The following is an 82682-nucleotide window of genomic DNA, read 5'->3' as shown; positions in this document are numbered from 1 at the left end:
TGGTTTATCGCATAGACATTTTAATTGGTGAATAACAAAGAGAGGTAGCCTAAGCTCCCTTTTTTTTTTGTTAAACATTGAATCCTATATGCTTTCCAGTCGGAAGCTCTACATCAATGCGAAGCTTTCCACCCATCGCTTCAACATATTTTTTCATCGTTGAAATTTTCAGATCATTTCCACGATTTTCGATTGCCGAAAGTGATGGTTGTTTAATTCCAAGGGTTTCAGCGAGTTCTTTTTGAGAGATTTCTAGTTCTTCACGAATAAGATGGAGCTGAGTTTCTAAAAGTAGCTCGTCAGCCATTTGTTGAATACGTGCTTGGCTCTCTGGAGAGCGACTAGTCAATAATTCCTGTAAGGTTTTAGCCATTAGATTGGTCTCCTAGGGTTGAGAGATGAAGTTCGTATTGCTGATCTGCAATTGCTAGCATCTCTGTATAAAAACGCTTTTTACCGCCTTTATCACCAATACACAGCACAATTGCCTGTCGTAATGGATCAAATGCGAAAAAGGCTCTCAGTGGTTTACCTCGATGCTGAACGCGTAGCTCTTTCATATTGGTAAATTTAGAGTCATACACGGTATCAACTAAAGGGCGACCTAAACTTGGTCCTTACTGCTGTAAAACAACCAACGAGGCTAAGACTTTCTCTTGTGTTGATTCATCTTGCTGTTCAAGCCATTCATTAAACAAATCCGTTGTAATGACTGTCCACATACTACAACCATAATATAGATTATAGTCTATATTTTAAATCTAATTGAATGACTTTGCAAATGGCAATAAAAAAGCCCGACATCCTGTCGGGCTTTTTCGTATTTGTACCTGTGGTATGACTCCTGTCGTACCTACACTCCGTTGCTGTCTTTTCTTATTTTTATCTGGAACATCCTGTTCGCTATGAGGTCATGATATGAAATTGCAGTGGATCTGCCTATTCGCTAAATCCTTAAATTGATGTACGTTCAGACGTACAAAATTGGCTGAGTTTTATTCTAAGAGTTGTCCGTAGAAATGCGGATAGTTTCATAATTGTGACCGTTGAGGAATCAAGAAAAAATGAAGTTTTGATTATTTTTCAATCAATATGATTGGCTAAAAGTGATAAATGTGCTTAAAAAAGCCGACTTGTTTCCTAGTCGGCTTTTGGGTGATTTTTAGGGTGGGTAAATTTTTAAAATATTGGTTTTAAATAAAATATTAAAGTTTCTTCGCATAAAGACCATTCGGTTAATGGAGGTAAATTTACTGACATACACCATGTTTTGGTTTAACTAATCTTTTTAAATTTGAAGCAATATTTGCTACAATAAAAAAGCCCTTCCAAGCTGATTTGACATCCACATTACCTCCTTTTTCCTCAGTCAAAGAGTTTTATATTTTTGATGCAAATAGGAAATTACATGAATACTAGTGTTATTAAAGGTCGCTTACTCTTCCTAAAAGAGGCTGAAAATTTAAAAAATGTAATGCGTTCTTCCCATACTTCTAATGGCAGGAACGAGAGTACTGCTGAACATACGTGGAGACTTGCCTTATTAGCTCTAGTATTTGAAGACGAATTGAAGCACCTAAACTTTTCAAGAGTTTTAAAGATGTGTCTTGTTCATGATCTAGGTGAAACAATCAATGGTGATATCCCTGCTACAGAAAAACAAAATCACCCAGATAAAGATATTCAAGAACGTAATGACTTACTGTTTCTAACTCAATCATTAGATGAACCACTTAGGAGTTCATTACTAGGGTTATGGGAAGAATACGAAACTGGTCAAACTGAGGAAGCTATTGCTGTAAAAGCATTAGATAAGCTAGAGACTATCCTACAACATAATCAAGGTATTAATCCTGAAGATTTTGATTATGAGTTTAATCTTACTTATGGTGAAAAATACACAAATAAGCATCCATTGTTCCAAAGTATTCGGACTATCCTAAACGAGGAAACATTGCAAAAAATAAATAGATAAATAGTCAGTCAATACTTTTAAGCATAGCTTTGGCTATGCTTAAAAGCCTACCTTATATTTTGAAACTATGTAGTTAAGATTCCCTAAAATTAACAATACACCTTATGCGAAATGCTTAAAATATTCCTTTTAGCATCAATATCTTAGTCGAAACCGTTCTAGAGTTCCGTACACTAGAACGGTTTTTTAATGATTATTCATGTAATGTGCTCAACATCCTGCTCGATTGATTAGACTCAATAAATAATAGGCGGAGCCTAAAAATACTTTATTTTTCACGATAAATTTATTAACAAAAAAACAAATATAAAATGTATTAATAAATCAGTAAAAATAATAATATCGCAATTTCACACAGCAACAATGGAAATGAAAAATGTCGAAAAAATATGGATTTAGTCGCTATTTGTTAGGACTAACGGTTTGTTATTTATCTATGAATACAATGGCGGATATCAACGTATATGGCCCGGGTGGACCTGCACCTGCGATGCATGAAGCAGCAAAACAATTCCAAAAAAAGACAGGAATAGAGGTAAAAGTGACTGCGGGACCAACGCCACAATGGGCTGAAAAAGCCAAAATAGATGCAGATCTTATTTATAGTGGCTCTGAAGCGATGATGTCTGATTTTGAGAAAACATTCTCTGAGAACATTGTTAAAGATTCTGTAGAACCTTTATATTTGCGTCCTGCTACGATTCTAGTCAGAAAAGGTAATCCTAAAAAGATTAAAGGTTTTAAGGATTTAGCAAAACCAAATACAAAAGTACTCGTCACTCATGGTGCAGGGCAAGTGGGTATGTGGGAAGATATTGCAGGCAGAACAGGCAATATTCAATTAACAAAAGCATTTCGAAAAAATATTGTGATGTATGCGCCCAATACAGGGATGGCCAAAAAAGCTTGGGAAGAAGATAGCCAATACGATGCATGGTTAGTTTTTAATATCTGGGGGGTGAGTAATCCTGATATTGGTCAAATTGTTCCTATAGAGCCGCAATTGGTCATTTATCGAGACACAGGTGTTGCACTAACACAGCAAGGTTTAAAAAATGCAGAAGCGAAAAGCTTCATCGACTTTTTAAAGTCTCAACAAGGTCATACGATTTTTAAAACGTTTGGTTGGACAAAATAATCTATTTAAACTTGTTGTTAGAAATTCAAATTTAAAACTGCTAGGGGAATGACTCAAGCAGTTTTTATATAACCACAAAACTTATGTCAATAAAATAACTCATTTGTATGAGCAAAAAATCGACGCTTTATAAAATAAATAGTTCACAAAGCTGTACGATTTATAGACTCAAAGAATGTTGACTTGTCTTCTCATCCTGACTATAACTTAACTGATAAGAATTTTTAGTGATATTAAAAATGGAAAATAAATCAATCACATATAAAACCCTATGGTTTTCAGCACTCATTCTCAGTTTAGGATTTATTATTTCTTCGGGTGTCATTGGATATGCACTTAAGCAGTTTGGCGGTGACAAAAATTCAATTATTGTCAAAGGATTAGCAGAAAAACCCATTCAAGCAGATCAAGCGCGTTGGGAAATCAACTTACGAACAAGCCATGCTTCGGACACGATTTCGGCATCGTACCAATTACTTGACCAAGAAATAAAAACATTACAAAACTTTTTTGTTGAGCATGGGTTTAAAGCAACAGAAATGACACTGGGTAATAAAAGTTCTCAACCTTATTATCAAGACGTTGAAAATGAAGAAGGAAAAATGATTCGTGAATTTAAAGGTTATACCGCGATGCAATCCTTAGTGATTAATAGTCGTGATATTCAAAAAATTGAAAAAGCAGCAAAAGATGCTTATTTGTTGGATGAAAAGGGCATTTCTATCGAGCAAGATCCACAATATTTAGTGTCCAATTTAGAAGAAATCAAAATGTCTTTGATTGCCAATGCAACTAAAAATGCGTATAGCCGAGCCAATGAGTTTGCAAAAGTAGGTAATGTTAAAGTGGGGGCAATGCGTTCTGCTAGCCAAGGTGCTTTTTATATTTTGCCTGAAAGTGGTTCTGATGATGATAGTGATTATGGTGGCGCATATGATAAAGCGACCATTAAAAAAATTGCTCGTGTCGTTGTAACCATAAACTATTCAATTGATTGATAAGATATTGATATTTTATAAAAAATGAATTTATATCTTGTAGGTAAATAAAAATGGGAGCTTAACTCCCATTTTTAATGAGTTGCTTATCTATCTCTTACTTTATTTATTCTCAAATCACAAAATCAATCACAGCACGAATCACACCAAGCGTCAGACCAATAAATGCACCAACCACGACACCATTGACACGAATCATGTGTAAATCACCACCGACCTCATTTTCAATCTTAGCGATCATTTCAGTCGAGTCCCATTCATGGATACGTTGGCTGATAAAACGAATCACTTTTTCACTGTATTGATCACTCAGATTGACCGCAATACCACTCATTCGATCATTCAGTAAATCACGAACAGATTGATTTTGAATTAAATTTTCACCAACTTGCTGGATTGAAACACGTAGATTCATGGCAATGCCTGAATCAGCTTTCATCAAGTCTGACTTGATCGCATCACATAAAATAACCACAGCACCTGTGATGAAGTTCAACACAGAAGGGCTGTCTAAAAGCGCATTCTTGGTTTCATTTAAACGAATACTGGTTGTACTGTGATTATCTGAGAGTTCCACCATCACTTGATGAGCGGCTTCTTCAATTTTTTGGCGGATCGGATGCTCTTGATCAGCCAACATAGACTCAACTTTTTCAATCACAGAATCAATGGTACGTTGTTCAACATCGATTCCAATCCAACTTGCACCTTTGGCTAGACGAGAAACCCCAAGCTCTTTAAACAAGGTTTGAGTGAGTTCACGCGTTTTGTCTGGATGGGTCATCATCCATTCATGCGCTAAATCTAAGCCACGCTGCAATACGTCTTGGTGGAAATCATTTTCCAAAACTGCACGCAACATTTCACTGGCAAGATTATTGATTCTCGTATTGCGAACCCATTGCACACTGTTGTTTTGAATAAAGCGCCCAATCTGTTCTTGTCCCACAAATTCAAATATTTTAGGCACAGTTTGTTGAATGACGTCTACAACTTGACCATTATTGTGTGGATTAGCAAGCCATTGCCCTACAGCCAAACTGAGATCGGTACTTTTTAAGCTGCTTTCTACAACTTGCGGAGAAAGAAAATTTTCCTGAACAAACTTCCCCATAGATTCAGCAATACGTGCTTTATTTCGGGGGATGATTTCAGTGTGATCACGTAAAAATTTGGGAATCGGAATTTTCCCAAATGGATTACGAAATAGAACAGTAATCGCATACCAGTCTGCTAGACCGCCGACTACACCTGCCTCTGCACCAAGCATGAGAATATGAATGAACCATGCATATTCAGGCATCAGTTTGGCGGTGATGATGAGAATGATCCAAGCAACCACGGCAACAATTAAAGCGATGGTTGCAAAGCGTTTACTACGATCCAAGCTTGGGATACTGTGTTGTTCTATTTCGCCCATTCATATGCCTAAAAATAATTATTTAGAGGATGTTACCGTAACAGGTTGAGGTTGAAGCACTTGTCCTGTCGGACTAACACCGTATTTTTGTCCTAAAGATTGTAAAATCAGACGAGCGTCAAAGGCATCGCTAGGCGCTGATTTTTTATCTTTATAACATTCAATACTATAGGCCACTTGAATAGGATCAACGGTTACCACTTGCGGAATATCATAAAACGGGTCATAGAATCCACCTAAGCGTCTATATCCATAACCATAGGGTGGATACATCGGGGTTGGATAAACTACAGCTTTGCGTGGAGGTTGATTACGATTACTTGGATCATCAAGAACTTTAAAGAATTGGAATCCGTTCAATACTGCTGTTTGTGCAGATTTGAGTAAGGCAATTTCTTCAGCCGTTCCAAAACTCATATCACTTTTAGCACGAAAACTGACACGATAACTATGATCGTTCAGTGGAACAGTTGAGTATTGCCCAAGCTGGTCAAAGGTTCGAGGCTTGCTTGGTGACATTGCACACCCCGTCATTGTGAGTACTGCCACCATAGTCAGACCGATGAGTGTTTTTTTCATATGTCGCTCCTTTCCACTCTTCAGATGGATCAGTAATTTTAATCTCTATATTGTTCTAAAATGAGGGATTGATAATGAATTTCAAGAAGATTTTTGTTAATTCGGTCTATTACACAAGACAGCGATTGATTTGAGAAGGGGTGTCGTGTGATGAACTTGAGTGAAGGAAATATTGTCTTACAATAGAATGTTCAACAAAAAAAAGGTTCCACTGGGTTGTTCAATTTACAAAGTGGATAGCTCATTTGATTTTTATCATTTTTATTGATGTAAATATTGGTATTTAAAGTGGTTTTAATTTTAAGAACATAATATAAAAATGAGAGGCTAGCTCCCATTTTTGATCTTCATTTAGATTTTATTCTACAGTTTCACTTTTGAAATTATATTTTCGATAGTTGAAAACTGTAGATATTTTTAATTCATCTCATCTTAAAGCGATGAAGCTGCCTTAATAATAAAATTAGTCACTTCTTCTGGTCTAGATGCAAGCGAAGCATGGCTTGCATCAAGCTCGATGATTTCTTTAGGATTCATTCTTGCAGACATCTTTCTTTGGTTTTCAGGTGCAATCATGCGATCTTGTGTTGAGATTTGGTACCAACAAGGCTTAGTTTTCCATGCAGGTGTAGTGATGTTATCGCCAAACGTGCTTGCAAGAGGTGCTTTTTGAGCAACACCCATAGCGATAGATTCAGAAATATCTAAATCTTGGCAGAAACTTTCATGAAATTTTTCAGGAACGACCCATAAATAACCATCGCTATCTGGTGCTAGATTTGCAGCCGCTACAGGTAAATTCTGTTGAGTAATCATCCCTGGGCTTTCACCAGTATCTGGTGCAAATGCAGCGATGTAGACTAAGCCAACAACTTTATCGTTATTACCCGCTTCAGTAATCACAGCACCGCCATATGAATGGCCAACAAGTAAAACTGGACCTTCGATTTGATTAATCATTTTCGTGGTTCTTTCAACATCATCTGCGAGAGATGTTAAAGGAACCTCAACCGCTTTAACTTGATAATTTTGTTTAACCAATAAAGGAATCACATGTTGCCAATGGAGGGAGTTACCCCAAAATCCATGAACTAATACAATTGTAGGCTGTGCCATATTTTTTCTATCCTTGTTGATATTGTTCAAAAATAATATCTGAGCTTTTTGGTCTGATATATTATAGTTTTGTAATTTTATTGGAAGATTTATTCCAATAAAATTAATAACTTATTCATGTGAAATGGGTTTAAATAACTTTTTAAAATCAATATATTAGTTTTACTTAAAAAGTCATTTGAAAATAATGAAGCTCCTATGTAAGCCAAAAGTTTGATTAAAAATGACTATTCGGCTGTTTTAAAAACTCAATTTCTTCTGTGGTCGATTCGCGTCCTAAAATAGCGTTGCGATGTGGGTAACGTCCAAATCGATCAATAATAACTTTATGTTTTTTCTCAAAATCTAAGTTATTCGGATTACCCAATCTTTCAAATAGTTGTAATGCTTGTTCATGAATGAGTTTGGATTCGCTATGCATAAAGGGCATATATAGAAATGAGCGTTGTTCAGGTGTTAGGTTTCCATCCAATCCCAAACCAATACTTTCTTGTGCTAAAGCGAGCGCTAAAGGGTCTTGTGCAAATGAAGCAGGTTTATCTCGGTAAATATTACGAGAAAATTGGTCTAAAACAATAATCTCAGCAAGGCGACCTTCAGCACTTTCACGCCATGCCCAAAGCTCACATTGGCGAGCTTGTTCAAGTGTATCTGCAAATTGCTGATGCAATTTTTGATCAAAAGCATCACTTTTAGCGAACCAAAAGGGCTGCGTTTCAGAACTAAACCAAAAATCGAGAACAGTTTGATAATTCATAATATTTACAACTTATTAGCAGGTTTTTTTCTATCAAAACACAAATTTTAAATGTCTTATAGTATGTATTTGTGATAAAAAATGTCTGAAATAAGATGAATTATCAGCTCAAAAGTATTCTATCTATACATGTATATCGATAATTCACGTTATACTGCGCCCATCAAAAACATTTTATTTTAAAAAGTTCTTTAAGATAAGCGAGTAAGTAATGAGTCAACCCGAAGTGATTTCCCAATCTATTTTACCAACTTGGGTGGATTCTACCTTATTCAAGGGTATGTTACGTGGTATTGAACGTGAAAGTCTGCGTATGCAGAGCAACGGTTTTTTATCCCAAGCAGATCACCCGCATCGTTTAGGCTCAGCCTTAACTCATCCGCATATTACAACGGATTATTCTGAAGCGCTGATGGAGTTTATTACGCCGCCTAAAGAGAGTATTCCAGAGGCGTTAAGTTTTTTAACCGATATCCATGCTGTGGTGCATCGTCATTTAGAAAATGATGAAAAATTGTGGCCGTTATCTATGCCGTGCATGTTGGATGATCAAGAAGAAAATATTCGTTTAGCGCAATACGGCAGTTCAAATATTGGCAAATTCAAAACCTTATATCGTCATGGTTTGGGTATTCGTTATGGTCGTCGTATGCAAACCATTTCGGGAGTACATTATAATGTATCTTTTCCAGATCATTTATTTGAACAATTACAGCAATATGAAAATGATGAAGCATTAAAAAAATTAAGTTTACAAGACTATCGTAGTCATCGTTATTTAGGGCTCGTTCGTAATTTTATTCGTTTGACTCCTTTGGTGATGTATTTGGTGGGTTCAAGTCCTTCAGTCTGTAAATGTTTTATGACAGGGCGAGAGCATCAGTTATTACCTTTGATTAAGGGCACTTTATTCTTACCATACGCAACAGCATTGCGTATGGGGCGTTTTGGTTACCAAAATTCTGCGCAAAAACAACTGGGTATCCATTATAACAACTTAGACAGTTATGTTGCTGAGCTGCAAAAAGCAGTCAATACACCTTATACTCAGTTTAGTCATTTAGGCTTAAATAATGAAAATGGCGAACCGATTCAAATCAATGATCATGTATTACAAATTGAAAATGAATATTACAGCCTAGTTCGCCCGAAACAAGTACCCCTAGCAGGTGAAACGCCCTCTCAAGCGCTGTCAAACCGTGGTATTGGTTATGTAGAATTACGTGCTGTTGATGTAAACCCCTATAGTGCAATTGGGATTAATGAAAACACGGCAGGCTTCTTAGAAGTTTTGGCGTTGTATTGCTTACTTAAAGATAGTCCAGCGCTTTTAGACGATGAACAAGATGTGATTGAACTGAATCAAGCTGAAGTGGTCAATCGTGGTCGTGCGCCAAATGCAAAAATTCGAGAAGCAGGGCAAGAATATCCATTAAATGAGTGGATTCAACAACATGTCACAGCAATGCAGCCTTTGGCCGATATTTTAAATCAAAGTTATACGACTGATTTATATGGTAAAGCATTGCTTGAAATGCAAAATCGTATTGATGATGTGGATGAGACGCTTTCTGCACAAGTGATTGCGGACACGATGGAGCAAGGTGGAACATGGAGCTTTGGTAGTTTCATGGCAAATCAACACTTCGATTTTTACGAACAACATGTATTAAGTCTTGAAACTTTAGCGTATTTTGAACAACTTGCGCAGACTTCGTTGCAAAATCAACAGCAACTTGAGCAAGAAAAAGAGATCAGTTTTGACGAATATCTTGCCAAGTTTAGATAACCAAAGATAAAAATTTAGAGGAAATTCCATGCAATGGCGTAGTTATCGCTTCGTGAGTGGTTTTTTGTTTTTAGCAAGTGTAGTGGGTATGGCATTTGCTCTGTATTTGGAGCATGTTCAGGGGCTTGAACCTTGTCCGTTATGTGTATTTCAACGGATTGGTTTAATTGGTCTAGGGACAATTTCACTGATTGCTTTTTTACATCATCCTAAAAGTAATGCTTTCAAACGGATTTATAGCTTTTTGGGGTTGGCTGCGATTAGTTGGTCAGTCGGCGTGGCTGCACGTCATGTGTGGTTGCAAAACCTACCAAAAGACCAAGTACCAAGTTGTGGGCCTGGTTTGGATTATTGGGTTGAAACTTTACCGCTAAAATCTGTATTTGAAAATGTCTTAAAAGGCTCTGGTGAATGTGCCATGGTCGATTGGACGTTCTTGGGACAGTCTCTGCCAGTATGGTCATTTCTTTTCTTTGCTGTATTGGCGTTGATAAGTCTTTGGCAATTATTTCGTAAATATTCAAAATAATCTGTTGTTTGTCCCATCGTAAAAAGAGCCAGTATTCATTTAATGCTGATCAGCTAAAACTAATTTAGTAGTTACTCATCTAAGAATTTCCCCTAACCCTGAGCCATTTATGGTGCAAGGAAAAAGAGGGGAATTATTGAGAATTTAAAATAATTTTAGATTCTGGATACCCCCTCCTTTATCAAAGGAGGGTTGGGGAGGATTAAAACGGCTTAACATGATCAGCATTCAAAACGAAACATAAAACCAGCTTTTGAAAACCTATTAAGTTTCCACAATACCTTGCATACTTTCTAATTTAATCAGATATTTACGGATTTGTTCTTCTGCAATTTCATCATGGTGTGGATAAAACCATTTTGCAATTTGCTCAGAAACATCAGCATGATATTGAATATCAAAATGATTCAGCCCATAAAAAACAGCTTTGTGTGATTCAGGCAATTTCAATTGAAAACGTGGATTAGGATGTTCTCCTAAAGCACTTTTTACACTGACTAAGTAATCACCAATCACTTTTAAAGTACGATTTTTACGATTTTCAAACTCTAAAGTACCCGCAATCAAGAACGTATTGATATGTGAAGGCAATGGCGCTGGTTTACGATTGTCATCGACTAACCCGATACGGGCATTATTATGTTCCCAATCGTCATCACGGACGCTACCAAAACGTAAATCTAAAATACCATTACTGCGAATATTGACGACATGGCTGATAATTTTAACAATTGGAAAATTGCCAATTTTGTCCTGCATTGCAAAACCAAAGCGCTCTAGCACTGCACCATGATGTGGTGAGCCGATGCAAACCAGATTTTCCACCATATGAAACCATTGCTGCATATTCTGTTTGCCGTAAAATAATGCGCTACGGCAAACTAAACCACCCATGCTGTGGCCAATCAAATCGATACTGGTGATTCGTGGGTTACGTTTAACTAAATCTTCTAACAGATTAGACAAAGAACGCCCATTGGCAGAGATCCTACGTCCAGTATTGTAATTAAAATACAACATGGTGTTGTTATCACGCTGCGCTAATAATTTTTCACCAATACCACCATTGCCACGATTGCTCCAATCTAAATGATTCATACATAAACCGTGTGTGAAAATCACGACACGCCCTGCTAAATCACCTTGCTGTAAAGCACCATAATGATCATATAAAACAGGAGAAAGTGCTAAAGGGTTATGGGTCGTCAATAAATAATCGCCAAGCACCCCATTTAAAGCACTCACTAAAAATGTCATGTGCGCGGTAAGTGGTTTTTCATGCAAATTTGGAAAACGTTCAATAGTTTTTCTTAGAATGGGTGCAAGTAGATGACTACCATAGTTTTGTAATGCGTTATAACCTATTTTATATAATTTATCGACCATTGGACGTGATTGAAATTGTTTGGCTTTTTGCTTACTTAAACCAAAAATACTGAGTAACATTTCACGTTGAATCGACAGGATAAAGTCCTGAACAACACCACTTAAAGGTGTGCTAACGAGCTGTGCCAAGCCTTCTAATACGTCAGCCTGACTTGGAGGCGAACGATCCCACTTACAATAGGTTTCGTGTAAAGGGGTTAAACTTGGCATTGTTATTTTCCTCATCCTGATTGATCATCTGTCTAAGCTTTATTTTTCGACAAGATCAATGTATAAATTCCTAGTCAATCGGCTTATGTTGTTCGTCCTGAACAATCTTTAAAATACTCTTGATCGTATGCAAGTTTTATTTTTTTTGTCTGACAATATAGTGTCATATACAAATTAAAATAAAACGTGATGTATTTCACACAAATATAAATCGGTATTGATTATAAAAGCAAGTTAAGCACATGAATATTATTTACTTACATGGTTTTAAAAGTAGCGCTTTATCGATAAAAGGGCAATTGCTAAATGACTATTGCCATTGTCATTCATCACATCATGTTTATTTACCCGATTTAAATATGCAACCGCAAGATGTTTTAGATAAAATTTCAGACTTAATTGAACAACTTGATGATGTTGCATTAGTGGGAAGTAGTTTAGGTGGCTTTTATGCGACACAAATGGTCGCAAAGTATGGAATCCCTGCTGTTTTAATTAATCCTGCTATGCGACCATGGCAGCTATTTCGTGATTTATTTGGAATTGATCAAATTCCATATCAAGTCACTGAACAGTGGATTTTAGATGACTCACAACTTGACCATTTAGAATATATTGCAGCGCCATTTGTACAAGATGCAGACAAAATACTGGTTTTGCTCCAACAAGGTGATGAAGTTTTGGATTATCGTGAAGCGGAACAGTATTATAGTACCGCTCCACATACATCGTTGCTTATGACAGAAATGCATGGCAACCATGCCATGGAAGATTTTGAAGATAAAATACCGATGATTTTGGAGTTTTTATCCTACTCCGTAGAATATAAGGAAAAACATTAACGTGTCTCAATATACGGCTCAATCACTTGAAGTTTTATCGGGTTTAGATCCTGTTCGTCGACGTCCAGGTATGTATACCGATACCACTCGTCCAAACCATTTGGCACAAGAAGTTATTGATAATGCTGTCGATGAGGCACTTGCAGGACATGCCAATAAAATTACGGTCATTATTTATAAAGATGGATCATTGTCTGTAGAAGATAACGGTCGTGGCATGCCTGTCGATATTCATCCTGAGTATGGGCAAAGTGGTATCGAAATTATCCTGACCAAGCTACATGCGGGCGGTAAATTCAGCACCGATAACTACCAATTTTCAGGTGGTTTGCATGGTGTTGGAATTTCAGTGGTTAATGCATTGTCCGATCGAGTAGAAGTCGAAGTTCAACGCCACGGTAATCTATACAAGATGGCGTTTGAACGAGGTGATGCTGTTGCACCTTTGGAAGTTTTGGAAGGCAAAGCGCCAAAACGTGCTTCAGGAACAATGGTTCGTTTTTGGCCAGAAGCAAAATATTTTGATTCACCTAAATTTGCACTTAAAGCGTTAAAACATAACTTAAAAGCCAAGGCTGTCCTTGCGGCAGGCTTACAAATTAATTATATCGATCAGATCAATGACGAAAAAATAGAATGGCAGTTTGAAAATGGTCTTGTTGACTATTTGATGGATGAGCTTGAAGATCGTGAAATTATTCCAGATCCTGCTTTTGTGGCAACAGGTGAAGCGGAACGTGCGAGTGCTGAATTTGCAATTTGTTGGAATGCCGAAGGCGGAGAACAGATTCAAGAAAGCTATGTGAACTTAATTCCGACTGCTCAAGGTGGTACGCATGTCAATGGTTTACGCTCAGGTGTTACAGATGCTATGCGTGAATTCTGTGAGTTGCGTAATTTATTACCACGGAATATGAAATTATCCGCAGAAGATGTTTGGGATGGTGTCAATTATATTCTTTCGCTTAAATTTCAAGAACCTCAGTTTTCAGGGCAAACCAAAGAGCGTTTGTCGAGCCGCGAAGCGGTCAATATTGTTTTAAATATTGCCAAAGATGCTTTTGCTTTATGGTTGAATCAAAACTCTGATGTTGCAATGCAACTGGCTGAATTGGCGATTACTAAAGCGGGTCGTCGCTTAAAAGCAGCAAAAAAAGTAGAACGTAAAAGAATCGTTTCGGGGCCTGCTTTACCGGGTAAATTGGCAGATTGTGTAGGACATTCACTGGAAGAGTCTGAGTTATTTATTGTGGAAGGTGATTCTGCGGGAGGTTCTGCAAAACAGGCACGTGATAAAAATTTCCAAGCGATCATGCCGATTCGTGGGAAAATTTTGAATACTTGGGAAGTCTCTTCCGATGAGGTTTTAGCTTCACAAGAAGTACACGATATTGCAATTGCGATTGGTGTAGACCCGGGTAGTGATGATCTTTCAGAATTACGTTATGGCAAAGTCTGTATTCTTGCAGATGCCGACTCTGATGGTCTGCATATCGCAACGTTATTGTGTGCTTTGTTTGTTAAGCATTTTACCAATTTAGTAGAAGCAGGGCATTTATTTGTTGCGATGCCACCTTTGTTTCGTATCGATGATGCTAAAGATGTGTATTACGCACTTGATGAGGATGAGTTAGAAACTATCTTAAAGAAAGTCAAAAGCAAAAACCCTCAAATCACACGATTTAAAGGTCTCGGTGAGATGAATGCAAGCCAGTTACGTGAAACGACAATGGATCCAAATACTCGTCGTTTAGTGCAGTTGGATTTGGATGATATCCATTTTACAGCAGGGTTGCTGGATAAATTACTTGCTAAAAAGCGTTCTGCAGATCGTAAACATTGGTTAGAACAGAAAGGTAATTTAGCCGATTTAAGTGCTTAGATTTTTAGATATTTCAATGGGTTAGTATTTGAATAAAGCCTTATTTTATAGGGCTTTATTCAAAATAAATTTTTTAGAGTTCTATATTTTCATTCCAAAGAAAATAACCGCCGTATTGACTTGATTTGAACTCACCACCATTGGCCTTGCCTTGCTCTGTTAAATAATGTTTTCCGCCATCATTCAAGGTTAAAAAGCCTTTGGTCACGAATTTATCTAATAGTTCAGCTGTTTTAAGCTTATGTTTAGCTGCAAGTTTAGAAGATGTTAATTTACTTGAATTTTCTGATGATTCATTTGAATTGTCTTCTACAGCTTCTGTTTTCACCTCATCAAGTGAGATTCGAACTTCATCACTAATACGGATAATACGTTGAGCCTCTTCATAGGCATCTTTATAAACACTCGCATCATCTTCTTTGTTAATTAAAATGCCCATTTCATTGTTATTGACTTGGCTAAACTCATATAAATTTAGACTCGATATGATACAACTTGCTTCATTCAAATAGCATTTTGCATGTAAGTTTTTACAGAAACTTACTCGAACATAGTCTAATTTTTGCATCCATTTAATTTCATCAGGATGGAGGTCGCTTTTACCATAAATGATGCGAATATCAATTTTTAAACGATTTTTATCTTCTAATAATTCTTTAATACGGTCATTAAGTCGAAGATAGGGGCTAATTAAAATTAGTCTTTCTTTAGCATCTTTAATCAATTCTTCTAAGAAAAAATTAGTACCGCTTGTATTTAAAAATTTTGCCATTTTTCACCCAATTATTATGCATTAAGTAAAAGATATTAAAACATATAACGCTTTAAACTGAAGTCATTAAAATGTTGAAACTAAAAAGTTATTTAGCTTCCACTTTTTGATACATACCATTTGCAGATACATTGTGTCCAAAATATCCGCAATCTGATAAGTTTTGCTTTCGATTTACGGAAACAAAATTTCCGACTTGTGCATTAAAACCAAATATTAAATCAATTGAACACTCTTGTGTTGTTGCTTTGTTATGAAGGAGTGGCATTGTGGTTTCAAACTGACCTAGATTGGGGCCATAAATAAGACTACGAATACCCATATAAACACCATTAAATTCAATGTTATATTCCTGATTAAGCTTTTTAACGCTAATGTAGTTCCATGCGCCATAGCCTGCATAAGTTACATATTCACCTGATAAATCAGTCTGTTGTTTGGGCGTTGGTAGCTGTTTTAAATTAAATCGACTGATTTTGGACTGTGCATCAATTTGAAACCAAGCTCTTGCCCATAAGGGTTTTCCTAATTTGGCATAAGCTAGACCAACATTATTATTGGCGATATCGACTTCTTTTTCTGAAATTTTAATACCACTTTCATCTTCTTGGCTTAAACAAAATGCTGACCATGAGGCTTGATTTTGAAAAGGTTCTAAAGCCTTTTTATAATTTTTCTGTTGATAAAATTTTTGACCGGTTTGACGGTATTGTTTGATTTCGGCACAGCCTTGTTTGAGTTCTTTTTCATAAGAAAATTCGGCATGGCTATAAGAGATGGAGTATAGGCTTGTTGTCAAAAATATTGTTTTGAATAAGGTTTTATTCATTGTTATTCACTCGACTTTTATATCAGTATTGAATCAAAATTCAGTTGCATCAATACCAAATCACGCCATTGTCCAAACTTTTGTCCAACTTGTGGCATATAGCCCGTTTGTTTAAAGCCGAGTTGCTCATGTAAATAAATAGAACCTACATTCTCATAGTCAATTGCAGCAACCATCACATGAATATGATGCTGTTTTGCATGTTCAATTAGCTTCAACATGAGTGCTTTGCCTAAACCTTGTCGAGCAAATTGTGGGTCGATATAAACAGAATGTTCAACAGTTTGCTTATAGCCGTTGATGTGTCTAAAACTAGAATAATCTGCATAACCTGCAATTTTCTGTGTAGAAATTTCTTCAGCGACGAAAAGTGGAAACTGTTGTTGTTCTAAGTCTAAAAACCATTGTTGGTAATCTTCTAAAGTTTTCAGTTGGCTGTTCCATGTCGCCAAACCTGTTGATATTTCATGGTTATAAATATGCATGATGTGTTCTAAGTCTGAGACTTGCGCAGGTCGAAGCTGAAAATTCATGAAAAATATCGGTTGAAAATTTGAACTCTGATTTTAAAAAGAAATATGTTGGAGAGCAATCCAATCATTCACTATATTCACTCAATAACGTCGTGCAATAAAACCACGCAATAAAAAAGCAAGACCGAAGCCTTGCTTTTAAATGCATCATTCAAATATCGCTTAGAAGTGATATTTAACCAAAGCACTGACGTTGTTTTCGTCTTTATTTGGAACGCCGTATTTGTTATGCCATACAGAATGCTCAATACCTAAGTAAAGTTTAGTACTTGGAGAAATGTGCTTACCTGCATTCCATTTCCATTGAGTCGTCCAGTTGAGTTCGCTTTTATGCGCAACTTCATCTTTTTCTGCTGTTGACCAATCAAGGAAACCATCTACAAGGAACTCTTCAGAAGCAAGTTTAAATGGAATGCCGTAAGCAAACGTCATTTGATAGTCGTCTTCTTGAATTTCATTGTTTGCACGATAGAAATTTAATTGTGCATATTGGAAATATGGAATTGCTAAATCTACACCAACACCGTAAAGATAGTTGTTCATGTCATCACCACCTTCCCAAGTGGTTGCAATGAGTACATCTTTAATCGGGCCTAATTCAAGCTTTTTACCAGAAACAGCACCTAAGCTTAGACGTGGTGAAACTTCAAAATAAGTATCTGATTGACCACCACTATTCGAGCGGTCAGCAAATGCAAAGAAATCACCATATTGAAGCTTTGCAGCATATTCAAAAGTAATGGTCGATTGTTTCTCATCTGGTGTTAACTCATAGTTTTCACCATAAAGTCCAGTAATACTAAAATCTTGCCAAACTGGTGTAGCTTGAGCCAAAGTTGCAGTTGAAGCGATTGCGCAGATAGCAGCAATTTGTGTCAGTTTCATGAAAAAATCTTCCCCCAAGAAAGCGCTTCAAGGATACAGATTCTTCAATAAAAATAAAGTGAAAATAAGATGAAAAATAAATAAATATGTAAAGATCAAGATAAGGAAAGTGTGTTATCGGTAATTTTTAAATGGTGTTTTATTTCAATCGAAAAATTGAAAGAAAAAAATCTAAAAGATGTGAATTGATTCAATAGTCAATTTGATAGGCGTTATTATAGTCACATTTAAATTATAAAAATATATATAAATCATAAAATTATATAATAAAGTAACAAGTTGTCATTTTTCATATTCTTTTCATTAAAATTTCAAAAATACGCTTGCATATTTTTGAATATGGCATGATATTGAATGTATAAGAACACGAATCTGCAGATAAAAAGGTGTTCATTCGTTCAATTGAGGAGTGAAAGTTCCAATTCATTGAAGATGACAAGCTGTGTTAGCAGCAAGCTTAAATCATGCTCAAAATTGAAAGTTAATTGATCATTTTGTGCAATAAATAAGATTCAGATAATGTGAGGATAATATTTTATGAACATTGAAATCCGTACAGATAAAAATATACAAAATAGTGAACGTTTGATTACATATGTGAGAGAAGAGTTACATCAGGAATTTCAACGTCATAGCGAACGTATTACTCAGTTTTCGGTTCATTTAAGTGATGAAAATGGTGATAAAGGCGGCGATGACGATATTCGCTGTATGGTCGAAGCAAAAGCTGCTGGACTAAAAGCTGTTGTCGTTACGCATAAAGCAAAAAATATTGATTTAGCCCTACACGGGGCAATAGAGCGAGTAAAACGTAGTTTAGAACATATCTTAGAGAAAAAAGAGAATCCTCGTGGTGGTCAGCTTGAAATAGTTGACGAGGAAGTTTAAGAAAAAAGCCCTGCGGGGCTTTTTTTATGAATGTTGATTTGATTATGTTGTTACAAAAGGTTTTGACTTTGTCAGAAATTAACAATAAATGCTGCTTTAATTAGAAAAATAAGACGCAATTAATTTTTTTCAGTAATTTTGAAAATATTCGTCATAATGGGGCATATGAATATAATAGAGTGATCAATATGTTATCAGCACAGCAGCAAGTCTTTGTTCAGGCTTTGGAAGATTTAGATATTGCTCAAGTTCGACGTTTACTCGCAGATGGATTTGACCCAAACTTTATAGAACCTGAAAAAGGTCCAGCTGTTTCTATTTGGTCTGATGGACTGTTTAAATGGTGGGAAAAAGTCTGTGATGCTTATGAAGCAGGTCAGCCACTGAGTGCTGAAGAAAAAGTACAAGATCTACAGCCACATATCGAAATTTTAGATGAATTAATTAAAGCCAAAGCAAATTTCTATTTGTGGGATGCTGAAGAATGTTACGGCCCTTTATGGGATGCAGCAAGTGCCGCATGTACGCCAGCGATTCAAAAGCTATTAGACTATAAAGTTGATCCAAATACCAAAGATGAAGAAGGTAAAACTATCTTATCTTCGATTAGTGATTTATTCTTTGATTGTGAATTTGATCAAATAGATTGGTCACAGGCTTTACCTGAAGAGAAAGAATCTTTAGAGTTATTACGTAGTCGCGGTGCGAAGATGTCTAAAGAAATAGCATAAATTTTGAGTCAGATTATGGCAATTTTAAGAAAAGCAACTCTAGTCCTTGTTTCGAGCCTAAGCGTCAGTGCAATGGCTGCTGAGTTTTCCTTCGACCGCCCTGGTGAAGGGTTCGGTACTGGTATTACACCTGTCGGAAAATTGGCATGGGAGCAAGGTCTACCGAGTGCAACCTATACCGAAACCAAAATCGATGGTGCAAAGGCAAAAACAGTTACGCTAAATGGCGATATGTTATTGCGTACTGGTTTGACACCAAGTATGGAATTACAACTGGGTTGGCAAGGTCCAGCTTGGACACAAACCAAGTACAAAGGTGATAAAGAAGATGACTCAGGTTTGGGTGATGTTTCTATCGGTATTAAAAAAGCCATTGATCTGAACGATGATAAATTGTCTATGGCAATTTTGGCTCAAGCAGTGATTGCAACGGGCAATGAAGGGTTCACAGCAGAAGATGATATCTATAGCATTGGATCGGCTTTGGATTATAAATATAACGATTTAGTGAATACTGGAATCGTGATGAACTATGCTGTGCAAGATGGTGACTGGTCTATTACAGCCATTCCTTCAGTGGGTTACAAAATTGCAGGTAATCTGTCAGGTTTTTCAGAGTTTGTTTATCATAAAGCTGAAAGTCAAGATTATGAATATGGACTATCGTCTGGTTTGATCTATGCTTTAAATGATCGCACTCAGTTTGATGGTAGTATTGGTGTTGACTTAAGCGGTGAAGATCGCAGCTATAAAGCAGGCTTTGGTGTTTCATTTTTATTCTAAGCCAATACAGCAGTAAAAATTAAAGTCACGATACGAAGAAGAGTAGTTTAGCTACTCTTTTTTATTGCTGAAGTGTTTATTCTGAATAGAAAATATGTGTATAAAAATGATTCGATAGGCCTTATATTGCTATTCTAAGATAAAAATTGAGAAGAAATTGAAGGAGTTTATTCGATGTTAGACTTATTTATTGGCAATAAAAATTATTCAACGTGGTCTATGCGTCCTTGGCTCGTTTTAAAACATTTTGATATTCACTTTAAAGAACATTTGATTCCCTTTGATGATTTCAAGCTCGAGAGTCCTTTTAAAAAAACAATATTAACAATTAACCCTACTGGTAAGGTTCCTGCATTGAAAGATGATGAACTTTTGATTTGGGATTCATTGGCAATTTGTGAATACTTAGCAGAAACATTTCCAGAAAAATCACTGTGGCCGAAGGATAAAAAGCAAAGAGCACGTGCGCGATCGATGAGTGCTGAAATGCATAGTAGTTTTATGACTTTACGCAGTACATGCGATATGAATCTTGATGCAGATCTAGCTGAAGTAGGTGCTAAGCTTTGGTTGGAAAATCCGCAATTGCAACAAGATGTGAAACGGATTGAAGCCTTATGGGCTGAACGACCGAGCCAAAATAGTTTTCTGTGTGGAGATGAGTTTAGTATCGTTGATGCTTTCTTTGCTCCAGTGGTCATGCGTTTTATTGGCTATGGTATTCCTGTATCTGATCTGAATCAGCGCTATATGCAAAGCATATTGAACCTAGCAGCAGTGCAACAATGGATTGCAGAAGCGAAAGCAGAACATGTTTTTGTCGCATGTGAAGAGCCATACCGAACTCAACAGGATTCATCAGGCGCATAGGAATATTGCAACGCAGTTAGTACAGCTCTGTATAGAGTTGGACTTGGTTTCTACCGAGTTGTTTTGCATGATATAAAGCTTGATCAGCGAGATGGATGATCTTGTTGATATGGGTACCATATGTAGAGGTAGCGACACCAAAACTTGCAGTGAATTGGATATTTTTATGTTCAAGCGTTTCTAGAATTTCATTCTGAATGATTAAACGACAGCGTTCAGCAATCTCTTGTGCAACGGCCAATGATGTGTCAGGTAAAGCAATAATAAATTCTTCACCGCCATACCGCGCGACAATATCTGTATTTCGTGTTTGAGAGGACAGTAAGTGTGCAACACGTTGTAGGACTTCATCACCGATATGGTGGCCATATTGGTCGTTAATTGATTTAAAGTGATCAATATCCATCAAAATAATAGCGTAATGTGATTGATTTTTTTGAATGAAGTTGAGCCTTTCATTAAAAAACCGACGATTATATAAATTGGTAAGAGGATCTGTTTGGCTTAAATTTTTAATGATTGATTCTCGATGACGCCATTGTGTCAGTAAGATCTCACATAAAGTAAAGCATGAAATAAGTATAGGAATAATGAAATACATCATGCTCACAATCCAAAATAAATTGTGACGAGGTTTATAATCTAATAAGTTGTCGCTAAATAAAGGCGCATATGGAATTATTTTGTGATACGTACAATACATAAGTGTAAAGTACACCGTGATTGCTATAATGAGTTGAATATAAACAATCTTTCTATCGAATAGTATGAGGCCTAAACCAGAGATAGAGACAAATGCAAAAATAGTTGCAGGGCTATAGATACCCACTAAAAAACCATCAACAAGTAAGACATTCACAAAAATAGCAAGAACAATATGAGGCAGAATGGTATTTGCCCATACTTCTTTTTGAAAAAAATAACAAAAAACAATCAGATGGGAAACAAGAATAGCAGCATAAATATTGAAAAAAATTTGTGATTTTAGCAAAGGTAAATCAACCCATTGCCAAAGTATTGGATTTAAAATAATAAATAATTTCCACGCGATCCATAAAAAATGCATACCTAGAGTAAGCATCAGGACAAGCATACATTTATGGACATTACTCCAATTCATAATGATATGTGAGTTAAATTGATTTTGTAGCTTTTTGAGGAATTTATCCTTTCTTGTGTTGAAAAAAGTCATTTCTCTTCAATCCATTTAAAATTTGGAAAAGTAATAAAAAAATTTATTTTCAATTGATTAAGTAAATTTAATTATAGTGATTGAATTATATACAATTTGCTTTGATTGTGTATATAAAAGATAAGTTAAACAGAACAGTGGTGTTGAAATAGCAGAGTATTATACTCTGAAAAATGCATCTAATTTATTGTAAATTAAATAAAAAGTGATAAATTTATTTAAATTCAAAGAGTCGATATATTGCTTTGCATAATGATAGATTTATTAGATATTCAGCATAATTCTATATTGATCATTTTAGCTTGATCTTCAAAAACATATTTCAAAGCTGGACAGCTCCCTAAAATAAGTCATTCATATATAAACTTATTTTAGGGTAGCATAGTGTATTAAGACAAAAGGTGAGTATTTGAATTAAAACTAACACCATTGGTTTTCGCTAAGTATAAAGCTTGATCTGCTTGCTGAAGAACCTCATCGCTAATGGAGTCTTTTTCTGAAACAGACACACCACAACTGGCTTTTAATGCAACATTTTTACGATTTGCCTTTAGCACATTTTTATTGACTACATTGGTGAGGCGATCTGCGATGCCAATTGCTTGATTTTGAGTCACGTCGCCTAAAATGATAATAAATTCAGATTCACTATAACGACCCACTAAATCTGTATCACGAATATGATGTGTTAGTTGTTGTGCTGTTGCAATCAAAGCTTTATTTGCAGTCTTTTGGTTATATTTTTCTTTAACTTGCTTAAAATTATCTAGGCTTAATAAAATAATACCAAAATTTGACTCAGGTTGCGGAGACAGCTCTTTCAGATAATTATTTATAGCAAATTGATTGTAAATACCCGTAACAGAATCTATTTCTAAATGATTATCGGGCTGATTTTTTCCCATTAATTTTGAAATAAAAGACGTCTTCAATACTTGATTGAATAATGAATGAATTCTACGGCGTCTGTTTGAATATACCTTATTTCGCATCTTTTTCTACCCATACGCTCGATTTTTATTGTGTTACGTTACAAATGTAGCAACTTATTTGGGTAGATTCAAATTAAAGTTTATATAAATTATTGATAGATATATTCATTATAGTCAAAATTGTGATGAGTTTTTCAGTAAAAATGAATAATTATTTGGTCTTAGGGTGGATAAATAATCTATTTAAAATATGCTTATAATAAAGCGTATTAATTAAATTAAATTAAAAATAGATAAAATATTGATTTTAAAAAAATTATATTTTTTGGTTTTATAAAGGAACTTATTTTTTTAATAAAAAATATTTTTGTAACATATTTTATTTAAAATTTTGATATAAACAATGTTGAAAATAAAATGATATATAAATATATGATTTATATATCACAATTTTTAATTAAAATATTATAAAGATCAGCTTCTCCATTATTAATCACGATCAAGGTGATGGGCAAATTCAGCAATATCTGCAAGTGAACGTTTTGCTTCATCAAACCACGGACTAAACATTTGGAAATTGTGCCACATGCCTGTATAGAGCTTGTAAACAACCTTAACATGTGCGGCTTTAGCTTTTTCTTCAAAACGTTGCGCATCAGATAAAAGAATTTCTTTTGAACCAATTTGTACTAATGTCGGAGGAAGTCCTTCGAAATCTCCAAAGATAGGTGAAAGAGGGGATAAAGAACGATCTAAATGTTGAGGAACGTAATATTCAATGCCTGTTTCAAGTGCTTCTATGGACAATAATGCATCATGTTTTTGGTTATAACGTAGCGACTCGCCTGTGAGTGTTAAGTCTAAAAAAGGTGACATCAACATCAGCCCACTAGGAAGTTGATGTTTATTCTCTTCTTTTATTCTCAAAGCCAGTGCTAAAGCTAAATTTGCACCACACGAATCACCTGAAATAATAATATCTTTAGGCAAAATGCCTTGGGAAAGAAGTTGTTGATAAACATCATAAATCGCATCTCCTGCCTCAGGAAAGCGATTTTCTGGTGCAAGTGGATAATCTAAATGCAAGATTTGCATCTGAGTTCTGGCAGCGATTTCTGATAAAAATGCACGATGTGTATTTAAAGAACCCACAAAAAAAGCACCACCATGAATATGTAAGATCATTTGTGTGGAATGTGCTTGAGGTTTGATTTCTTCTGCACGAATACCTGCGACAAGTAAGGTTCGAATTTGAACATCTTTACGCTGAGGAAAAATACGGGAAAGTTGTTCCATCCCAAAGCGTACTATGGTTGGTGGAAGATCAAAGCGGCTGGGATATTTAAAGCTCGCTTTCAAAATCGATTCTGTAAAATATTGTTTCAGTACAGGATTAATCTTCATGTTTCTTCCATTTTTTTGAAATTCAATCATTATTTTTGTGGATTTACCAACAATTCTTACAAGGGTACACTATATAGTCACAGACAAAAATTGCTAATTGGCTGTAAGTTTTTAATACTATATAGTGTCATAAATGACTAGGGAAAACAAAACAATGAAAAAAATTGCTCTTGCACTGGGATTACTATCTGCAACAGTTTTCGCAAATGCTGCAGATCCATTAAATGGAACTGTGTGGAAAACAATTGACGATACAACGAAACAACCTAAAGCAGTTGTGAAATTCACAGAACAGAAAAATGGAACGCTGAATGCAACCATTCAAAATGTGTTAACACCTGGCGAAGAAAATGCTTGTGTTAAATGTGAAGGTCCTTACCACAATAAGTCTTTAAAAGGCGTAACCATTGTGACTGGATTGAAGAACGTTGGTGGTAAAAACTATGATAATGGTTCTATTCTAGATCCAAAAAATGGTAAGACTTATAAATTAAAAGCAGAGCTCGCTGGTAACCAATTGAAATTGCGTGGTTATATTGGTATTGCTGCGCTTGGTCGTAACCAAACTTGGGTTCGTGCGAATTAATCGAATTCTCCTGTACAAAAAAACCCGATCAATTGATCGGGTTTTTCATTTTCAAAATCTATTACTTCAACGCTTTGATTTTGTCTTCATCAAAACCAACTACATATTCACCATTTTGATCAATCACAGGGCGTTTAATTAAACTTGTATGTGCAGTTAATGCTTTAATTAGCTCTTCTTGGTTTGAAAGGGCAAGTTGTTGCTCTTGTTCGCTGAGTTTTTTCCAAGTTGTGCCTTTTTTATTTAAAAGAATATCTTGTGGAATCTGTTTTAACCAAACTTTGATCGTTTCTGCATCGATCCCTTGTTTCTTGTAGTCGTGAAATTCGTAGTTCAAACCGAGTTCGGTCAGTAGGTCAAAAGCCTTTTTCATTGAGTTACAGTTTTTGATTCCATAAATTTTAAGCATGTTTAAACCTAAGTATTTAATTGTCTGATTTGACTGAAAGAATAGCAAAATTGCCAATGAAAAATGTATGAGAATGGGTAGTATATTTTAACGAATGTAGCGATTGTCATAAAGCTTTCATATTTTAAGCTTAAATTTTAGATAAATGAGCATAGCAAAAGAAATAGCTAAATTGAAAATCGTTATTTTTATGAAATGATGGCTTAAAAAAGAGAAAGCCCGCATCAAATCATCCTGATTATGCGGGTCTCAGTACAACGTCCAATGTCACATCCTTGGAAAACAAATATAAAATATTTATTTTCTTTTCATCCTACGGCGTCCTATCCTTTTGCTGTCATCCTGACAATGTCCCTGTGCCGTGAAGCTATAATGCTCTTATTTGCATGATGAAAATATAAGATAACACGACAAGTTTTGTAGGAATTTGACGCACATTGAGTTTACATATGTAAACTCAATGTGCGGTTTTTAGAAAATTATATTGTATAATCAATGACCACAGGTGCATGGTCACTATACCATTCATCTTTATAAACCCATGCATTAACAGTACGCGCTTTCCAATCTGGTGAACACGCTTGGTAATCAATACGCCAACCGACATTTTTCGCACGTGCTTGTCCACGATTTGACCACCAAGAATACACTTCAGCTTCTTTACGGACTTCGCGGAACGTGTCGACATAGCCTAAATCATCATAAATATGATCTAACCATGCGCGTTCATGCGGTAAACAACCAGAAGATTTTTGGTTCCCTGACCAGTTTTTAATATCAATGCGTTTATGCACAATGTTGTAGTCGCCACAAACGATGATGGATTTATCTTCATCACGCCATTGTTTTAAAATTTTTGTATATTCTTCTAAAAAGTGATCTTTACGTGCTTGAGCTTCATCACCAGATGAACCCGAAGGTAAATACAAAGAACAAATATGTACAGGCTTGTCTAAACCTAGATCAAACTCAGCGGTAATAAAACGACCTTGTGAGTCTGCAAGTTCAAACCCTAAGCCATTTTGCACAGATTTAAACGGTAAGCGACTATAAATCGCCGTGCCTGCATAGCCTGATTTTTCAGCAGGGAATAAATGGGTAAACCAACCTTCGGGTTTAAATTTATCTGTCCATTGCTCATGGGTAATGCGACTTTCTTGTATGCAGATTACGTCTGCATCTGACTTTTCCATCCATTCAAGAAGTCCTTTGGTAACCGATGAACGTAGACCATTTACGTTGATTGATACGACTCTTAAAATTTTTTGATCACTTGGATAGCTACTCTTTGGTATCATGTGCAGTCATAACCTCAATGTATGAATTTTTGGAGCACCTCATGTCAACACCAGCTCAGTTTAACCCACAAGCTTTTATCGAACTCGCATTATCACGAGGTGTGCTTAAATTTGGTGAGTTTACTTTAAAATCAGGTCGTGTGAGTCCTTATTTTTTTAATGCTGGTTTACTCAATGATGGTGAAGCATTATCGCTTTTAGCTCAAGGTTATGCCGATAAACTTACACAATGTAACAATGTTGAAGTGATTTTTGGCCCAGCTTACAAAGGCATTCCTTTTGTTGCCGCAACAGCAGTAGCATTGTCACAAGTGCATGGTATGAGTGTGCCTTGGGGTTTCAACCGTAAAGAAGCCAAAGACCATGGTGAAGGCGGCGTGTTGGTGGGTGCTTCGGTAGAAGGCAAAAAAGTTTGGATCATTGATGATGTGATTACTGCGGGAACTGCGATTCGTGAAGTGGTGACTATTCTTAAAAATGCAGGTGCAACCATTGCCGGTGTATTGGTGGCTTTAGATCGTCAGGAAAAAGGTCAAGGACAGTTTTCTGCCATTCAAGAAGTGCAAAAAGAATTAGAAATTCCTGTGCATGCACTGATCACGATGCGAGATTTAATGGATTATCTAGAATCGAAAGGTGAAACAGAAGCTTTAGCAAAAATGGAAGCTTACCGTGTGAAATATGGTGTATAAGTTTTAAAATTAGCTAAAATAAGGAGCATCGGCTCCTTATTTTTATGATTCATTTAAAAATGGATATCAATCTTCAATGTTAATTTTAGTGATCATTATCGCTGTTATTGCTCTTGGTATATTTTTTGCCAAACACGTCGATCAACGACGTTGGCAACGCTACCAATTTGAACGGGATATGTATTTTCGGCAGCATCCATTTCAATGGAAAGGTTTAGAACAATTTGAATTGGTTTTAAACATGAATGCTAACACGCAAAAAAAATTGATCAATGAACTGATGTTAAGAGCATCTGAAACAGGTTATTTAAAAAAGGCACGGGTACAACGTGAGCCTGAATGTGCAAATCAGCAATATTCAATTAAAGTGATGATCCAAGATTTAACCATTGGTCGTTTAGAAAAAAGGTATGCTGAATTATTGGGAGAAAACCTACAAAAAACGGATTTTGAAACGGGACGCCCGATTGAATTAAATGCTGAAATTATTGTTTTTGAAAAAGATGATGTTGATTTAGGTTGCCGAGTGAGACTCGATTTACCACGAGATCCGCGAATTGCGGATCGATATATCATCGAAAATATCAAACAGAAAAAAAACCAGTAAGGCCAATATCATCCTAAATGATTTGGCAATTGATATTTGTCTTTTGCGATATGCTTATGATCTGCATAGGTATTTACAATTCGATAATGTTCAGTATCCTCAATAACAAAATCTAATAGATAGATTCGTGCAGGCCGCTTTGTTACAAATAGTGCAAGCAGTTGATTGTTCTGCCTTAATATTTTAATTTGAATAGAAAAATCTAAAGTATTTTGAAACTGTAAATCTTTATAGCCATAAACTACACTAGCATCACTGCCTAACGGTGTAAATCGCTCATGTTCCTGATAAATATCAACAGAATGAGCATGTCTTTCAATGATCCTTAAACCTGTTTTTAATGCATTGATATAGAGCAAACAAGAGACTTGGCAGATCCCGCCGCCAATATCTTCAGTGACTTTTCCTTGAACTAAATTACGCCCTATTTTATATCCATTTCTTTGTGTAGGTGCTTGGACTAAATGCCAAAAAGAAAAGATTTGATTGGGTTCAATCACTAAGCCATGTAAGGCCTGAATGGTTAAATCAATGTTATGCGTTTTATTGTCAAAATATTGATTTACCTTAATTTCTTGTTGTGTTGAAATTTGATATTGAGTTTGCCAAGACTGTTCATGCTTTAAAGCAAAATTGTGCTTAGAAAATAAATGCTCACGACAATACCTACGCAGCAATTGATAAAGTAATTTCCATGATTTGGGTAAATACTGTTTCATACTCTTTCCTTTTTTCTTATTGAACACATTATTGTTTTTCTAAAACCACCACCAAGTAAGAGGCATATTCTTTAAATAATGAACGACAAATCAAGTGATCTAAATGTCTAAATATGGGACGTAAAGTGTTGGGAATACGATGAATTGGAAAGAATAAAAAGCCCTGACTTGTGCTAATTTTCCATTGTGGAGCAATCATTTTTTCAATATCCAACAGTGTCATTTGATTGGCTGCATGCCAATCTTTTTGTTGATGTTTAACGATTTTTCGGCGTTTAGCAGATGGAAAATCGAAAATAAGCTTTCCACCATATTTAAGTTTTTGATGTGCCTGATCGAGAAACTTTTGTGTTGTTTCAATATCTTGATGCATGATGACGTGAAAACTATAAATTACCTCTAAGACATCATTTTCAATCGGAATATCTGTCAAACTTCCTTCTAAAAGTATTTTATGGGGATATTTTTGCGCAGCCATTTTCAACATTTCAGGGCTGAAATCTACCCCATAATATGCGTAATCAAGTAAGCGTCCTGTTCCACAACCGATATCCATGCATTTTTCAGAAGGAACATCTTTTAATATTCGAGAAAGAAAACTTCTTTCTTGCTGGTCTAAGTATTGTCCATAGCTATTGTTAAAACGGTTGTCATCGTAGTTCTGAGCAAGTTCATTGTAATAGGTTTTAATCTCGGATTGATGATTTGAATTAGGCATAAAATCACTCATGTATTACATATCTTCGGTTGTTTATTTTTTATAAAACTGACGTATGGTTTTTGCCAATACCTACAATATTGAAATCTTAGGTGTTTAGATAAAGTACAATACATATTCATTCTACAGTAGAAAAATTGCTATGTAGTTAACGTTTTTAAACTGGATAGTCTACGGTGCTTTGTATTTAGGTGTAATTTGGACGTATTTAGAAAGATTTAGCACATTTTATATTGACGTCACTTTATTCCTAATCATCTAAACTTTCTTCAAAACAATCACATGTCTTACAGTTCAACACCATGCCCAACTTTTCTTTGCGTCCTTGTTCAGTGAGTACCCACGGGCGGTTCTGCCAAGGTGGTGTATGACGGACATGTTGTGTATGACCGCAGGCCAGATCAGCAACCCAATGTTGTTCATCATCCAAATGAAAGCCAATAATTTTTTGTTGCATATCGTTATAACTTCTTCACAATAATTGCGAACAGTTTAGCGAAATTTAGAAAAAGAAAACCAGAATCTCCGCTATACTGCGTGTAATCCAAAATTTTATAAGAGCATCAATATGCGCGTACTTGTTGTGATGGATCCCATCGAAAATGTAAACCTTAAAAAAGACTCGACTATGGCTATGCTTTGGGCAGCTTCACGCCGTGGACATGAGCTAGGCTATGCATTGCAACAAGACTTATATATCGATCAAGGCAAAGCTTTTGGTCTTATTTCACCGTTAAAAGTATTTGAAGATTACAATCATTATTATGAGCTGGGTGAAAAAACCAAAGAATCACTCGCCTCTTATGACGTCATATTGATGCGTAAAGATCCACCTTTCGATATGAATTTTGTCTATACCACTTATATTTTAGAACAAGCAGAACGTGAAGGCTCGTGGATTATTAACAAACCACAAAGCCTACGTGACTGTAATGAAAAACTTTTTGCAACACAATTTCCAGAATTACAAGTTCCAACACTCGTCACGTCACAACAAAGCCTAATTCGTGAGTTTTTGAAAGAACATGGTGATGTGATTGTGAAACCTTTGGATGGTATGGGTGGAATGGGCATTTTCCGACTTTATCAAGATGGCGTAAATATCGGTTCAACCATTGAAATTTTAACTGAAAATGGTACGCAGCCAATCATGGCGCAACGCTATATTCCTGAAATTGTGGATGGTGATAAACGTATTTTGATGGTTAATGGTGAAGCTGTAGCTTATTGCTTAGCACGTATTCCTCAAAATGGGGAAGTCCGTGGTAATTTGGCGGTTGGTGGTTTGGGTGAAGCTCGTCCATTGACTGAGAATGATAAAGCGATTGCAGCAAAAGTTGGCCCATTCTTAAAAGAGAAAGGTTTGGTCTTTGTTGGTCTGGACGTGATTGGAAATTATGTGACTGAAATTAATGTGACAAGTCCGACCTGTATCCGTGAAATTGATGCTCAGTTTGGGACATCGATTGCGGATGATTTATTCGAAGTCCTTGAAGCAGGAAAGTCTGTTTGATTTAAACAGTCATTTTAAATGATTTTAAAGTTATAAATTTCAACTAAAACAAGATGGAGTCTTAAAAAGGCTCTGTTTTGTTATCAAAGCGTTAAACAAGTGAGAAATATAAAAAATAACGAATAGTTAAACAATTTTTAGCAGATTAATGATAAAAGTAGTTTAAACTCTCAAATCAGTAGAAAAAAACAATGAAGCGCTTAGTGAAAAAAAGTAAATAAACTTTTCCCCTATAGCTGTTTGTGATTACAATTGGTTTTTTAAATATTCGTTAACATTTATTTTTGAATTGAAGAATTAGACCGTGACCAAACCTCAGCAAAGCACACCAAAACACGTCATGATGATGGCGGCAGGGACAGGTGGACATGTATTCCCTGCACTTGCAGTTGCAAAAGAATTGCAACAACAAGGCTGTCAAGTGTCTTGGTTGGCGACACCAACAGGCATGGAAAATCGGTTATTACAACAACATGATATTCCGATTTATCAAATTGACATCCAAGGTGTTCGAGGTAATGGCATCATTCGTAAATTAGGTGCTCCATTTAAAATTTTAAAAGCGACACTTAGCGCGATGCGCTATATGAAACAGCTCAAAGTGGATGCCGTTGCAGGTTTTGGTGGTTATGTTGCAGGGCCGGGTGGTTTGGCTGCACGTTTATTGGGTATTCCTGTGATTATCCATGAACAAAATGCTGTAGCAGGATTTACCAATACGCAACTTGCGCGTGTGGCAAAAATTGTGTGTGAAGCTTTTCCGAATACATTTCCAAAAAGTGAAAAAATTGTGACGACGGGCAATCCAGTACGTGCTGAAATCACAGCAATTTATAACCCATCTTTCCGCTATAAAGAGCGTGAAAATGCAGGTGAGCCGTTACATGTACTGATCGTTGGTGGTTCTTTGGGTGCGCAAGCGCTGAATGAGTGTGTGCCACAAGCTTTAAAACAGCTCAATGTACCATTGAAAGTATTTCATCAGTGTGGGCAAAACAAACAAGAAACAACCCAAGCTTTGTATGCCGATGCACCTGAAACCTTACAAGTTGAAGTGCAGCCATTTATTGAAAATATGGCACAAGCTTATAGCAATGCAGATTTAATTATTTGCCGTGCAGGTGCGTTAACCGTCACTGAAGTGGCAACAGCAGGTGTAGCTGCGGTTTTTGTTCCCTTGCCAAGTGCAGTGGATGATCACCAGACTGCCAATGCAAAATTTTTAGAGAAAACTGGTGCTGCAAAAATTTGCCCGCAAAGTAGCATGACGCCAGAGTCGTTAAAGGATTTACTCATTCCGTTGATGAATCGTCAATTACTGATGGAAATGGCGGTAAAAGCTCGTCAACAAGCTCAACCAGACGCAACAGCGCGTGTGGTTGGTTTAATTCAAGATTTGTAAGTTAGAGTTGATTATGTCTCCAACAAGCCCAGCTGATAAAGCAAAAAGCCTGATTAAAATTCCTGAAATGCGTCGTATCAAACATATCCATTTTGTGGGTATTGGTGGCGCAGGGATGTGTGGTATTGCAGAAGTGTTGAAAAACCAAGGCTATAAAGTTTCGGGTTCAGACATTAAAGCATCTAAAACAACTGCAAAACTTGAAGAAAATGGGATTCGAGTCTTTATTGGTCATACTGCAGAAAATATTAAAGATGCAAACGTTTTAGTTGTTTCAACAGCGATTGACCCTGAAAACTTAGAAGTTAAAGCGGCCATTGAAAACCGTATTCCAGTAGTACGCCGTGCGGAAATGCTCGGTGAACTCATGCGCTACCGTCATGGAATTGCAGTTGCAGGAACACATGGTAAAACCACCACAACAAGTTTAGTGACTTGTATGTTGGCGGAAGAAAATATGGACCCAACTTACGTGATTGGTGGGTTGCTGAACCGTACAGGTGTCAATGCCGCATTGGGTGCGAGTCGTTTTATTGTTGCAGAAGCAGATGAATCTGATGCTTCATTTTTATACTTAGAGCCTATGGCTGCGATTGTAACCAATATTGATGCAGATCATATGGATACCTATGGCGGTAGTTTTGATGTTTTGAAAGATACATTTGTAAAATTCTTACAAAAAATGCCGTTTTATGGTCTAGCTGTAGTTTGTGGTGATGATGCAAATATTCGAGAAATCATGCCACGTATCGGTCGTCCAGTGGTCACTTACGGTTTTAATGAAGATAACGATATCCGTGCTATAGATATTGACCAAACAGGTATGCAATCGGGCTTTACCGTATTGCGTAAAGGTCGTGAGCCGTTACGTTTAACGATCAACCTACCAGGCTTGCATAATATTTTAAATGCACTTGCTGCCATTGGTATTGCGACAGACGAAGGTGTATCTGATGCTGCGATTGCACGTGCATTGGAAAGCTTTAGTGGTGTTGGACGCCGTTTCCAAGTTCAAGGTGAGTTTGAACTGGGTGAAGGGAATGTCAAGTTGGTGGACGATTATGGTCATCATCCAAAAGAAGTTGAAGCAACAATTAAAGCTGCACGTGCTAGCCACCCTGATCGTCGCTTAGTGATGATGTTCCAACCCCATCGTTATAGTCGTACACGTGATTGTTTTGATGATTTTGTAGATGTGTTGTCACAAGTTGATCAATTGTTATTGCTAGAGGTTTATTCTGCAGGTGAGAAACCGATTGTTGGTGCAGATAGCCGTTCATTGGCACGCAGTATTCGCTTACGCGGAGAAGTTGAGCCTATTTTGATTGATCCTGTAGAAGGTAATTTACAGCATGCGATACAAAAAGTGTTACAAGCGAATGACTTGTTATTAACACAAGGTGCGGGTAACGTTGGAGCAATTTCGCTAGAATTGGCGCAGAACCAACTTTATTTAAAATAATGAATTCGGTTGAGCGCATAAATCATGTGCTTAATCTCGTAATTTGAATTGACTAACTTATAAGTTTAAGGATTTAAACGTGTCAAATGCTTCTAAATTCGGCAAGGTAGCGGTATTGCTTGGTGGTAAATCTGCTGAGCGTGAGGTGTCATTAGATAGTGGTAAAGCTGTACTAGAAGCATTATTACGTTCGGGTGTGAATGCGGAAGGCTTCGATCCGAAAGAGCGTAGTGTGACAGAACTTGTAAACTATGATCGTGCATTTATTGTTTTGCATGGCCGTGGTGGTGAAGATGGTCAAATCCAAGGTGCATTGGAATGGATGAATGTACCTTATACAGGTACAGGTGTGCAGGGTTCTGCCATTGGTATGGACAAAGTTAAAACCAAGCAAATTTGGCAAGGTTCTGATTTACCAACAGCGCCGTATCGTATTATCAACAAAGATTCAGATTTAAAAGAAGTCATCGACAGTCTTGGTTTACCTTTAATTATCAAACCTGTGCATGAAGGCTCAAGTGTTGGTATGAGTAAGGTTGAAAAAGCTGAAGATCTTGCTGCGGCTATTGATAAAGCGACTGTGCATGATGCAGTGGTTATGGCTGAAAAATGGATTACAGGTCGTGAATATACGATTTCATTCTTGAATGGTTTGCCTTTGCCAGTGATTCGTTTACAACCACCAGCAGACGTTGCTTTCTATGATTATGAAGCGAAATACACTCGCAATGATGTGGAATATGGTATTCCATGTGGTTTGAGTGAGTCTGAAGAAAAACGTCTACAAGAATTGTGTTTACGCGCTTTTCAGGCTGTAGGTGCAAGTGGTTGGGGCCGTATCGACGCAATGCTTGATGAGCAAGGTCATTTTTGGTTATTGGAAGTGAATACTGTTCCAGGTATGACCAGCCATTCCCTCGTACCAAAAGCGGCGAAAGCAGTGGGTTATAGCTTTGATGAATTATGTGTTGCTATTCTTGAGCAAACCCTAACGGAACAAGCACACTAAGTTTATGGCTCAACTTCCTGCTTCAATGCGCCGTAAGCGTGCAGCGATTACGTCAATTCATGATAAACCTCCTACACGTCAGGATAAGCTTCTGAACGTGGGGAGTTGGTTGCTCATGTTAATTGCTGTTGTTGTATTGCTTGCAGGAATATACGGATTTTATAAAGTCGTTACCGATGCAAGAGTTGCAACCCTTGAAGTGGTTGGAACAAATTCAACGGCAGAGACACAATTTATGTCACAACATCTCGCATCTGTTGTGACGGCAAATTATTTCACCTCGGATTTAGAACAAATTCGAGATAAAACACTTGAAGTATCATGGGTAGATCGTGTCGTTGTATCACGTGCGTGGCCAAATGGTATTCGAGTGCGCGTTATGCCGCGTCATGCGATTGCTCGTTGGGGAACAGGGCGATTATTAAGTGATGCTGGAGATGTCTATACAGAAGTGAAGGCGAAAAATCATTCAAATCTGCCACTGCTTCATGGACCGCTCAGCCAATCCAAAGTCATGATGCGTCGCTATAATGAAATTAATCAATTATTTCACCCAGTTAATATACGTTTAAAAGAGTTATATCTCACAGAGCGTATGACTTGGTTCATGCAGTTTGATTCAGGTTTACGTGTTATTGTCGATCAAGATCAAACGATGAGTAAGCTTCAACGTTTAAGTCATCTAGCACAAACAGATTTAAAGCCGATTTGGTCGAATATTTCTGCAATTGATTTGCGTTACCGAAATGGTTTAGCAATTCAGTGGCGAAATTCAGTTCCACCGAAAATTGTGAATGGTCAGTTTGTTGTAACGAGTAGTGACATAAGCGTTGCAGGTGGGATGACTGCGAAGCCATAATAGTTGGCTTGAAAAAGAGGCATTAAGCCAAAACATAAACAATCAAGATAATGGTAGTGATGTGATGAATGAAGCTGTTCCCTCAGTTGTTGCAATTGACATTGGGACACATAAAGTTTCAGTACTGATTGGAAAAGTACATGCCCCTGATCATATTCAGGTTATTGGCATGGCTAGTGCACGTAATAAAGGAATGAACAAAGGCAAAATTGTTAGCCTTGATAAAGTTACAAATGCAATTAAACAAGCCGTTCAAGAAGCTGAGGATATGGCGGAATGTCGTATACATTCTGCATGGGTTTCAATTCCAAGTACTGAATTGCAAAGTCATTATGCAATTGGTCGGACCCCAATTTCGAACGCTGAACATACGATTACGACAACGGAAATGGTTCGTGCTTTAGAACTTGCAAAAGCCAGCCATATGACGGCGGATCATTATTTAGCAAGTGCTGTACCTTTGGGTTTTGAGTTGGATGATTCATCTGAATGGGTGCAAAATCCAATTAACTTGTCTGCAAATAGTATGACGGCACATTATCAATTGATGATGATGCCAATCAGCACGATGCAAAACTTAGATCGTGCCATGAAAGGCGCCAATATTTCTGTAGAGAAAATGGTGGTGTCATGTCTAGCAACGGCTGAAGCAAGTTTGCTGAAAGATGAAAAAGAGTACGGTGTTTGTCTAGTCGATATTGGTGCAGGTACAACCAATATTGCGGTATATATAGAAGGACATCTTGTTCTTGCACATACGATTCAGCGTGGTGGTGAAAATGTAACACGTGATATTGCATCTGTGCTGCAAACCACAACAGAAGAAGCTGAGCGAATTAAGCTTTTACATGGTTGTGTTGATATTCACCAAGTTAAACCTGACCATATGATTCAGTTCGAGGCAATTGATGGCCCACAAACGATTAGTCGTATTGAGTTATCTGAAATTATTATTGCGCGCCATGAAGAAATTTTAGGTATGGTACGTCATGAGCTTGAGCAACGTGGTGCATTACAAAGTTTGTATCATGGTGTTGTATTGACTGGTGATGTTTGTCAAATTGAAGGTATGGTGACCTTGGCTCGTCGTATACTGGGTGTTTCTGCACATTTAGGCAATCCACCATTACATGTTGTTGCCGATGATCAGCACTTACCATCATTACGCCGTTCGATGTATGCTACAGCAACAGGATTATTATTATTCAGTCAAAGTGATATGCAAGAGGCAGTCGAAGAACCAGAAATTACAAGTGGTCGATCATTTTCTGATCGTGTTGTAAGTGGTTGGAATGCTTTAAATAACAAATTAAAGGGTATTTTTTAGGTGTAATTTTTTGGGGAGTATTGTTAGGAAGTTGTAAGCTAGCAGTTCTACGCTTGACAAGCTCCACAATGAACAGCATCCTAAAAGCAATTTTTATTATTGAAGATCAAGGCAGTATACGGGCTTAAGTGACTGCCAAATATATTAGGAAATTTAAAGGTCATGGCTTCATTTGAATTTTTAGACGATGAACAAACCGATAACAACGGTCAAGCCCGTTTTACAGTGTTTGGTGTTGGTGGCGGTGGTGGTAATGCCGTACAACACATGGTGCAATCTGATATCAAAGGTGTGAAATTTGTTTGTGCAAATACAGATAAGCAAGCGCTTGATCGTATGAATGCACCATTCAAAATGCAGCTTGGTGAGCAAAGTACACGTGGTTTGGGTGCGGGTGCAAATCCAGATGTAGGTCAAATTGCTGCTGAAGAAAGTCGTGAGCAAATTCGTCAACACCTTGAAGGTGCTGACATGGTATTTGTAACCGCAGGTATGGGCGGTGGTACTGGTACGGGTGCTGCACCTGTTGTTGCTGAAATTGCTCAAGAAATGGGTATTCTTACCGTTGGTGTTGTGACTACACCATTTAACTTTGAAGGTCGTCGTCGTCAACGTTCGGCTGAAAAGGGGATTGAGGCTTTAGAGCAACACGTAGATTCTTTAATTATCATTCCAAACCAACGTTTGCTTAGCGTTTACGGTGACATCTCTATGCAAGATGCTTATCGTAAAGCGGATGATGTTTTATTGAACGCAGTACGAAGCATTTTTGATTTGGTGGTTCGTCCAGGTCACATTAACCTTGACTTCGCAGATTTAAAAACAGCAATGAGTACGCGTGGCTATGCCATGATGGGTGAAGGGAAAAGTAGTGGTCCAGATCGTGCTGAAGAAGCTGCGCGTTTGGCGATTCGTAGCCCGTTATTGGACAATGTCAACATTATGAATGCCAAAGGGGTGTTAATTAACATCACCGGTGGTGCAGATGTGACTTTACGTGAAACTGAAATAATTACAGATGTTGTGAATCAAATTGTTGACCTTGAAGAAGGTGAAGTATTCTTTGGTACAGTATTTGATCCTGATGCACGTGATGAAATTCGTGTGACTGTGATTGCGACAGGTTTAACGCGTAATGCAACAGATGCAAATGATACCAAACGCAGAGCGCCACATGTGACCAATACCAGTACGCATTTCCAACAGGCTGCACAAAACACTGTTGTCGATGAGGACGATATCCCTGCGATCAATAAACGTCAAGAAGGTGTAAATCCAGCTGCTGCGCCAACTTCTGGTGCACGTTCTACACCGATGAGTATTCAAGACTATTTGAAAAATCAACAACGTAAATAATTGATAATTCTTAAAAAGAATAAATATCATCAAAAAAGGTAGTGAGATTCATTACCTTTTTTGTTTTTTATCAATGGCTAAATGTGCTAACGTATAGCAGATTTAAGAATGAAGACCTAACCAGCATGTTGAAACAACGTACCCTGAAGCGAGTCGTTAAAGCGAGTGGCATCGGACTACATAGCGGACAAAAAGTCATGATTAACTTTTTACCGCATGTGGCGGATGGGGGTATTGTTTTTCGCCGTATCGATTTAGACCCACCTGTTGATATCGCTGCAGATGCAATGCTGATTCAAGAAGCATTTATGTGTTCAAATTTGGTCAATCAAGAAACCAAAGTGGGAACCATTGAGCATGTGACCAGTGCGATTGCTGGTTTAGGTATTGATAACCTTATTATAGAAGTGTCTGCCTCAGAAATTCCAATTATGGATGGGAGTGCAGGACCGTTTATTTACCTACTCATGCAAGGTGAGTTGGTTGAACAAGATGCACCTAAGAAATTTATTCGTATTTTAAAGCCTGTTGAAGCATTGATTGATGATAAACGAGCAATCTTTTCACCACATGATGGTTTTCAAATTAACTTCACTATTGATTTTGATCATCCTGCATTTGCTAAAGAATACCAATCTGCAACCATTGATTTTTCTACTGAAACCTTTGTTTATGAAGTCAGTGGCGCGCGTACTTTTGGTTTTATGAAGGATTTGGATTATCTCAAAGCTAATAATTTAGCTTTGGGCGCAAGTTTAGATAATGCGGTGGGTTTGGATGATACTGGTGTAGTGAATGAAGAAGGATTGCGCTTTGCGGACGAGTTTGTTCGTCATAAAATTTTAGATGCAGTCGGTGACTTATATTTATTAGGTCATCAAATTATTGCAAAATTTGATGGCTACAAATCTGGCCATGCACTGAATAATCAACTTTTACGCAATGTGAAAAGTGATCCAAGTAGCTACGAAATTGTAACATTTGATGACGAGAAGTTGTGTCCAATTCATTTCGTCAACGTGACATAAGTCATTGTCTTTTAGTGTCTATGTTATAGTGTAACAAATTTAAATGTGATTTTAATCACATTTTTTGTATTCTAAATTATAAATATAACAATTTTGTTTACTTTTTATTGCTTGCCAAACGTAGTAAAGCTTGGCTAAGCTTAGGGTCGCTCACAAAACTAGCAGCATTTTGTAACATTTCAGAGGTTGCTGGTTCGATGCTTTTTACAGTTTTATTGGATAGCTGGTTTTTTTCAGTATTATTGTTTGGGGTGCGTAAACGAAGTTGCAGTTTTTGTAAGTCACGTAACTCGTTCATTTGTGATAATTGAGAAATATACTGTTTTTGAAGATAACCGAGCTGACTAATCATGGCTTGATTTTCACCGGTGATGGTCAAAATACCGTATTGATAACACACGACTTGCCATACCTCAGGTTGAGGTAATAGCGGTTGAATTAATTTAGTAAGTTTTTGCCATTCGGTAACTTGCTTTGTAAGAAACGATAAGTTTCCTGTTTTTATGTGCTGTCTTGTTGGTTGAAAGACGTTTTTCGGTTCAGACATACATTGTTCCTACATGGCCATGTCTTATCTTAAGCGCTCATTTCGGTTGATATCAAGGATGAGATCACGCAAGAAACTTGATTAAGAGCAGTTTAAGAGGTTTTTTATGCATACGCGACGTATTTTATTGGCTTTTACTCTGGCAGCTTCTGCTGCTTCGGTTGCATTCGCAGATTTGGTTCAAGTAGATTCAAGTTATTCTCAAACACCTGATCGTTTAGAGCAATTATCAAAAACATTATCTCAAGGCTCTTATAGCCATCCAGATGATCTTGATCTTCCTGCTAGCGCAAAAGTAAATATTACTTTGCGTAGCCAAGACAAACCAATTGAACTGAATAATGCAACCATTGCTAAAAAATACGGTTCGAGCACCACTTCTACAAATCGCTATTCAGCAAATGCTCCATATTCATGGTTAGTGACGCATCCGCTTCCAGACATGAAACGTGTAAGCTCTGATTTTGGTGGTCGTACAATGAGTGGTCGTGCAGAACACCATTCTGGTTTAGATCTTTCAGCACCAAGTGGTACGCCTATTTACGCGACAGGGCCTGGTATTGTCACTAAGTCAGGTTGGGGTACGGGTTATGGTCAATATGTCGAAATTAACCATGGGAATGGCTATATCACGCGTTATGCGCATGCTTCACGCTTAATCGCACGTGTTGGTGATCAAGTGAAAGCGGGTGAGCATATTGCCAATGTTGGTTGTACAGGCCGTTGTACTGGTCCTCACTTACATTATGAAGTAGTGAAAGATGGTCAGCGTAAAAATCCAAGCTCATATTTGGCAATGTTGCCTTAAGATCTCTTGATCATTCATGATTTGATCATGTGGTGTTAATGGAACTGAATTTAAAGCATCTGTCGCAATGAATTGGATTGAGTATTTACATTATCATTAAATAAAATTCTATTTGTATAATAAACCGCCTAAATTGGCGGTTTTTTGTTGTTTTATGTGACGTTTGGTCAATGACTATTTAGTTCCTAAATAATAGGGGCAGTCCACATTCAGCTGTAACGATAACTTAACAAGTCTAAAACATGATACATATAATATATAGAAAACAGTTCATGGAGTAAGTGGCAAATGGCGTATTATGGTGATAGCGACGCTCAAGAAACCAAAGAATGGCAAGATGCCTTTGATTCAGTGTTACAGCACATGGGAACTGAGCGTGCTTCTTTTTTATTAGAAAAATTATACCAACAAGCAATTTCGAAACATGTTTCTATTCAGCGTTTAAATACTCCTTATTTAAATACCATTACGGTTGAAGAGTCTCCAGCGATGCCAGGCGACCAAGATATGGAACGCCGAATCCGTGCATTGATTCGTTGGAATGCTTTGGCAATGGTATTGCGTGCCAATAAAACAGGTGATGACTTAGGTGGTCACTTGGCAAGTTTTGCGTCTTCAGCAACTTTATATGATGTTGGTTTTAACCATTTCTTCCGTGCCAATAGCGATAGCTTTGGCGGTGACATGATTTATTACCAAGGACATTGTGCGCCTGGTATTTATGCGCGTTCGTATTTGGAAGGGCGTTTAACTGAAGATCAATTGATTAATTTCCGCCGTGAAGTGGGTGGTCAAGGGCTTTCAAGTTATCCGCATCCTTATTTGATGCCTGATTATTGGCAGTTCCCGACGGTGTCGATGGGTCTTGGCCCAATCATGTCAATTTACCAAGCACATATTCAAAAATATTTGACCAATCGTGGCTTGATCAAAGATGAAAACCGTAAAGTTTGGGCTTATCTCGGTGATGGTGAGATGGATGAGCCAGAAAGTTTAGGTGCGATTTCTCTTGCAGGACGTGAAAAGTTAGACAATCTAATTTGGGTGGTTAACTGTAATTTACAGCGTCTAGATGGTCCAGTACGTGGTAATGGTAAAATCATCCAAGAACTAGAATCAGTATTCCGTGGTGCAGGTTGGCGTGTCATTAAAGTAGTATGGGGTCGTCATTGGGATCCTTTATTGGATAAAGACACTTCTGGTGCTTTAAAAGCACGTATGGATGAAGCACTGGATGGTGATTTCCAGCGTTATCAAGTGAAAGGTGGTGCATATACACGTGAGCACTTCTTTGGTAAATATCCTGAAGCTGAAGAGCTGGTTAAAGGCTTAAGTGATGAAGATATTGATAACTTGAACCGTGGTGGTCACGATCCATACAAAGTTTATGCTGCTTATGCTGCCGCAATGACCAGTAATGGTCAGCCTACTGTGATCTTGGCAAAAACAGTCAAAGGTTATGGTTTATCTGATGAAATTGAAGCGGTGAATAAAACACACCAAATCAAAAAAATGCATTTGGAGTCGTTAAAGTATTTCCGCAATCGCTTTAACTTGCCATTCGAAGATGATCAATTGGAAGAACTTCCTTTTTATCGCCCAAGCGAAAATTCACCTGAATTGAAATACTTAAAAGCGCGTCGTGAAGCTTTAGGTGGTTATTTGCCTGCACGTCGTAAAGATAGCGTAGCTTTAGATATTCCTGATCTGTCTATCTTTGATAGCGTATTGAAAGGCAGTGGTGGTAAAGAGCAATCTACGACGATGGTAATGGTTCGTTTAATTGCAGCATTATTGAAAGATAAAGCAATTAAAGACCGTGTCGTACCTATTGTTCCAGATGAAGCACGAACTTTTGGTTTAGAAGGCATGTTCCGCCAGTTGGGTATTTATGCTGCACATGGGCAGAATTATACTCCTGAAGACCAAGAACAGTTGATGAACTATCGTGAAGCAAAAGATGGTCATATGTTGAATGAAGGGATCAATGAAGCAGGTGCGATGAGTGCATGGGCTGCATTAGGTACAAGTTATTCAACCAATAACTTGCCAATGATTCCAATGTACATGTACTACTCTATGTTTGGTTTCCAACGTATTGGCGATCTTGCATGGGCAGCAGGTGATGCACAAGCTCAAGGTTTCTTGTTTGGTGCAACAGCAGGTCGTACCACACTGAATGGTGAAGGTTTACAGCACCAAGATGGTCATTCTCATGTTTTAGCCAATACCATTCCAAACTGTATCTCTTATGATCCTTGTTTTGGTTATGAGTTGGCGGTGATCATTCATGATGGTTTAGAACGCATGTATGTGAAACAAGAGCGTGTGTTCTATTATTTAACATTAATGAATGAAAACTACGATCAACCTGCTTTACCTCAAGAGGCGATTGAGGGAATCAAGCGTGGTATGTATCTATTTGAAAAAGATGACAAAGCGACTGTTCAGTTACTTGGTTCAGGTGTGATTCTGCGTGAAGTGATTAAAGCTGCACAGATTTTACGTGATGAATATCAAATACACTCCAATGTTTGGAGTGTAACAAGCTTCAATGAGTTGTCTCGTGATGGTATGGCGATTGAAGAATTTAATCGTTTACATCCATTGGAAGATGGTAAAGAGTCGTGGGTATCTCAGCAATTACGCGATACAAATGGTATCGTGGTTGCTGCAACAGATCATATGCGTGCTTATAGTGAACAGATCCGTGCTTATCTTCCGGACAATCGTCCTTATGTGACTTTAGGTACAGATGGTTATGGTCGTTCAGATACTCGTGCAAACTTACGTAGCTATTTCGGTGTAGATGCAGCACACATTGTTGTTGCGACATTGAAAAAATTAGCAGACGAAGGTGAAGTAGACGCTCGTTTAGTGAAGGATGCGATTTCTACATTTGAACTTGATGTTGATCGTCCTGTGGCGTGGTTACCGCAAGCTCATCCATCTACACAAGAAGTTGCGGCTTATACTGAGGAGAAATAATCATGCAAATTAAGACTCCTGATATTGGTGTAGATAAAGCCACCGTTGCAGAAATTTTAGTGAAGGTTGGCGATACGATTGCGGTAGATGACAGTATCGTTTTACTTGAGTCGGATAAAGCCTCTGTTGAAGTGCCTAGCACTTCAGCAGGCGTGGTCAAAAGTATTGCAGTTTCTGAAGGTGATGAAGTTTCAGAAGGTGCAGTATTGATTGAAGTTGAATCGGCTGATGCATCTGCCTCTACTCAAGAATCTGTAAAAGCTGAGCCTGCTGTAGAAACTCAAACAGAAGTGCAGCCTGTAGTACAGGCTGCGGTTGTAGTATCTGCTGCCCCAGCGACTTCGATTTCAACTCAAATTGTAGATGTTAAAGTTCCAGATATTGGTGTTGAAAAAGCGTTAGTTGGCGAAATCTTAGTTAAAGTCGGCGATGAAATTGCTGTTGATGATAGCATTGTTGTGGTTGAGTCGGATAAAGCAACGGTAGAAGTTCCAAGTGCGGTTGCTGGTACGGTAGAAAGCGTTGTCGTGAAAGAAGGTGATAGCGTTCAAGAAGGTGTAGTTTTAATTACCGTTAAAACAGCAGCGTCTACAACAACGGCTTCATCGGCTGCAACTCAAGTTGCATCAGCGGCAATGGTTGAAACGGCAAAAGCTGAGGCTCCAAAAGCCGTGCAAGCAACTCAGTCTGGGCCAGTTGAAATCGCTGTACCTGATTTGGGTGTAGATAAGGCCAATGTTTCTGAGATTTTAGTCAGCGTGGGCGACCGTGTTGAAAAAGATCAAAGCTTAGTCGTGGTTGAATCTGATAAAGCTTCTGTAGAAGTACCAAGTACTGTTTCAGGAACAATCAAAGCGATTCATGTCAGTGCCAATCAAGAAGTGAAACAAGGCATGCCATTGGTCACTATTGATGGTATTACAGATGTGCAACCTTCTGAGCAAGCGCAAGAAAAAGCGGCTGCACAACCTGTTAAAGCTGAATCCAAACCTGTAGCTCAGCCTGAAACAGTGGTTGAACCAAAAGCACATATTGCAAATTCATCGGACAAGTTAAGTAAAGAACAGCAAGCTGAGAATGCTAAAGTGTATGCAGGCCCAGCTGTGCGTAAATTGGCACGTGAATTAGGTGTCTTGCTTGCACAAGTTGAGTCTTCTGGTCCGCATCAACGTGTGATTAAAGAAGATGTTTTTGCTTATGTGAAGTCACGTTTAACGGCACCTCCAAAAACCGCACCTGTTGTTACGGCAGTGGCTTCTGGCTTACCTGCATTACCAGACTTTAGTGCATTTGGTGGTGGTGAAGTTGCGGCAATGACACGTTTGCAACAAGTGTCAGTACCTCAGTTATCTTTAAACAACTTTATTCCACAAGTGACTCAGTTTGATCTTGCCGATATTACGGAATTAGAAGCTTGGCGCGGTGAGTTAAAAGGCAAGTTTAAGCAAGAGGGTATCAGCTTAACGATCCTTGCCTTTATTGCCAAAGCAGTTGCTTTCTTGTTGAAAGAAGAGCCGTATTTTACTGGTCATTTGGCTGATGATCAAAAAGGTGTTTTATTGCGCAATGAAATCCATATGGGCATTGCCGTGGCAACACCAGATGGTTTAACGGTTCCTGTATTACGTAATCCAGACCAAAAATCAATTAAGCAGATTGCAATTGAATTGGGTGAATTAAGTAAAAAAGCACGTGATAAGAAACTTTCTCCGAAAGACTTACAAGGTGCAAACTTTACCATTACCAGTTTGGGTTCAATCGGTGGTACGGCATTCACGCCATTGGTAAATTGGCCACAAGTCGCAATTTTAGGTATTTCTCCTGCGACTATACAACCTGTTTGGAATGGTTCAGGTTTTGATCCTAAGTTAATGTTGCCATTGTCATTGTCTTATGATCATCGTGTGATTAATGGTGCAGATGCTGCTCGCTTTAGCAATAAACTGACGAAACTTTTAGCTGATATTCGTAATATTCTGCTTTAAGTGATTCGCTAGAATAAATGACCTCGCTTCGGCGTAATGTTGATTAGTTAAGAGTAATTTAGTGATTACTCATTTAAGAATCTCCCCTAACCCCTCTTTAAAAAAGAGGGGAACTATTGAGAATCTAAAGTAATTTTAGATTTTCTGCGTAGTTGCGTTACTCATCCCTCTTTTGAAAAAGGTGAGGATATGCTCCGCAAGGGAGAGGATTTAAAAAATACTTAACTGACTGGCATTACTCGCTTCGGCGAGGTTTTTTATTGCTCGTATTTTAGAGCTAATGTTACAAAAAATCTTCTAAAGCCTTAGTTTTATTATATAAGGTCAAAGCAGAATTAGGATTGAGATTCCAAATTTGCGGTGGGTTACGCGTAGGATGAGCGGCTTGCCATTGTGTTTTTTTGAGTTGTTCAAATGCTTTAAAACTTTTTAAAAATAGAGTCCAAAGATGCATATAATTTAGCTTTGGATCAGTGTTTAGTTGAGCATAACTATGGGTTTGCCCATCGAGCGGTTTAAAATCAAATCCAATGAAAACAATATTCTTGGGTTGAAATAGATGTGCAATAGATAGAGCTTGCAAGCCACAATTATTCCCATATACATGATCAGTCGCTTTGAAAAGCTGATCTTGATTGGCATGGTGAATAAATTGCATGCGAAGTACAGTTTCAGGGTAAGCTCGGGTATTTCCTAAACCACATCCCGTGATAAAAAGCCCCTTAAATTGGGTTGCCAATTGTGATTGATATTTCATCCACCAACTATAATCACTGTGATGGGTAATCTGCGCATGTGGAAAAAGTTCAAAAGCTTGATTGCAGCAAATCACAAAGTGTTTAGGATCATGCAATGCAGTTAAATTCATCATTTTTATAGATGGGCCACCACCAATGATGAAAATCGTGTCTATAAATTTATTGTTTTGAATATATTGATAAAAATGAGAAGTCATAAATGAGACATTATAAAGTTGGAATGATTTTTTGATAAAAAGATGAAAATTTTTTCAATGCATTGTAAACTATAAGCACTTCATTGGGGAGTAGCCGCTATTTGCAGTCAATAGAGACTTGTAAATAGGTGATGGTCAACATAATTGTTCAACAGAACATGGTCATCATAGCAAAGAACCAATTTAGCTGATTTTATTCAGCTTCTTTTGTTGGCAAGACCTTTGATTTATCACTCCGCATTGAATAGGTGACTATTCATATAGGCTAGCAGGAGGGGTAAGTCATCGGTAAAAATTGCTAGCCAGAGACTAAGATATGTTACATGCTTTCCTCATCTCTTTAGTGGTTGTTGCCTTGTCTGAAATGGGCGATAAAACACAACTTCTTGCGCTACTTCTTGCGGCAAAATTTCGAAAACCTATCCCAATACTCTTTGCTATTTTATTGGCAACGATTGTCAACCATGGCGTGTCTGCGGTATTAGGTCAATGGATCACGACTGTTCTCAGCCCTACCGTTCTACTATGGATTGTTTCGCTTGGATTTATTGCAATGGCAGGTTGGATGCTGATTCCAGATGAATTGGATGATGAATCTGAAAGCATCAATAAATGGCAGAAATATGGGGTTTTCGGAGCAACTTTTGTGTTGTTCTTCCTTGCCGAAATCGGTGATAAAACTCAAATCGCCACAGTCGCTTTAGCTGCTCGATTTGACAGTGTGGGTTGGGTAACAATCGGTACGACGCTTGGAATTATGCTCGTCAATGCGCCTGCGGTATTTATTGGTAATAAATTGGCAGATAAATTACCGATTTCTCTTATTCATAAAATTGGTGCAGCGATTTTCTTAATTATTGGTGTTGCGGCATTGGTACAACATTATTTTTTATAAAAAACAGCATTGTTTTTTAATCACAGTAAACCCAGCTTGATGTTGGGTTTTTTATAATTTGTGTAAAAATCACGAAAATAATTATTAAACTTTGGCTGTATATTCATTGTCAGTTTGAATAAAACCTTATATGTTGTATGGGAATAATTAAAGATTTATTTTAAAAGACTTTTTTGGGGTTTTGTTATGGCTTTAGATCGAACTACGTCACAAGTATTATTTGATAATGGCACACATAAATGTATTAGTTTTACCAGTTTGGTTAAGGGGGAAGGTGTACAAGCCAATCAGTTTTTAATTCTCAATAATGAACGAGCAGCAGTTTTAGATCCAGGTGGGGATTTAACTTATGTACCATTAACCATGGAGCTGAATAAATATACGCGCCTACAAAACTTAGACTATGTGATGGCATCGCATCAAGACCCTGACATTATTACCTCTATGCCACGTTGGTTGGTCTATACCGATGCAAAAGTTGTGGCATCTAAATTATGGGCACGCTTTTTACCGCATTTAAATTCAGCTTTTATGAGCGATCGCATGAAAGGTGGCTGGTTAGAGCGTTTGATTGAATTACCTGATCAAGGTGGTTCGATCCCTTTGGGTGAAACACGAATTATTGTCGTTCCTGCACATTTTTTACATTCAGTTGGCAATTTTCAATTCTATGATCCAATTTCAAAAATCTTGTTCTCTGGTGATATGGGAGCATCAATTGTCGATGATGCAGCTACACCGATTGAGAATTTTGCTTTGCATGTTCCAACTATGCGTGGTTTTCATCAGCGCTATATGTGTAGTAATCGTATTATTCGTTTGTGGGTCAAAATGGTTCGTCAAATGGATATTGAAATGATTGTGCCGCAACATGGCAAACCATTTATTGGCAAAGACATGATTAACCAATTTTTAGATTGGATTGAAAATTTGCAATGTGGTATCGATTTGATGGATGAATCAGTTTTTACCTGTCCTACATAAAAATTCAAAATGTTAAGCTTTTATCGGTAAATTTTTAAAATTTTCTGGGTTAAATCTATTGTAAACCTCTTTCATTTAGTCAAAATGGAGGAGGTTGTTTGACTACGAGAATTTTAAAAATATGTTGTCTCAAATTTCTGCGCAGGATGCGTGTTTAACTTGCGGAGCATGTTGTGCCTTTTTCCGAGTCTCATTTTATTGGGCTGAAGGAGAGGCTATGCCTCAAAATAATATCGAGCCATTAACTGCAGTCTATTCTTGTATGAAAGGCACCAATCAACAGCAAGTGAGGTGTATCGCTTTAAGTGGTACTGTTGGAGAACAGGTGAGTTGCACGATGTATGAACATCGTAGTTCAACCTGCAAAGAGGTTCAGGCGGGTGATGATCAATGTGCTAAAGCAAGACAAGGCTATGGCTTAATTCCTTTAATTGAAATTGAGTCTGCATATCCAAGCAATGATGAAAGTTTTGATCAAGTTTGTTAAAGCACCATGATTTGTATTCAAATACCTACTTAGGAGTTAGGAGTGGTTGATATATTAATCGTGCTTTTATTCAGCCCTTAAATGATTCATAAAATCGAAAATGTAAATTCGGTTGTCTATATTTAACGAGATTAATTTTAAATTTGAGAAGGTGATAAAGATGGGAAACTTTATTTTCAAAAAACAATAATTACCAAATATTTAGCATCAAAAATACAAAAATTATCTTATAAAATGAAAATTGAACTGAAATTTGTATATAATAGCTCACGGAAATTACCAGCGAGACTGTTATGTTGACCATCGTTCAAGAAGCGCTAACCTTCGATGATGTCTTATTACTCCCTGCCTACTCTACTATTCTCCCAAAAGATGTCTCTTTAAAGACACGCCTGACTCGTGGCATAAATTTAAATATCCCTATGGTTTCAGCAGCAATGGATACTGTGACTGAGTCACGTATGGCGATTGCGATGGCACAAAATGGTGGTATTGGTATTCTACATAAAAACATGGATATTTCTGCGCAAGCCGCAGAGGTTCGCCGTGTAAAGAAATTTGAAGCAGGAATGGTCAAAGACCCGATTACTGTGACGCCTGAAACAACCATTCGTGAATTGATTGCAATTACTCAATCAAACAACATCAGTGGTGTGCCAGTTGTGAAAGACGGTAAAGTTGTGGGTATTGTGACTGGTCGCGATACACGTTTTGTCACGAATTTAGAACAACCTGTCAGCAATATCATGACTGGACAAGATCGTCTTGTGACTGTTCGTGAGAATGAATCTAAAGAAAATATCCAAGCATTATTGCAAAAACACCGTATTGAAAAAGTATTGGTGGTTGATGATCAAAATGCTTTAAAAGGTTTGATTACGGTAACAGATTTCCGTAAAGCTGAATCTTATCCAAATAGTTGTAAAGATGATTTAGGTCGTTTACGTGTCGGCGCTGCTGTAGGTACAGGTGCAGAAACACCAAGCCGTGTAGAAGCGTTGGTTGAAGCGGGTGTAGATGCGATTGTTGTAGATACTGCACATGGTCACTCAGCAGGTGTGATTGAGCGTGTACGTTGGGTAAAAGCCAACTACCCGCAAGTTCAAGTGATTGGCGGTAATATCGCAACAGGTGATGCTGCTTTAGCATTATTGGATGCTGGTGCAGATGCTGTAAAAGTCGGTATTGGTCCTGGTTCGATCTGTACAACACGTATTGTTGCAGGTATTGGTATGCCACAAATCTCTGCGATTGATAGTGTTGCCAATGCATTGAAAGATCAAATTCCTTTAATCGCAGATGGTGGTATCCGCTTCTCTGGTGATATGGCGAAGGCGATTGGTGCAGGTGCAAGTACGATCATGGTGGGTTCTCTCATGGCAGGTACTGAAGAAGCGCCAGGTGAAGTTGAATTCTTCCAAGGTCGTTACTATAAAGCGTATCGTGGTATGGGTTCATTGGGTGCGATGGCAGGTGCAACAGGTTCTGCAGATCGTTATTTCCAAGACTCTAAAGCGGGTGCTGAGAAACTTGTTCCAGAAGGGATTGAAGGTCGTGTACCTTACAAAGGCCCGATGGGCAATATCGTACATCAAATGATGGGTGGTTTACGTTCATCGATGGGTTATACAGGTTCTGCAACCATTGAAGACTTACGTGAAAATGCAAAATTTGTGAAAATCACTGCTGCAGGTATGCAAGAGTCGCACGTGCATGATGTAACGATTACAAAAGAAGCGCCGAACTATCGTGTAGGCTAATCTTTCGTAGTATTTTTATTGAAAAAAGCCGTCAGTTTATGACGGCTTTTTTATTTTGGTGTAAAGTGGTGCAATTGAAAAATTGATTGTTATACAACACATAATAAGTGGGTAAAAAATGAGTTATTTTGGAACAGATGGTATTCGTGGACAATTTGGTCAGCTCCCAATTACCCCTGAATTTGCGCTGAAATTAGGCTTTGCCGCAGGAAAAGTATTAAAGCAAATTAGCCCAAAATCTAAACCGATTGTGGTTATGGGTAAAGACACGCGATTATCAGGTTATATTTTAGAAGCAGCTTTGCAAGCGGGTTTAAATGCTGCAGGTGTTTATGTACATTTATTGGGGCCATTGCCTACACCTGCGATCGCACATTTGACACGTGCATTGCATGCCAACTTAGGTATTGTAATTTCAGCATCGCATAATCCGTATTTTGATAATGGCATTAAATTCTTTTCAGACGAAGGAAAGAAACTGCCAGATTCAATTCAAGAAGCGATTAATAAAGAACTTGAAAAAGACATTGTTATTGAAGACAACGCAAACTTAGGTAAGAGTGTGCGTGTTAAAGATGCCAATGGTCGCTATATTGAATTCTGTAAATCCACATTCCCATACCATTTTAACTTGCGTCATTTAAAAATCGTGGTGGATTGTGCCAATGGTGCAGCTTATAGCGTAGGCCCTGCGGTATTTCGTGAGTTAGGGGCCAAAGTCATTGCACTTTACAATGAGCCTGATGGTTTAAACATCAATAAAAATTGTGGTTCAACTCATCCTGAATGCTTACAAAAAGCTGTGGTTGAGCATCAAGCTGATCTCGGTATTGCTTTTGATGGTGACGCTGACCGTGTGGTTTTGGTTGACCGTTATGGCAAGTTGGTCGATGGTGATCATATTCTTTATATTCTTGCAACTCAGGCAAGCACTAAACCAGCAGGAATTGTGGGTACAGTGATGAGTAATATGGCTCTTGAATTGGCTCTTGAAAAACAAGGTGTGCCTTTTGTACGTGCCAATGTCGGTGATCGTTATGTGCTTCAGAACCTAGAAGAAAATAATTGGGTTGTGGGCGGTGAGCCATCAGGGCATATCTTAACTTTGGACAAGAGCACCACAGGTGATGCGATTATTGCAGCATTACAAGTGTTGACCGTGTTGGTTGAACAAAATAAATCTTTAGATGAATTGGTTGCAGATTTTAAAGTTTTTCCAAATGTATTGGTCAATGTACGACTTGAACAGATGATTGATCCGTTTGCGATTCCTGCGTTGGTGAGCGAGTTTGATCAAGTTGAACAACAACTCAAAGGTCGCGGTCGTATCCTGATTCGTAAATCAGGTACGGAGCCTGTGATTCGTGTTATGGTTGAAGGGGATAATCAGCAAGAAGTGACTGATTTAGCAAATCATTTAGCAGATTCTGTACGCCAACATGCTAATGCTTAGTCTCTAAAAAGGTAAGGTTCATGAGTGATGTGATTAAAGATTTGAGTGAGTTGAGACTGACTTATCAAAAGGGTGAATTGCATGAGGAACAGGTGGATACACAGCCACATGAGCAATTTCTCAATTGGTTCAATCTTGCTTTAGAAGCAAAGTTACATGAACCTTATGCCATGTCATTGGCGACAGCAAATGCACAAGGTCGCCCGCATGTACGCACGGTTTTATTACGTGGTGCAACAGAAGCAGGTTATGATTTTTATACCAATTATGATAGCCAAAAGGGTTTAGATTTAGCTAAAAATCCTTATGCTGAATTATTGTTCTATTGGCCAGAGCTTGAGCGTCAAGTCCGTATTGGTGGTTATGTTGCTAGAATCTCTGAGCAAGAATCAACAGATTATTATCATAAAAGACCTCGTGACAGTCAAATCGCGGCACATATCAGCACACCACAAAGTGGCGTAATTGAAAGTCGTGAATTGTTGCAACAACGCTTTCAAGCACTGCATGATCGAGTTGATGAGCAGCAAGAATTATCGAAGCCTGAATTTTGGGGTGGTTATCGTTTAGAACCAAACTACTATGAATTTTGGCAAGGTCGCCCAAATCGCTTACATGATCGTTTGACCTATGAACGGATTGATAGCGTTTGGAAACTACAACGTTTGATGCCATAAATGCAAAATATTCAAATAAAACAACGTCCATTTCTAACACGCCCTGAACAATTTCAGGGCGTGTCACCCTTTATTGCTGAAATTTTGGCACGTCGTGGTGTTCAATCTGAGCAAGAGCTTGATTTAAAATTAAAATATTTACTTGCGCCGAAAATGAAAGGCTTAGATCAAGCTATTCAAATCATTGACCAAGCGATTGATGAAAATAAGAAAATCGTCATCGTTGGGGATTATGATGCAGATGGTGCAACCAGTACTACATTGATGATTTTGGCGCTGCGCGAAATGGGTGCCAATGTACAATATTTAGTACCCGATCGTTTTAAGTATGGTTATGGGTTAACTCCCAAAATTGCAGACTTAGCTTTTGAAAGCTTCCAACCTGATTTATTGATTACTGTTGATAATGGTATTTCCAGTCATGCAGGTGTTGAGCAAGCTCAAGCGCATGGCATGCAAGTGATTATTACAGATCATCATTTAACTACCAAAGAAACGCCGAAAGCTGAAGCTGTAGTTAACCCAAATCAATTGGGATGTGAGTTTCCAAGTAAGGCTTTGGCAGGGGTTGGGGTCGCTTTTTATCTATTGGCAAATTTAAGCAGTCACCGTGGGAAACTAGGTAAATTGACTGCAAAAATGCCACAGTATTTAGATTTGGTGGCTTTGGGAACCTATGCCGATGTTGCAAGTTTAGATTATAACAATCGAATTTTGGTTGATGCTGGCGTGAAGCGTATTCAACAAAACCAATGTCGTGCAGGAATTAGTGCATTATTGGATATTGCAGGACGTGATCCAGCAGAACTCAAAGCCTCTGATTTAGGTTTTGTATTAGGCCCGCGTATTAATGCGGCAGGACGCATGGAAACCATGGACATTGGGATCGAATGTCTTTTGGCGACAGACATGCAAGCGGCTTATGCACTGGCTCGACAATTGAATGATTTGAATCTAGAGCGTCGTCAAGTTGAATCTCAAATGAAACAAGAGGCATTGCTTGCACTTGAGGGGCTACAACTTGATCAGGACAATTTACCTGCTGCATTGGTGATGTTTGAAGAACATTGGCATCAAGGCGTGATTGGGATTGTTGCAGGGCGTTTAAAGGAACAATTTCACCGCCCAAGTATTATCTTTGCAGCAGACAAAGATGGGGTTCATATTAAAGGTTCGGCACGTTCAATCGATGGGATTCATATTCGAGACAGTATTGAAAAAGTCGCTGAACAATATCCGCATTTGGTCAGTCATTTTGGTGGACATGCGGCGGCGGCAGGTTTAACCATTCAAAAACAACATTTTGAAGAATTTAAGCAGATATTCACTCAACTGATTGCACAATCAGAAGATGAATTGTTTCAAGCCACTTTATGGACAGATGGTGAGTTGCCGAATCAGGCATTTCAAATCCAAACAGTCGATACCATTGAAGCTTTAGGGCCGTGGGGACAAAAATTTCCTTCGCCTGTTTTTGAAGGTCAATTTCAAATCTTGGATTATCGTTGGCTAAAAGAGGTACATCTCAAATTAAAATTGGCTTTGGAGAATGGTCAATCTGTGGATGCAATTGCTTTTAATGCATTGAATAAATTTAATTTTGATCCCATGCAAAAGAATGTTCGTATTGTTTATGAGTTAGATAAAAATCAGTTTAATGGTAATGTGAGTTTGCAGTTAAAGATGCTGCATTTAGAGCATTAACAATGAATGATAAAGATAAATAACGAAATTGAATAAAAAACCGCTCAAATTGAGCGGTTTTTTTATAGGGTTGTAAATTAGAAGCGGTAACCAGCACGTACACCATAAGTATTGTAGTCATCACCAAAACCAACACGACCTTCAACACTTACTTTTTGATTTAAGAATTTTTTCGCAGAAATACCGAATTCATCACGTTCAGTTAAATCATTGTTATAGTAATCTGCACCAACACTTAAGGTTTTGTCTAAATATAAGTCAGTACGTACTTTGTATTCATCTAGATCACCAAAAGCGCCATAAGCTTCAAAGTTGGCATCGTATTGACCAACTTTGGTTACATATTTGGCACGCACGGTTGGATCAGCACCGTCATCACCATTTTTTTCGTCATAACCTGTCACACCTAAAGCAAGTAATAACCCAGGTGCTGGTAAATAACCGACTTCTGCGCCGTATGTTGTGACTTTAGAGTCGATCGATGTGTTATCCACTTCAAACTCATTGCGACCGACACGACCACTTACGTAGAAATCACTGTTTGGTACGTAATATTCAAGTCCTGCACCGTATTTTGTATCTTTGATGCCATCGTTATCAGCATACTCTACATTGGCTTTTACATTACTCGCACGATCAAGGAAAGCAGCTTCATTGAGCGGTGAATTACGAATTTGAACTGGATTGAAGTAATAAGTACCGTCTACACCGAAATTATGGGTTGCATCATAATCGTCCCAATCAGCATAGGTATAAGAACCGCCCACTTCAGCTTGATACGCATGTGCTGCTGTACCTGTCATTGCGATAGTCGATAGAAGCGCTGATGCAATTGCTAACTTTTTCATGGATTCTTCCCCTTTGGAAATGATTAGGCTAAAAAGTTTTTTAAATTTTTTGTTACATCTTTAAGTCTAGAGTGAATCGAAATATCGTCAATATTAGCAACGTAACAGAACTGTAGTTTTAGTAGGTTTGTGTAATTTTATCAAATATAAATATTTGATAAATATTAAAAATTATCTATGTTTAATTTTATTAAAACTGTGTAGATAGTGTGGAGAATGATGGTGATTGAGTGAATAGTAAACATATTTTGTAATAAAAAAGGCATTCTTGTATAGAAATGCCTTGAAAAATTTAATCATGTTTAATATTAGAAACGGAATGTTCCATTGACATTAAAGGCCTGTAGATCATCGCCAAAACCAATAGCACCACCGACTGCAAAGATGTCATTTAAGAAGTATTTGCTGCGTATAGAAAAATAATCTACATCGTCATCGCCATTATCTTCAAAGTTATAAGCAGCGCCTAAGCTAAATGCTTTATTAAAATAATAATCTCCACCAACAGTGATGTTATCTTCATCACCAAATCCTCCATCTGCTTCTAGGTTAATATATTGGTCAGCATTACCGACTGGAAAAACATATTTTGCTTTTACTGCAAAAGCATTGTCTTCATCGTTTTCATCATCGCCATTATAACCGTCCACACCTGCAGCAATTAATAAGTTGCTCATAGGCATGTAGCCGACTAAAGCTCGATAATTGGTACGATCATATTCATTTTTATTGTAGTCAGAACCATAAGAGAACTGCTCTTTTTCTTGGTATTTTTCATGATTCATTCCAATGTCTGCATTGAAATAGAATTGCTCATAAAAATATTCCAAACCAACCACAAAATTATGATTTTCAAATTCATCTTTTCTAGTACCAGTAGAGCCCACTTGATCTGCTATGGCATAACGGTCACTTTTAAGCTCAGTATAATCGTATGCACCATACACATTACTGGCATGCGTTAAAAAAGCGCCTTCATTTAAAGGACCTTGCTTGGATTGCACGGGTGCGAGATAAAATGTACCGAGCAGATTGAGTTGATTGTCAGAATCTGTATAGTCATCATCATGGTTCGTATAGGTATAACCTGCATCGATTTGCGCAATATAGGCAAAGCTAGAACTGGTCATCGCTGTTAAGAGTAAAGCAAGAAAAGAACGTTTCATAAAATCCTCTAGGAAGGGTTATTGTTGTCTATTGTTTAGTGTTTATTTAAAATAATGTGCTATTGTTCACAAAAAATGCACTTAGGTCAATTGTTTTGTTAAATAAAAATGCAATATCTCAACTTTTTCTGCACTGTGGTAGAATATTGCCGAATTAAAAAACGTCAAATGTGAGATTAAAACTCGTGGAAATTAATCCTTATTTAAACCAGCTAAAAGACTTAAATGACCGTGGTCTAACACTACGGGGGTATCTTTGACTACGATCTGAAGAAAGAGCGTTTAGAAGAGGTTCTCCGCGAGTTAGAAGATCCGACGATTTGGAATGACCAAAGTCGTGCACAGGCAATGGCAAAAGAAAAAGGTGAGCTTGAAAATGTCATCAATGTTTTAGAAGGCTTAGCCAATCAGCTTGAAGATGCCAAAGCAATGCTTGATTTGGCGGTTGAAGTTGATGATGAAAGTCTGCTAGCAGATGTACAAGCGGAACTTGATTCAAGTGAAGAAGAGTTAGCAAAACTTGAATTCCGTCGTATGTTTAGTAATCCAATGGATCCAAACCCATGTTATGTGGAAATTCAAGCGGGTTCAGGCGGTACAGAAGCACAAGATTGGGCTTCAATGTTGCTGCGTATGTATATGCGTTGGATTGAACGTCATGGCTTTAAAGCTGAATTGATGGAAGAATCTGATGGAGATGTGGCAGGGATTAAATCTGCAACTATACGTGTAGAAGGTGAGTATGCTTATGGTTGGTTACGTACAGAATCAGGTGTACACCGCTTAGTACGTAAGTCTCCATTTGACTCAGGTAACCGTCGTCATACTTCATTCTCAGCGGTATTTGTATCGCCTGAAGTCGATGATAATATTGAAATTGATATTAATCCTGCAGATGTTCGTACCGATACTTATCGTGCGTCTGGTGCAGGTGGTCAGCATATTAACAAAACCGATTCAGCAGTACGTTTAACACATGCACCAACAGGTATTGTGGTGGCTTGTCAGAACCAGCGTTCACAACATGCTAACCGTGATCACGCTTGGAAGCAGTTACGTGCAAAACTCTATGAATTAGAGATGCAAAAACGTAATGATGCCGCAAAAGCACTTGAAGATACCAAGTCTGATATTGGTTGGGGTAGCCAAATTCGTTCGTATGTTTTGGATGACTCTCGTATCAAAGACTTACGTACTAGCGTGGAAAGTTCAAATACAGGTGCAGTATTGGACGGTGACTTAGATAAGTTTATTGAAGCAAGCTTAAAACAAGGCCTATAAGCCTTAAGTTTGTAAATTAAATACTTAACAAAAGCAAAGCTTTAACAGCTATTTATATTAATATCTAAAATATTCGATATAATAATCGAAAAAATACGATATAGTGTATTCAAGATGCTGAACAGAGCTTTGCACTTTTATTGAATGTGTCTAAGATGGATATTGATTTAATTTTTAAAGCATTGGCAAATCCGACTCGACGACAAATACTGGAGTGGTTGAAAAACCCACAACAGTTTTTATCGGAAGAGCAATGCGGTGGCTTTAATCGTGGTGTCTGTGCAGGGAATATCGAAAAACTCGGTAATGTCTCTCAGTCAACGATGTCTAATCATTTATCTGTATTACAACAGGCAGGTTTAATTCAGGCAGAAAAATATGGTCAATGGTCATATTTTTCTCGCAATGAAGCTCTAATTCAGCAATATATTGAATATCTACACAGCTCACTTTAAATTCTTTTCACTATTTAATATTTATAGAATGGAAAAAGTGAGTCATGAGGTTAACATGGCTGAACTGATTTCTCCCCTGATTCTTGGCGATTTAAAACTTAAAAATCGCGTGGTGATGGCTCCTTTAACGCGTAGTCGTGCAACAGATGATCGTGTACCTACAGCAATGATGGCTGAATACTATGCACAGCGTGCAAGTGCAGGTTTAATCATTTCTGAAGCAACCGTTATTTCCGAAGAAGCCAATGGTTATTTAAATACACCGGGACTTTTTAGCGATGCACAAGTTGAGGGATGGAAAGAAGTCACTCAAGCAGTACATGAAAAACAAGGCTTAATCGTTGCGCAGTTATGGCATGTTGGTCGTGTTTCACATCCTGATTTACTCGGTGGAGAAGCACCTGTTTCGGCAAGTGCTGTACAACAAGCTGGGCATGTGAGTTTACTCCGTCCAAAACGCGAATATGTGGTACCTCGTCCTTTAGAAATCGCTGAAATTCATCACATTACGCAACAATTTAAACAAGCTGCAATTAACGCTAAATCCGCTGGATTTGATGGCGTAGAATTGCATGCCGCCAATGGTTATTTAATTGATCAATTCTTACAAAGTTCAACCAATCAGCGCGAAGACGAATACGGTGGTTCTGTAGAAAATCGTGCACGTTTCCTCCTTGAAGTGGTTGATGTATTGATCGAAGTTTGGGGTGCAGGACGTGTTGGTGTTCATTTAGCACCACGTGGTGATGAGCATGATATGGGTGATGCTGATCCACGTGAAACCTTTGGTTATGCATTGGAAGAATTAGGTAAACGTAAAATTGCTTTCTTCTTTACTCGTGAATATTTGGCAGATGACAGCATCAGTGAAGATATGAAAGCTCGCTCTGGTGGTGTGCCATATATTGCCAATATGGGTCTAAGCCGTGAAGCAGCAATTGATCTATTGGCTACGGGTCAAGCGGATGCTGTGTCTTTTGGTAAGGCTTATATTGCCAATCCTGATTTGTTTGAGCGTTTAGTTGCTGATGCACCTTTGAATGAATTGGTGTTTGAAAATATGATCGGTTCGCAGACTGCGGAAGGTTATATTGATTATCCAACGTTGGCTGAAATGTCTGAAAGTGAGCTATCTGCTTAATATTTTGTTGTTTTTTCCTAATGTTTTACTGTGATGCAAAAGCTGTATTTGTTTGAGAATGAATACAGCTTTATTTTTTGATGGACTCACTTTAAAAGTATTCACTGAGTAATCAGATAAGAAAGGCTAGATTTTGATACGTGTTGAAATATTAGAACCTGCACGGTTGTTTTGAGTACGACAACAAATCATTCAATATGATTCATTAACAACATTATTCATTAACAACTGAATACGGCTCTGTTATATTTGCCGATGAAATTTATTTTGAGGCATTTTGTTTGGCTACTCCTTTTTGGTATAACGCAGCGCTTGCAATCGTCAAACCTTTGTATAAATGGCGAATAAAAAAGCGTGCGCAGAATATGCAGCAATATCAACAGGAATGCCTAGAACGCTTTGGCCCATTTCAAACGCCTAAAAATATACAAACCATTTGGTTTCATTGTGTCTCTTTTGGTGAAACCAATGCAGCACAGCCTTTGATTGAGCATTATTTAAAATTAGGTCATCGTGTTCTCGTCACCAATACCACCAAGACTGGGCAGACTCGATCTAAATCATTATTTCTCAAAGCGCCTTATGAGGCATTGTTTCAAGCAGTCTATTTACCTGCGGATCAGCAGTATTTAATTGCTGATTTTTATCAAAAATATCAACCTAAATTATTGATTTTAGTTGAAACAGAGCTTTGGCCAAATTTAATTGATCAAGCCAAGCAGTTTAAAGTGCCATGTATTTTGGTCAATGCACGTCTTTCAGAAAAATCTGCCAAAGGCTATGCAAAAGTACCAAGCTTGACTCGTCCAATGCTACAAAATTTGGATCGTTTATTGGCACAAGATTTAGCGACTCAACAACGTTTTATCGATCTTGGAATTGAAAATAATCGTACAGAAGTCGTGGGAAGTATTAAGTTTGATATTTCTGTACCTGAGCAATTTATTCACAAAGCTGAACAGTTAAAACAAGATTGGAATTTAAATTCACGTAAAATCATGACGATTGCCAGTACGCATTCTCCAGAAGAAGAAAAGTTATTAACCAGCTTAAAGCCTTATTTAGATCAGCATCCAGATTGGCTATGTATTGTTGTACCACGTCACCCTGAACGTTTTGATGAAGTGTTTCATGTTGCACAGCGTTTGAATTTAAATACCCAAAGACGTAGTTTAAACCAATCGATTCAATCAGATACTCAAGTTTATTTGGCCGATAGTATGGGGGAAATGTGGCTTTGGTATGCGCTTAGTCAAGCTTGTTTTGTCGGTGGTTCGTTGAATGAACCAGGTGGTGGACATAATATTTTAGAACCGATGGTTTTGGATGTACCGACCATTATTGGCCCAAATTATTTTAACTTCCAAGTGATTGTTGATGAGTTTTTACAAGCGGATGCAGTAAAGGTTGGATTAACAGCAGATGATGTTGTTGAGTTATTGGTACGTTGTTTGGAAGATGCAAATTTTGCACAGCAATTGAGTCAGCATGCAATAGAGGTTTTAAATCGCAATAAAGGTTCTTTGCAGAAGCATATTGCTGTGATTGATGGGTATTTATAATCTAGTTATCTGTAAGTTAATTAAGAATTTTAATTGCTATACAACTTTAAAATACGTAATACAGTTAATAACTGTATTACGTATTTTAAATGATATATATGATTTACTAAATGTTTAAAATGATAAAATACTTAGTAGAGTCTTACTTTTAAAGTTTATATTTAGGGTTAAGCCTTCAGCTCGACCTACTTTTCTTTCGGGAAAATGAAAAGCGAAGCTTTGCAAGAAAACCACCTTGCGGAGCTTTGCTCCTCACCGCTGAACTCGTTCAATACCTTCTATGAACTAGATTCATCGCAAAAACATTCTCATTCAAATGTAGTTCTGCCTCAGACAATAGCGGATGACGTTTACGCGTATCAATGAATCATCTCGAAGAAAATTGAAATTTTTTTTGAGCTATTGTTATATAACATCAATTAATAATATTGTCGGTATAATTTCTAGATTGAGTTAGTAGCATTAAAAATTATGCAAAGTAGATAGAATCATTTTATGAATATCGTCTTATTAGATCCTCGTCAAACCTTATCCGAAATCTGGACAATTAGTGCCAAAAGACAGATAGAACATTTAAAAACCCATGTTGATATTCAAGTTGGCGATACACTTAGAGTCGGTATTCGTGATGGAAAACGTTATCTAACTGAAATTATTCATATTACAGAAATCTCTATCCAAATTAAACCGATTCAAGAAGAAATAGTACCTCAAAAATTACCTGTGACTTTAGTTGTGGCATTGCCCCGACCGAAGGTTTTACGCCGTTTAATCATGGATGCAGTGACGTTGGGTGTGGATAAGTTGATCCTTATCCACAGTTATCGAGTAGATAAAAGTTATTGGCAAACGCCTTTTTTACAACAGCTTGATCATTATGTCACTTTAGGTTTAGAGCAAGCAGGCGATACAATAGCACCTAAAATTGAGCTTTATAAACGCTTTAAACCTTTTACGGAAGATATCCTCCCAACTTTAATTACAGCACAATCTCCAGCTTATGTGGCGCATCCTTATGCGGAACTAAGTATGCCTTTTGCGATTGATCATCCGTGTACAGTAATCATTGGTCCAGAAGGTGGTTTTATTCCTTATGAAGTTGATTTACTTGTAAAAAACGGCTGCCAAGCTGTGAGCTTAGGCAACCGTATTATTCGTACTGAAACCGTGATTCCTTATGTGCTAGGAAGATTATTTAGCACGGGCTGATTCTTCTTCAGCATTATCATTGCGATAGATTTTAACTTCTTGAACTGGATAAGGAATAGACACATTATTTTCAGCAAATGAATGAACAACCATTTCTTGAATTTTGCTAATTGAAGCAGAAGTCGATGTCTCAGTGGTATTTACCCACCATTGCACTTTTAAATTGACTGAGAAATCAGCTAAAGCAGTGACATTCACGCTGAAACCGGGTTGGCTTAGAATGCTACTATCTTTGTCTAATAGTTCTAAAATAATATTTTTCGCCTTTTGTACATCGTCTTCATAGCCTATGCCGACAATAAACTCACAACGACGACGTTGATAAGCCGTATTCACAGTCACGGCACTGGTATAAACCGTTGCATTTGGAATCACAATACGACGACCGTCAGGTGAGCGTAGGAATGTTGCACGAATTTGAATATCTTCAACGGTGCCTTCCATATTATTGACAATGATGTCATCGCCAATTTTGAAGGGTTCGCCTAATAGAATCAGTACACCTGAAAGCATATTTTGGAAAATATCTTTGAATGCAAAACCAATTGCGACAGAACCAATACCCAAAGCACTCATCAACTGACCCGGAGTAAAACCAGGAATAGCAATCACCATTGCAATGAGGAAACCAAAGAAGATAATAAAACTACTGCCGACACGGTTTAACACCAAAACCAAGTTTTGGCGAGTGTATGAGCGGTTTTCTAATGTTTTACGGACGAAGAATTTAAATATTTTGGACAATAACCAAAAAATGAGCAGTACTGCGAGCGCAATACAAAAATAGGGTACACGTTCCCAAAAGCTATCTACAATTTTGTCGATGGTCGTATAAGCATCATTATATTTTGCAGTATGTTCAATGACCGTTCTTGCGGTTTTTTCACTTGCGGAATGGAGTAGCTGAGTCGTATCTTGAGCGACTTCACTTAATTTATTTGCTTCTTCAGCCACAGTAATGTCCAATAAAATGATCTGCGTATTTTGCCTGAAATTTCAAATAAGTTAAGCTTTGATTACAGAATTTCTTAGTTTAGATATATAACGATAATACTTATGCATTTAAAGTTTCTAAGAGATATAAAAAATTTATGATTAAAAATAATGTAGAGCCTAAAACGTATATGCGTCTACGCTCTAGGTTGAAGATTTCGGTAAGAAAATGTATTTTTCTGAAAAAATCCATAGGCACTGCGCGCTACACATTATAAGATCAAAAAAACTGCATAAATATTGAAAATACGAATGTTTTTGCAAGTGACTCAATATATTACGACAGTTAAAGTGAACTTTGCGTCTACGACCAAAGCACAATTGTTATACAAAATGCGCTATCGTAATACTGAGTACATGCAAGTAATAAAATCAAGAATGTAGGCATATATCTCGTGATGAGATGGCAAATCAAGGAAGTAGAATTATGAATGAGATTTATCCAGTTCCAGAGCAATTTGTTAAAACAGCAAGAACCAATGAGCAACAGTATTTTGAACGCTATCAGCAGTCGATAGATGATCCAAATACTTTTTGGGCAGAAGCTGCCAATAAACTTGAATGGATGAAACCATTTACTCAAGTTAAAAATACAAGCTATGACAAAGACAATTTTAAAATTGAATGGTTCGCGGATGGTGAACTCAATGTCAGTGCCAACTGTTTAGATCGTCATTTAAAAGAACATCCACTTAAACCTGCGATCATTTGGGAAGGTGATCATCCATCCCGTCATAAGATTATTTCATTTGAAGAATTACATGATGAAGTTTGCCGTTTTGCCAATGTCTTGAAAAAGAATGGTATTGGAAAAGGTGATCGCGTTATTTTGTATATGCCAATGATTCCAGAAGCTGCAATCGCCATGTTGGCATGCACCCGAATTGGTGCTGTGCATTGTGTGGTTTTTGGTGGTTTCTCCCCAGATTCTTTGGCAAGTCGAATAGATGATAGTCAAGCGAAGTTGGTGATTACTGCGGATCAGGGGATGCGTGGTGGAAAAACCATTCCACTCAAAGAAAATGTTGATGCGGCTTTAGCACTTGATGGAACGTCTTCTGTTGAGAAAATGATTGTGGTGCATCGTACAGGGCATCCAATTTCGATGAAAGACGGTCGTGATTTGTGGTATCACATGGAAATCATGACGGTTACTGACATTTGCCCACCCGAAGCAATGAATGCAGAAGACCCATTATTCATTCTCTATACTTCAGGCTCTACAGGTAAGCCGAAAGGTGTTTTACACACCACAGGCGGTTATTTGACTTATGTCAACACAACATTCCGTGAAGTATTTGATATTAAACAAGATGATGTGTTTTGGTGCACGGCAGATGTGGGTTGGATTACAGGGCATTCTTATGTACTGTATGGGCCACTATCAAATGGTACAACCACGGTGATGTCCGAAGGTATTCCACAGTACCCAACATGGGCACGGACAGGACATATTGTTGATAAACATAATGTGACAATTCTCTATACAGCACCGACCGCAATTCGCGCCATGATGCGAGAGGGCGATGCTTTTGTACGAGAAAGTGATCGCAGTAGTTTACGTCTATTGGGTTCAGTGGGTGAACCGATTAATCCTGAAGCATGGAATTGGTACTATACAGTTGTGGGTGAAAGCCGTTGTCCGATTGTAGATACATGGTGGCAAACTGAAACTGGCGGTATTCTCATTTCACCATTACCAGGTGCAACACCGTTGAAACCGGGTTCGGCAACGCGTCCATTCTTTGGTATTCAGCCTGCTTTAGTCGATGCAGATGGTCATGAAATTGAAGGTGCGGCGGAAGGGAATTTAATCATTAAAGACTCTTGGCCGGGACAAATGCGTACAATTTGGGGAGATCCTGAGCGGTTTATTGAAGCTTATTTTTCAACTTATCCGGGGACGTATTTTACAGGTGATGGTGCACGACGAGATAAGGATGGATATTACTGGATCACAGGGCGTGTAGATGATGTCTTGAATGTTTCAGGGCACCGTTTAGGTACGGCAGAGATTGAAAGTGCTTTGGTTGCACACGAAAAAGTCGCTGAATCTGCTGTGGTCGGTATGCCGCATGAGATTAAAGGACAAGGTATAGCTGCCTATGTCACATTACAAGCAGGTGAGGCTGAAACCGAAGAGTTACGCAAGGAATTAGTCGCTTGGGTTCGGAAGGTATTAGGCCCTGTTGCAACACCTGATGCAATTTATTGGGCACCTGCTTTACCGAAAACTCGTTCTGGGAAAATCATGCGTCGTATTTTAAGAAAGATTGCGGCAGCTGAATTGGACAGTTTAGGCGATACGTCTACATTGGCAGACCCGAATGTGGTTGATCAGTTGATTGCTGAGGTTAAAGCAAATAGCTAAGCCAATAAATTGAATGATCTTGTAAAAACCCAATCAAATTTGATTGGGTTTTTGTTTGTTGACGGTATTTTGAATTTTTAACAACTTCATTTTTAGGGCGAAATAAGACTTATAAATATTGCGAAATAGTACTGCCATTTTCATTAAATTTAATCTGTGCAATCGCTCCATTGACTAAGGATAATTGAGGAGGAACATGGCCGATATCCACATCATACAAAACAGGTATATCGAGATAATTTAAGACCGAATGAAGAGCATCAAAGGAATTTAATTGGGTGGAATCTATTATTTCAGTCGCCATATTCCTACCGATAAGTAATCCCGAAATATGATCAAACCAACCATGCATTTTAAGGCTAAGTAAAGTTCTTGTGAGTTCACAAGGTTTTAATTCTGAACTTTCAAAATACAGAATGACGCCATCATTTTCATATTGTTGATAAAACTGGGGAAAGTTAGCAAACTTTGTTCCAGCCAACCTTGAAATTGTTTCTAAACATCCACCAATCAAGCGGCCTTTAAAATCTATAGGAGTGCTTTTACCATCTAGACGTTTCCATTGTGTAGGCTCTGTGAGATTCAAACCTGCTTTTGGATTTGCCTGCCAATCATTCTCTTTTTTCTGATAAAACGATGAAGATTGTTGAGTCATCACCGTTTCTCTATCACTGGTTAGGACATCCCATATTTTCTGCGTCATTGAGTCTAGTGGCTCCGCAGCAAGTTCCATTAAATTCGGCCCATGCAAAGTCGCCCAACCTGAAATCGTGGTTATGGGGATATGCAAAGTACTGAGGTCAGAAAACCCTGAAAACCATTTTGGCTCGATTTTAGTAAGCTTTTCAAAGTCAATCAGCTCGAGTAACTCCATAGCTAACTCGCCGCCCCAAGGTGGCATAATTGCCTTAACTTCTGGGTCAATTAAGAGGCGCTTTAATTCTTCTGCACGTAATATTTTATCTGCACTTTTATTTTTATATACAGCACGTAAGCAGTCTCCTTCGATTACTCGGAAACCTCTTTCTTTAAGCATTTTGATGGCAAGATCTAACCGAGGATGTAATGAAGTTGGGACACCTGTTGATGGTGCTGTAATCGCAATTAAATCCCCTGCGACTAACTTGGATGGGAAACGTATTTGCATATTTTGTTTTAAACCTTTTTCGTTTTAATCCTTTTAAGCACTTCTTAGTAAAATATGATCAAGAAGAACTGATCGAGTGCTTCTTCGTGATTAGTATAATAAAATGAGAAAGTTAAGCGCTCTATTCTAAGCTTAAAATAAACTAGATAAAGATATAAAAAACCAGAAATTTGATCATTTTGAAATCTTCAAACAAAAAAATCCCTCAAGCCGAGTCAAGAGGGAGAGTTTCAAAGCATTTTTAATTATTTATTGTTGTTTTACATTGCTGATGGCTAATAATGACTAGGCAACCTGAGACTGTGGTGTTTTGACTTTTGCATGTAAACGATTTTCAGCAGCATCTAAACTTGGTACTGCCGCAGAAGGAAGTACTTCATCTTGTTCAATCTGTTTGTTAATGCCTAAGTTTTGATTGGCTTGTTGTGTTTTGGCTTTTACAACGTCAGCACGTTGTCCTTTGGCTGGTGCCCATTCTAAAATAGGTAAAGCACGTGCGACAGCCAAAGTGATACGGTCTTGAATATGTTCACTTTTAATGGTGTATTCAGGTGTGAAATCACGATCTGTTGCGTAAACGCCAATCGGTAAAGTCTGTGCTTGGAAAAAGCTAAATAAAGGACGTAATTGGTGTTCTAGAACCAATGCATGACGGTCACTACCACCAGAAGCGGCAAGCAGAACAGGAACATCGACCAAGGCCGTTTGCTCAACGAAGTCAAAGAAATGCTTAAATAAGCCTGTAAATGAAGCACGATAAACAGGTGTGCCGACGATTAAAGCATCCGCAGCCTCAACAGCAGCTAAATCATTTTGGACACGTTGTGGAAGTTGATTGCGGTAAATTGCTCCACCCAATAGCTGCCCAATTTCACTAAATTTAATAAAATGCACATGAATTGGGGTCGCTTGACCCAGCTCATCAATAATCGCTTGAACTAAGCTTTCTGTTTTTGATGGATTGTTTAACCCCCCTGAAACAGCAACGATATTTAATGGTTTTTGTTGAGTGAAAATAGACATTTTGGCAACCTAATCAAATTAATCTCGGAATACCATTTATTAATCTACATTGCAGGATATGCTGTAAAATAAGCAAAAACAGATTGGTTATCAGTTTTTAATATAAATCAAAATTAGAAGGGGTAATTATGATATAAATCTTCTAAGTTGTTGAAGCTAAAATATATTATAAATTTAAATAAGTAATTCATTTTTATGTCTTTATTTTATACTTAAAAGTGATATTTAAATCTCAAAATGAATAAATCGCTTAAAATCTTTAGGGAATTTTAATCAACGCAAACAAATTATCCAAAAAATCGTTAATATTTACGTATCTTAAATAGCAATAGTGCGGTTAGAATGAAAGAACTCTGCTAGAGATCTCTCGCTTCGCTTATGAATATTTTAATCGTTGATGATCATCCACTGTTTCGCCATGCGTTAATTCAGGCAGTTCGTTATAGTTTGCCACAAGCTCAGATTAGTGAAACTGCGGCTGTAAATGAATTTTATGAACGTTTGGAAAATGGTCCAGAACCAGACCTCGTCTTGTTGGATTTAAATCTGCCGGGTGCGTCAGGTTTCTCTGCATTGGTACATGTACGTGCGCAATATCCGTCACTTCCAATTATTGTTGTTTCAGCGCATGAAGACGCATCGATTATTCAGCGTGCGATTGCACATGGCGCAATGGGGTACATTCCTAAATCTGCACATCCAAGCCATATTGGTGAAGCGATTCGTCAGGTTTTAGAGGGTGACATTTGGTTACCACCAAATTTACCTGCGGCTAATATGAATTTTGATCCGCGTGCAGCAGATGAAACGGCTTTGGCAGAACGTATTCAGTCACTGACGCCACAGCAATTCCGTGTATTGATGATGGTGGCAGAAGGTTTATTGAATAAGCAAATTGCATACGAACTAGAAGTTTCTGAAGCAACCATCAAAGCACATGTGACAGCAATCTTCCGTAAACTTGGTGTGCAAAATCGTACTCAAGCTGTATTGGCAATCAATGCACTGAATATTGAAGAAAAGAAAGTTTAAATGATCTAAATCCAAAAATTTAGAGCCATAAAAAAGACCTCATCATAGAGGTCTTTTTTATACCACGTTCTTATTAAGTTTTAAGCCAAACAATCTTGTTTAGAGACTAAATCAGGGCAACCCAATGGGTTTAATGCACATTTTAAGTCATCAATTTGATCTTGGGTGACATAGCCTTTAGATTTTAAATAATCTGCAACACGATCATCTCGTAAACTTAGGAAAGCTGCATCATATACGCCTAAATCGACAAACAAAGCCGCGGTTTCTAAGCTATTAAAACGATCTAGGAATACATCATTTCCATACATCAAGAAAATATGATCATAATCTGCCTGTGGGTCTATGTTTAACCGATGAGCCAAGGTGCTTGGTGATGTTTTAATGAAAAGTAAGTCTGACAATTCATCAAACTGAGTCATATCCAGAGTATCTTGACCAGATTTTACTTTACCTAGCCATGCTTTAAACACCAGTACTGCACCACCACGCAGCAACATGCTCCACATTTGGTGACGCACTTCATCACTTAAACAATCACACTCATCTTCTAGACCTTGTACAAACAGCTCTTCTTGTTGTGCTAATTTATCAAAAAGTCCTAACCCTTGTGGATGAAATGCAGCAGGTGCGAATACATCAAATTTTAATTCTTCAAAAACTTGTAGAGCTAAAGGAACAGCACTTTGATAAATCGTATTTAGAGCTTGGAGTTGTGCATCTTGTAATTTGGTTTGTTTGAAAAGATCTTGCCAATCGATTGTAGGCAACATGGCATTGGCACCATATTGACGATGGAATTGTTGAGTTTGATGAATTCCATGTGGAACAGCTTCTGAAATATTCATGGTTCAAATCCTATTAAAATTGATGACGCATCAACATTGCATCCCTGCACATCAAAGCGTGGTTTTGTGATCTCCAATTCTTGAATTATTTGAGATGCAATATGAATACGACTAAAGTTGTATGTGGTATAAAATGAGGTTTTTTATTTTTATAAATCAATTCATTATGAATTTGTAACCAAGTATACAAGTGTATAGTCGCTATTTTGATCTTCTTTGCCATAGAAAACGTGCGTTTGAAATCTTTGGTCAATGAATGTCTGATATTTTGAGTAATTTTTGAATGCTTTTGCATAGTGTAAGAAAAAAATTGCTATTTCACTTAAAAAAAACCGCCATAAAATGATTTCATGGCGGTTGTAAATGTTTCAAAACATTCTATAAAGTTTCAATATTTTCTAAAAATACAGATTAGAAACTATTTAGAAATCTTCAAGCCCGATAGCCAAGCGCGTAATGAAGCGGGTTTAAGCGGTTTTTTCAGTAACACCACATTTAAGTCTTTGACGCGTTGTGGCAATTCAGGATCTGAATCTGCTGTAATCAATGCCATAGGCACATTTTCCTGACGATGATTGATAATAAAGTCTAAACCTTCTTTGTCATCATTTAAGTGCTGATCAACCAGCCATACTTGAATATTTTCTTGTTGAATAATTTCAAAAGCTTGTTCAGGTTCTGTGGCTTTAAAGACTTGATAACCCCATTTTGTCAATAGTGTGCTCATACCTTCTAAGATCGTTTCATCATTGTCTAAACACAAAATTTTATAGGCTTTGGTTTTGAGCGGTACAGCTTGTACAGGTGTACTCACTATTTTAGGTGCTTCAACAATAGGCACTTCAATCATAAAACATGAGCCTTTGCCCAGTTCAGAATAAACATGGACAGGGTAATCCAGTAAGCTGGTCATACGTTGAACAATGGCCAAACCGAGTCCTAAACCTTGCTCACCCCAAGGAGAAGTATGCCCACAACGTTCAAATTCTTGGAACAATTTAATACGTTGTTCTTCAGCGATTCCAGGTCCCGTATCCCACACACCTATGCGAATGTAGTCTGGACGAGTTGTATGACGTAATACACCAACAATTATACGACCACGTGCGGTATAACGTAATGCATTACTGACGAAGTTTTGGATAATACGACGAATCCATTGTGGATCTGTATCAATCCAAAATTGAGCATCGTGTACATGCAATTGAATATCACGTTGTGCTGCAATGGATCTAAATTGTAATTCCAAATCACTTAGTAGATCGTGTAAAGGATACGCTTGACGCTTCGGCTGGATTGAACCGCCTTCTAAACGAGCAATATCTAATAAGGCAGAAAGCATACTTTCTGCGCCGTATAATGCACGATCAAGTTGTTGTAGTGTTTTACGGTCTTCGTCAGATTGGACACTTTGTTCCAAGGCTGTACTGAATAAACGTGCAGCATGCATAGGTTGCAATAAATCATGGCTTGCCGCAGCAATAAAGCGGCTTTTCGACATATTGGCTTTATCTGCTTGTTCGCGGGCCAGCTGTTGTTTAGATAAAGCATCTGCAAGTCGTTGAGTACGATCTGATACACGTGCTTCAAGGATCGCTTCATTTTCACGGAATGCAGTAATATCTGCAAAAGTGGTGACGAACCCTCCGCCTTCAATGGGGTTGCCTCGCATTTGAATCACACGACCATCTTTACGGATACGCTCAAACTCATGTGCGCTACCTGCCTTCATCCAGTGAATACGTTTACGCACATGTTCTTCGACTGAACCTGGACCACATTCACCGCGTTCAGCGTTATAACGAATTAAATCTGCGATTGGACAACCGACATAGACTAAATCTTTTGGATAATCAAAAAGTTTTAAGTATTGATTATTCCATGCCACCAAACACATATTTTCATCAACCACACTGACCCCCTGAGTCATGTGGTCAATCATGGTCATAATCAAGTTTTGATTAAAACGCTGCCATTGTGAAGCTTGATCGAGAATATTGGCGACTTGCCCTAAAGCCAAACCATTATTCACCATTGCAGTGGTGAGTAAGGTACGTGCAGAAGCTGCACCAATCGTTCCAGCCAAATATTGTTCTGTAAATCGCCACCACATGCCATTGGCACTGCTATTTTCATTCATGACCACATTATTCATGGTACAAAATTGATGAAATGCATGTGTTGTTGGCCCTTCACCTGTAATACGTTTCGCCAATGCAATCAGATCGCCAACTTTTAATTTGGCAACATCATGATGTAAGTAATTAATATCAGTCGATGTACTTTGTGCAGGTAAAGGCTTGGTTTCATAGTAGAAGAAACTTTCGGCTTGGATTTGTTCTGCAATACTTGGACGATATATTTGAGAAACCCAAATATAAAGCATAATGTTTAAACCTAATGCCCAAATGACGCCGTGCGTCAACGGTGCAAAAGATTCAAAACCCAATAATGCTTCAGGTCTAAGCCATTCGATTCCTACAGGGCCATACATGAGAAATTCATGTGCAAATTGGCTATATTCGATTGGTAGGCTGCGTAGAATAGTTGGGAGTAAAAGGGTATACGCCCAAACAATATAACCGACGACTAAACCTGTGTAGACGCCTTGGCGACTACCACCACGCCAGTACAAGCCCCCAATTAAAGCAGGTGAAAACTGTGCAACAGCACTGAACGCCAATAAACCAAAAGTTGAGAGTTGGTCAATATCATTAAAGAAATGGAAGAATAAAAAGCCAAGTAACATCACAGCTAAAATGCATATACGCCGTGTGAATTTCAGCACTTGAGGCAGGCGTTTATCATGACGGGATAACAGTCTAAATTTCCACAAAGCAGGCATGATTAAGTCATTACTGAGCATGATGGACAGCGCAACTGAAGAAACCAGTAACATCCCTGTTGACGCGGAAAAACCACCTAAAAATGCCAGAAGCGAGAGCCAATCTTGGTTATAACTGATGGGTAATGATAAAACTGCAACATCTGGAATGGTTAAATATTTCGGTGCTGCATGCAAAGCCCAACTGGCAATTGGAATGATGGCAATAATGGTTAAAATTAAATAGGCTGCGAACCAGCGTCGTGCGCCACGGATATGTTTTTCATCACGTAACTCAACCACAGCGACATGAAACTGACGAGGTAAACAAATAATGGCAAGCGCCGCTAAAAGTGTTTGTATCCAAAAAGTATCGGGGACACCAAATAATTGAACTTCATGAAATGTTTTTTGAACATCGTGAGAAATTTGAATAATATTTTCGGGATGATCAAAAATAAAGAAAAATGCGACACAGAGTAAGGCAAATAATTTAACGAAAGATTCGAACGCGACAGCTAGCATTAAACCACCATGCTGCTCTGTATTGGCAATTTGTCGTGTACCAAAGATCATCGCTAAAATGGCTAAGACAGCGGTTAAAGCCAACACACCATTGGTTGTGGTCGATAGCACTTGGGTATTGTGATCTAGCATGACCGATGCACTCAGTGCAATCGCACGGAGTTGCAACGCGAGATAGGGGATAATTGCAATTACAGCAAGTATGGTGACTAAAGAAGCAAGCGTCCCGCTTTTACCATAGCGAGCGGCAACAAAGTCGGCAATCGATGAAATGGCATGGTGCTGACGAACTCGACCTAAACGTCGCCAAATATCATAGCCAAGCCAAACAAATAACAGCGGGCCTAAATAGATTGGAAGAAAAATAATCCCTTCACGTACTGCGGCGCCTGTTGCTCCATAAAATGTCCAAGATGAGCAATAAACCCCCAATGTTAGACTAAAGAGAAGCATTCTTCCGCGTGTGCTTAATCGACTCGCATGCTTCTCTCCAAAGAAGGCACAAACGAAGAGAATTAAGATGTAAAGGGCTAAAACCCCTATAATTAACCAACTGTTCATAAGGACGCGAGTATAAAAATCTAGCTGTATAATAACGCATACATGAACTGACTCACCCATTTTGATCAAAATTTAACGACCAAAGTCTAAGTTACGAGAACCCTACAACATTGTTACTTTTAGCCTTGTAAAAAATGATTAAAAAAGCAACCAGCATTCTGGTCGCTTATACAAGGAGTATGGTTATGGATGAGAGACAGGTAGATGCGATTCTACACAATCCAAAATTCAAGGAAATGGTTGCTAAAAAAAGTAAATTAAGCTGGACGTTAACTGCAATTATGTTGTTTGTTTACGTCGGATTTATGCTTTTAGTGGGTTATAACAAAGAATTTCTATTGACGACAGTTTCACCAGGTGGTGTTACGACTTGGGGTATTCCTTTAGGTCTAGGCATTATTGTTCTATCTTTCGTGTTATGTGGTGTGTATTCATATATTGCCAATAATAAATTGGATCAATTGACAAGTGATGCCATGAAAGAAGTTGAAGCCATCGCACATGAAAAAGGACTGCACTAAGATGAAATGGAACTCTTTAAAAACTAAAGCAGCTCTAGCATCTACTGCACTGCTTTCTACGTTTGCTCAAGCGAGCCCTGATTTAGGTGCAGCAGAGCAACAAGCGACCAATTGGCATGCGATTATCATGTTTGCCATCTTTGTCGGTTTAACATTGTTCATTACCAAATGGGCAGCGAAACAAACCACAAGTACACAAGACTTCTATACTGCTGGTGGTGGTATTTCAGGTTTCCAAAATGGTTTAGCGATCGCGGGTGACTATATGTCAGCAGCATCGTTCCTCGGTATCTCCGCAATGGTGTTTAGCTCAGGTTTTGATGGCTTGCTTTATTCACTAGGCTTTATGGTTGGTTGGCCAATCGTATTATTCTTGGTTGCTGAACGTTTACGTAACCTAGGTAAATATAATTTATCTGATGTGGTTTCATTCCGTTTGGAAGAAAAACCAGTACGTACACTTGCAGCAATCAGCTCATTGGTTGTAGTTGCTTTCTATCTGATTGCACAGATGGTGGGTGCGGGTCAGTTAATCAAACTATTATTTGGTTTGAACTATAACATCGCCGTTGTGATTGTTGGTCTTTTGATGATGGCCTACGTAATCTTCGGTGGTATGTTAGCGACAACTTGGGTACAAATCATTAAAGCGGTGATGTTGCTTTCAGGTGCGACTTTCATGGCATTTATGGTGATGCATTCTGTCGGTTATAGCTTCTCTGAAATGTTCAGACAGTCTATTGATGTATTTGCAAAAGTACATGAGATTAGTGTTGACGAAGCAAGTCACATCATGGGACCGGGTAAATTAGCTGCCAATCCACTCGATGCATTATCTTTAGGTCTTGCATTGATGTTTGGTACAGCAGGTTTACCACACATTCTTATGCGTTTCTTTACTGTGAAAGATGCGAAAGAAGCTCGTAAATCAGTTGTGGTTGCAACAGGTTTCATTGGTTACTTCTACTTATTAACCTTCATTATCGGTTTCGGTGCGATCCTTTTCGTATCAAACAACCCACAATTTATCGACGTTGCTAAAATGGCAGTCACTGGCAAGTTAGAACTTGTTGGTGGTAATAACATGGCTGCGGTTCACTTGTCTGATGCTGTCGGCGGTGACTTGTTCATGGGCTTCATTTCAGCAGTTGCGTTCGCAACGATTCTTGCGGTTGTTGCTGGTTTGACATTGTCAGGTGCTTCAGCAATCTCTCATGACTTGTATGCAAACGTATTTAAGAAAGGTCAAACGACTCCTGAATCTGAATTACGTATGTCTAAGATTGCGACTTTAGGTCTTGCTATTTTTGCGATGATCTTGGGTATTGTATTCGAAAAGCAAAACGTTGCGTTCATGGTCGGTTTGGCATTTTCTGTAGCAGCATGTGCAAACTTCCCAGTGCTTGTACTGTCAATGTTCTGGAAAGGTCTAACGACTCGTGGTGCAGTGATTGGCGGTTTGGCTGGCCTTATAACAGCAGTAACTTTAATTATCTTATCTAAAGCAGTTTGGGTAGATACATTAAAGATTTCTGATACACCAATTAACTCATTTAATGGTCCTGCGATCTTCGCTATGCCACTTGCATTCTTCTGCTGTTGGTTCTTCTCTGTAACTGATAAATCAGCACGTGCTGAAGCTGAGCGCAAAGCATTTGATGCACAATATGTTCGTTCACAAACAGGTATTGGTATCTCTGGTGCTTCAGACCACTAATTGAAATATCACAATATCAAACCCTAAAAGCGCCTCTTCGGAGGTGTTTTTTTATGCATGTAGCTTTGTCATAAGTGTTGAATGAATAGGTGCTGAGAAGGTCATTCGGACATTTATTATAGATGCTAGTGTATGAGTATCGACTAAGTCATTTATTATTTCCATTACAAACCACAATTAAAATGATTCATGTCGTTTGCTAAATGTGTTAGTTTTCTATCCGATAAAAACAAACAGAACCTAAAAATATGCGTCCAGTGATTGAATTTTGGCAGGGCTTTAAATTATTACCTTCAGCATGGTTGTTATTGGTTCAATTGCTGATACTCATTTTATCTATCTATATCAATGACAGTAGAAGCTATCAAATTGTCACATGGCTATTAGGGGTCTTGGCATTATTAATTATTGCCAAAGTGATTCGCCAAACGCCTACATATACAGTGTTGGGTTTAACCTTTGTGACAGGTGCTTTTTTCTTATCTTTTTTGATGTTAATCGGGTTTCATTCAATCACTTTACAGGTCTTTACGCATTGCTTTGAGGCGGCAGCTTATTTTTGTGCGGCTTATGGTTTGATCCGTTATATGTTTGCAGACCGTTATCTAACTAAAGATGAGCTATTTGCAGCAGGTGCGGTATTTACATTAATCTCATGGGGATTTGCATTTTTATATAGCATTTGCCAGTTGCTTGTTCCACAAAGCTTTCAAAATCCAAACCATGTTGCCGATTATCAAACATGGTTAGATCTTTTATTTCTGAGTTTTAGTTTGCAGTCTGCAACAGGGTTATCCGATTTGATGCCCATCGCACCTGCAGCACGAGTGATTGCGATGCTACAAATGTTTTGTGGCGTGATGTATTTTGCTTTGATTGTCTCTCGAATGGTTGCACTGCAATATATAGACATTCGACCTAAAGAATAGTGTTGTGGTCTTGTTACATTTACTAAACTGCTGAAAATCATCATCCAAATTATAATAGACCCCGAACCCAATCGCTGTTCTACAGGGTTCGTCTTTTTTCACACCTGTGAATGCCTTTTCGACTTTAAAAAGTCTGTCCGTTGAATATAAAAACTGGGGGAAATATGCCTTCCAAAAAAGCAACTTGGTTTGCGAATGTCAATCCAAATGTTTTCTTAAGTACTGTTGGAATTATTGCGCTTTTTCTAGCTGTTGTTATTTTTGCGCCGAATGCTTTTGAGCTGATTACTCAACAAATGAACCAATGGATTACCACGTCATTTAGTTGGTTCTATGTATTATCAGTCGCTGTGTTTTTGATTGTTCTCGTTGTGATTGCTGTATCCGATATGGGCAAGATCAAACTTGGGCCTGATCATAGTCAACCTGAATATAGCAATGCATCATGGTTTGCGATGCTCTTTACAGCAGGTATGGGAATTGGACTGATGTTCTTCGGGGTTGCTGAACCCGTTATGCATTATGTCAATCCGCCAACAGGTGACCCACAAACCATTCAATCTGCCCAGCAAGCGATGCGGATTACCTTTTTTCATTGGGGACTGCATGCTTGGGCAATCTATGCCATTGTCGGTTTGACTTTGGCTTATTTTACGTTTCGTTATCACTTGCCACTCAAAGTTCGTTCAGGTTTATATCCGATTATCGGTCAACGGATTTATGGTCCTATCGGGGATGCTGTTGATACCTTTGCCACGATTGGTACGGTATTCGGTGTGGCCACGACTTTAGGCTTTGGTGTAACTCAAATTAATTCAGGCTTAAGCTATTTATTTGGTTGGGAAAATAGTATTTCTAGCCAAATTTTATTGATTATTTTTGTCAGTATTTTAGCGTCGCTATCCGTTTTTCTGGGTTTAGATAAAGGGATTAAACGCCTTTCTGAGCTGAACTTGATTTTGGCATTGTTACTCTTGGGCTTTGTATTTTTAGCGAGTTCAAGTATTTATATTTTACAAGCCACCATTCAAAGTGCTGGGCAATATATTTCCAATCTTTTCACAATGACCTTCAATTTATATGCTTATCAATCAAATGGTTGGATTGGTGGCTGGACAATTATGTATTGGGCATGGTGGATTTCTTGGTCACCATTTGTTGGTATGTTTATAGCCCGAGTGTCTAAAGGGCGCACGATTCGTGAGTTTATCGTCGGTGTGTTACTTATTCCTACAGGTTTTACCTTGATTTGGATGGGTTTCATGGGCAATGCAGCATTATTCAGCATTCTTGAGCAAGGGCAAGTCGGGCTGATTGCCGCAGTACAAAAAGATTCATCTGTTGCATTATTTGAGTTTTTAACTCATTTACCATTTGCAGGTATTTCTAGCCTGATTGCGACAGTTTTGGTGATCCTATTCTTTGTTACTTCTGCTGACTCAGGTGCTTTAGTTGCAGATTATTTAACGGCCAAAACTGAACATTCACCAATCTGGCAACGTTTATTTTGGACAGCATTAATGGCTGTATTATCAATCATTCTTTTGATGGTAGGTGGTTTGGGCGCGCTGCAATCTGCCACGATGATGAGTGCTTTACCCTTTACCTTTATTATGTTGTTACTGTGTTGGGGATTACTCAAAGCTTTACGTTTAGATGTGACTAAAATGCAGGCTTTGCAAGAAGCAAGGATCACCCCGAGAGCTGTGCAAAATCCTCGCAGTTGGCAACAGCGTTTAGGCTTGATCATGCACTATCCACATAGTTTGGTAGAAGTGCAGCACTATATTCAACATGATGTTATTCAAGCTTTTGAAAGTGTACGTTTTGAATTTAAACGCCGTGATTTGAATGTCATTATTAATCCTGTAGAAGATGGCGTTCAATTGAGTGTAGATCACCATGATGAGTTTAATTTTATTTACAAAGTGATTGCACGAAAAACTGTAGCACCTAGTTTTATGATGAATGAGCAACATCAAGAGCGTGATGATTTTTATCAAGCAGAAGTCTTTTTAAAAGAAGGCGGGCAGAATTATGATGTTATGGAATGGACACAGGAAGACTTGCTACAAGACATTATTGACCAATATGAACGTCATTTATATTTCTTAAATGTGGTGAGAAATTAAATTTGTTTTACAGCGCATTCGATCTTCAAAAGCACAGAGTCTTTTCTTTATTTTTGGCAATTGAATGATTTGAGACGGTATATCCATCTGCAAGCGATGTGTTATTTCTACTTAACGTCAGTTCGGGATAAGCTTTGATGCAAGTTATTGAAAAGATTGATCAGGCACAGCGGAGTCTTACCGTTTAAAGTCAAGTGTAAGGATTAACCTTCGGTTCGACCTGAGAGGTATTACCTCGCAAGGCTTTCGGGATGAGTGGCACTGCCACGCAAGGGCAAAACCATTTGTCAGTCGCCAACTCGACAGATGCTATTAAGTACCTAATATATTGCAAAAACAGTATATTGCAGATCTTGCGGAATATATTCCTCATGCCTCGAACAATGCGACTGACGTTTCCGCGTATCATATAGTTGGGAATATATCTTATCTCGAACTCAGGTTACTTAAAGATTTAATTCCAGCAGTTAGGTCGAGAAATAAGATTGATCGAATATGTGAACATTATTTTAAAAATTCATATATGAAATGTATTTTTTGAAATGAGATACAAAAGAAAAGACCCAACTGAATTCAGCTGGGTCTTTTCTTTATCAATCTATCGTAAATATAAAACTATTTATGATTTCAATAGGATTTTATATTGTTCAAAAAGATCGATAACAAATTTTTATTCAATTTCTAATCACTTAGAAACGGAATTTAGCATTTACGCCAACAGTTTGCGTATCGCCAGCAAAATCAACAGCTTCGCCTTTGTTTGCTTGGTAGTTCGCATTTACATAGCTCGCGCCTACAGCAATTGCAGGAGTGATGAAGTAGTTTACATTTGCACCCCAAGCTGAATCAGGTGTACCTTCGTAGCTAGAAGCAGCATAAGAAGCACCAACGCTTAGTTTAGGATTTAAATATAAATCTGTTTTTAATTGGTATGCAGTAGCATCACCATAGATAATGCCAGATTCAAAACCAACAGCCATGTTTGTACCATCGATACCACCAACGTATTTAGTACGTGCAGTGATCGCATCTTGGTCTTCGCCAATTGTTGCAGCTTCAGCAGTTGCTTTAGCAACGCCGTTACCCATAACGTTGAATGCATCGATAGCAGCTTGGTCAGCAGCGCTTGTATAACCAACAGCAACTAAGAAGTTGTTTGTTGCTAAAGCACCAAATTCTAATGCATAACGATCGCCTTGATCATCAGAAGCATTATCGTTTTTGCTGTCAAGAATAGTATGGCTATAAGAAGCACTAGCGTATACAGGTAGGTATGGTGTAGGAAGGTAAGCTTCTGCTTTTGCACCGTAGTTATGTGCAATAACGTCGATACCATTTGAACCTAATTCACCGTAGTTATACGCTAAAGATACATTAGATGCTTGGTTTAAGAACGCTGCTTCAGCCAATGGACCTTTTGAAGAGTCAACATCTTTGAAGTAGAAAGTACCTTGAAGACCACCAGTGAAGTCTTTGTCATTTACAGTCGTATCGATGTACTCTGATTGACCTTGAACTTCGAATTGGTATGCTTGAGCGCCGGTCATGGCTAATAATAGAGCAGTGGCTAAACCGAGTTTTTTCATAATCTTTTCCAAGAGGATAAATTGGTGAAACAGACGGCATTGTATTGTAACAAGATATTAAGTCAATGATGTTTAAGGACATTGAGCGCTTGATAAATGTCAAAAAATAGAGTGGTTAAAAAACAAACATTTGATTCGTTTCAAGTCAACCCATAAAAAAATCAATCATAACAATCAAATAAATGAGTTATGAGGGATATTTCGTTAAGAAATGATGAAAAAATATAAAATTCTTTGATTAGTTTTATTGTAGAATTTTTTATTATAATCGGTATTACCAATTATAGGTTTAATTAAAACTTCATTATTTAGAATGTTTTTTTACATTACAGGCATAATAGGTGAATTGTGGTATTAAAAAATATAAAAATGATAATTAAATCTAAATAATTAAAATTATCGATAATTAATGCTGTATTTATTTGTTTAATCGGCTGTACAAAATCAGACATATTTCACATAATTGATAAATAAGGTTTACTGGTTTAAACTGAATTTTGTTCAAGTTTTAAAGTTTAATGCTCAACTTTCCCCAAAGTTGAGTTTTTTTTGCCTAAAAAATGATTACTCTAAATAATTAATATGAAGAATATTAGTCTGCATTATTCACATGATTATTACTTTTAGATTTGAGTTTATGATTACGTGGTTGCTTTTTTTACAAAAAAAATCCCAAATTTTATTCAAATCTGGGGTTTTTCGCCAAAATCTGAGGATTTCTAGTATTCTGCTGAAAAATACCAAATCGCCCTAATTAAGTGCATTTTGCATCATAATGATGCAAAAGTAAATGTTTGATTCGATATAATTTCAAAATAATGCAAAATATAAAGCGAATTTTTGTGAATGTGATAAAAATATAGTCATTTATACACTAGAGCCATTTCAAGCAATGAAACTTAAAATCAAGCTAAGTACATGTGCCGCACTGGCGAGTTTAATGCTTTCAGGGTGTATGTATGATTCAAAATCTAGTCATACAACCGTTCTTTCAGATCGGCAACAAGAGATTCCTTTCTTATTTAATGAAGCTCATACTCAAGCAGTATTTGTCACCTATGATGGTTTGCAATTAGAAAGCTATGGCAATGATTTAAACAGGGCAAAGACTCAATATATTCCAGCATCGACTTTTAAAATGCTCAATGCACTGATTGGTTTGCAACATCACAAAACGACCGATACAGAAGTGTTTAAGTGGAATGGTGAAAAACGTTCGTTTTCTGTATGGGAAAAAGATATGACCTTAGCTGAGGCTATGCAAGCTTCGGCTGTTCCCGTATATCAAGAGCTTGCAAGGCGCATTGGTTTAAATTTGATGCAAAAAGAAGTCAAAAGAGTTTATTTTGGAAATACTCAAATTGGATCACAGGTTGACAATTTTTGGTTAGTGGGCCCATTAAAAATTACCCCTGAACAAGAGGCTCAATTTGCTTATCAATTGGCAATGAAACAGCTTGCTTTTGATCCATCTGTGCAACAGCAAGTCAAAAAGATGTTGTATATAGAAAGCCGTGGCGATACAAAACTTTATGCTAAGAGTGGTTGGGGAATGGATGTTGAACCGCAGGTCGGTTGGTACACGGGGTGGGTAGAACAAGCCAACGGTAAGGTGACAGCTTTTTCTTTAAATATGCAAATGAATAAAGGTGATGATATCGCTCAACGTAAACAACTGACACTGGATGTTTTAGATAAACTGGGATTGTTTTTTTATTTGAGATAGTACGGAAATTAAAAAAATGCCCAGTTCATTGGGGATAACTGGGCATAAAAGGGTATATATTTTCAAATAGTGATATTTTAAATCTCTATCATGAGGTCCATTTTATTTATATTATATTTATATGTAAAGTGTTTATTTTCAATGCATTCTATCTAAAAAACCGATGATAAGTAAAATTCTAAATAAGTGAATGAAAGCAGAGTTTTTTTATAAAAATTTAAAATAAATATAGTGATTTAAATGTATATTTTACATACAATCTCTGGATTACTTATGTGAATAAGTGAAGTTTATTTCACGAAAATATAAAAAGATAAGTCATACTGAATCTGAAAAAATTAAGCTACATGTGTATATTTTTAATATGATTTTTATTTCTCAATAGAATAGGGTTTGGTGGTGTATCAAAAAGTATGC

General features: G+C 37.8%; 72 protein-coding genes, 1 pseudogene and 1 riboswitch. Of the genes and pseudogenes, 44 read left to right on the top strand and 29 right to left on the bottom strand.

The window, feature by feature from the left end; translation table 11 throughout:
- Window positions 1-70: 70 nt before the first annotated feature.
- Complete coding sequence (locus CDA10_RS13535) at window positions 71-373, bottom strand: helix-turn-helix domain-containing protein (RefSeq protein ID WP_089606109.1); 303 nt, start codon at window positions 371-373, stop codon at window positions 71-73.
- A pseudogene (locus tag CDA10_RS13530) lies at window positions 366-722 on the bottom strand (type II toxin-antitoxin system RelE/ParE family toxin). The gene CDA10_RS13535 and the pseudogene CDA10_RS13530 overlap by 8 nt, the downstream one beginning before the upstream one ends.
- A 686-nt stretch (window positions 723-1408) precedes the next feature.
- Here CDA10_RS13530 and CDA10_RS13525 point away from each other — a divergent pair.
- The 3 genes from CDA10_RS13525 (at window position 1409) to CDA10_RS13515 (ending at window position 4111) form a co-directional block, all read left to right on the top strand.
- Window positions 1409-1975 (top strand): HD domain-containing protein, encoded by a 567-nt coding sequence (locus CDA10_RS13525; protein ID WP_089606108.1) that lies wholly within the window; start codon window positions 1409-1411, stop codon window positions 1973-1975.
- Window positions 1976-2351: 376 nt separating this feature from the next.
- Window positions 2352-3113: a substrate-binding domain-containing protein gene (locus CDA10_RS13520; protein WP_089606107.1), complete on the top strand. Its 762-nt coding sequence runs from the start codon at window positions 2352-2354 to the stop codon at window positions 3111-3113.
- A gap of 239 nt (window positions 3114-3352) precedes the next feature.
- Complete coding sequence (locus tag CDA10_RS13515; RefSeq protein WP_089606106.1) at window positions 3353-4111, top strand: SIMPL domain-containing protein; 759 nt, start codon at window positions 3353-3355, stop codon at window positions 4109-4111.
- Window positions 4112-4223: 112 nt separating this feature from the next.
- Here the strand turns inward: CDA10_RS13515 and CDA10_RS13510 are convergent, their stop codons facing one another.
- From CDA10_RS13510 to CDA10_RS13495, 4 genes are all read right to left on the bottom strand, one after another.
- A complete protein-coding gene (locus CDA10_RS13510) occupies window positions 4224-5531 on the bottom strand; it encodes a DUF445 domain-containing protein (protein WP_089606105.1) in 1308 nt (435 codons plus the stop codon).
- Between the two features lie 18 nt (window positions 5532-5549).
- Window positions 5550-6110, bottom strand: a complete 561-nt coding sequence (locus CDA10_RS13505; protein WP_089606104.1) for a CC0125/CC1285 family lipoprotein — start codon at window positions 6108-6110, stop codon at window positions 5550-5552.
- A gap of 432 nt (window positions 6111-6542) precedes the next feature.
- Entirely contained in the window at window positions 6543-7226 is a 684-nt protein-coding gene (locus CDA10_RS13500; RefSeq protein WP_089606103.1) for an alpha/beta hydrolase, read from the bottom strand.
- Window positions 7227-7443: 217 nt separating this feature from the next.
- Window positions 7444-7983 carry a DUF924 family protein gene (locus tag CDA10_RS13495; protein WP_089606102.1) on the bottom strand — a complete coding sequence of 180 codons (540 nt, stop codon included), beginning with the start codon at window positions 7981-7983 and terminating at the stop codon, window positions 7444-7446.
- 211 nt (window positions 7984-8194) lie between these two features.
- Between CDA10_RS13495 and gshA the strand changes: the two genes are divergently transcribed.
- Complete coding sequence (gshA, locus tag CDA10_RS13490; protein ID WP_089606101.1) at window positions 8195-9772, top strand: glutamate--cysteine ligase; 1578 nt, start codon at window positions 8195-8197, stop codon at window positions 9770-9772.
- 28 nt (window positions 9773-9800) lie between these two features.
- A complete protein-coding gene (locus CDA10_RS13485; protein WP_089606100.1) occupies window positions 9801-10301 on the top strand; it encodes a disulfide bond formation protein B in 501 nt (166 codons plus the stop codon).
- A gap of 264 nt (window positions 10302-10565) precedes the next feature.
- Here the strand turns inward: CDA10_RS13485 and CDA10_RS13480 are convergent, their stop codons facing one another.
- On the bottom strand, window positions 10566-11897 hold the full coding sequence (locus tag CDA10_RS13480) for a PGAP1-like alpha/beta domain-containing protein (RefSeq protein ID WP_089606099.1): 1332 nt from the start codon (window positions 11895-11897) through the stop codon (window positions 10566-10568).
- A gap of 242 nt (window positions 11898-12139) precedes the next feature.
- Here CDA10_RS13480 and CDA10_RS13475 point away from each other — a divergent pair, with 242 nt between their 5' ends.
- Together CDA10_RS13475 and parE are read left to right on the top strand one after the other, a co-directional pair.
- Complete coding sequence (locus CDA10_RS13475) at window positions 12140-12739, top strand: YqiA/YcfP family alpha/beta fold hydrolase (RefSeq protein ID WP_089606098.1); 600 nt, start codon at window positions 12140-12142, stop codon at window positions 12737-12739.
- 1 nt (window position 12740) lies between these two features.
- On the top strand, window positions 12741-14621 hold the full coding sequence (parE, locus tag CDA10_RS13470) for a DNA topoisomerase IV subunit B (protein ID WP_089606097.1): 1881 nt from the start codon (window positions 12741-12743) through the stop codon (window positions 14619-14621).
- Between the two features lie 73 nt (window positions 14622-14694).
- Here the strand turns inward: parE and CDA10_RS13465 are convergent, their stop codons facing one another.
- The 4 genes from CDA10_RS13465 to CDA10_RS13450 all read right to left on the bottom strand — a co-directional run bounded on the left by CDA10_RS13465 (window position 14695) and on the right by CDA10_RS13450 (window position 17640).
- Window positions 14695-15393, bottom strand: coding sequence for a phospholipase D family protein (locus tag CDA10_RS13465; RefSeq protein ID WP_089606096.1), 699 nt, complete (start codon window positions 15391-15393; stop codon window positions 14695-14697).
- Window positions 15394-15481: 88 nt separating this feature from the next.
- The gene (locus CDA10_RS13460; RefSeq protein ID WP_089606095.1) at window positions 15482-16222 is read right to left on the bottom strand and encodes a hypothetical protein; all 741 of its coding nucleotides are present in this window, start codon (window positions 16220-16222) and stop codon (window positions 15482-15484) included.
- 17 nt (window positions 16223-16239) lie between these two features.
- Window positions 16240-16755 carry a GNAT family N-acetyltransferase gene (locus CDA10_RS13455; RefSeq protein WP_089606094.1) on the bottom strand — a complete coding sequence of 172 codons (516 nt, stop codon included), beginning with the start codon at window positions 16753-16755 and terminating at the stop codon, window positions 16240-16242.
- 162 nt (window positions 16756-16917) lie between these two features.
- Window positions 16918-17640, bottom strand: a complete 723-nt coding sequence (locus tag CDA10_RS13450; RefSeq protein ID WP_089606093.1) for an outer membrane protein OmpK — start codon at window positions 17638-17640, stop codon at window positions 16918-16920.
- Between the two features lie 537 nt (window positions 17641-18177).
- Here CDA10_RS13450 and CDA10_RS13445 point away from each other — a divergent pair.
- From CDA10_RS13445 to CDA10_RS13430, 4 genes are all read left to right on the top strand, one after another.
- Window positions 18178-18528: an HPF/RaiA family ribosome-associated protein gene (locus CDA10_RS13445; protein ID WP_089606092.1), complete on the top strand. Its 351-nt coding sequence runs from the start codon at window positions 18178-18180 to the stop codon at window positions 18526-18528.
- 188 nt (window positions 18529-18716) lie between these two features.
- Complete coding sequence (locus CDA10_RS13440; RefSeq protein ID WP_089606091.1) at window positions 18717-19259, top strand: ankyrin repeat domain-containing protein; 543 nt, start codon at window positions 18717-18719, stop codon at window positions 19257-19259.
- Between the two features lie 15 nt (window positions 19260-19274).
- Complete coding sequence (locus CDA10_RS13435; RefSeq protein WP_089606090.1) at window positions 19275-20042, top strand: transporter; 768 nt, start codon at window positions 19275-19277, stop codon at window positions 20040-20042.
- Window positions 20043-20216: 174 nt separating this feature from the next.
- The gene (locus tag CDA10_RS13430; protein WP_089606089.1) at window positions 20217-20912 is read left to right on the top strand and encodes a glutathione S-transferase family protein; all 696 of its coding nucleotides are present in this window, start codon (window positions 20217-20219) and stop codon (window positions 20910-20912) included.
- A gap of 16 nt (window positions 20913-20928) precedes the next feature.
- Here the strand turns inward: CDA10_RS13430 and CDA10_RS13425 are convergent, their stop codons facing one another.
- From CDA10_RS13425 to CDA10_RS13415, 3 genes are all read right to left on the bottom strand, one after another.
- The gene (locus CDA10_RS13425; protein ID WP_228704639.1) at window positions 20929-22005 is read right to left on the bottom strand and encodes a GGDEF domain-containing protein; all 1077 of its coding nucleotides are present in this window, start codon (window positions 22003-22005) and stop codon (window positions 20929-20931) included.
- A 488-nt stretch (window positions 22006-22493) separates the two neighbouring features.
- The gene (locus CDA10_RS13420) at window positions 22494-23096 is read right to left on the bottom strand and encodes a GGDEF domain-containing protein (RefSeq protein WP_089606087.1); all 603 of its coding nucleotides are present in this window, start codon (window positions 23094-23096) and stop codon (window positions 22494-22496) included.
- A 429-nt stretch (window positions 23097-23525) separates the two neighbouring features.
- The gene (locus CDA10_RS13415; RefSeq protein ID WP_089606086.1) at window positions 23526-24440 is read right to left on the bottom strand and encodes an alpha/beta hydrolase; all 915 of its coding nucleotides are present in this window, start codon (window positions 24438-24440) and stop codon (window positions 23526-23528) included.
- A 154-nt stretch (window positions 24441-24594) separates the two neighbouring features.
- Here CDA10_RS13415 and CDA10_RS13410 point away from each other — a divergent pair, with 154 nt between their 5' ends.
- A complete protein-coding gene (locus CDA10_RS13410; protein ID WP_010112304.1) occupies window positions 24595-25026 on the top strand; it encodes a DUF2147 domain-containing protein in 432 nt (143 codons plus the stop codon).
- A 61-nt stretch (window positions 25027-25087) separates the two neighbouring features.
- Here CDA10_RS13410 and CDA10_RS13405 read toward each other — a convergent pair whose 3' ends face one another.
- Both CDA10_RS13405 and CDA10_RS13400 read right to left on the bottom strand, forming a co-directional pair.
- Window positions 25088-25435 carry a Spx/MgsR family RNA polymerase-binding regulatory protein gene (locus CDA10_RS13405; protein WP_089606085.1) on the bottom strand — a complete coding sequence of 116 codons (348 nt, stop codon included), beginning with the start codon at window positions 25433-25435 and terminating at the stop codon, window positions 25088-25090.
- A 479-nt stretch (window positions 25436-25914) separates the two neighbouring features.
- Window positions 25915-26733 carry an exodeoxyribonuclease III gene (locus tag CDA10_RS13400; RefSeq protein ID WP_089606084.1) on the bottom strand — a complete coding sequence of 273 codons (819 nt, stop codon included), beginning with the start codon at window positions 26731-26733 and terminating at the stop codon, window positions 25915-25917.
- 41 nt (window positions 26734-26774) lie between these two features.
- Between CDA10_RS13400 and pyrE the strand changes: the two genes are divergently transcribed.
- Window positions 26775-27425 (top strand): orotate phosphoribosyltransferase, encoded by a 651-nt coding sequence (gene pyrE, locus CDA10_RS13395; protein ID WP_089606083.1) that lies wholly within the window; start codon window positions 26775-26777, stop codon window positions 27423-27425.
- Window positions 27426-27501: 76 nt separating this feature from the next.
- Window positions 27502-28032 (top strand): hypothetical protein, encoded by a 531-nt coding sequence (locus CDA10_RS13390; protein WP_089606082.1) that lies wholly within the window; start codon window positions 27502-27504, stop codon window positions 28030-28032.
- Between the two features lie 8 nt (window positions 28033-28040).
- Here the strand turns inward: CDA10_RS13390 and CDA10_RS13385 are convergent, their stop codons facing one another.
- The 3 genes from CDA10_RS13385 to CDA10_RS13375 form a co-directional block, all read right to left on the bottom strand.
- The gene (locus CDA10_RS13385) at window positions 28041-28751 is read right to left on the bottom strand and encodes a VanW family protein (protein ID WP_089606081.1); all 711 of its coding nucleotides are present in this window, start codon (window positions 28749-28751) and stop codon (window positions 28041-28043) included.
- A gap of 28 nt (window positions 28752-28779) precedes the next feature.
- On the bottom strand, window positions 28780-29469 hold the full coding sequence (locus CDA10_RS13380; RefSeq protein WP_089606080.1) for a class I SAM-dependent methyltransferase: 690 nt from the start codon (window positions 29467-29469) through the stop codon (window positions 28780-28782).
- A 250-nt stretch (window positions 29470-29719) separates the two neighbouring features.
- A complete protein-coding gene (locus CDA10_RS13375) occupies window positions 29720-29926 on the bottom strand; it encodes a DUF3565 domain-containing protein (RefSeq protein WP_089606079.1) in 207 nt (68 codons plus the stop codon).
- A 111-nt stretch (window positions 29927-30037) separates the two neighbouring features.
- On the opposite strand from CDA10_RS13375, the gene gshB reads away from it, so the two are divergent.
- The 8 genes from gshB (at window position 30038) to lpxC (ending at window position 39425) form a co-directional block, all read left to right on the top strand.
- Window positions 30038-30982: a glutathione synthase gene (gene gshB / locus CDA10_RS13370; protein ID WP_089606078.1), complete on the top strand. Its 945-nt coding sequence runs from the start codon at window positions 30038-30040 to the stop codon at window positions 30980-30982.
- A gap of 304 nt (window positions 30983-31286) precedes the next feature.
- Window positions 31287-32384, top strand: a complete 1098-nt coding sequence (gene murG / locus CDA10_RS13365) for an undecaprenyldiphospho-muramoylpentapeptide beta-N-acetylglucosaminyltransferase (protein ID WP_089606077.1) — start codon at window positions 31287-31289, stop codon at window positions 32382-32384.
- A gap of 13 nt (window positions 32385-32397) precedes the next feature.
- Complete coding sequence (murC, locus tag CDA10_RS13360; RefSeq protein ID WP_089606076.1) at window positions 32398-33846, top strand: UDP-N-acetylmuramate--L-alanine ligase; 1449 nt, start codon at window positions 32398-32400, stop codon at window positions 33844-33846.
- 79 nt (window positions 33847-33925) lie between these two features.
- The gene (locus CDA10_RS13355; RefSeq protein WP_089606075.1) at window positions 33926-34855 is read left to right on the top strand and encodes a D-alanine--D-alanine ligase; all 930 of its coding nucleotides are present in this window, start codon (window positions 33926-33928) and stop codon (window positions 34853-34855) included.
- Window positions 34856-34859: 4 nt separating this feature from the next.
- Window positions 34860-35714, top strand: coding sequence for a cell division protein FtsQ/DivIB (locus tag CDA10_RS13350; RefSeq protein WP_089606074.1), 855 nt, complete (start codon window positions 34860-34862; stop codon window positions 35712-35714).
- A 64-nt stretch (window positions 35715-35778) separates the two neighbouring features.
- On the top strand, window positions 35779-37041 hold the full coding sequence (gene ftsA / locus CDA10_RS13345) for a cell division protein FtsA (protein ID WP_089606073.1): 1263 nt from the start codon (window positions 35779-35781) through the stop codon (window positions 37039-37041).
- A 162-nt stretch (window positions 37042-37203) separates the two neighbouring features.
- Window positions 37204-38397, top strand: coding sequence for a cell division protein FtsZ (ftsZ, locus tag CDA10_RS13340; protein WP_089606072.1), 1194 nt, complete (start codon window positions 37204-37206; stop codon window positions 38395-38397).
- Between the two features lie 125 nt (window positions 38398-38522).
- Complete coding sequence (gene lpxC, locus CDA10_RS13335) at window positions 38523-39425, top strand: UDP-3-O-acyl-N-acetylglucosamine deacetylase (RefSeq protein WP_089606071.1); 903 nt, start codon at window positions 38523-38525, stop codon at window positions 39423-39425.
- Between the two features lie 97 nt (window positions 39426-39522).
- Here lpxC and CDA10_RS13330 read toward each other — a convergent pair whose 3' ends face one another.
- Window positions 39523-39972, bottom strand: a complete 450-nt coding sequence (locus tag CDA10_RS13330) for a DUF721 domain-containing protein (protein WP_089606070.1) — start codon at window positions 39970-39972, stop codon at window positions 39523-39525.
- 106 nt (window positions 39973-40078) lie between these two features.
- On the opposite strand from CDA10_RS13330, the gene CDA10_RS13325 reads away from it, so the two are divergent.
- The 3 genes from CDA10_RS13325 to CDA10_RS13315 all read left to right on the top strand — a co-directional run bounded on the left by CDA10_RS13325 (window position 40079) and on the right by CDA10_RS13315 (window position 45753).
- Window positions 40079-40780 carry a M23 family metallopeptidase gene (locus tag CDA10_RS13325; protein WP_089606069.1) on the top strand — a complete coding sequence of 234 codons (702 nt, stop codon included), beginning with the start codon at window positions 40079-40081 and terminating at the stop codon, window positions 40778-40780.
- Between the two features lie 288 nt (window positions 40781-41068).
- Entirely contained in the window at window positions 41069-43768 is a 2700-nt protein-coding gene (aceE, locus tag CDA10_RS13320; protein ID WP_089606068.1) for a pyruvate dehydrogenase (acetyl-transferring), homodimeric type, read from the top strand.
- A 2-nt stretch (window positions 43769-43770) separates the two neighbouring features.
- Entirely contained in the window at window positions 43771-45753 is a 1983-nt protein-coding gene (locus CDA10_RS13315; RefSeq protein WP_089606067.1) for a 2-oxo acid dehydrogenase subunit E2, read from the top strand.
- A gap of 283 nt (window positions 45754-46036) precedes the next feature.
- On the opposite strand, the gene CDA10_RS13310 is transcribed toward CDA10_RS13315, so the two are convergent.
- On the bottom strand, window positions 46037-46708 hold the full coding sequence (locus CDA10_RS13310) for a methyltransferase type 11 (RefSeq protein WP_089606066.1): 672 nt from the start codon (window positions 46706-46708) through the stop codon (window positions 46037-46039).
- A gap of 73 nt (window positions 46709-46781) precedes the next feature.
- Window positions 46782-46936, top strand: a riboswitch (yybP-ykoY riboswitch).
- An 88-nt stretch (window positions 46937-47024) separates the two neighbouring features.
- On the opposite strand from CDA10_RS13310, the gene CDA10_RS13305 reads away from it, so the two are divergent.
- From CDA10_RS13305 to recJ, 7 genes are all read left to right on the top strand, one after another.
- Entirely contained in the window at window positions 47025-47603 is a 579-nt protein-coding gene (locus tag CDA10_RS13305; RefSeq protein WP_089606065.1) for a TMEM165/GDT1 family protein, read from the top strand.
- A gap of 186 nt (window positions 47604-47789) precedes the next feature.
- Complete coding sequence (locus CDA10_RS13300) at window positions 47790-48587, top strand: oxygen-binding di-iron domain-containing protein (protein ID WP_089606064.1); 798 nt, start codon at window positions 47790-47792, stop codon at window positions 48585-48587.
- A 121-nt stretch (window positions 48588-48708) separates the two neighbouring features.
- The gene (locus CDA10_RS13295) at window positions 48709-49074 is read left to right on the top strand and encodes a YkgJ family cysteine cluster protein (protein ID WP_089606063.1); all 366 of its coding nucleotides are present in this window, start codon (window positions 48709-48711) and stop codon (window positions 49072-49074) included.
- A gap of 293 nt (window positions 49075-49367) precedes the next feature.
- Window positions 49368-50834 (top strand): IMP dehydrogenase, encoded by a 1467-nt coding sequence (gene guaB, locus CDA10_RS13290; protein ID WP_089606062.1) that lies wholly within the window; start codon window positions 49368-49370, stop codon window positions 50832-50834.
- A 118-nt stretch (window positions 50835-50952) separates the two neighbouring features.
- A complete protein-coding gene (gene glmM / locus CDA10_RS13285; RefSeq protein ID WP_089606061.1) occupies window positions 50953-52287 on the top strand; it encodes a phosphoglucosamine mutase in 1335 nt (444 codons plus the stop codon).
- Window positions 52288-52307: 20 nt separating this feature from the next.
- Entirely contained in the window at window positions 52308-52964 is a 657-nt protein-coding gene (gene pdxH / locus CDA10_RS13280) for a pyridoxamine 5'-phosphate oxidase (protein ID WP_089606060.1), read from the top strand.
- The gene (gene recJ, locus CDA10_RS13275; RefSeq protein ID WP_089606059.1) at window positions 52965-54668 is read left to right on the top strand and encodes a single-stranded-DNA-specific exonuclease RecJ; all 1704 of its coding nucleotides are present in this window, start codon (window positions 52965-52967) and stop codon (window positions 54666-54668) included.
- Between the two features lie 77 nt (window positions 54669-54745).
- On the opposite strand, the gene CDA10_RS13270 is transcribed toward recJ, so the two are convergent.
- Together CDA10_RS13270 and CDA10_RS13265 are read right to left on the bottom strand one after the other, a co-directional pair.
- Entirely contained in the window at window positions 54746-55516 is a 771-nt protein-coding gene (locus CDA10_RS13270; protein WP_089606058.1) for a putative porin, read from the bottom strand.
- A 308-nt stretch (window positions 55517-55824) separates the two neighbouring features.
- Window positions 55825-56682 (bottom strand): putative porin, encoded by an 858-nt coding sequence (locus CDA10_RS13265; protein WP_089606057.1) that lies wholly within the window; start codon window positions 56680-56682, stop codon window positions 55825-55827.
- 185 nt (window positions 56683-56867) lie between these two features.
- On the opposite strand from CDA10_RS13265, the gene prfB reads away from it, so the two are divergent.
- The 5 genes from prfB (at window position 56868) to CDA10_RS13240 (ending at window position 62330) form a co-directional block, all read left to right on the top strand.
- Window positions 56868-57963 (top strand): peptide chain release factor 2 gene (prfB, locus tag CDA10_RS13260; protein WP_106408078.1). Its coding sequence is split into 2 segments (ribosomal slippage): window positions 56868-56939 and window positions 56941-57963, totalling 1095 coding nucleotides; the frame shifts between segments, so codons are not numbered across the junction.
- Window positions 57964-58118: 155 nt separating this feature from the next.
- Window positions 58119-58418, top strand: a complete 300-nt coding sequence (locus CDA10_RS13255; RefSeq protein WP_010112358.1) for an ArsR/SmtB family transcription factor — start codon at window positions 58119-58121, stop codon at window positions 58416-58418.
- A 55-nt stretch (window positions 58419-58473) separates the two neighbouring features.
- The gene (locus CDA10_RS13250; RefSeq protein ID WP_089606055.1) at window positions 58474-59559 is read left to right on the top strand and encodes an alkene reductase; all 1086 of its coding nucleotides are present in this window, start codon (window positions 58474-58476) and stop codon (window positions 59557-59559) included.
- A 281-nt stretch (window positions 59560-59840) separates the two neighbouring features.
- Window positions 59841-61121 (top strand): 3-deoxy-D-manno-octulosonic acid transferase, encoded by a 1281-nt coding sequence (locus CDA10_RS13245; RefSeq protein ID WP_089606054.1) that lies wholly within the window; start codon window positions 59841-59843, stop codon window positions 61119-61121.
- A gap of 495 nt (window positions 61122-61616) precedes the next feature.
- Window positions 61617-62330 carry a 16S rRNA (uracil(1498)-N(3))-methyltransferase gene (locus tag CDA10_RS13240; RefSeq protein ID WP_089606053.1) on the top strand — a complete coding sequence of 238 codons (714 nt, stop codon included), beginning with the start codon at window positions 61617-61619 and terminating at the stop codon, window positions 62328-62330.
- Here CDA10_RS13240 and CDA10_RS13235 read toward each other — a convergent pair.
- Entirely contained in the window at window positions 62313-63284 is a 972-nt protein-coding gene (locus CDA10_RS13235; protein ID WP_089606052.1) for a mechanosensitive ion channel family protein, read from the bottom strand. The genes CDA10_RS13240 and CDA10_RS13235 overlap by 18 nt on opposite strands.
- A gap of 466 nt (window positions 63285-63750) precedes the next feature.
- Between CDA10_RS13235 and acs the strand changes: the two genes are divergently transcribed.
- A complete protein-coding gene (gene acs / locus CDA10_RS13230; protein ID WP_089606051.1) occupies window positions 63751-65694 on the top strand; it encodes an acetate--CoA ligase in 1944 nt (647 codons plus the stop codon).
- Between the two features lie 109 nt (window positions 65695-65803).
- Here the strand turns inward: acs and CDA10_RS13225 are convergent, their stop codons facing one another.
- Window positions 65804-66841: a S66 family peptidase gene (locus tag CDA10_RS13225; protein WP_089606050.1), complete on the bottom strand. Its 1038-nt coding sequence runs from the start codon at window positions 66839-66841 to the stop codon at window positions 65804-65806.
- 285 nt (window positions 66842-67126) lie between these two features.
- On the bottom strand, window positions 67127-67864 hold the full coding sequence (gene msuE / locus CDA10_RS13220; RefSeq protein ID WP_089606049.1) for an FMN reductase: 738 nt from the start codon (window positions 67862-67864) through the stop codon (window positions 67127-67129).
- A gap of 378 nt (window positions 67865-68242) precedes the next feature.
- Between msuE and CDA10_RS13215 the strand changes: the two genes are divergently transcribed.
- Complete coding sequence (locus CDA10_RS13215; protein WP_089606048.1) at window positions 68243-68896, top strand: response regulator; 654 nt, start codon at window positions 68243-68245, stop codon at window positions 68894-68896.
- An 80-nt stretch (window positions 68897-68976) separates the two neighbouring features.
- Here the strand turns inward: CDA10_RS13215 and CDA10_RS13210 are convergent, their stop codons facing one another.
- Window positions 68977-69744, bottom strand: coding sequence for a hypothetical protein (locus CDA10_RS13210; protein WP_089606047.1), 768 nt, complete (start codon window positions 69742-69744; stop codon window positions 68977-68979).
- Window positions 69745-70162: 418 nt separating this feature from the next.
- Complete coding sequence (locus CDA10_RS13205) at window positions 70163-73654, bottom strand: hybrid sensor histidine kinase/response regulator (RefSeq protein ID WP_089606046.1); 3492 nt, start codon at window positions 73652-73654, stop codon at window positions 70163-70165.
- 185 nt (window positions 73655-73839) lie between these two features.
- On the opposite strand from CDA10_RS13205, the gene CDA10_RS13200 reads away from it, so the two are divergent.
- The 4 genes from CDA10_RS13200 to CDA10_RS13185 all read left to right on the top strand — a co-directional run bounded on the left by CDA10_RS13200 (window position 73840) and on the right by CDA10_RS13185 (window position 78953).
- Entirely contained in the window at window positions 73840-74175 is a 336-nt protein-coding gene (locus CDA10_RS13200; RefSeq protein WP_089606045.1) for a DUF485 domain-containing protein, read from the top strand.
- 1 nt (window position 74176) lies between these two features.
- A complete protein-coding gene (locus tag CDA10_RS13195; protein WP_089606044.1) occupies window positions 74177-75892 on the top strand; it encodes a cation acetate symporter in 1716 nt (571 codons plus the stop codon).
- Window positions 75893-76140: 248 nt separating this feature from the next.
- Window positions 76141-76821 carry an ion channel gene (locus tag CDA10_RS13190; RefSeq protein ID WP_089606043.1) on the top strand — a complete coding sequence of 227 codons (681 nt, stop codon included), beginning with the start codon at window positions 76141-76143 and terminating at the stop codon, window positions 76819-76821.
- Window positions 76822-76985: 164 nt separating this feature from the next.
- Window positions 76986-78953 carry a BCCT family transporter gene (locus CDA10_RS13185; RefSeq protein ID WP_089606042.1) on the top strand — a complete coding sequence of 656 codons (1968 nt, stop codon included), beginning with the start codon at window positions 76986-76988 and terminating at the stop codon, window positions 78951-78953.
- A gap of 689 nt (window positions 78954-79642) precedes the next feature.
- Here CDA10_RS13185 and omp33-36 read toward each other — a convergent pair.
- Window positions 79643-80539 (bottom strand): porin Omp33-36, encoded by an 897-nt coding sequence (gene omp33-36 / locus CDA10_RS13180; protein WP_089606041.1) that lies wholly within the window; start codon window positions 80537-80539, stop codon window positions 79643-79645.
- 892 nt (window positions 80540-81431) lie between these two features.
- Between omp33-36 and blaOXA the strand changes: the two genes are divergently transcribed.
- The gene (blaOXA, locus tag CDA10_RS13175) at window positions 81432-82265 is read left to right on the top strand and encodes a class D beta-lactamase (protein WP_089606040.1); all 834 of its coding nucleotides are present in this window, start codon (window positions 81432-81434) and stop codon (window positions 82263-82265) included.
- Window positions 82266-82682 lie beyond the last annotated feature (417 nt).

Source organism: Acinetobacter piscicola, assembly GCF_002233755.1.
Taxonomy (GTDB): Bacteria; Pseudomonadota; Gammaproteobacteria; order Pseudomonadales; family Moraxellaceae; genus Acinetobacter; species Acinetobacter piscicola.
Note: the sequence above shows the minus strand (reverse complement) of the source record. Positions and strands in the feature narration are given on the sequence as shown.

Coding starts and splice junctions, on each gene's coding strand:
- CDA10_RS13535 (WP_089606109.1), bottom strand. CDS start 373: ATGGCTAAAACCTTACAGGAATTATTGACTAGTCGCTCTCCAGAGAGC.
- CDA10_RS13525 (WP_089606108.1), top strand. CDS start 1,409: ATGAATACTAGTGTTATTAAAGGTCGCTTACTCTTCCTAAAAGAGGCT.
- CDA10_RS13520 (WP_089606107.1), top strand. CDS start 2,352: ATGTCGAAAAAATATGGATTTAGTCGCTATTTGTTAGGACTAACGGTT.
- CDA10_RS13515 (WP_089606106.1), top strand. CDS start 3,353: ATGGAAAATAAATCAATCACATATAAAACCCTATGGTTTTCAGCACTC.
- CDA10_RS13510 (WP_089606105.1), bottom strand. CDS start 5,531: ATGGGCGAAATAGAACAACACAGTATCCCAAGCTTGGATCGTAGTAAA.
- CDA10_RS13505 (WP_089606104.1), bottom strand. CDS start 6,110: ATGAAAAAAACACTCATCGGTCTGACTATGGTGGCAGTACTCACAATG.
- CDA10_RS13500 (WP_089606103.1), bottom strand. CDS start 7,226: ATGGCACAGCCTACAATTGTATTAGTTCATGGATTTTGGGGTAACTCC.
- CDA10_RS13495 (WP_089606102.1), bottom strand. CDS start 7,983: ATGAATTATCAAACTGTTCTCGATTTTTGGTTTAGTTCTGAAACGCAG.
- gshA (WP_089606101.1), top strand. CDS start 8,195: ATGAGTCAACCCGAAGTGATTTCCCAATCTATTTTACCAACTTGGGTG.
- CDA10_RS13485 (WP_089606100.1), top strand. CDS start 9,801: ATGCAATGGCGTAGTTATCGCTTCGTGAGTGGTTTTTTGTTTTTAGCA.
- CDA10_RS13480 (WP_089606099.1), bottom strand. CDS start 11,897: ATGCCAAGTTTAACCCCTTTACACGAAACCTATTGTAAGTGGGATCGT.
- CDA10_RS13475 (WP_089606098.1), top strand. CDS start 12,140: ATGAATATTATTTACTTACATGGTTTTAAAAGTAGCGCTTTATCGATA.
- CDA10_RS13465 (WP_089606096.1), bottom strand. CDS start 15,393: ATGGCAAAATTTTTAAATACAAGCGGTACTAATTTTTTCTTAGAAGAA.
- CDA10_RS13460 (WP_089606095.1), bottom strand. CDS start 16,222: ATGAATAAAACCTTATTCAAAACAATATTTTTGACAACAAGCCTATAC.
- CDA10_RS13455 (WP_089606094.1), bottom strand. CDS start 16,755: ATGAATTTTCAGCTTCGACCTGCGCAAGTCTCAGACTTAGAACACATC.
- CDA10_RS13450 (WP_089606093.1), bottom strand. CDS start 17,640: ATGAAACTGACACAAATTGCTGCTATCTGCGCAATCGCTTCAACTGCA.
- CDA10_RS13445 (WP_089606092.1), top strand. CDS start 18,178: ATGAACATTGAAATCCGTACAGATAAAAATATACAAAATAGTGAACGT.
- CDA10_RS13440 (WP_089606091.1), top strand. CDS start 18,717: ATGTTATCAGCACAGCAGCAAGTCTTTGTTCAGGCTTTGGAAGATTTA.
- CDA10_RS13435 (WP_089606090.1), top strand. CDS start 19,275: ATGGCAATTTTAAGAAAAGCAACTCTAGTCCTTGTTTCGAGCCTAAGC.
- CDA10_RS13430 (WP_089606089.1), top strand. CDS start 20,217: ATGTTAGACTTATTTATTGGCAATAAAAATTATTCAACGTGGTCTATG.
- CDA10_RS13425 (WP_228704639.1), bottom strand. CDS start 22,005: ATGCTTGTCCTGATGCTTACTCTAGGTATGCATTTTTTATGGATCGCG.
- CDA10_RS13420 (WP_089606087.1), bottom strand. CDS start 23,096: ATGCGAAATAAGGTATATTCAAACAGACGCCGTAGAATTCATTCATTA.
- CDA10_RS13415 (WP_089606086.1), bottom strand. CDS start 24,440: ATGAAGATTAATCCTGTACTGAAACAATATTTTACAGAATCGATTTTG.
- CDA10_RS13410 (WP_010112304.1), top strand. CDS start 24,595: ATGAAAAAAATTGCTCTTGCACTGGGATTACTATCTGCAACAGTTTTC.
- CDA10_RS13405 (WP_089606085.1), bottom strand. CDS start 25,435: ATGCTTAAAATTTATGGAATCAAAAACTGTAACTCAATGAAAAAGGCT.
- CDA10_RS13400 (WP_089606084.1), bottom strand. CDS start 26,733: ATGATACCAAAGAGTAGCTATCCAAGTGATCAAAAAATTTTAAGAGTC.
- pyrE (WP_089606083.1), top strand. CDS start 26,775: ATGTCAACACCAGCTCAGTTTAACCCACAAGCTTTTATCGAACTCGCA.
- CDA10_RS13390 (WP_089606082.1), top strand. CDS start 27,502: ATGTTAATTTTAGTGATCATTATCGCTGTTATTGCTCTTGGTATATTT.
- CDA10_RS13385 (WP_089606081.1), bottom strand. CDS start 28,751: ATGAAACAGTATTTACCCAAATCATGGAAATTACTTTATCAATTGCTG.
- CDA10_RS13380 (WP_089606080.1), bottom strand. CDS start 29,469: ATGCCTAATTCAAATCATCAATCCGAGATTAAAACCTATTACAATGAA.
- CDA10_RS13375 (WP_089606079.1), bottom strand. CDS start 29,926: ATGCAACAAAAAATTATTGGCTTTCATTTGGATGATGAACAACATTGG.
- gshB (WP_089606078.1), top strand. CDS start 30,038: ATGCGCGTACTTGTTGTGATGGATCCCATCGAAAATGTAAACCTTAAA.
- murC (WP_089606076.1), top strand. CDS start 32,398: ATGTCTCCAACAAGCCCAGCTGATAAAGCAAAAAGCCTGATTAAAATT.
- CDA10_RS13350 (WP_089606074.1), top strand. CDS start 34,860: ATGGCTCAACTTCCTGCTTCAATGCGCCGTAAGCGTGCAGCGATTACG.
- ftsA (WP_089606073.1), top strand. CDS start 35,779: ATGAATGAAGCTGTTCCCTCAGTTGTTGCAATTGACATTGGGACACAT.
- ftsZ (WP_089606072.1), top strand. CDS start 37,204: ATGGCTTCATTTGAATTTTTAGACGATGAACAAACCGATAACAACGGT.
- lpxC (WP_089606071.1), top strand. CDS start 38,523: ATGTTGAAACAACGTACCCTGAAGCGAGTCGTTAAAGCGAGTGGCATC.
- CDA10_RS13330 (WP_089606070.1), bottom strand. CDS start 39,972: ATGTCTGAACCGAAAAACGTCTTTCAACCAACAAGACAGCACATAAAA.
- CDA10_RS13325 (WP_089606069.1), top strand. CDS start 40,079: ATGCATACGCGACGTATTTTATTGGCTTTTACTCTGGCAGCTTCTGCT.
- aceE (WP_089606068.1), top strand. CDS start 41,069: ATGGCGTATTATGGTGATAGCGACGCTCAAGAAACCAAAGAATGGCAA.
- CDA10_RS13315 (WP_089606067.1), top strand. CDS start 43,771: ATGCAAATTAAGACTCCTGATATTGGTGTAGATAAAGCCACCGTTGCA.
- CDA10_RS13310 (WP_089606066.1), bottom strand. CDS start 46,708: ATGACTTCTCATTTTTATCAATATATTCAAAACAATAAATTTATAGAC.
- CDA10_RS13305 (WP_089606065.1), top strand. CDS start 47,025: ATGTTACATGCTTTCCTCATCTCTTTAGTGGTTGTTGCCTTGTCTGAA.
- CDA10_RS13300 (WP_089606064.1), top strand. CDS start 47,790: ATGGCTTTAGATCGAACTACGTCACAAGTATTATTTGATAATGGCACA.
- CDA10_RS13295 (WP_089606063.1), top strand. CDS start 48,709: ATGTTGTCTCAAATTTCTGCGCAGGATGCGTGTTTAACTTGCGGAGCA.
- guaB (WP_089606062.1), top strand. CDS start 49,368: ATGTTGACCATCGTTCAAGAAGCGCTAACCTTCGATGATGTCTTATTA.
- glmM (WP_089606061.1), top strand. CDS start 50,953: ATGAGTTATTTTGGAACAGATGGTATTCGTGGACAATTTGGTCAGCTC.
- pdxH (WP_089606060.1), top strand. CDS start 52,308: ATGAGTGATGTGATTAAAGATTTGAGTGAGTTGAGACTGACTTATCAA.
- recJ (WP_089606059.1), top strand. CDS start 52,965: ATGCAAAATATTCAAATAAAACAACGTCCATTTCTAACACGCCCTGAA.
- CDA10_RS13270 (WP_089606058.1), bottom strand. CDS start 55,516: ATGAAAAAGTTAGCAATTGCATCAGCGCTTCTATCGACTATCGCAATG.
- CDA10_RS13265 (WP_089606057.1), bottom strand. CDS start 56,682: ATGAAACGTTCTTTTCTTGCTTTACTCTTAACAGCGATGACCAGTTCT.
- CDA10_RS13255 (WP_010112358.1), top strand. CDS start 58,119: ATGGATATTGATTTAATTTTTAAAGCATTGGCAAATCCGACTCGACGA.
- CDA10_RS13250 (WP_089606055.1), top strand. CDS start 58,474: ATGGCTGAACTGATTTCTCCCCTGATTCTTGGCGATTTAAAACTTAAA.
- CDA10_RS13240 (WP_089606053.1), top strand. CDS start 61,617: ATGAATATCGTCTTATTAGATCCTCGTCAAACCTTATCCGAAATCTGG.
- acs (WP_089606051.1), top strand. CDS start 63,751: ATGAATGAGATTTATCCAGTTCCAGAGCAATTTGTTAAAACAGCAAGA.
- CDA10_RS13225 (WP_089606050.1), bottom strand. CDS start 66,841: ATGCAAATACGTTTCCCATCCAAGTTAGTCGCAGGGGATTTAATTGCG.
- msuE (WP_089606049.1), bottom strand. CDS start 67,864: ATGTCTATTTTCACTCAACAAAAACCATTAAATATCGTTGCTGTTTCA.
- CDA10_RS13215 (WP_089606048.1), top strand. CDS start 68,243: ATGAATATTTTAATCGTTGATGATCATCCACTGTTTCGCCATGCGTTA.
- CDA10_RS13210 (WP_089606047.1), bottom strand. CDS start 69,744: ATGAATATTTCAGAAGCTGTTCCACATGGAATTCATCAAACTCAACAA.
- CDA10_RS13205 (WP_089606046.1), bottom strand. CDS start 73,654: ATGAACAGTTGGTTAATTATAGGGGTTTTAGCCCTTTACATCTTAATT.
- CDA10_RS13200 (WP_089606045.1), top strand. CDS start 73,840: ATGGATGAGAGACAGGTAGATGCGATTCTACACAATCCAAAATTCAAG.
- CDA10_RS13195 (WP_089606044.1), top strand. CDS start 74,177: ATGAAATGGAACTCTTTAAAAACTAAAGCAGCTCTAGCATCTACTGCA.
- CDA10_RS13190 (WP_089606043.1), top strand. CDS start 76,141: ATGCGTCCAGTGATTGAATTTTGGCAGGGCTTTAAATTATTACCTTCA.
- CDA10_RS13185 (WP_089606042.1), top strand. CDS start 76,986: ATGCCTTCCAAAAAAGCAACTTGGTTTGCGAATGTCAATCCAAATGTT.
- omp33-36 (WP_089606041.1), bottom strand. CDS start 80,539: ATGAAAAAACTCGGTTTAGCCACTGCTCTATTATTAGCCATGACCGGC.
- blaOXA (WP_089606040.1), top strand. CDS start 81,432: ATGAAACTTAAAATCAAGCTAAGTACATGTGCCGCACTGGCGAGTTTA.